Below are 115,343 nucleotides of genomic sequence, written 5' to 3'. Positions count from 1 at the left end.
TCGTGAATTTAGTTATTATCGCCGGATTTTTTTTCATATAGCTTTCTTTCGCCATGAATGTGGTATAGGGTAGGTGTCCGGATTCAGTTCCAAACGATGCGACAATATGCCCTTTTCCTTCTTTTTCAAAAATGCTTGCCGTCGGTTCGAATAACTGGACGAATTCGCCAGTTCCGCCGGCAAATGCGTTGGGAATGTTCGCGAAGTCGATGTTTTGGATAAGCTTTAAATCCTTGTGCGGATCAATCCCATGTTTTTTCAGGACGAATTCGCCTGCCATTTGCGGCATCCCGCCTTTTCGCTGGCCGAGGAAAGTTTTGCCTTTCAGCATATCCCAGGTAAAGTTATCGATTTTTTCACGGGAGACGAGGAAGGTGCCGTCTGTCTGGGTGAGTTGGGCAAAATTGATGACAGGGTCGTTTGAGCCTTGCGCATGAACGTAAATCGATGTCTCGGATCCGACCAGGGCGATGTCTGCACCGCCGGAGAGAAGCGTGGTCATCGTTTTATCGCCGCCCCACGTTGTGGTCAGGTTGACATCGAGCCCTTCGTCCTTAAAGAAACCCTTCGCGAGGGCTACATATTCCGGCGTGTAGAAAATCGATCTTGTCACCTCTGCGACACGAACTTTTTCTAGCTTCTTTTCCTGTGGCTTTTCCTGGCACGCGGAAAGAATCAGCATTGCGCATGCAAGCATCATCAGGGCGGCCCTGAACGTTTTTCTCATGCAAATACCTCCTGGGTAAAAATAATTGGGCTGTTTGCTCTTGTGATATCGTATGAAACGGGCGTGATTGTGTGTATGCCCATATTGGAAAAATAATTGGATGGAGTGATTCGGATGGAATTAGAGGATGGAAAAATCATTACGGAGCAGCGGTTCCCTTCACCCAATCCGGATGTCGCCCTGTCACTTGTTACCTATTATTCCGGTGGCCTGAAAGTAAAAGGGATGCTGGCTAAGCCATTGGGCTACGAACCGGAGGATGGTTTCCTCTATTTAAGGGGCGGCATTAAAAATGTCGGAAAGGTACGCCCGGCCAGGATCGCCCAATTCGCATCTGAAGGATTTACGGTCTTCGCGCCGTTTTACCGTGGTAACCAAGGGGGCGAGGGAGATGAGGATTTTGCGGGCGAGGACAGGCAGGACGCGTTTTCTGCGTATAAGCTTTTGAAGTCGCTGCCATCTGTACGGGATATTCATATTTTCGGGTTTTCGCGGGGAGGGGTTATGGCCCTTTTAACAGCGCTTGAATTCCCGGAAGCCGCTTCATTGGCTACATGGGGAGGGGTTAGCGATATGTCGCTTACCTATGTGGAACGGAAGGATTTGCGGAGGATGATGAAGCGGGTAATCGGGGGCACGCCTTTGAAATATCCTGAGAGATACCAATACAGGACACCGCTTTATAGACTGGAACTTCTTGAGGTGCCAGTCATGATTATCCACGGGGTACAGGATGGCAACGTGTCCGCGGAGCATGCCTACCGTTTGGAAAAAAGGCTGAAGGAGCTGGGCAAACCGGTTGAAAGCTGGTACTTTGGTGAATTCAACCATTTCTTCCCGCCAGGGGTCAACAGGAAAGTTGTCGGGGACTTAGCGAAGTGGATGAAAAGCCATAGCCGCAAATGATATGATAGGAGAAAGGTCATACGAGGAGGGTCAGTGAATGGGAATGCCACTTGAGTTGAATACGATGATTATTACCAAGGGCAGGGAGCAAAGGCTCGAGGAAAATCTATTCCTTTTGGAAAAAGAAGGCTACCGCCTCTATCCAATCGATGTACCGGTTGATATCCGGCGCACGATCGAAGCGGATTCGAGCGGAACGGCTAAAATCAAGAAGGTCGAACTCGAAGGCGGAAAGACCCGGATTACTTATGAGCTCATTTCACTTAGTTCACCGAATTGATTTGTATGAACAAGCTTTGAATGTGTTGAAGACCAACCAGAGGTAAATGATTGGCTCCCGGCGGCGTGCCGGGTTTAGATGTCACGAAAACCTTTGATTCGTGACAACCGAGGGGCAGATTTCAATTTAGATGTCACGAAAACCTTTGATTCGTGACAACCGAGGGGCAGATTTCGCATTTAGATGTCACGAACACCTTTGAATCGTGACAACCGAGGGGCAGATCTCAATTTAGATGTCACGAAAACCTTTGATTCGTGACATCCGAGGGGCAAAATCCTGTTTAGCTGTCACGAAAACCTTTGATTCGTGACAACCGAAGGGCAAAATTCCGAAAAGCTGTCACGACAGCCTCTGATTCGTGACAACCGAAGGGCAGATTTCAATTTAGATGTCACGACAGCCTCTGATTCGTGACAACCGAAGGGCAAATTTCCGAATAGCTGTCACGCCCCCCCCCTGATTTGTGACAACAAGCAGTCAAAATCCTGTTTAGTTGTCACAAAAACTAAAAATAACAAAAGCACGAGAGGGAAACCGCTGCGTTTCCCTCTCGTGCTTTATTTATCCTAACTTATCAACAAACTGCCCACAATACCTTATTAAATAATCGGTCCGCCTTTTTCTGCGATTTCCGAAGAAACGTTGGAAAACTTTTTAAAGTTGCTGCGGAATTTTTCGGCAAGTTCTATTGCTTTTACACGGTAGGCTTCAGGATTCGCCCAGGTTTTTTCAGGCTGCAGGACTTCATCAGGAACTCCTGGGACATGGAGCGGAACATGCAGGCCGAAAATTTCGTCCTGGACCGTTTCAATGTTGCTCAGCTCTCCTTCGAGGGCCGCTTGGACCATCGAGCGAGTATATGCCAGTTTCATCCGGCTGCCCGTTCCGTATTCACCACCGGTCCAGCCAGTGTTGACAAGGAATACCTGCGCATTGTGCTCAAGGATTTTTTCACCGAGCATTTCCGCATAGCGGTTTGCCGGCAGTGGCAGGAATGGCGCGCCGAAGCAAGTGGAGAACGTTGCTTGCGGCGAAGTGATGCCGCGCTCAGTGCCAGCCAACTTGGACGTATATCCGCTAAGGAAATGGTACATGGCCTGTTCCTTTGTAAGCTTTGAAATTGGCGGCAAGACCCCGAAAGCATCGGCTGTCAGGAATACGATTGTGTTCGGATGGCCAGCGACGCTAGGCGAAACGATGTTCTTGATCGCTTCAAGCGGATAAGCGGCCCGCGTATTTTCGGTCAGCGAACCATCATCATAGTCGGCGACCCGGGTGTCCGTTTCGACAACAACGTTTTCAAGAACAGCCCCAAAGCAGATTGCATCAAAGATTTGCGGTTCCTTTTCACGGCTGAGGTTGATTGTTTTTGCATAGCAGCCACCCTCAATATTGAAGACGCCGTTCGCAGACCAGCCATGCTCGTCGTCACCAATCAGGCGGCGATTCGCATCAGCGGACAGGGTTGTTTTGCCTGTGCCTGACAAGCCGAAGAACAAGGCTACATCGCCTTCGATCCCAACATTGGCCGAACAGTGCATAGGCATGATTCCAGCCTCGGGCAACAGATAGTTCATGACGGAAAAAATGGATTTCTTCATTTCCCCTGCATATTCCGTTCCGCCAATCAGAACGATCCGCTTTTCAAAAGAAATGATAATGAACGTTTCCGAATTGGTTCCATCCACTTCCGGGTCTGCCTTGAAGCCAGGGACGGAGATAATCGAGAATTCCGGATTATGGCCGGCCAGCTCGGATTCCTCGGGACGAATGAACAACTGGTGTGCAAAAAGGTTGTGCCAGGCGTATTCGTTGATTACCTGAATCGGTAGCCTGTATTTTTTATCCGCGCCTGCAAATCCATTAAACACAAAAATTTCATTTTTTTGTTTTAAATAATCAATTACTTTATTATAGAGGTTGGAGAAGGCTTTTTCCGAAATGGGCTGATTAATCGTGCCCCAATCAATTTTGCTCCTGCTGGACTTTTCTTCGACAATAAACTTATCTTCTGGAGAACGGCCTGTATATTTACCGGTCGAAACACTGATTGCCCCGGTTGATGTCAGCAGCCCTTCTCCACGTCTCAACACTTTTTCAACCAGTTCTGGAACGGAAAGCTGGACTAGAAGGTTTTCCTCATTCAGCAGTTTGAATGGAGTTTCTGGATTATGCACACCAAACATTTAATGATTTCCCCTTTGCCTATTGTTTGTTAAGAGCTTTTTTTCTCACGAATAGTATAGCACATTTAGCTAATTGGTCTATACTAATAACCTCTTTTTTTTATAATTAATTTTGGAGGGATTATAAATGGAGCTGCTGGCGCTGTATGACGGGAACTGTGTCCTGTGCAATAAGTCGAAGGCGAAATCAGAAAAGCTGGATTGGCTTGGCCGGGTAAAATGGCTTTCTCTTCAGGAATATGAGAAAGAAGGCCGCAAGCCAGCTTTCCGGGCAATCGACCTTCGCAGGGAGCTTCACGTGATTGATGGGAACGGCAGGATTTACAAAGGATTTTTTGCGGTCAGGAAAATGCTGCTTCAATTCCCTGTTACTTTCTTGCCTGCACTGCTCCTCTACCTTCCGTTTGCCGTAAAGGCTGGTATTCCGATCTACAATTGGATAGCCAGGAACAGGTTTAAATGGATGGGTGAAATGTGTGAGGATGGAAGCTGTTCAATTTAATGGTTTTGTTATGAAAAATCCTACGAAAAATAGATGGTTCTAGAAGATTTTTTTCTCGTGAAAATCATTGACATGCATCAACAGTGTGGTATGATTTTACCTTGAACGGATACTCTCTTATCCTGAGCCGGTGGAGGGACAGGCCCTATGAAGCCCGGCAACCTGCCTGAGGAATCTTTCTCGGAAAAGGTGCCAAACCTGATGCAAGGCGATTGCCTTGAACGATAAGAGTGAAAGGCGCAAACATCTCAATGCAACCTTTCCTCAAAAGGGAAGGTTTTTTATTTGCAGCCTTACAAATCAGCATCTTTAGGAGCGGGGGATTCATAAAACCCCCAGGTTTACTTCATACTACTTAGGGAAATGAGTACCGTGAAACCGAGGTTGCTAGGCAGGCCGGAAAAAATCCATGCAGCTGACCTCATTATAAAGAAGATACAGGAGGAATCCAGATGCCATCAAAACGCCGTTTGTTCACGTCTGAATCAGTGACTGAAGGCCATCCAGACAAGATCTGCGACCAGATTTCGGATTCGATTTTAGATGCGATCCTGGCACAAGACGCAAACGCCCGCGTCGCTGCAGAAACTTCCGTTACAACAGGCCTTGTCCTCGTAGCGGGTGAAATTACAACGTCAACTTATGTTGATATCCCAAAAATCGTCCGTGACACAATCCGTGAAATCGGATATACACGTGCGAAATATGGCTTTGATGCCGATACGTGCGCTGTACTAACATCCATTGACGAGCAATCAGCCGATATCGCCATGGGGGTTGACCAGGCGCTTGAAGCACGTGAAGGCAGCATGTCCGACGCGGAGATTGAAGCAATCGGTGCGGGGGACCAGGGACTTATGTTCGGGTTTGCCTGCAATGAAACAGAAGAGCTCATGCCGCTTCCAATCTCGCTTGCACACAAGCTTTCCCGCAGGCTGACGGAAGTTCGCAAGGATGAAACACTTCCATACTTGCGCCCGGATGGAAAAACGCAGGTAACGGTTGAATATGATGAAAACAACAATCCAGTGCGGATTGATACAATTGTTATTTCAACGCAGCATGGTCCTGAGGCGACCCTGGAACAGATCCAGAGCGACCTTAAAAAGCATGTTATCGGCCCTGTAGTTCCACATGATCTTATTGACGAAAAGACAAAATACTTCATCAACCCGACTGGGCGCTTCGTTATCGGCGGCCCTCAAGGCGATGCCGGGCTAACCGGCCGCAAGATCATCGTTGATACGTATGGCGGTTATGCACGCCATGGCGGCGGCGCTTTCTCCGGAAAGGATCCAACAAAGGTTGACCGTTCCGCGGCCTATGCAGCGCGCTATGTTGCGAAAAACCTCGTCGCCGCAGGCCTTGCCGACAAGGTTGAAGTCCAGCTTGCCTACGCCATTGGTGTTGCCCGCCCTGTATCCATTGCAGTTGATACATTTGGAACAGGTACTGTAAGCGAAGAAGTCCTTGTTGAATTGATCGAAAACAACTTCGACCTGCGCCCTGCCGGAATCATCAACATGCTTGATCTTCGCAAGCCAATTTACAAACAAACAGCCGCTTATGGCCACTTTGGCCGCAATGATGTCGACCTCCCTTGGGAGCGGACAGACAAGGCTGCCGCTTTGAAGGAACAAGCATCCAAATAATTGGACATAACGGGAGTTGCATAATAATTATGTAACTCCCGTTTTTCATTTGTGCCGCAAATAGTGTTACTGGCGCTGTTTTTGATGTAATATCAAAGGTTTGCCTTATTTTCCCTCTAGTTGCAAGTGCAAATTTTTTTTGAAAAATGGTAGTATAGAGTGAACCTTCCATCAGCGAAGGTTTTCAGGTCAACTTATCGGGCCTTTAGGGCTTATGCTTATTGAGTGAATTAAATGGTGCCTAAAAAAACGGCAACTAAACGAATTAACACAGTTAAAAAAATGCAATGATCGGAGTAGGTGAACTACATATGTGCGGTTTTATCGGATGTGTTCATGAGCAAGCACAGAATTTCAGGGACGAAGAGAAGAAGACTTTTAAAAGCATGAATGATATCATCACCCACCGCGGGCCGGATGATGACGGATACTATTTTGACGAGCATGTGCAGTTTGGGTTTAGGCGATTGAGCATCATTGATATCGAGTCAGGCGCACAGCCGCTCACATATGAAAACGAGCGTTATTGGATTATTTTCAATGGTGAAGTTTACAATTATCTCGAGCTTCGCGAAGAGCTTATAAAGGAAGGCCTGGAATTCGCGACCGAATCGGATACTGAAGTTATCATCGCCCTGTACAGCCATCTAAAAGAAAAAGCAGTACAAAAGCTGCGTGGGATGTTCGCATTCGTCATTTGGGACAAACAGGAGAAGACGCTGTTCGGTGCACGCGACCATTTCGGGATTAAGCCTTTCTTTTATTTTGAAGATGAAAGCAGGACGTTTTTTGCTTCAGAGAAAAAGAGCATCCTGCTCGCGCTTGGTAACGAAGAGTTGAACTATGATTCGCTTCAGCATTACCTGACGTACCAATTCGTCCCGGAGCCGGAGACGATGACGGATGGAATCCATAAGCTTGAGCCTGGCCATTATTTTACAAAAAAATCTGGCGGGAAAATGGACATCAAACGGTACTGGAAGGCTAATTTCACGCCAGTGCTGAAAGCCGAAGATGAGTTCGTCCAGGAAATCAGGGACGTGCTGTTTGATTCAGTCAAAATGCATATGCGAAGTGATGTCCCTGTGGGCTCATTCCTGTCCGGGGGCATCGATTCGTCGATTATCGCCTCAATCGCGAAGCAATACCATCCTGCCATCAAGACGTTTTCGGTCGGTTTTGAGCGGGACGGTTTCAGTGAGATTGATGTGGCGAAAGAAACCGCCGACAAGCTCGGGGTCGAAAATATCAGTTACGTCATTACCCCGGAGGAATATATGGCCGAGGTTCCGAAAATTATGTGGCATATGGACGATCCGCTTGCTGATCCGGCCTGCATTCCGTTGTACTTCGTCGCCCGGGAGGCCAGGAAGCATGTAACGGTTGTCCTGTCAGGTGAAGGCGCGGACGAGTTGTTCGGCGGATATAATATCTACCGCGAGCCGGGCGACCTTCAGGTATTCAACAAGATTCCACGGGTCGGAAAAGTCATTCTAAAAGGAATTGCCGGAATGATGCCTGAAGGAACAAGAGGCAAGAGCTTTATTGAGCGTGGGGTAACACCTATGGAAGAGCGTTATATCGGGAATGCCAAAATTTTCACCGAGGAAGAAAAGCGCGAGCTGCTGAACGTGTACCGCGAAGGGCTTGATTTCACCGATATCACGAAAAAACTTTACTCAGAAAGCGAAGGTTATAATCCTGTCGACAGGATGCAGTATATCGACATTCATACGTGGATGCGCGGCGACATTTTGTTAAAGGCGGATAAAATGACGATGGCTCATTCACTTGAGCTCCGCGTGCCGTTCCTGGATAAGGAAGTGTTTGCTGTCGCATCAAGGATTCCAGCCGATTTGAAAACAGCCAATGGCACAACGAAATATATTTTAAGGAAGGCTGCCGAGAGTGTTGTTCCCGAGCATGTGCTCAATCGGAAAAAGCTTGGCTTCCCTGTGCCAATCCGCCACTGGCTGAAGGACGAAATGAATACGTGGGCAAAGGATCTTATCCGCGAAAGCAACACGGACCACTTGTTCAACAAACAATATCTGCTTAAGCTTCTGGATGACCATTGCCTCGGAAAGGCCGATAACAGCCGGAAAATCTGGACAGTACTTATGTTCATGGTATGGCATCAGGTGTACGTTGAGGATAAGTATTCCTTTGGTGCGGAGAAGTCGTATCAGGCGATGAATTAGGATTAATCAATTTTTAAAAAAGGAACTCCCGCTTCGTCAGGGGAGTTCCTTTCTGTTCATTTTCGGAAAAAAACCAGTCTTTCGGTTGGCATCTATTTCTGGTTTAAAGGTGTAAGGCTCTTGTAATACTGGGCTTTTTCGGCGTATTCTTTTGTAATCCTCTCCATTTCCTTAATGTCTTCCGCGTTTAGTTCCCGGACGACTTTTGCTGGCCTTCCGAGCGCCAGTGTACGGGGAGGGATTTTTTTGCCGGGCGGTACGAGGCTTCCCGCTCCAATAAAGGCGCCTTCTCCTATTTCAGCTTTGTCGAGGACGATGGATCCCATCCCGATTAGCGCGTTTTTTCGGACGATGCAGCTATGTAAGGTGCACTGATGGCCAATTGTCACTTCATCCTCGAGTATGAGCGGGTTGCCGGGGCTTTGATGAAGAACGGAATTGTCCTGAATATTGACTTTTTTGCCAATGATGGTAGGCGCGATATCGCCCCGGATGACCGTGTTGTACCAGACACTTGATTCCTGCCCGATTTCCACGTCTCCCGAAATCGTAACAAAATCGGCGATGAATGCGGTATCATCTATTTGCGGATACTTGCCCTTATACGGATAAATCATTGAATACTCCCCTTTATGTTTATCATTCACTGAAAGTGTACCGGATTTTGTTCCAAACTTGCAAAGCAAAATGGATATCACGTAGACATTTCTATGTTATAGTACTTTTAACGCTAGTTTTCGGTTGCTGGGAGGAAGGTTTTATGTGGAAATGGGAAGCAGACGGTGAAGCAAAGGCCGTCATCGTGATGGTGCACGGAGCCATGGAGCATCACCGCCGCTACGGGTGGCTGATTGAAATGTGGCGTTCGTCCGGGTTCCATGTAATCATGGGCGACCTTCCCGGCCAGGGGATGACTACCCGCGCAAACCGTGGCCATATAGATTCGTTTGATGAATATTTAACGGAAGTGAAGGATTGGGTTGAGGCAGCCTATATATACGGATTGCCGGTTTTCCTTCTAGGCCACAGCATGGGCGGATTGATTGCGGTCAGGCTGCTGCAGGAAGAAAAACTGACAATTGCCGGCGTGATTCTGTCGTCTCCATGCCTGGGGCTTGTCCATGAGCCGCCAAAGTTTATCAACTTCCTTTCTTATGGTTTGAACCTTGTGTTTCCTTCGCTCAGGATGAAATCGGGGATTACGGTTAAAATGGCGACGAGGAACAAGGAAGTCCAGGAATTTGATTTAAATGACACTCTATATGTAACCAAGGTTTCGGTAAGGTGGTACCGAGAACTTCAGGATTCGATGAAAGCAGCCTTCCATGAGCTTGGGCATATCCACGACGTACCTACGCTTGTCATGCAGGCAGGGGATGATTTGATTGTTAACAAAAAAGCGGTCAGGAGTTGGTTCAACCAAGCCCCGCTTTCAGAAAAACGGTTCAAGGAATGGCCGGGCTTCTACCATGAAATCTTCAATGAACCAGAGCGTGACAAGGTATTTGAATACTCCCGCGACTTTGTCCACGGCCAGCTGCGGGAAATCGGCTATGTAATTGATTAAAATACACAAAGTAAGCACGGGCGCCCATGAGGGATATCGGACCGGAAGAATGCCGTAAAGGGCAAAAACTTCCGTCCCGGCCTCTTTCAGGCGCCTCAGCTTTTTGAACTAGTAGGTGATAAGTATGGCAATTCCAATGAAACCGGCCAGTTTAATGGCCACAACTTACCGGAAGATTTTCCCGGCAGTTAAGGAAGAATTATCTTATTGGAGGAAAAGGGCCGAAGCCATTCCGAATCAGGAACTGCGGAAACAGGCTTTGGCAAGCATAGATACGAAAACATTCCATTGCGAAGGTGGTGCCATCCTCGGGCTCATCGCAAAAGAAGAGTATAAAAAGGCCATTTCGTTTATAGTCGCCTACCAGACAATCAGTGACTATCTCGACAATCTATGTGACAGGAGCACATCGCTTGACCCGGATGATTTCGCGAGCCTTCACGATGCAATGTTTGATGCGCTTATCCTGGGCGAACCGCACGGGGATTACTACAGCAAGCGTGAGGACAGGGATGATGGCGGCTATCTTGCAGAGCTTGTCGCAAAATGCAATTCAGTCCTTGCTTCAATGAAGAAGTATCCCGTTATCAAGGATCACCTTCTTGAATTGTGCGGCTTTTATTGCGAACTCCAAGTACATAAGCATGTTACCCCTGAAGAGAGGGAACCGCGCCTACAGGATTGGTTCGCACGGCATAAAACGCGGATGCCGGAGATGGAATGGTACGAGTTTTCGGCCTGCTCTGGCTCGACGCTTGGCATATTCTGCCTTGTCTCATATGCTCTAGGCAATGATTTTGGGAAGCAGGACGCTGAAAAGGTAATGAATGGCTATTTTCCGTATATCCAGGGGCTGCACATCCTCCTAGATTATTTAATCGACCAGGAGGAGGACCGCGCGGGGGGCGATTTGAATTTCTGTTTTTACTACAAAAACCAGGAAGTGCTCTTCAACAGACTGATGCATTTTATAGAAGAGGCCGACCGCCATACGGAAGGCCTGCCGAACCAGCGATTCCACAGGCTAATTAACCGGGGGCTGCTTGGGTTATACTTGTCCGACGAAAAGGTACGGAGGCAGGAAGGGGTTCGGAAGCTCGCGAAAGAAATCATTAAGTATGGCGGTCCAGTGAGCCGGTTTTTCTATGTAAACGGCATCGCTTACCGTTTTTTCCAAAAAGTCATGCCAAATTAATAAGAGGCATCCGCGAATTGTTTCATGCGGATGCCTCTTTTCTTTCACCGTTTCTCGATTGCGATTATAAAAGGTGGGTTGTTTTTTTGGTTGATGAACTTGTATTGAAGGACATGTGCCTCTTTTTGATCCAGCCCGTTTACGAATGAGAGCAGGCTGTCGCGTTCTTCTGCACCGCCTTCATGGCCGTGGTAGATGACGAGGACAATGATTCCGCCGGGAGCCATCATGCCGAGTAGCTGTTCAATCGCCGATATCGTTGTTTCAGGTTTTGTGACAATGCTTTTATCGCTTCCAGGCAGATAACCGAGATTAAAAATTGCTCCTTGCAGTTTCCCGTGATATTGGCTGGGAATGAGCTCCGCGGCCCGTTCATGGCCAGCATGGAAAAGTGTGGCCCTGCTTTCTGCGCCATTTTCGGCAAGCTTTCTCTTTGTCGCTTCCAACGCCTCGGCTTGGATGTCGAATGCAAAAACCATCCCATTCTCACCTGTGAGGAGGGTAAGGAAAAGTGTGTCATGGCCGTTTCCCATTGTCGCATCGACAGCGGCGCCGCCTTCCATGACCGCTTTTTCCAACAGGATCCTTGCAAAAGGAAGGACGCCATCAAGCTTCATTTCAAATACCCCCAATTTCCTCTAGAACCAATGCGGTTTTCGTAAAACCTCCCCTGCCAGCTGTCGCGCCGCTTCATTTCCGCATCGATTGCGTTCAGCACTTCCCATTTGTTGACGCTCCACATTGGCCCGATCATCAAATTGATTGGACCGTCACCGGTTATCCGGTGGACAATCATTTCAGGCGGCAAAAGCTCAAGCTGGTCACAGACTAGGTTCACATACTCATCAAACTTTAGAAATTCGAGAAGCCCTTTTTGATACTGCTTGACCATAGGGGTTCCTTTCAGGAGATGGAGCAGGTGGATTTTGATTCCCTGTACATCAAGCAATGCCACTTCTCGTGCTGTTTCAAGCATCATTTCTTTCGATTCAAGCGGCAAGCCGTTAATAATATGCGTGCAAATCCGGATATTGTGTTTGCGGAGCTTTGCGACGCCTTCTTTATAGCAGTTGTAATCGTGGGCCCGGTTGACGAGTTTGGCTGTCCGTTCATGGACTGTCTGGAGACCAAGCTCAACCCAAAGATAAGTTCGCTCGTTCAGTTCGGCGAGGTATTCGACGACATCATCGGGAAGGCAATCGGGGCGCGTCGCAATCGACAGCCCAACAACTCCTTCCTGATTAAGGACAGCCTCGAATTTTTCACGTAGCTCGGCAACAGGGGCGTGTGTATTCGTGAAAGCCTGGAAGTAGGCCATATACTTGCCATCTTTCCACTTCGTATGCATTTTTTCCTTGATCTCATTGAATTGGGTTTCGAGTTCATCCGCCCTCTTTCCGGCAAAATCCCCTGACCCCGCCGCGCTGCAAAATGTACAGCCGCCATGCGCGACCGTTCCATCCCGGTTGGGGCAGTCAAAGCCGCCATCGAGCGCCACCTTGAATACCTTGTGGCCAAATTGGCCTCGAAGGTGGTAATTCCACGTATGATATCGTTTATTGTCCATTGCATATGGAAAAGGCTTGGTTTGCGCCAAATCGCACACCTCATTTTTATTATTTGCAGCAATTTTTTTGCTATTTTTGCTTTCGGATTTTTCCGCCCGGACTGAAAAGTTTGATACACAACCTGAATTTTAACATGAACAGCTTCTTCAGGCTATTTCATTTCTTCCCACTAATTATCAGCGCGGAGCCGTGATAGCCAGCGGCATGGTGAACACACTAAGTATGAAGCTGCTTTTTGCAGGTTCCGGCTGGGTATGAAAACGGCCGCATCACCAATGTTAGGGGGGACTTCATTGGCAACCCGGCAATCAATCGAGGATTTCATTGGCAAATGCCAGCAGACAATTGAATTTGCCCAGGATCAATACAATCATACGGCAAGGCAGGAACATTACAATGCCGAGGGGTATACTGAAGCGCTTCAGGCCCTCGAAGATGCCTACAATGAAATGACTGTTCTCGCCTTGAGCGCTAACTCGCAGCAGCGAGAACGGCTGAACAGGATGAGGCTTCAGCTCCAGGGCATCCAGAATGACTTGATTCTTCAAAGGCATTAGGAGGGCGCGATTATATGAAAAAAAGATCAAAAAAGAATAATCCGGAACAAAAAACACGCAATGGCTACAACAGCCAGGATGTTGAAGTTGGAACAGACCTGGATTTGATTGACCGCGCAAAAAGGGCGTATGAAAAGACTGGCGGACAGCCAGTGAAATCGAAAATGCACGTTGAAAACAACAAGTATTAGCCACGATTGATGAAACTTCCTCCCAAGGCAGTGCCCGGATGGGTGCTGCCTTTTCAAGTAAATACCTTAAAGTTAAATTCCTCAAAGGCAAATCCCACTAGTGCCATTATTTTCGGATGTTCATAAAATCTCCACAATTTCCAAACCAAATAAACTGCCAAAAATCCTTTCCCAATCGGTGATTATTTCTTACTGGGAAACCCTTGAAAAATGCCGTTCACAATTTGGTTTATTTTTGTGATGTTGGTCACAGAATGGGGGATGGTTCCGTGGTTTAAATAAGGTAGCAAATCAGCGGAAAATCCTTTGTAATAGTCTAGTCTGTAAAGCGATTAAATGGTTTTCCCTTGAAAGGAAGAATGGACGATGGCCAAAAAAATACTCACATGTTTTCTATTGATGATTCTTATGATGCCCGCTACGGCACTTGGAGAAGAAAGGGAAACCGGGGTTTTGAAATTGGAGGAGCTCTCCATCCAGGTTATGCCTGAATTTGCAAAGCATCCGAATGACAAAGAAACGAAGAAGCCGCCCCTTCTAATTGGCTACCAGGGGAGCCTGATCAACGATTCCGCCAAGGCACAAAAAGGAAAAATAGAAATTCCGCTGCCTGGGAACGAGGATAACTTCCGAATTGGGTTTGTGGCCGATTATTCCAGCGACCTGTCACAAATGTTTGAAATCAACTATGAGCTTGATTTGAAAAAAGGGACGATTGCCTGGGAAACAAGCAGGGCAATCGAGCCAAATGACCAATATAAATTTGTGATCGAGTTTTATACCGATGCAATCAAGACAAAAGGCACTGAAAAGTTGCTCGATTATTCCTTTAAAAGCTTCGCCGACATCACGCTTGTCAACTTGACCGTACTTGAGCCGATGAATGCGGGCAATGTGAAGCTGGCCCCTGCGGCAACCGAAGCCCCGCATGAAAATCCGTACGGGCTGAAGATGCATACGTACCAAATAAAAGGGATGAAAGCGGGCGAAGAGAAAGAATTCACACTTTCCTATGACCGCAAAGAAACTAGGACGACGAATGAACTGCTTGAAGCTGCCGGAAAAACGGCCGCTCCAGCCAAGGCTGCACAAACGGAAAAAGTGCCGCTTGGCCTTACAATTGCCGGAATTAGCGCGGCAAGCCTGCTCGCCAGCGGGTTGCTCCTTCTTTTTTTGAAAAAGAAGCATGCTCAAGCTGCAACAGCATCTTTTGAGCCCGCAGCCGGAAACTTGAAAAAGGTGCAGCTTCGGAAAATGCTTGTCGATGGGACGATAACCGAAGCTGAATACGAAGAACTTCATAAAAAACTGAATCTGTAAAAATGAAAGGGGGCCGGCAGCATGTATATCGTTGGAAATTTATCATTAATCCTTGGAATCGTGCTGTCAGCCTATACTATTGCGGCAACAGTAAAAGGCATTAGGTCACAGAGCCTGCAGTGGCTCGGCAGCGCGAGGGGCGGAATTTTCGGGGTTTTCCTTGCATCTTTGTCCGCATCCGGCCTCCTCCTTTATTTCCTGGCAACTGGCCAGTACGAATATACGTATGTGGCTTCCTATACGAACGAGAGCCTTCCACTCATTTATAAGCTGTCCGCCTTTTGGGCTGGAAATGCTGGATCACTCTTGTTTTGGACTTTATTGCTAAGCATATACACAGGCATTATCGCCTTTTCAAAAAAAAGCAGCTATACGCCATATGTCCTTGCGGTACTCGCGATGAACCTACTCTTTTTCTTCGTCGTCCTATTGGCATTGGCCAACCCGTTTGAACAATCGGATACCATCCCTGCAGATGGAAACGGATTGAATCCAATGTTGCAAAATCCGGGGATGGTCGTCCATCCGGTCACACTCTACCTAGGCTATGTCGGACTGGCCATTCCGTTCGCGTTTGCGATGGCATCCCTGATGATAAGAAGAATGGATTCGGCCTGGTTAAGGCTGACGAGGAAATGGACCCTAGCCTCATGGATGTTTTTAACCGCGGGTAACCTGATCGGGGCCTGGTGGGCATATGTCGAGCTTGGCTGGGGCGGCTACTGGGCATGGGACCCGGTTGAAAACGCATCGTTTATGCCATGGCTTACCGTTTCTGCGCTGCTTCATTCAGTGATGATTCAGGAACGGAAAAATATGCTCATAAAGTGGAATCTGTTCCTGGTCATCCTCACGTACGGACTGACCTTATTCGGAACATTCCTCGTCCGAAGCGGCATCCTGACAAGTGTCCATGCCTTTGCCGATAGCAGCCTAGGTACATATTTTTTCATCTTCATGTCATTCATGGTCCTGTTCGCAGCCTACATGGTTGTCTCAAGGAACCGCCTTATCAATAACAAGAGTGTACCGGTCACGTCTTACTTTTCGAAGGAAAACAGCTTCCTTTTAAACAACTACATTTTGCTCGGGGCGGCCTTTGCGGTCTTTTGGGGAACCATCTTCCCGCTTGTTTCGGAAACTTTTTTAGGCCAGAAAATCAATACGGGCGCACCTTATTTTAACAAGGTCATGTCCCCGATCCTGTTGGCACTCATTTTACTTATGGCAGTATGTCCGGTCATCCCTTGGGAAAAAGCAAGCCTGTCCCGTTTCCTGAAGCAAATCCACTTGCCTCTGGGGCTATCCGTCCTATTCGCCGGCTTTCTGGCGGCAAGTGGGGTCAATGGTTTGTTCCCTGTTATCGGGATATCAGCTTGCATGTTCATGCTGGCAACCCATGCGATGGAAATCGTTCGGGCAGTCCGAGCACGGCGAAGGGCGACTTCCGAAAACGTAGCGGCAGCCTTGTTGAAACTATTTTCAAAAAACAGGCGCAGGTACGGGGGCTATATCGTCCATATCGGTGTCGGCGTCCTAGCTGTCGGCATCATTAGTTCCCAGGCCTACCCGCTCGAACTTATCAAAACGCTAAACAAGGGGGAAAGCTTCACAATCGGGAGTTATGAGCTAACCTTCAACAGCTTTAACAAAGTGAAAAAAACCGACAGGGACGTCATTTTTACGGAAATCGGAGTTGTGTACAAGGGGAAAAGGCTTGACCCGGTCCACCCAGAGAAAATCTATTATGACAACTGGGCGGAGCCATCGACCGAAGTGGCTGTAAAGTCCCGCTGGAATGAGGATTTATATGTTGTCCTCAGTTCATGGGAAACGAAAAACAAGATTACTGTCCTTGCAAGGGTGAATCCGTTCATCAGCTGGATTTGGACAGGAGGATATATAATGCTCGCTGGAATCTTAATAGCCTTATCGGGTGGAAGGCGGGCAGCTGGCACTGTCATTGTGCAGCATGTCACAAACAGGGAGGCGGCCCGATGATGAGGAGAGCGATTACTCTGCTGGCGGTATTCCTGGCGGCGCTTCCCGCGGCTGTGTTTGCTTCCTATTCGGAAAATTCCCCGGAGTTCAGGGAAGTGACAAGCCAGCTTAATATGGATGGCCATTCTGACCATGAAATTTCAACATGCAAAGTACGGAAAGCCTATAACAGTGAAGTGATTGACATGCTGAACAAGGGCATGGCGCCTGGGGATATCATCCGCTACTACACCGATGAACTCGGGCCGGGTGCGCTGAAGATTCCCGAGAAGGAAGGAAGCGGTCTGCTCGCCTGGCTCATGCCGGTTGCAGGACTGGCAGCCGGGGGAGCGATAGCGGTTACGGCCATTAAAAGGATAACAAACAGGAAAACGAAAAGGGACTCCATACGGGAACCCGGGAGTTCGCTAAGCGGCGGGGAATATGCAAGCCTCGAAGAAACGCTCGACAATGAGCGGAGGAAGTATTTTTAAAAAGGTGGTGGCAAGCTTGCTGTACATCATAATCGCCTGTTCGCTCCTTGTTGCGGCCTGCCTTTATCTTGTCCTCTCACCTTTTTTTGGGAGAGGCGTGCTTGCGGCAATAGCTGAAGCTGAAAAAGGCCTTGCGTTGAAACAAGTGTACGAATCCGTGAATGAACTTGAAATGGATGCACTTATGAACAAGATTTCGGCTGATGATTTTCATAGCTTGAAAGAGTCATACTACCGCCTTGCAGCAGAAACCATCAAGGAGAAGCACGAGGTGGATGACGATATCCGGGATGCGCTTCACTTAATCCGCTCAAAAGCTCGTACCACTGAAACCAGTCAGTAAGAATGAATTAGGCCAGGAACGCTGGAAGCAAAAACATGAACTTGATTAGAACACAAAGGTGTTTTAATAGATAAACATTTACCTGGGGAGGTGAAAGAATGTTTAAGAAACTTTTGGCGATTGATAAAAAAATACTGATTTTCGCCGCGCTCTTCGCGGGGATTGTCCTGTCTGCGGTAACGATGAAAACGCTGGCCTACACGGACTCGCCAAATTTCTGCCAGAGCTGCCACATCATGGACTCTGCGTACGGATCCTTTACGGATTCAACACATTCGACTTTATCCTGTAATGACTGCCACCTGCCGCATGATAATGTGGCGAAGAAGCTGGTATTCAAGGGCAAGGCCGGAATGGGGCATATGTACTTTAATACGCTTGGGAAGGATAAAATCCCGAACGTGCTCCATGCAACCGAAAAGACAGAGATGGTTGTCGAGCAAAACTGTATCACATGCCATGAAAGCACCCTGACGAACATCGAACACGATGCGAAGGAAAGCTGCACGACGTGCCACCGTACTGTGCCACACGGAAAGAATTTTAAAACAAAAGAATTCAATAAGCCGCCTAAATCCGGTGAGCTGCTTGAACATAAGGGAGGATTTTAAGGATGTCGAAGTTCCGATTCGGAGCCTACCTGATGGTATTGGCATTCATTCTGATCATAACGGGCTGCAGTTCCTCCAGTGAACAAGCAGCCGCCAAACCGAAAACATCAGGCCTATCAAAAGATGAAATCTCAAATGAAGCATTCAAGGATATGTTCCCGCTTCAATACAACAGCTACATGAAAAACGAAAAAATGGCGGATACGAAATACAGCGGTTCCGTCAAACGCTCCAAGTACGATCCGGACAAAGAGCCTTACCTGCCAATCCTTTTCAACGGGTATGGTTTCGCGACCGAGTATAACGAAGACCGGGGCCACGTCTACGCGCTCGAGGATGTGAAGAATGTCGCGAGGATTACAGATAAATCAGTTGGTTCCTGCTATACATGTAAATCGACTGCTGTTCCGAAAATGATTGAAGAAATGGGAGAAAAGTATTGGAGCGCCAATTTTAAAACAGAGATTTTCCCTATGGGCGAAAAAATGGGCCATTCCCCAATCGGCTGTTCCGACTGCCATGACCCACAGACCATGGACCTTCGTGTAACCCGCCCAAGCTTTGTAAAAGCAATGGAGCGGAAGGGAATCGATGTATCAAAAGCGACGAAAAATGATATGCGCAGTTATGTCTGCGGCCAGTGCCACGTCGAGTATTACTTTGATGCGACAAACAGCGAGGTAACTTTCCCGTGGGATAAGGGCTTCAAGCCTGAAGAAATGTATGAGTACTATTCTTCAATTGCCAAGGAAAAAGGGTTTGAAAAAGACTGGATCCACAATGTTTCCGGAACCCCGATGCTGAAGGCTCAGCACCCTGACTTTGAAACATTCATGGAAGGTACTCACGGAAAGGCAGGCGTAGCATGCGCGGACTGCCATATGCCATATGAGCGTGTTGACGGCAAGCGAAAGATTTCGTCACACTGGTGGACTTCCCCGCTTAAGACAATGAAATCTTCGTGCGGAACATGCCACGGCGACAGGGATATCGATAAGCTCGAAGCAAGGGTGATCGAGATTCAGGATACACACATGAAGCAATTGCATAAAGCAGAAGACGTTTCCATTAACGCCCATTACTATGTGAATAAAATGATCACAACTGGAGTTAAGTCGGATAAGGTCAAAGCTGCACAAGAGCATGTAAGGAAAGCCCAATGGTTCTGGGATATCGTCGCAGCCGAAAGCTCCGCTGGCTTCCATAACCCGCAAGGCTCAATGGATTCTTTAGCTGTTTCAATTGAGGAATCAAACCAGGCGATCCACATTGCAACCGAAGAGCTAGTTAAAAAGGGCGTCGACATCGATAAATTGAAAGAGGAAATCGAAAAGGCGAAAAAAGCTGTAACTGGCGAGAAGGATAACTTCAAGAAGAAAACCCATGCAATCAATGGGGAGTTCCCGGCACAGCAGCCGGCCGTTCCGCCAGCACCGAAAAAATAAGCTCGGACAGGAATTTCCGAATACCAATAGCTGTTAAAAAGCGCTGTAGCCTTTTGGTTGCAGTGCTTTTCTCTCATTTGGAATAAAAACCATTGCACAGTTTTGGGAAAAGGAATAGAATATCCTTTGTGTTTGAGATTGAGAAACAAATTTTTTTGGGAATTTGTCTGCGCTAAACGTGGCGCATGGCGCATTTCTTTTGAGATAGGAGAATCAAGATGCCGCGTTCATTATGGCTTTTAATCATCGGAATGGTCGTCAATGTCACAGGTTCATCCTTTCTCTGGCCTTTGAATGCAATCTATATCCATGACCATCTCGGTAAATCTTTAACCACCGCTGGCATAGTCCTTATGCTGAACTCCGCGGCGAGCGTTGCGGGAAACCTGGCGGGAGGAAGCTTGTTTGACCGGCTTGGCGGTTATAAAACGATTTTGCTAGGGATTGGCATAGCTTTGCTTTCATTGCTTGGATTGACTTTTTGGAACGACTTTACCCCTTATGTGATTTTCCTTACAATTTCGGGCTTTGGCGCGGGTATTATTTTTCCGGCAATGTACGCAATGTCGGGAGCTGTCTGGAAGGAAGGGGGAAGGCGCGCATTCAATGCGATTTATGTTGCGCAGAACCTTGGTGTAGCGATTGGCGCGGCACTCGGCGGATTTGTTGCAGATTTTTCCTTCCAGTTGATTTTTGTTGCAAACCTGTTCATGTATATCGTCTTTATGGCGATTGCATTTTTTGGCTATAAAAACTTAACCGACCGGGAAGGCGCTCAGACTTCTATTCTGCAGGAAAATCCCTCGGCTGGTATGAATAAAAAACTAAAAGCTCTGCTCATCCTCTGTATTGGCTACCTGCTGTGCTGGGTCGGATATGTCCAATGGCAGACAACAATCGCTTCCTATACACAGGAAATCAATATAACGCTTACCCAATACAGTTTGCTCTGGACAGTGAACGGTGCGATGATTGTGCTCGGCCAGCCAGTTCTGAACGGCTTTTTGAGACGGTTTGGCAGGTCGCTTAAAACACAGATGGTGCTCGGCATGCTTATATTTGTTGTGGCATTCATCGTAGCCGCCAATTCAGGGAGCTTTTCCGGATTTATGGCGGGGATGATTATTTTAACAGCAGGTGAAATGCTCATTTGGCCAGCGGTTCCGACAATTGCCAGTGAACTTGCGCCTCGGGGCCGTGAAGGCTTTTACCAGGGAATTGTCAACAGCACGGCCACCGGCGGCAGAATGATTGGACCGGTTCTAGGCGGAATGCTGGTTGACCTGTACGGCATGTCCATGCTGTTTATGATCCTGATCGGCCTGTTTATCGTTTCAATTGGGACGACAGTCGTCTATGACCGCGGCATTAAGGGAAAAAAGCAGCCGGTTCGTGCATAAAGAGAGTCCCGCGCCTTTTTGGAGCGGGATTCTTTTGTTCGCCTATAAAATTTCCAGTTTAGAAACAGGGGTTGCATCAGCAAAACGATGGTGGAAAACTCCGCTAAAGCACATTTTAAACCGGGTAGCTTGCATCCCACGGCAAATTTTAATAAAATAGCACTATGTAAATAGTTCAATGACTGTGAAAAGGAATAGTAGTGATTCCGTCCCGCCATTAGAGAGCTGGCGGTTGGTGCAAGCCGGCCGGGACCATCATGAACTCGCCTTTGAGTCGCAGGCGTGAAGTAACAGTAGTGCCTGCCGTTTTCCGCGTTAAGGATGAATGAAGCGAGTGTTTTTCACACTAATGTGGGTGGTACCGCGGGAAGATACATATCCTCTCGTCCCTGTTTATGGGATGGGAGTTTTTTATTTTTGGAAAAAAGATTTAGGGAGGAAATTGAGATGAGCTTCAACCACAGACAAATTGAAAAGAAGTGGCAGACGAAGTGGGAGACAGAAAAAACATTTAAAACGGGCGAGGAGAAGGGCAAGCCGAAATTTTACGCGCTTGACATGTTCCCTTATCCTTCGGGTGCGGGCCTCCACGTTGGCCACCCGGAAGGCTATACAGCGACTGACATCCTTTCCCGCATGAAACGGATGCAGGGTTATAATGTCCTTCATCCGATGGGGTGGGATGCATTCGGACTCCCTGCCGAGCAATACGCGCTTGATACAGGGAATGACCCGGCAGAATTCACCGAGAGGAACATAAACACCTTCCGCCGCCAAATTAAAGAATTAGGCTTTTCATACGATTGGGACCGTGAAATCAATACAACAGATCCCGATTATTACAAATGGACACAATGGATTTTCCTAAAGTTATACGAACATGGCCTTGCCTATATCGACGAAGTATCGGTTAACTGGTGCCCGGCGCTTGGGACCGTCCTTGCGAATGAAGAAGTCATCGACGGCAAGAGCGAGCGCGGAGGCCATCCGGTCGAACGCCGACCGATGAAGCAGTGGGTGCTGAAGATTACCGCTTACGCAGACCGGCTCTTGGAGGACCTTGAAGAGCTTGATTGGCCGGAAAGCCTGAAGGATATGCAGCGCAATTGGATTGGCCGCTCTGAAGGTGCTGAAGTCACTTTTAACATTAAAGGGCATGACGGCACATTTACGGTGTTCACAACGCGTCCTGACACGCTTTTTGGTGCGACGTATGCGGTACTTGCGCCAGAGCACGCGCTTGTTGAAAAGATTACCACTGCGGAACAAAAGGAAGCAGTCGATGCGTATCTTGAAAAAATCAAAAGCAAGAGCGACCTTGAACGGACCGACCTTGCAAAAGAAAAGACCGGTGTCTTCACCGGCGCTTATGCGATCAATCCGGCGAACGGCGAAGAGATGCCGATCTGGATTGCGGATTACGTCCTTGCGAGCTATGGGACTGGCGCAATCATGGCGGTACCTGCGCATGACGAGCGCGACTATGAATTCGCGAAGCAATTCGGCCTGCCGATCGTCGAAGTCGTAGCTGGCGGGGATATTGAAAAAGAAGCGTATACAGGCGATGGCACGCATGTAAATTCCGGCTTCCTCGATGGTTTAAATAAGGAAGACGCGATACGTGACATGATTGCCTGGCTTGAAGAGAAAGGCATCGGCACGAGAAAGATAACTTATCGCCTTCGTGACTGGCTATTCAGCCGCCAGAGATACTGGGGAGAGCCGATTCCGATCATCCATTGGGAGGACGGCACAAGCACGGCTGTTCCAGAAGACCAGCTGCCGCTTGTTTTGCCAAAAACAACCGACATTAAACCATCGGGAACAGGCGAATCACCGCTTGCCAATATCGAAGACTGGGTAAACGTTGTCGATCCAGAAACAGGCAAGAAAGGCCGCCGCGAAACGAATACAATGCCGCAATGGGGCGGAAGCTGTTGGTACTATCTCCGCTATATCGATCCGAGGAATGATAACCATCTGGCGGACCCTGAAAAACTGAAAGAATGGCTCCCTGTCGACATTTATATCGGTGGCGCCGAGCATGCGGTATTACACCTGCTCTACGCCCGATTCTGGCACAAGTTCCTATACGATATTGGCGTCGTGCCTACGAAAGAACCGTTCCAGAAGCTGTTCAACCAGGGTATGATCCTTGGCGAAAACAATGAGAAAATGAGCAAATCTAAAGGGAATGTCGTTAACCCGGACCATATCGTTGAAAGCCACGGGGCAGACACATTGAGGCTCTACGAAATGTTTATGGGACCACTAGATGCTTCCGTTGCGTGGTCGACGAACGGCCTTGACGGCGCGCGCAGGTTCCTTGACCGTGTATGGCGTCTGTTCATCGAGTCGGATGGCGCAGTTTCCGCGAAAATCAAGGAAGGCGCGAAGGCGGAAAACCTTGAGAGGGTCTACCACCAGACAGTTAAGAAGGTTACCGAGGATTATGAAGGCCTTCGCTTCAATGTCGCTATTTCCCAATTGATGGTGTTTATTAATGAAGCGTATAAATCCGATGTTCTTCCAAAGGAATACATGGAGGGCTTCGTAAAACTTCTTTCCCCGGTTGCGCCGCACGTCTGTGAGGAACTATGGGAAAAGCTTGGCCATACAGATACGGTATCGTATGAGCCGTGGCCAACATTTGATGAGACTAAGCTTGTTGAAGACGAAGTGGAAATCGTTGTCCAAATCAATGGCAAGATGAAGAAAAAGCTGATGGTTCCATCCGATGCGACGAGAGAAGTGATGGAAGAGCTTGCGATGAAGGAAATCAGTGCTGAGCTCGAGGGTAAAACCGTCCGTAAGGTAATCGCCGTACCAGGTAAGCTTGTCAACGTTGTCGCGAATTAACAATATTCCAATTTGCCTGGTAGCCGTAATGGTGGCTGAAAAAACAGGTTTATGGGAAACTATAGTATGAAAACCATTCATAGCATCCCCCGGAATCCGGGGGATGTTTTTGACAAAGGGGTGCAATCATGGAACCAATTAAAACAATTTCGACGGAAGAGCTGAAGAAGAAGATTGAGGTTGGAGAGAAGCTTGAACTAATCGATGTCAGGGAAGACGAGGAAGTTGTATACGGTATGGTCCCAGGCGCGAAGCATATCAAAATGGGGGAAATTCCTGCGCGCCTCGAGGAGCTGGACAAAAACAAGGAATATATCGTCATTTGCCGATCAGGCGGCCGAAGCATGAACGTTTGCCACTACTTGCAGCAGCAGGGCTACAAGGTCATCAACATGGAAGGCGGCATGCTCGAGTGGGAAGGCGACGTTGAAGTGAATGGATAATTGACTAATCTTTTAGGTGCATTAGACGCTTCTATTAAAAAATGCTTTTCTCGGTTGATGTAGAAAAGCATTTTTTATTTAGCGTTCCGGTAACTTTTCGGAATTCCGATGGGTATGGCGTCCAAAGTTACTTAATGTCTGGACAGCAAGGTGAATTTTTCAATGGTTGTTTGTCCAAAGCTGCCCGAAGTTTGGACAGCAAAGTGAATTTTCAAGGGATGTATGTCCAAAGCTTCCTGATGTTTGGACAAGTTCCCGGGTGCCCCAACTTCTATTTCTTTTTCAAATTCTCCTGCGCCATGCGGACGAGTTCCTTGACCATGCTCCCGCCAAGCCTTCCGCCAACTTTCCCAGCGTCCTCAGCAGCAAGCCTGCCGTTATAGCCATGTTGAAGCGGGACGCCGACCTCTTTCGCTGCTTCATATTTGGCGTCTTCTGGACGGTTGGCGCCCACCACTTTTGCTTTCAATTCATCTAGTCCCTTTCTTGCTTCGGGGACAAGGATTTTGTTTCGTCTAGCCATTATGCCAGCCTCCTTTTTAAGCTTATTTTTCCGCAAAAAACAAACCTTATCCATCGCCATTTGTTAAAAATTTGGAATTTTGGCAAAACTGGTGAAAAAAGAGGGAGGAAGCACAATGATACAGGTGAAACTTTTTGATAAAGAGCATGAAGCCGATCTTGAAACCGATATGAATAATTTCCTGAAAGGGCTCGACGAAAAAAAACTGCTTGATATTAAATACAATGTCGCAGCCCTCCAGGAAGACGAGGATGAACAAATTTACTGCTTCTCGGCTATGGTCATCTATAGGGCTTGACCATATAAGCGCAAAGGAGCTCCCACGGCATACAGGTATGGCTTGGGAGCTCCTTTTTTTATAATCATTGGCTGCCAACTGCGTATTCGGCGGCGCTGCGTCCGGCAAGCCTGCCGGTCACAAAAGCGGCGGTAATATTGTAGCCTCCTGTATATCCATGTATATCAAGAATTTCCCCGCAAAAATAGAGCCCAGCCATTTTTTTCGATGCCATTGTCTGCGGCTCGATTTCCTTTACGGAAACGCCTCCTCCGGTAACGAATGCTTTTTCAAGCGGGAGGGTGCCGTTCACATTGAACGTAAACTGCTTGCACAGCCCGCAGAATGTGCGGATTTTCTCATGCGAAACCTCCGTGCCTTGCGCGCCGGCGTCTATCCCCGATCTTTCAAGCAAAAAGAGCAAATACCGTTCAGGCAAAAAGCCTTTCAGTAAATTTTTCATGCTCTTTTTCGGCTCTGTCTTAATAAGCTTCATAATTTCCTGGAAAAGCGCTTCGCCGTTTTGATCCGGCAGAGCATCGATTTGCATCGCCACTTCTTTTAAGTTCCATTTCTTCATTGCTTTGACAACGAATTGGCTACAGCGCAGTACCGCGGGGCCGCTTACCCCGAAATGGGTAAATAGCATGTCCATCCGGTGGGTAATGAGCGGTTTTCCTTTCGGATTGAGCACACTTACGGCAACGCCGCGCAGCGACAGCCCTTGAAGGATTTTATTTTTAATAAAAGACTCTTTGGACGTTACCGGCACTTCGGTCGGAAAAAGCTCGGCAATCTTGTGGCCAGCCTTTTCAGCCCAGGCATACCCGTCACCCGTCGATCCGGTATGGGGGACTGATTTCCCGCCGACAGCGACAACTATCGCATCTGCCTCCACTTCGGAGCCGTTTGCAAGCAGTACTCCCTTCACACGGCCGTCTTCAAATTTCAGGTCTTTAACCGGCGTGTTTGTATACGTTTTTACGTGCAATTCTTCCAGTTTTCCAAGGAGGGCGTCGACAACGGACTGGGCTTTGTCGGTAACCGGAAACATGCGCCCATGGTCCTCTTCCTTTAGCTGGATTCCTAGCTTTTCAAAAAAAGCGATGATATCCTCATTGCTGAAAATTGAAAATCCGCTGTACAAAAACCGGCCGTTGCCGGGAATATGTTTAATGATTTCGTCAACAGGGAGCCGATTTGTTACATTGCAGCGGCCTCCGCCGGAAATGGCAAGCTTTCGGCCAAGCTTGTCGCCCTTGTCAATCAACAGGACACGCGCACCTTTCTCTCCAGCCGCGGCCGCAGCCATCAACCCGGATGGCCCACCGCCAATCACGATGACATCATATTTCATAAAAAACACCAACTTTTTTAGTCATGATATGTGGTAAACTTGTTTTCTTATTATATACATTGAAGGGCTCCAATGAAAAGGCAGGCCCATGCATTGAAATATAATGAGTGGCAGTGGCGCATTGGGGAAAAGAAAGGTACACTACTAATTAGCGTGCCTATATAATTGGCGCAGGAAGCGCAAAAATTACAAGTTAATGTGACTGCGAACCTGCTATTAGAAAGATCTATGTATTTCTTATGTGAGAAGGGATTATATGTCGTCATCCAAATTAATCAGGGGAACATTTATATTAACGCTTGGAACTATCATTTCCAAGATGCTAGGACTTTTCTATGTCATTCCTTTTACCAGAATAGTGGGATATCAGGGAACACTGCTTTACCAGTATTCCTATATCCCTTATACAATTTTCATCAGCATAGCCACAGCGGGCATCCCGCTCGCAGTTTCTAAATTTATTGCTAAGTATAATGCAATGGAAGAATACGCGGTTGGCCGGAAGCTTTTCAAATCAGGACTAGTTGTCATGATGTGTTCGGGTATCGTTGCCTTCCTTATTCTTTACTTTACTGCACCACTACTTTCAACGGGGAGAGATTTGCCTGCTGAGGATATCACATCGGTTATCAGGGCTGTTTCCTTTGCATTGATTATTGTCCCGTTTATGAGCATGATCAGAGGTTTTTTCCAGGGACACCAATCGATGGGGCCATCCGCGGTTTCCCAGGTTGTTGAGCAAATTGTCAGGATTGTTTTCGTTATTGCAGGCGCGTATATCATCCTGAAATTCCTTGACGGAAATACGGTTGATGCTGTACGCGCGGCGACGTTTGCCGCATTTATCGGCGCGGTCGGCGGGCTTATCGTCCTCGGCTGGTACTGGGTGAAAAGGAAGCCGGGCCTTGATGAACTTCTTGAGAAAGATAAAGGGACTGTTGATATTTCCCTAAAGGAAATGTATAAGGAAATTTTGATTTACGCAGCGCCTTTTGTCCTGGTCGGGATTGCCAATCCGCTTTTCCAGTTCATTGATCAAATCACCTTTGAGCGCGCCATGGTTTCAATCGGATTTAGCAAGGGTGACGCGGGAGATGCGTTTTCAATCCTGAATTTCCAATCGCACAAGTTGGTCATTATTCCAGTTGCGCTTGCGACAGCTTTTTCACTTACGCTCGTTCCTAGTATCACCAAAGCGTTTGTGGAGAATGACCGGAAGAGCCTGAACAGTCAGTTGAACCAGACATTCCAGGTGCTTCTGTTCTTGACATTGCCGGCAGCGGCGGGTTTATCTCTGCTTGCCGAGCCCTTCTATACGGTTTTTTACGGTCATTTGGACCTTGGGACGGAAGTACTGCGGATGTATGCGCCTGTCGCCATTCTTTTTGCCCTTTATTCCGTTACCGCGGCAATCCTACAGGGGATTAATGAACAGAAATGGACTGTCCTTAGCCTGCTGACCGGCCTGCTTGTAAAATTAGCCCTCAATATTCCGTTAATTAAGCTATTTGAAACGGACGGAGCCATTTTGGCGACGACTCTAGGCTATGTCGCTGCCATTGCGATTAACTTGGTTGTCATTAAAATATTCTCCAAGTACAAATTCAGGCTTGTGGTGCGACGCAGCCTATTGATTGTTATATTTGGCGGATTGATGCTTGCCGCCGCGGCAGGAGTGTACAAGCTTTTAACTGGGTTCCTGTCGCCCGCTTCCGAGTTGCAGTCATTGATTCTAATCCTTGTCAGCGCGCTTGCCGGCGGGGTTGTATACTTCTACCTTTCGTTTAAGACACGGCTTATCTATTTCCTGTTCGGGGACAAGGTGGACAGGCTGCTGGGCAAGCTTAAACTGAGGGCCTAGTGTATGAGACGCCTGCCTGGTGGGTGGGCGTTTTTTTAAGAAAAAAATGGCCATAAAAAGGAGGGGACGATTTGAGAATTGATAAAATGCTTGCCAATCTTGGCTTCGGGAGCCGGAAGGAAGTTAAGAAGCTTTTGAAGGATGGAGCCGTGACGGTGAATGACAAGGCGGTGAAGGATCCGAAGCAGCATGTGGATCCGGAGAAAGATGTTGTTATGCTGAACGGGTCTGTGATTGAATATAAGGAGTTTGTGTATTTGATGATGAACAAGCCACCTGGGGTCCTGTCGGCGACGGAAGACACGCGGGATGAGACGGTTATTGATTTGCTCGAATTAGAAGACCAGGTGTATGAGCCGTTTCCGGTCGGCAGGCTTGATAAGGATACAGAGGGCCTGCTGCTGATTACGAACGACGGGCAGCTTGCACACAGGTTGCTGTCTCCTAAGAAGCATGTACCAAAAACGTATTTCGCGGTCATTGAAGGTGAGGTGACCGAAGCGGATGCGGAGGCGTTCCGAAAGGGCGTAACGCTTGATGATGGGTACCATACGAAGCCAGGCGAGTTGAAAATACTGAAGTCTGGGTTGATGTCGGATATCGAGCTGACGATTACGGAAGGAAAGTTCCATCAGGTGAAGAGGATGTTCCAGGCAGTAGGAAAGCGGGTCGTGTACTTGAAGCGGCTGACGATGGGGCCGTTGAAGCTTGATGAAACGCTGGAGCTCGGTGAGTACCGGGAGCTCACAGATGAAGAGATTGAGATGCTGATGGAGTATCAGCCATGAAAGCGCGGCCGGGGAAGGATGACTTCCGCCGGCTGTTTTTTTTTGCTCTTTTGGTGTCTGGTGGATGGCTGTAAACAACTTAAATAGGTTGGGAGTAAGCACGAAATTAGATTGGTTCCACGGAAAGAAGCGACAAAGATTGAGGCAAAATCCGAAAAGGTGTCGCACAAATTTGTTTGAGCGACAAAGATTCGCCGAAAAACCTAAAAGGTGTCGCACAAATTTGTTTGAGCGACAAAGATTCGCCGAAAAACCTAAAAGGTGTCGCACAAATTCGTTTGAGCGACAAAGATTTGGCCAAAAGCTGAAAAGGTGTCGCACAAATTTGTTTGAACGACAAAGATTCGTCGAAAATCCAAAAAGGTGTCGCACAAATTCGTTTGAGCGACAAAGATTCGCCGAAAAATCTAAAAGGTGTCGCACAAATTTGTTTGAACGACAAAGAATTGCCGAAAAGCCGAAAAGGTGTCGCACAAATTCGTTTGAGCGACAAAGAATTTCCGAAAATCGGAAAAGGTGTCGCACAAATTCGTTTGAACGACAAAGATTGGGGCAAAGCCGAAAAGGTGTCACTCAAATCAGGATGAGCGACAAAGATTTGGGTAAAAGCCATATATTTTCGATAAAACAGGAAATCTATATATTGTCCTCCTAGTAACTAATGAAGCGCGATTTCCGCCCCCTCGCCTTACTCATTTAAACCTATTTTTCCCTTTGTTCATTTTTGATTATTTTTCAGGTATTCCCGGTAAACATAATCGGCATTTTTTGTGTATGTCCATTTGCTAATGAACATGGCACAAAACAGAGATACGCCCATTATGATTAATGACCATTTATATAATCCAATAAAAAACAATGCAAATCCACCAACCAGGCTGACAATAAGGAACATCAGCAATATATTCATAACTTTTTCTTTCTTTTTCTCCATTAGCTATCCCCCTATATTACAATTTTTCGGAATTTTCCTATATTATACAATAAAATTGTAATAAAATGTAATAAGGAAGGATGTTACTCAAAAAACGGAGGGAAGGCAATGGCAAATAGGTTAATCGCAGTTTCATTTTTATTGCTATTCTTGGCTGGCTGTTCAAATAATCCACCAATAAAAGAGGCAAAAGGCCTTCAGCAAGATACAGTTGTTACGGATGATGGTGAAGTGACGTTTAAAATTTTTAATGCAGCAAATGTGCCGGCGGAAAGAGTAGATGCCGTGAAAAAGGAACTTTTAGAGGCTTACGATGATATTAAGCAAACAATTCAAACTGATTATACTCCCTCTAAAAAAATCAATATTCATCTTCTGGAAGGGAGGGAATTCTCTAAGGGCTTAAGGGCTGATATAAAATTATACGGCGTCCGGAACGGGTCGCATCCCCTTGTCCATGAGCTTACCCATACCTTATTGGGTTACGGAGATAACTCTGATTCAAGCCGGGGGTATCTGTCTCAGGAAGGTTTTGCAGTTTATATGGAAAATAGATTCGGAAAGCAGAAATACCCAATCCACAAGGTAATGAAGTTGTTTTTAAGTATGGAGAAGTCAATTCCGTTAAATAAGCTTATTGATTTGGACAACGATGACAGCCTTTTCCGCCCAGCTATAGTTGGTCCGGACGGCTTTGCTGTCCAAGAAATGAGTTATTACCATGCGGCGTCCTTCGTAACCTATTTGATTGATACATATGGGCTGGAGAAATTTGAGAAGGTTTATGATCAGCCAAACCTTGGTGAAAAGCTTGTGTCCGTGTACGGTAAAAACGTGGACGAATTGGAGAGGGAGTGGCTTTCTTATATTGAAAAAAATTATAATGAGCCGGAAACCGAAGAAAAAATGAAGATTGAAAATTTCTATACTATCGTTTCCTCGATGGATTCAATTGATCAGCAAATTTTTCAACGCTAATTCCCGTTCTGCTTAAACTTTGAACGCGGCAGAATAGGTCGTCCCCTCATTCTCGGAAAGTAATGAGCTGAAGAATCTTCACGTCATTTCACCAATAAAAAAAGAAACCGCCATCACCAGGCGGTTTCCGTTTGATTAGCCCATATTTTCGGGCTTACTTTATGAAGACATTTTTACTCGTTTTTTTGTGGTGGTCCATTTTCCTCTACTTGTGCTTTGGACGAGGTCATTATAGGCCAGAACGTTTAAATCCCTCTGAATGGTACGAGGAGTGATACCGAATTCCTCTACAAGGTCCTGTGTTGTCACAGTCCCGTTCTTCGAGATAAACATGTAGATGCACTTGATGCGGTTTAGCATACGGTTAGTCGAAGGTTTCAAAAAACCACTCCCTATCCATTTTTCAAACCCTTGGCATATTCTTCTGACGGCGACAGGCTAAGACCCAGTTAAGAAATCCTTTCCTGGCAGCCACTCCCTTCCAAAACATAATATAAACCATCTGTCTATATTGTATCCCTCTTTCATAAGGAATTCTACCTAAATTAGAAAATTTACAAAATATTAATAAAAATTTCATCTCTAATATTCGGAAATAACATAAAAAATTCATTTTTTTGTTCTGTTTTCAATAAACTTATAGTTTAAAGGACATTTGTTTGAATATTTAGTCAACTACATACAAGGTTTTTCAAATGGTGCTCTTGTTAAATGCTTCTTTTTCCAAAAAATTATTGGTAAGATTATTGCCATACGGAAAGTCTTATCTTATGGGCGTTTCCCATAAACTTTCATGGGAGGTTTTCTAAGTGGGTAAGGTCAATTGGATGGAAGAAGTTGAAAAAAGGAAGGACAGCCTTCTTGAAGATACACGCAAGCTTTTGCAAATCAAAAGCGTGCTGGATGAGGAAGCTGTTTCCTCGGAAGCCCCGCTTGGCAAGGGGATTAAGGAAGCGCTCGACTTTATGCTGAATCTTGGTGAAAGAGACGGCTTTACTGTGAAAAATACCGACAATCTCGCCGGGCATATTGAAATTGGCGAAGGGAAGGAGCTTGTCGGCATTCTTTGCCATGTGGATGTCGTTCCTGAAGGCGACGGCTGGACAAGCGATCCCTACTCAGCCGACATCCGCGATGGGAAAATTTATGCGCGCGGCGCACTCGATGACAAAGGGCCGACAATGGCCGCGTACTACGGAATGAAAATTGTAAATGAACTAGGGCTGCCGCTGAAAAAACGGGTCCGGATGATTATTGGAACAGATGAGGAAAGCAATTGGCGCTGTGTCGACCGCTATTTTAAAACGGAGGAAATGCCGAGCCTTGGATTAGCGCCTGATGCGGATTTTCCGATTATAAACGCGGAAAAAGGCCTTTCTGACATTGACCTGGTGCAGGGTGTCGGGCAGTCCGGGGAAGAAGGAAAGGCTCAAGTCGAAGTGCTCCGGTTTGAAGCCGGCCGCCGTTACAATATGGTGCCTGATTATGCAAAAGCCGCGGTTCATATAAATAACGGCGAAACAGAAATCATCCAAAAATTCCTCGAATTCATGGACCAGTATGGCCTCGAAAGAAATTATTATGTCGATGCCGGTGACACCATCCTCGAAGTAAAAGGAATATCGGCCCACGGAATGGAGCCTGAGAATGGTAAAAATGCTGGCTTGTATTTAGCTGAATTCATCTCATCTCTGGATGTGGATTCAAAAGCAAAACAATATTTCGGATTTGTTTCACGCTTCTTTTTCAAGGACTCAAGAGGCGGAAGGCTAGGGGTTGCGTTCCGCGACGATATTTCGGGCGAGCTGACAATCAATGTTGGCAAGCTGGCTTACACGAATGGTGATGGCGGAATGCTTGGCCTCAATCTGCGGTACCCGGTAACCGGAAGATTTGAAGACATTAAGGCGAAAATCGAACCTTTTATACAGGAAAACGGCTTCAATATCGGCCGGTACACCAATGCACCCCCTCATCATGTGGATGAAAGTGATTTCCTAATCCAGGTCCTCAAGAGGGTGTATGAGGAGCAGACCGGGGATCCTGCTGAACTGATTGCTATCGGCGGTGGGACGTATGCGAGGTCGCTTAAGTCCGGTGTGGCGTTTGGTCCGCTTTTCCCCGGAAGGCCGGACGTTGCCCACCAAAAGGATGAATACATGTTTATCGACGATCTTCTTAAATCCGCGGCAATTTATGCCCAGGCCATCTATGAATTGGCCAAGGAAGAATAAGTGGAGGAAATTATATGGAATATGTTGTTTTAAATGGGGAAATCATTGAACGAGACAAGGCGAAAATCGATGTTGAAGACCGCGGCTATCAATTCGGGGATGGCGTTTACGAGGTCATCCGCGTATATAACGGAATAATGTTCACCGCTCGTGAGCACCTCGAACGGCTTGTATCAAGCGCGGAAAAAATCGGCATGAAGCTTGGATGGCCGATTGACGAACTTGAAAGCTTATTTAACACACTAATTAAGAAAAATGGGCTTGGCACCGGGATTGTGTACATGCAGGTAACAAGGGGCACATCCCCTAGGAACCATGCATTCCCACCAGCGGGAGTTTCTCAAACCCTTGTCGCTTACACAAGGGATTTGCAGCGTCCGATGAACAATCTTGCAAACGGTGTGAAAACGATTCTGGCTGAAGACATCCGCTGGCTCCGTTGCGATATTAAAAGCCTGAATTTGCTCGGCAATATCCTGGCAAAACAAAAAGCCGCCGAAGCTGGCTGCTATGAAGCCTTCCTCCACAGAGGAGAAACTATTACGGAGGGCAGTTCCTCAAATATTTTTATCATCAAGGATGGCTCGGTCTTTACCCACCCGGCCAACAATTTGATTTTGAACGGAATTACAGGGCAGACGCTTGAAAAATTATGCAAGGCAAACGGAGTTCCGTTTGTAGAAAAAGAGTTTACTACAGCAGACTTGCTGGCCGCCGATGAAATCGCGATTGGCAGCACAACATCGGAAATTACGCCTGCCGTTGAGGTGGACGGGCAGCCAGTCGGCAACGGGGAACCTGGACCAGTTACAAGAAAACTGCAAACCTTGTTCGAACAGGAGATTGAAAGGCAATGTGGAAAGCTTGCCATAAATAGCTGAGCGCGGCTCCTGTAGGATTGGAGCCGAGAAGGAAAGGGCTGCCCGGTATGAATGGGCGGCCCTGTTTTATAAAAACATAAGAAAGTGTAGACTCTGTCTAACTCAAACGCAGGATGCTTTCGCTTTTCCTGGATGATCAGGAATGTTTAACCTAATTTAGAATGGTTTGCTAAAATAGAATTGAAGGATGGATGTTATGAGCCATTATTTTTTTGCGGCAAAGATTCCGAGCGAAACGAAACTTGCCATGAAAAACAATATCGATGAGTTGAAGAAACAAATTCCTTTCAGGCGCTGGGTCCATCATGAGGATTTGCATATTACCCTCGCTTTCCTTGGAGCGGCCCCGGAAAGTAATTTGGAAAGGGCTTGTTCGCTGGTCGGGGGAACACTCGCAAATGCCAATTCATTCCCGCTCGTGATTAACGGTTTGGGGATATTTGGACGAAAAGACAGCCCAAGGGTATTTTGGGCAGCGCTCTCCAAAAGTGAGCAACTAACGAAACTAAGGGCCCTTGTATTTGCCGCATGTGAAGAAGCAGGGTTTCAATTGGAAACAAGGCCGTTCTCTCCACATGTAACACTTGCAAGAAATTGGGAAGGAAAATTCCCGTTCGATCCCGGAAAACTGGATCAACCACCGCTCAATCTCGAATTTATGCTCGAAGAAGTTGTGCTATACAGAACAAACATCGGTAGCACCCCGAAATACGAGCCCGTACAGAGATTCAGGCTAACAACCCTGAACCAGTAATAAATAGAGAGAATAGAATGCAAGAGGGGCAGGAACCGGCAGATGAAAGCATTTTATTTTATTGTGAACCCGGAGGCGGGAAACGGCAAATGTAGGGCGGTTTGGGAAAAAACCGAGCAAAAGCTCGAAAGCCTTCATATTCCCTACCATGCTTTTTTTACTGAATATCCGGGCCACGCGATTGAATTGGCCCGGACCGCAGCGAGGCTGGCAAATGGGAAGCAGGCTGTGGTAGTTGCTGTGGGCGGGGATGGAACAGCACATGAGGTGCTGAACGGCCTGGGGGCATATGCAACTTCCGGCTTTGGTTTCATTCCGGCGGGATCAGGGAATGATTTTTCACGTGGCTTCAGAATTCCTGCGGATCCGATGGGGGCCCTTGATCTTCTGCTAGGCATCCGTGATAAAAACTTATCAGACACCGATTGTGGTTCGCTGACCATAAATGGAGAGAAGCATCTTTTTATCAATAGTTCCGGAGCGGGTTTCGATGCGCTCGTATCGAAAAAAGCGAATGAATCACGTATGAAGATCCTATTTAACCGGCTGTCGCTCGGGAAATTGGTTTATGTATATGTTTTGCTGAAGGAACTCGCTTTATATCATCGAACGGCAGTCCGGGTAACGATTGATGGGAATGCCCATGACTTTAAAGAAACTTGGTTTGTAACTATCTCGAACCAGCCCTATTATGGAGGCGGCATGATCATTTCACCCGGGGCATTGACAGATGATGGGGAGCTTAATGTCACGGTAGTCCACAATCTATCAAAAGCAAAGCTGCTGCTCGTATTTTTGAGTGTTTTTTGGGGTAAACATACTTCTTTCAAGGAAGTACATATGTTTCGGGGAAAAGAAATCTCGATCCAGTCATCCTCTCCCATTCCCATCCATGCGGATGGAGAATATATCGGCATGGCAAATTCAGGAGAATTAAATGCTATCCCAAAAGCGGTCAGGCTTTCCGCTATGGGAGGCCAGGAAATAGACTTAACACAAAGGGGTGAGGTGAATGGATTCCGTTAAACGTCCATTTTTTGCGTATCTAGATGCCATGAATACAATCACGGTTTTGTTTCCGCTGCCCCTTAAGGAACCCGAGCCAACTTCCTTCACACTTGAGAACCGGCAGGGCGGGTGTGGGCTTTCTATAGAAGAACGACTTGAAATTGACGGATATCTTAAGTTCATTTGTACATTTTCGGGAACTTATGCTTTCCAGATGGAACATTGGGTATTGACTGGAAATGGCATCAAGACGGACGTCCAAATCGGCGCGGTTACGAGGAGCAAAGAGTTTGATTGGGAATTCTTTTACGAAGGGGATGACCTTGGTTCCTTTTGCAAAAACGGATGTACGTCCTTTAAGGTGTGGGCGCCGACAGCGACAAATGTGAAACTAAAGATTTATCCGCAAGGCGAAAACCACTTTGAATTAGTAAAAATGGCAAGGGAAGAAAAAGGCGTATGGTCCGTAAACCTCGATTGGGATCTTGAGCTAGCCAGGTATACGTATATGGTGTTCATTAACCAGGAGTGGAGAGAGGCAGTCGATCCTTATGCGGTAGCCGTAACTGTGAACGGTACACATGGTGTGGTAGCACGCCTTGAAAAAACGGCTGTTTCAAAAGTTCAAATGCCTCCATTCAGCCACCCAGCGGATGCGGTTATTTATGAAACACATATTCGCGATTTTACTATCCACCCCGAGGGCGGGGCCGTAAATAAAGGACTGTACAAAGGGGCCGCGGAAACGGGGACAATCGGGCCAGACGGAAAGCCAACAGGGTTGTCGCATGTTAAGAACCTAGGCGCGACCCATATAGAATTTTTGCCATTCAACGACTTTGCCGGGGTGGATGAAACGAATCCCGGGGCGGAGTACAATTGGGGGTACAACCCTTTGCATTTCAACGTTCCGGAGGGAAGTTATTCGAGAAATCCGGATGACCCTTATGCGAGAATCCGGGAATTGAAGGAAATGATTGAATCCATCCATGAGGCCGGCATAAGAGTAATTATGGACGTGGTTTACAATCACGTCTACATCCGGGAAAAATCATCTTTTGAACTGCTAGTCCCGGGTTACTTTTTCCGTTATAACGAATACGGGTTGCCTTCGAATGGAACCGGAGTGGGCAACGATTTTGCCTCTGAGCGCTTGATGGCGAGGAAATTCATCCTGGATTCCATCCGTTATTGGATTAGGGAATACAATATTGACGGGTTCCGTTTTGACTTGATGGGCATTCTTGATATCAAAACCATGAATGAAATCCGTAAGGAATGCGATAGCCTTAAACAAGGAATGGTTATAATCGGCGAAGGCTGGGACCTTAATACGCCCCTCCCGCAGGGTGAAAAAGCGACGATCCGGAACCAGCGCAAGCTTCCATCAATCGGGCAATTCAATGACCGCTTCAGGGATGTGATCAAAGGAAGTACATTCAATCTTTATGAACGCGGGTACGCCCTTGGCAATGGAACATACACTGAACAGGCAAAGGAAGCGATTGCCGGAAGCATCGGGCTTTTTTCTGGACATCCACTTTTTAGCGAACCCGGCCAATCGGTCAATTATGTCGAGTCCCATGACAATCATACTCTTTGGGATAAGCTCGAGGCATGCCTCGGCGATTCAGGGGATCTCCTAAGAAGGAAATGCCATCGCCTGGCGACAAGCCTCGTCCTACTTTCCCAAGGGCTCCCGTTCCTTCATAGCGGACAGGAGTTTTTCCGGACGAAGACTGGCGACGGCAACAGCTACAAGTCGCCTGAAAACATCAACTGGCTCGATTGGGAAAGGAGAGCAGCCTTCCCGGATAACGCCCGCTACATCAAAGGAATGATAGAAATCAGAAAATCGCTGCCCTTTTTCCGGATGAGAAGCAGCGAACAAATTCGGAACTTCATTTCTGATCTTGGGCTTCCGCATCCGTTGATTGGCCTTCATTATAAGGATGAAAGAGGGCAAGGGGAGGCAATCCTGCTGGTGAACCCGACTGTATTCATCCACCACATATCGCTCCCAGAAGGTGAATGGCGCGTCCTTGCCGATGACCTCCATGCGGGAATAACCCCGCTAAGGACAATTTCCGCCCATGCAAAAGCGTCCATCGAACCAGTCAGTGTCATGGTGTTGGTAAATAGTTAAGCGGGAGAAGCTTCTTTCTACGGAGTAAGTGGCGAATCCCGGTCTTCCTATTAACGGTTTGCCGGGTTTAACATGAAATAGATCGTTTATTCGAGTATTTTTTCATCCTTCCCCTTGACGAAAAATGGCGAAACGGGATAAAATTTAAAGGATAGCTATTGAATTGGCAATAGCTGTCTTTTTCTTTCTACTTAAAATTCGCATTTATTCTAACTATAGACTTTGGCAAAATCGTTCCGGGAACAAAAACCGATGGCTGCCGGACACAATGTAGGTGACTAATTTTGGATTATCTATTAGGGGAAGACTGGGAAATAACCCCGGCCGGGGGAGCCACGGGGAAAGCTTATTTTGCAAAGCACCATGAACAACGGCTTTTTTTGAAGCGCAATTCTTCACCCTTCCTCGCGGTGTTGTCCGCTGAAGGAATTGTTCCGAAGCTGGTGTGGACAAAAAGGCTGGAAAATGGGGACGTCATTACCGCCCAGCAATGGAAAAGCGGACGTGAACTGGAATCCCATGAAATGGGCCAGGAACGGGTTGCGAAGCTATTAAAGAAAATCCATAATTCCGAGCCGCTGCTCGGAATGCTCCGCAGGCTCGGGAAAGCTCCTGCCTTTCCCGCGAGAATCCTTGGGAAACTAGAAAGCAGCCTTGACCCTGACATAGCGGCGATGCCGGCAGTTCGGGAGGCAAAGCTTTTTTTGAATAAAGAAGTCGGAAATGTCGTTACGTCTGAACAGGTCGTGTGCCATGGTGATGTTAACCATAATAACTGGCTTCTTGGGGAAGACAGCCGCCTGTATTTAATTGACTGGGACGGTGCGATGGTCGGGGATCCCGCTATTGACCTGGGGATGCTACTTTACTGGTACATTCCTGAGCAGGACTGGGAAGATTGGCTGAACCGCTATGGAACAGTGCTTTCGCCGGAATTGAAGCTGCGGATGAAATGGTATGTAGCCGCCCAGGCAATCGATTCCATCCAATGGCATAAAAACCGAAGCCGTTTTGAGGAAATGAACAAATGGGCGGACTTCCTTTCAGGGCTGTTATAATTGCCCGGAAAATTGATCGATATCATCAACCCAATTTTGAAGCCGGCCCTGATTCATTTCAATATGTGCATCAAGGTCCGCGCTTTGGGCGCCGTGCTGGCCATACTCGTAAATTTCCTGGAGAATGCCTTTTACATTCTGGTTGATGCCTGTCTTTGCCATAAGGGATTTAACGAGCCGTTCGACTTGTTCACATTCGGCGACCGAGCCACAGCAATCAGTTTGGTGGCTGCTTAGGATATCCCTTAGAACAGTGGCTTTGTCCTGGTTGTTCAATGGCATGTGCATCCATCATCCTTTCCAAAATATCGATCAAGCTGAAATCCCTTTGATGTGCGAATAAGAGGAATCCATGACTAGCTTATGGATTCCTTAGTTTGTTTATACAGCTTGGGTCAGGGGAAACATGCCAAACCCGCTTGCATGCAAAAAGGCTTCATGTTAAAAATAAGAAGGGATGTCATCAATTAAACGCTAAGAAATAACCAGCTTGTACCGCCATACGTAATGCGGGCGAGGCTTTGAAGCTGGATGAGAAAATGGGAGTGTACGTATGAGATTTCGCAATAAACCGTGGGCCGGTGAAAAAATCCGGCAATATCCGCACTATGTCGTTGCCGCCCCTGAAACACATAAAGGAAAGTGGCATGAAGTATTTGGCAATAATAACCCTCTCCATATTGAGGTTGGTACTGGCAAAGGGAAGTTCATCACTGGCATGGCTGCTGCGAACCCTGATATAAACTATCTTGGTATCGAACTGCACCTAGGCGTCCTGGCATCTGCCCTTGACCGTCTCATTGAAGCGGAACTGCCAAATGTAAAATTGCTGAATGTTAATGCAGCCGAATTGCTTAGTTATTTCGCGAAAAACGACGTAAGCCGCCTCTACCTGAACTTTTCGGACCCTTGGCCAAAAACAAGGCATGAAAAAAGGCGCCTTACTTATAAAAGCTTTTTGGCCTTGTACGAACAAATTTTGATCGATGGCGGGGAAATCCATTTTAAAACAGATAATCAGGGGCTGTTTGAATATTCGCTTGTCAGCTTTTCCGAATATGGGATGCTTCTGAAGGATGTCAGCCTTGACCTCCACAATAGCGGATTCGAAGGAAATATCATGACTGAATATGAAGAGAAATTTTCCGAAAAAGGCAACCGCATTTACAGATGCGAAGTAAAATACCGATTATAATTCAAACACGTCCATCCAAACCCGGGTGGACGTTTTTTAAGCTGTTTTGTTCATGGTCGAAATCAACACCCTATTAATAAAATCCATTCAAAAGTACCAAACCGGAAAAGCGGTTCCAATCATGGTAAAATGGAAAAAGTACGAGGAGGGGATAGTCAATGGAGCGCTTGAAAATAGGCGGACTCGAGCTTGTCTGGCTTAAGGGCGGGGTTACCCATATGGATGGCGGGGCTATGTTCGGGGTCGTCCCAAAACCGTTGTGGGAAAAGAAATATCCATGCAATGAAAAAAACCAGATAGAACTCCGGTCAGATCCAATTTTAATCCAGCATGAAGGAACGAATTATTTAATTGAATCCGGAATGGGGAATGGAAAGCTGACGGATAAGCAAAAGAGGAATTACGGGGCGACGGAGGAATCGGAACTGGAAGCCGAGCTCGAAAAAGTTGGGCTGAAGCCTGAACATATTGATTATGTCCTGATGACCCATCTTCATTTTGACCATGCCTGCGGGCTGACGAAGCCGAATCAGGATGGAGCGTATTTGTCCGTTTTTCCGAATGCAAAAATTATCGCATCAAAAGTTGAATGGGCTGAAATGAGGAATCCGAACATCAGGTCCAGAAATACATACTGGAAAGAAAATTGGCAGGCGATTGAAGGCCAGGTTGAGCCATTTGAGGACACGTGGGAGCATGGACCCTTTACAATGGTGCATACAGGAGGGCATAGCGAGGGGCACTCCATAATCCTCATTGAGGATGGCGGTGAATTCGCTGTCCATATGGCTGATTTAATGCCCACACACGCCCATCTTAACCCGCTATGGGTCCTTGCATACGACGATTATCCAATGGATTCAATCCATGCAAAGCAAAAATGGATTGGACAAGGGCAGGAAAAAGGGGCCTGGTTCACATTTTACCATGATGCTTTTTTACGGGCGGTAAAATGGGACGGCGAAGGGCAAATTGCTGATAGTGTCAAAAGGATAAGGGAATAGTTCTGAAAATGCTGTTGGGAGAGTTCCAGCAACGAAACAGCCTATTAAAATAGCAAAGGAGACCTGGTTGCGGTCTCCTGGCTTTTTTCTAAAGCCTGTACACATCAAGGATTGTTCCGGTCGTGGCATCGGCAACGAATTCGAATTGTTCGGTTCCATCTTCAAGGTCGGGGGAGGTTCTCGTAATTCCGCCCCTGTACACCTTATATTGGATGCCATTCTTTTCAAAAGGGACCGCTTCCATATGGATCCACGAGCCGCTCACTTGCCCGGAGAGCCTGAATTGGCTCCTTGCATGGTTTAGAACCTTTTGGGCCGGTACATCCATTTTATGCGAAATCGCGGCATTGACCGCGTATGCTCCGGCAGCCCCTGCAACCGCCCCGAACAGGAAAGCCTTCCAATTCATACAACCACCCCTTCAATTTCAATCAACCGCTCCATCTTCTTTAGTATATCCCAGATTGGCAGCCGGTTCCTATAGATTTATTCCAGCGGGTATGGAAACAAGCGTGAAAGTTCTGTAAAATTAATTCTGTACATAAAAAAACAGCCATTGGCTGAAAAAACAATAGGGAGTGCGCCATGAACGAGAGAACGTTGGAGCTTTTCAAAACATTGACTGAATTGCCGGGGGCACCCGGAAACGAGCATGCTGTCAGGAACTATATGATGGAACGCCTAGCGCCTTATTCGGATGAAATCATCCAGGATAACCTCGGGAGCATTTTTGGGGTAAAAAAAGGCAAAGAAGGCAGCCCGAAAATAATGGTCGCCGGACATATGGACGAAGTTGGCTTCATGGTAACAGCCATCACGTCGAATGGCATGATTCGATTTCAGCCGCTTGGGGGATGGTGGAGCCAGGTCCTGCTTGCGCAAAGGGTTCAAATCATTACGGATAACGGCCCGGTAATCGGGGTAATCGGTTCGATTCCTCCCCATCTCCTCGATGAAGCAAAGAGGAACAAGCCGATGGAAATAAAAAACATGCTCATTGATATCGGAGCGGATGACAAGGAAGATGCAGAGCGGGCAGGCATCAGGCCTGGGCAGCAAATTTTACCGATTTGCCCATTTACGCCGATGGCCAATCCCAAAAAGATTCTCGCCAAGGCATGGGACAACCGATATGGGTGCGGACTGGCTGTCGAGTTGCTAGAAGAAGTTGATGGAGTTGAACTTCCAAATACACTGTATTCCGGCGCGACTGTCCAGGAGGAAGTCGGCCTCCGCGGCGCCCAGACAGCTGCCAACTTAATTAAACCCGATTTGTTCCTAGCTCTTGACGCTAGCCCTGCCAACGATGCGGCTGGGAATAAGGAGGAGTTCGGGCAGTTAGGCAAAGGGACATTGTTAAGGATTCTTGACCGGTCTATGGTGACTCATCGCGGCATGAGGGAATTTGTGCTTGATACGGCAGAAACACACAATATCCCGTATCAATATTTTGTTTCCGCCGGCGGAACTGATGCGGGACGGGTCCATACTTCCCTGGAGGGGATCCCGAGCGCCGTTATCGGTATTTGCGCCCGTTACATCCATACACATGCTTCCATTATGCACGTGGATGACTATGCGGCTGCAAAGGAATTGCTCGTAAGGCTTGTTAAGGCGTTTGATAAAACAACAGTGGAAACAATTAAATCGCAAAGCTGACAACAACACGAAAGCAGGCACCAGTAGCGCGAAAATTTCTTTTATCCTTTCGATTCGGTTTCATTGCGAAGGCGGAAGGAAGGTTTAAGCAACAAGCTGGAATAGTGAATGGTGCCTTCGCGGAAGATAGTGGCGAAGGCATCTTTTTTTGTAACGAGTTTTCAGGCATTTTCGGCATCACGGAGGTATAGGAAATGAAAATAATTATAGGTTCAGAGAACCCGGCTAAGGTTGCTGCAGTCAAAAATGCGTTTAACATGACGGGCGTGGAAGTATTGGCAATCGATGTTCCATCCAATGTTTCAGCACAGCCTTTTTCGGATGAAGAAACGATAGAAGGGGCAATCAATCGTGCTACTGCTGCCTTGGAGCAGGGAGATGGGGAAATCGGGATCGGCCTGGAAGGCGGCGTGCATATGACAAAGCACGGCCTTTTCCTATGCAACTGGGGGGCGTTGGCAGAGCCAGGACATCCCCCATTGATTGCTGGCGGGGCGAGGATACCCCTTCCTGATGAAATAGCAGGAAAGCTACTGGCTGGCCGGGAACTCGGCCCGGTAATGGACGAATATACGAAAAAGAAAAATATCCGAAAAAACGAAGGGGCAATCGGTATTTTTTCAAATGGCCAAATCGACCGGTCGGAAATGTTCACACATTTGACAAGGCTTTTGGTGGGGCAATACGAATATCGTAAGGCAAACGGGAAAAACTTATAATTTCCATAGCTGGCAAGTTATTGGGAGAGGGTTGTCACCTGTTCCCAGTGGGAGTATGATAGAGGGTAAAGAAGAATTTTGTCGGAAAGGCATCATGATTTCGGCATCCTCTTTTATGCTCCATACAAATGGCCTGCTCGGATGAACCGGCCTGCCAGGAGGGAATAAAAATGAAAACATTCATTCGCGCAGCCGCGTTTCTATTGCTATCTGCCTTTTTACTTACGGCTTGCGGAAAAGCATCCTATAAGGAAGAAAGCGGGAAAGCCGAAGAAGCGGCTAAAACTGCTTTTAACGAAAAGAGAAAAAAACCGAACAACAAAGCCGAAGACATAGATTTTTATTTGCCGTTTGGATTCGAGATAAAAGATGAATCACCGAACAATATCATCCTGAAAAACGGTTCAAAAACATATATCCTGTTTTACAATCCACACGAAGATTTAAATAGCAAAATAGTCTATAACGCATCTGTAGCCCAGTATGAAAAGCTCGAAACGAACAAGCAGTTTAATGGAAAAGACAAACTAGGCTTTTTGCTGGTGGAACGGCTGGACGGTGACATGAACATTCTGACCGCTGGGGTTGGCGGGGTTAAAATTACCACTGAAACAAAGACCGGAAACCTTGCGGAAGATGCAGAAGCCATGATGAAAATCGCCAATTCAGCCAAAATTAAAAAATAGGAAATCAAGCGGTAGGCCCATGCCTCCGCTATTTTGTTTGTTAAAGGAATTATTGGGGAAAAATAAGATGAAACTTTTGAGCCGCCCGCTGTTGCGGGCCGGGAATTATCGCCTGGGATACCAGGCCGGGACGAATGATTAGACCTGAATGAAACAGCTTGATATGATGGGAACAAAGGTTTTTGCCAAATGGTGAAACAGGAGGAATTCAAATGAAACAATTGGAGTCAATGGAACAGTTCGAAGAGTTAAAAAATGGGGGTAAGCATGTTTTTATGTTTTCCGCGGATTGGTGCCCGGACTGCAGGGTAATTGAGCCCGTCATGCCGGACATTGAAGAGAAATTCAACGATTTTACATTTGTCTATGTGGATCGTGACAAATTCATAGACCTGTGCCAGCAGCTCGATGTATACGGAATCCCAAGTTTCATTGGTTTTGAAGGCGGAGAGGAACTTGGCCGTTTTGTCAGCAAGGACAGGAAAACCCCAGAGGAAATTGCAGGATTTATAACAGGCCTGCGCTAATCGGCTGAACCTCCATCCCTCATTTTGGGATGGAGGTTTTTGTGAAAACATAATAAAATATAAAATTTGTTAGGCCTGCGCGCTCCTCTTCAGTCCGTTGAACGGGCGCTTGCATTTTTCTAAGGTTAATGTTTTTGATTTTTTAAAAAAGCCGGATCTAAGTTTTGTGGCATTTGCAAAGAGATTACATTGTAAATATAGTATCGGAGGATTTATATATGAAAATGGATAGCAGGAAAATGAGGGGAACGCTTGAGGAGAGGCTTTCCAAACCCGGACGGGTGTTTACATACAACAGGGACAAGGATGAATTGAGGGTGGAAAATGAGGAGAGCGGAAAAGGAATCACCGTCTCCTTAGCGGGCATTGTCGCCAAATGGCACGAGAAAAAAGAAAAGGCAATCGATGAGGTTGTTTATTATATAGAAGAAGGCTTACAGGCAATGAATAGCAAGGCAACGATAACTGGAGGAGAGAAAAAAATCTTCCCGGTTATACGCTCCGCATCTTTTCCGGTTGAAGCCGAAGAAGGAAATCCGTTCCTTTATGATGAGCATACAGCGGAAACGAGAGTGTACTATGCTTACGACATGGGAAACTCCTACAGGCTGATTGATTCTCGGCTAGTGAAGAAGGAAGGATGGGAACCTGGGCAAATCAGGGAGATGGCTATGTTCAATGTAAGGTCTCTTCCTGCCCCGCTAAAAGAGGACACTGTCGCCGGAAACACGTTTTATTTCCTAAACACAAACGATGGGTACGATGCGAGCAGAATTCTTAATAAAGGCTTCCTCGTTGAGATGAGCACAAGGGTAACCGGCACGATGGCGATAGCAATCCCCCATACGGATGTCCTCATAATCGCCGATATTCAAAACGATACAGGCTACGATGTGCTCGCCCAAATGGCGATGAGTTTCTTTGCGGCGGGCAAAGTTCCGGTAACCGCTCTGTCTTTTCTGTTTGAAAATGGGGAGCTCGAGCCAATCTTTATTCTTGGAAAAAATAAGCCCCGGAAAAAGACCGGGAAATAATTGCACGGGTCTTTCATCCTATCTTTCTTTTAAAGGAATTTGCAATGTTTTCCCTAAAGCGCGACCATTTGCCCAATCATTCTCTTTTTCGCTAAAAATCGCTGAATCCTGTCGAAGTTTTGCGAAATCCTGATAAAATAGAGTGAAGAAGTTTTTTCGGGAAAGAGTGATGGATTTGAGATTTATTAAAAACTTATATAGAAGGCTGTTGAACAATCCCGGTGAGCCTGCCGTGGAAGAGGTGGAAGTCCAGGCTCAAGCACCGGTGCGAAATCTTATAAATAAAGAAATTGAACCAAAAATCATCTATGATTATCCAAAGGGCAACTTTCGGTTTCCCCTAATTCCGGATGATAAAAGGCCAGTGGAGAGGAAACCCCCTCTCCAGGAAAAGGCAAAGAATACAAAGGTCAACCCGCAGAGGGAACAACCGGTAAAAAAACAGGAAAAACCGCAAAAAAAGGTGAGGCCTTTTACCCCCACCGAAGTTCCTTCTCCTATTTATGGCTATTCAAAACCCGCCAAGAAGGAAAAAGTGGAATACGAACTGAGCGGTTTCCTCGCCATCGAAGAAGATATGTCGGATAATCCCCCCAACAAAAAGGAAACTCTGTCCGACGCAGCCCAGCCCATGGACTGGCAAAACGAACGGGTGCTTCCGCATGATGCACACGTTCCGCAACGTTCTTTAGAAGAAAATGGCGCATACATACATTGTGAACCGTCAACTGCTAAAGAAATTACGGAGCCTATCGTAGGAGCGCCGAAAATACCGGAGGAAATTGAACAATATGCCTTTCTAAAACATGAACAGGCTCAACATCAGGATGATGGCAAACCTTCCTTTGATAAAAATGAACGGGGTCCCTTGTCCGAAAATGAACAGCTTTTAATGGAAAAAGAAGTCCTTCATATATTGCTAAAGGAAGGACAGGTTGAATTGAATGGCGAAAACAAGCCCCTGAATGAGCCAATTCAAGCCATTCCTGCCGACAACGTTGAAGGCTTACCTAATTCGACTACCAACAGTGGATGTCTTCCTACTCAGGTAGCCGAGGCTGGTGAAGAAATGATTCCCCCACCTGCTGAAATTAAATCAGACGTGATTTCCGGACCGGCAGAATGGGATAAAACAGGAGTGATTTCCGAACCAGCAAATGAGGATAAAACTGATGTGATTTTCAAACCATCAGCTGGGGAAAAGGTAGAAGGGAATTCCGAGCCGGCGGCTATTCTAAGCGCCACCAAAACGGAGGCTCCTGATACGAAACCTGCCAGTGAAAAAAATTCGACGGCCGGGCGGTCTCATTTGCCGTTTAACGTCTTAATGCTTAAACAGGATAAAAGGAAGCTTGAGGAAAACAGGCGAAAGAAAAATCAGGATGTCCATTCCATTTCCCGTTCAGATAAGAGCCATGCTCATTCTGAACGAGAAAAGGATGATTCCGGTCCCGGCCACGGATACACTTTTCCCGGCTTAGAGCTCCTTAACCCACCAGTGAAGGTTGAAGGGGATCCCGGGTGGCTTGAAGCGAGGAGAAAAATGCTTGATGAAACGTTGTTCAATTTCAACGTCGGCGCGAAGGTTGTCAATGTGACCCAGGGCCCATCGGTCACGCGTTTTGAAGTTCATCCAGAACCTGGGGTAAAGGTGAACAAGGTAACAAATCTCGCGGACGATATTAAATTGAGCCTGGCAGCAAGGGATATACGGATTGAGGCTCCAATCCCAGGGAAGCACACGATTGGAATTGAGGTTCCAAACCCAACGTCCCGCCCTGTCCTAATTAGTGAAATTATCGAAAGCCACGTGTTCAGGGAGAACGCCTCCCCGCTGACCGCTGTTCTTGGCCTTGATATTTCCGGAAAACCGATTGTCACAGATTTAAAGAAAATGCCTCATGGCCTTATCGCCGGAGCGACCGGATCCGGCAAGAGTGTTTGCATCAACTCTATCCTTGTCAGCTTACTTTACAAGGCTAGCCCGGATGACCTGAAGCTTTTGCTCATCGACCCAAAAATGGTTGAACTCGCGCCATATAACCGGATTCCACATCTGGTCAGTCCGGTCATTACGGACGTCAAGGCTGCTACCGCCTCCCTGAAGTGGGCGGTCGAAGAGATGGAGAGGCGCTATGAACTATTTGCCCATGCCGGTGTCCGTGATATTAACCGTTTCAACGAACTCGCGCTGGAAACGAAGCGGTATTCAGAAAAACTGCCGTTTATCGTCATCATTATCGATGAGCTTGCCGATTTGATGATGATGTCTCCCGCGGATGTCGAGGAGGCTATTTGCCGGATAGCCCAGAAGGCAAGGGCATGCGGCATCCATCTTATTATTGCGACCCAGCGCCCATCGGTTGATGTTATTACCGGCTTAATCAAGGCGAATGTTCCGACCCGGATTGCTTTCTCGGTCTCTTCGCAAATCGATTCTCGTACCATTATCGATATCGGCGGTGCCGAGCGCCTGCTTGGGCGAGGGGATATGCTGTTTTTGGAAAATGGTTCTTCAAAACCGGTCAGGCTCCAAGGGACATTTGTTTCCGACTCCGAAATTGATAAGGTAGTTTCCTTCGCAAGGGAACAAAGGAGCCCCGAGTATTTGTTTGAACAGGAAGAATTGCTTAAAAAAGCACAGGTTACCGAGGAAGAAGATGAGCTTTTCTATGAAGCGTGCGAGTTTGTCGTCGAGCAAGGCGGCGCCTCGACATCAAGCCTTCAAAGGCGCTTCAAGGTAGGCTATAACCGCGCGGCAAGGCTGATTGATATGATGGAGGAGGCAGGATTCATTTCGGGAGCCCGAGGGAGCAAGCCCCGGGACGTACTCATTACTGAGGCCGATTTGGAATCAATGCAAGAAGCAGGCCCTGTCCATTATTGAGATGTATGGCGCGGGTATAAGGGAGAATACTGAAAATAATGGAATTTAGTGTTTGGGCTTCAAACATGCTATAATTCAATAATATTAAACCTGGCGAAAAGTGTGGCACATCTTTCCAATTAGCAAATGCCATTGCGTGTCATATACTGTTGTACAGAAAGACGTTTGTTGGAGGTTCTTTATATGACTATTTACCATTTAGTAGGTATCAAGGGGTCCGGAATGAGTGCACTTGCACAAATTCTTCACGACATGCAGTATGAGGTGCAAGGCTCCGATGTGGAAAAGCGGTTTTTTACCCAACAGGCTCTTGAGCAATCTGGAATAAAGATCCTTCCGTTTCAAAAAGAAAATATCCAGCCCGGAATGGTTGTCATAGCGGGGAACGCGTTCCCTGACACCCACGAGGAAATACAGGAAGCAATAAGGCTTGGCCTTGAGGTAATTAGGTACCACCGTTTTCTCGGTGAATTCATGCAAAAATTTGTGAGTGTCGGCATTACCGGCGCGCATGGAAAGACATCGACAACCGGGCTGCTTGCCCATGTAATGAAAGGGGCAAAGCCTACGTCCTACCTGATTGGGGACGGGACAGGCAAGGGAGAGCTCGATGCACATTATTTCGTATTTGAAGCCTGTGAATACAGGCGGCACTTCCTGTCCTATTTCCCTGACTATGCCATCATGACAAACATAGACTTTGACCATCCCGATTATTTTGCCAATATCGAGGATGTTTTTTCGGCATTCCAGGAGATGGCCCTGCAAGTTAAAAGAGGAATTATTGCATGCGGGGATGACGAACAGCTTCAAAAAATTCAGGCGCAAGTGCCAGTATTATTCTATGGATTTGGCGAAGATAACGACTTCCAGGCGCGGAATGTCATCAAAAGCCCTGAGGGGACAACCTTTGACGTTTTTGTCCGCAACACATTCTTTGATACGTTCTCCATACCTGCGTATGGGGACCATAATATCCTGAATTCCTTGTCCGTCATTGCACTTTGCCATTATGAAGGAATCGACGTGAATTTGGTAAAAGATCAGTTGAAAACATTTGAAGGCGTAAAAAGAAGGTTTTCTGAAAAGCAGTTGGGCAGCCAAACCGTTATTGACGATTATGCCCACCATCCAACGGAAATTCGGGCTACGCTCGATGCTGCAAGGCAAAAATATCCCGATAGGGAAATTGTAGCGGTATTCCAGCCCCACACCTTCACTAGGACCCAAACTTTCCTTCAGGAGTTCGCTGACAGCCTCAGCAAAGCGGATAAAGTGTACCTATGTGACATATTCGGATCCGCAAGGGAAAAACAGGGCAAACTTTCAATTAAAGATCTCGAGGAAAAGATTGGCGGCGCGGAAATTCTGTCAGAGGAAGGCACGAATATTCTCCGAGAGCATGAAGGCAGTGTCATCATTTTCATGGGAGCCGGGGATATCCAAAAATTCCAGGAAGCCTATGAAAAAGCTTATACAGCCTAGAAGCTGAATCTTATTAATAGAATATGCAAAAAAGAGGATGCAGGCGTGCCTGCATCCTTTTCTTATAACAAATGCCCAAGTCGACCCAGGTTTGATTTTAATAGCGAGATAGTACCAGGAAATCCCAGAATCGGGACCCAGATTTGGTTTTAGGTGCGTTATGAGTCCCGAAAACCACAGAATCGGGGGTTACTCTTTTCAAAGTTGAACGACAAGCTATTTCAGGTTCTCTGGGTTTAGCTTTTCAAGCTCAGGAAGAACGAAGCGGCCATCCTTCCTGATTAACACATCATCAAAATACATTTCACCGCCGCCGTATTCAGGTCTCTGAATGTTGACCATATCCCAGTGGATGTTCGAATGGTTTCCGTTATATGCGTCATCGTAGCATTGGCCGGGAGTAAAATGGAAGCTGCCGTCAATTTTTTCATCGAACAGGATATCCTGCATCGGCGTTTGGATATACGGGTTCACTCCAATCGCGAATTCCCCTACATAGCGGGCTCCTTCGTCCGTATCAAAAATTTTGTTAATGCGCTCGGTGTCATTTGACTCGGCTTCGACGATTTTTCCGTCTTTAAAAGTCAATTTGACATTTTCAAAGGTGAATCCTTGGTATGGCGAAGGTGTATTGTACGTAATTGTTCCATTTACAGAGTCACGAACAGGAGCGGTATACACCTCGCCATCCGGAATATTCATGCGGCCGGCGCACTTGATTGCGGGTATATCCTTGATGGAGAAAGTCAAATCCGTCCCTGGCCCAGTAATGCGCACCTTATCCGTCCTATCCATCAATTCAACTAGGCTGTCCATCGCTTCAGCCATTTTGCTGTAATCCAAATTGCAGACGTTAAAGTAAAAGTCTTCAAATGCTTCGGTGCTCATTTTTGCAAGCTGTGCCATCGAGGAAGTAGGATAGCGGAGGACAACCCATTTTGTTTTTGGTACCCTTATATCCCTGTGGACTTTTTTCCCAATTGTGCTTCCATGGATTTTCATTTTTTCATCAGGGACATCCGCATGTTCACTAATGTTATCTCCCGACCTGAGCCCTATGTAAGCGTCCATTTCCTTCATGACAGCCGCTTCAAAATCAGCCATCATTGAAAAATTCTCCTTTTGAGCGTCCATAAGGAGAGCACGGTCTACCTGGTGGTCCTTCAGCGATACGAACGGGTAACCTCCCGCCGCATACGCTTCCTTGACAAGGGCGATTACAAGCTCACGCTGCAGCCCAAAATTTTCAACGAGCACTTTCTCACCCTTTTGAAGCTGGACAGAGTAATTGATGAGATTTCTGGCCAGTTTTTCAATCCGTGGATCTTTCATGTTTCAGCCTCCAATATTTGCAAAATACACTTCACTCATTAGTCTAACCGAAAGAGGCGGTAAAGTTGACCAATTAGCTTCATTCAAATAACATTTTAAAAAGGGGAAGGAAAAAAAATAGTTTTATGGAAATAATATTAATACCCTTGTTTATTGGAATGGCGTATGGGTAAAAGTAAGTGAAGATTAACGGAGGTGCAGTGTTTATGGAAATCATCCTTTACTTAAGTGTGGCGCTAATCGCCATTGCATTTTTGGTCCTTGTCATTTATTTGGCGAAGACACTAAAATCGCTGCAGGGCACCTTGGAGAGTGTCTCTAAGACTCTTGTAGGCCTTGAGAGCCAGCTTGACGGGGTCACGAAGGAAACAGCAGTGCTATTGCATAAAACCAATGCTCTTGCGGATGATATACACAGGAAATCCGAGAGCTTGAACACTGTTGTCGACGCTGTTAAAGGTGTCGGAATATCCGTCAATAAATTCAACCAATCCGTTCAGACAATTGTCGGATCGGTAGACAGGCAAATCGATCAAAACAAGGAAAAAATCTCCCAAATTGTCCAATGGAGCAATGTCTTGCTTGAATTGAAGGAAAAATGGAATGCTAGAAAACAAGCAGCAGCCGCTTCGGCTTTAAAAAGCGAGCCGGGAGAGCCCCGATCACAACGGGGGAATATATAATAAGGAGGCAGTTTCAATGGCAGGAAGAGACAATGAATATCGGGATTTTGATGACAGGAATGTTACTTCGAAGGATTTTCTGACAGGTGCTGTGATTGGCGGGCTTATTGGTGCTGCCGCGGCATTATTCCTAGCTCCCAAATCCGGAAGGGAACTGCGTGAAACAGTTTCTGGCCAGGCAGTAGCCCTTAAAGAAAGAACAGCCCAGATGAGGGACTCGGTTGTGGAAAAGACAAATGAAATTACGAGCATGACCAAGGAAAAAACATCTGCTTTGACGCAGGCAGTCAGCCAGCAGTCGGCAAACCTGATGGACAAGGTTAAAGGCAATGGGGATGGCCAGCAGGAAGCGGGGCAGGAAGAAAATGAAACGGAGTACATTCCTTTGGAAACGTCCAATAAACCATTCGAGGACCTGACCCTTTCAGATGATGCGGAAGTAAGGGAGAAGCTGGAAGAGGTTAAAGAAGCGTTGGATGAAGAGGAAACAAAGTACAGCTAATTTTACAAACCAATTATTTGCCCTTAGAGGCGGTGAAGTGATACGATTGCTTCACCGTTTCTATCGTTTAGATAGTAGAAAAAGAATAAAGTGAGGGAAACAGGCCAATGATTAACACGCTTGAATCGATTGAACAGCTTGAGGAAATCTTACAAAAAGAACCAAAGGTTATGGTAATGAAGCATAGCAGCACTTGCCCGATTTCACACGCGGCATTTGAGGAATACGGGGATTTTGCAGGACAGGACGACATGCCGGTCTGGATGCTGATTGTCCAGGAATCACGGCCGCTTTCAAATTATATTGCAGAAACGTACGGCATCAAGCATGAATCGCCACAGGTTATTCTTTTTCAGGAGGGAAAGCCTGTTTGGAATGCTTCCCATTGGAAGATTACAAAGCGATCCCTCGCTGAAGCTTCAAATGCAAATGCATAGCAAAAGGCATCCATGATGCCTTTTTTTCTTATCTTTACGAGAATTTGGAATAATCAATTAAACTTTAGTGCTTAAAAGCGTTTAATTAATAAAGAAATTAAGGTGACAAAGAGAAAACAATGAAGTATAATAAATCCTATTACAAAAGTTTGTACTACGGCAGGGCTTTTAGCCGGCCATTTATTAAATAAAAACAACATTAGATTGTCAGATGCCAGGTTGAGGAGCCAGGCACGGAAAGGATGGAATCAGCATGAACGAATTGGACAAGTTAAGAGCACGCATTGATGAACTGAATATGGATCTTTTGGAAATTATTAATGAGCGGGGTAGGCTGGCGCAGGAAATCGGACGGGTAAAGGAAAATCAGGGAGTTTACCGCTTTGACCCGGTGCGCGAACGGAAAATGCTAGACGTCATCAAACAAAAAAATGACGGCCCTTTCGAAAATTCGACGATTGAACATATTTTTAAGCAAATTTTTAAGGCAAGCCTGGAATTGCAGGAGGATGATCACCGGAAGGCGCTACTCGTCTCGAGGAAAAAGCATCCGGAAAATACGATTATTGAAATCAATGGTGAAAAGATTGGTGATGGTTCACCGCACTTTGTATTTGGGCCATGTGCAGTTGAATCATATGAACAAGTGGCCGAGGTAGCCGCCCATATGCAGAAAAAAGGCTTGAGGCTTCTCCGTGGGGGGGCTTTCAAACCGAGGACTTCCCCGTATGATTTCCAAGGGCTTGGAGTTGAAGGCCTTAAGATATTGAAGAGGGTCGCCAAGGAATACAATATGGCTGTCATAAGTGAAATTGTTAATCCTTCCGACATTGAAATGGCTGAGGAGTATTTGGATGTTATCCAGATTGGCGCGCGGAATATGCAGAACTTTGAATTGCTTAAGGCTGCAGGCGCTGCCACCAAGCCTATCCTGCTTAAGCGCGGAATCGCGGCAACCATTGAAGAGTTCATCAACGCAGCCGAATACATCATGTCCCAGGGCAATGGAAACATTATCCTTTGTGAACGCGGTATCAGGACATATGAAAAAGCGACAAGGAATACGCTTGATATCACAGCTGTTCCTATCCTTAAGCAGGAAACACATCTTCCTGTTATGGTTGATGTCACCCACTCGACAGGCAGAAGAGATCTCCTCATCCCTGCGGCCAAGGCCGCTCTTGCAATTGGAGCTGACGGTGTAATGGCGGAAGTCCATCCAGACCCGGCCGTTGCGTTGTCTGATTCAGCACAGCAAATGAACCTTGACCAGTTCGACAATTTCTTGAACGAAATAATGGCAACAAATTTAGTTCGTTCGTAATATAAACATTGCCTTCTGTCCTTTGGCAGAAGGCATTTGTTTTTACTATTGCAGAAAAGGGCATTAATATTTTATACGGCATGCCTTTCGGATTGCACCAATTTGCCGCTTGTCGTATTATTAATATCAATTAATATGTATATTTGCTCACAAACTGAATGATTAGCAACGTCCATTTTGATATAAAATAAACTATATGGCTTGCTTTAAGGAGTGTAATGAAAAATGAATATCACTATTTATGATGTTGCCAGGGAAGCGAACGTTTCAATGGCGACGGTTTCAAGGGTTGTGAATGGCAACCCAAATGTTAAGCCCGCAACAAGAAAAAAGGTAATGGAAGTAATCGACAGGCTCGGATATCGCCCGAATGCGGTCGCAAGAGGACTAGCCAGTAAGAGGACGACAACCGTAGGGGTTATTATCCCTGACATCTCGAACATTTTCTTTGCCGAGCTGGCCCGTGGAATTGAGGATATTGCAACAATGTATAAATACAACATTATCCTGAGCAACTCCGATCAAAACAAGGATAAGGAACTGCACCTTTTAAACACCATGCTCGGCAAGCAAGTGGACGGCCTTGTTTTCATGAGCGGGAACATCACCCCAGACCATGTTGAAGAGTTTAAAAAGTCTCCTGTTCCGATTGTCCTAGCGGGCTCAATTGAACAGTCAGAGGAAATCCCATCCGTCAACATTGATTATGAACAAGCTGTATTTGATAGTGTAAAGGATTTTGTTGACAGGGGCCATAAGGAAATTGCTTTTGTGATCGGCCCGCTTCATGAACCGAAAAACAGCGTGAAGAAGCTAAGGGGTTACCAGCGCGCGCTTGAAGAGGCTGGCCTCATCTTCAATGAGGATTATGTCGTTGAGGGCGATTATACATACGATTCGGGAATCGAGGCAATTCAAAAGCTGATGGGCGCGGAGAAACGCCCTACCGCCATCCTGGTCGGTTCGGACGAAATGGCTCTTGGCGTTGTCCATGGAGGACTGGATATGGGATACTCCGTCCCGGAGGACTATGAAGTCATTACTTCGGATAATACAAGGCTCTCGATGATGGTTAGGCCGCAATTGACGACGATTGTACAGCCATTGTATGATATTGGCGCGGTTGCCATGAGGCTCCTGACAAAGTATATGAACAAGGAAACGGTAGAAGAACATACCGTTGTACTTCCTCATAGAATTGACTATAGGAAATCAACAAATTAATGATTCGATAGAAAGGCCCGGGCATAAAATGTCCGGGCCTTTAGCAATATTCAAATGTTAGAAAACACGGAGGTGTACATCCGTGTTAAAATGCCAAGAAAACCGCATAGGCGTGGTCAATACGTTAAGGTAAAGGAGCTGGATTTGAACGGATGGGATAAAGAGCCTTTTCGAGTGTAAGCTGGTTTTTCTCGGTGATTTCCGCTTTCCGGGGAATGGGCTTGTACATACCGTCTTGATCCTCCCATGTAACAGGAAGCTCAACCGGCGCCTTTTGTTGCCAACGATCCAGCCATTTCTCTGGAAGTTTTCCGCTCCTGTTCCCTTTACCTGTCATCTCCATCCAAATAAGGGCCCAGGCACGGGGAACGACCCTCCAAATATCGTATCCCCCGCCTCCGACGGCAATCCAGCGCCCATCGCAATATTTGTGGGCAATTTCATGGGCAAGCCTTGGTATTTCGCGGTAAATATTCATCGTTCCATATAAATGGGTAAGCGGGTCATAATAATGGGCGTCCGCTCCGTTTTGTGTAAGGATAACGTCCGGTTTGAAAAAGTCCGCGACTTCCGTGATAGCAGCTGAGTAAGCATTTAGCCAGGATTCATCCTCGGTGAACGCATCAAGGGGGATATTAAACGAGTAGCCGTACCCTTTCCCCTGTCCCCTTTCGTTTATATTCCCGGTGCCAGGAAAGAGGTACCTGCCCGTTTCATGTATCGATAGCGTGCACACCTCTGGGTCATCATAAAAAGACCATTGGACACCATCACCATGATGTGCGTCAGTATCAACGTAAAGTACCCTTGCCTTGTATTTTTCCTGCAAATATTTAATGGCAACGGAACTGTCGTTGTAAATACAAAATCCCGAAGCCTTTCCTCTAAAGCCATGGTGCAACCCCCCGCCAAGATGGAGGGCATGCATATATTTTCCCGACATCACAAGGTCTACCGCGGTTAGGGTGCCGCCTACAAGGAAGGAGCTTGCTACATGCATCCCTTCGAAAATGGGAGTGTCTTCGGTTCCGAGCCCGTAATTGTCGGCAACCTCACTGCGAAGCTGCCCTTTTCCCGCTTGTTTTACCGCCTGGACGTAGGAGGGATCGTGGATCAGGCATAATTCTTCATCCGTCGCAGCCCTTGGAGGAACAATCTCCGAGCCATCGAGGACCCCTGCTTCTTTTAAAAGGTCGATGGTAAGTTTAATCCGGAACTGGTTAAAAGGATGATGGCTGCCGAAGTTGTATTTCAGCAGTTCATCTGAATAAACAAATGCGCAGGAATCACTCATATGGGCATACCTGGTATATTTGGCCACAGCACATGATGGCCCTCAGCTTTCAAGTCATGGATTAAGCCAACCGGGTTCATCGTCTGTACCCTGATGACAAGGATTTTGTAGCCATCGTCCTTTTTGTCGGGATAAACGAGGATGCTCTGAATGTTTGCCTTTCGGTTCCGGATGACTTGAGCGATTTCATAAAGGGTGCCGGTCCTATTCGGAACTTTTATTTCAATTTGGGAACCGGGCTGATGGGCTCCAGTCAATTCGACAAGCGTATAGAGGAGATCCGTTTCGGTTACGATTCCGACCAGCCTGCCATCCTGGACGACCGGGAGGCAGCTAATTTTTTGTTCATAGAACAATGCGGCCGTTTCTTCAACAAAATCAAGCGGATGTCCGGTAATGACATTTTTTTTCATAATGGCTTCCAATGGTTTTTGGAGGTCTTCCAAATGTTCCTCTTTGCGGAAAATGGACGGGGTGGCTTCTTTGATATCCCTGTCGGTGACAAGCCCAATCACCTTTCTGCCATTATTGATGATGGGTATGTGGCGGATCCTTTTCGATTCCATTAGACGGACGGCATCTTCAATCGTATCCGTAGGCTTTAGTGTTGCGACATTCGTTTTCATGATTTCCTCGACAATCATGATTTGATCCCCCTCAATACATGAATCGGTTCATAAACCGGAGCCGATCAAACTTCTGAATTGATTCGCTCGTAACCCGCTTACCGATGCGGGCCATTAGGCAATTTGCCGGATGTGAGCAGATTTCTGGGTCGTCGGTCGCATACCATTCAAGGCCGCCGGCGTTCATCATCTTTTCCATCACTTTTCTATATTCCCAAACGTTTAGGCCTGTTCCTTTCAAGTCCCAGTGCCAGTAGTATTCGGTTGTTATAGTGATATAATCTTCCATCGCGTCATCCATCATTGAAACTCTTAATAGGTTTTTCCCGACTGAAAATGCCCTGAATTCGGGGATGACTTCAATTGCGCCAAGCTCAATTAGTTCTTCCATATTTCCTTCCGACCAGCGTTCAAGGGGGTCCGGATACAAATAGGTTACATACCCTACAATCATATGGAGCCGCCGCGCAATAATGATACGGCCTTCCGGCAGTGAAGCAATCTCAATTAAAGCCTCGTGCTGCTGCCGGGGCTGGCGGAAAGCCGTTAAATCCTCGTGGAATTCATAACCGGCCAGTTTCTCCGGCGAAATGGGCCCTTCAATAATGAGATTTCCGTTTGGAGTTTTTAGCTCCTTTGCGTTATACGTTTTTTTATGTTCCACTGGGTCACCACCTGAAAGTGCTTTCATTATTACTTCTATTATACATAAAATAGAATGGAATGAGGTAATTTCACAAAATTTTCAGCAAAGTCGTTGCCGCAAAGAATATTTTAAAAATTGTGAATAGGCAATGTTTATACTATAATAATATAAACTTTAAGATAAGGGGGAGACAAAACGTGAAAATGGAAGTATTGCCAGTCATCGAAGGTGATTACAATCTAAAAAACTATCCCGAAACATATAGTAGCTTTGAGTGGAAGGAAGTAGAAAAGGAGTTTTCCTGGCATACGACAGGCCTCGTCAACCTGGCGTATGAAGCGATCGACCGTCATGCCGAAACCTTCCGCAGAAATAAAGTAGCGCTGTATTATAGGGACCAGAAGCGAAATGAAAAGTACACCTTCAAGGAAATGAAAGACTTGTCCAACAAAGCGGCAAACGTGCTCAAAAGTTACGGGGATGTTGAAAAGGGAGACAGAGTATTTATCTTCATGCCACGCTCGCCGGAACTTTATTTTGCCGTACTTGGCGCCATTAAGCTAGGCGCTATTGTCGGGCCGCTGTTTGAAGCCTTCATGGAAGGCGCAGTAAGGGACCGCCTGCAGGATAGCGGGGCAAAGGTAATCGTCACGACGCCTGAATTACTTGAAAGGGTTCCGACCGACCTGCCAGATTTAAAATACATATTCCTTGTCGGCGACAGTGTAGAAGAAACAGGAAATATTATTGATTTTAAAAAGAGGTTCGCAGAGGCTGACAAAAAACTGAAAATAGAATGGGTCGACAGGCAGGACGGCCTTATCCTCCATTACACATCTGGTTCGACTGGGAAGCCAAAAGGCGTCCTGCATGTTCATAATGCGATGATTCAGCATTACCAAACAGCCAAATGGGTCCTTGATTTGAAAGAGGAAGATCTTTTTTGGTGCACCGCCGACCCAGGTTGGGTAACAGGGACTTCCTACGGCATTTTCGGGCCATGGCTCTCGGGAGTATCCAACCTAATCGTTGGGGGCAGATTCTCTCCTGATACTTGGTACAGCATGATCGAGGAGTTCGGTGTCACGGTGTGGTACAGCGCGCCGACTGCGTTCCGGATGCTGATGGGAGCCGGTGATGAGCTTGTGAAAAAATACGACTTGAGCAGCCTTCGCCATGTCCTGAGTGTCGGTGAACCTCTGAACCCCGAAGTTGTCAAATGGGGGATGAAGGTATTCAATAAGCGGATCCATGATAACTGGTGGATGACGGAAACAGGGGCGCAATTGATTTCCAATTTCGCTTGCATGCCAATCAAACCAGGTTCAATGGGCAAGCCTTTCCCTGGAATTGAAGCGGCGATTGTGGATGACAGGGGAGAAGTTCTTCCTCCATACCGAATGGGGAACCTTGCCATCAAAAAAGGCTGGCCGTCAATGATGCACAAAATCTGGAACAATCCTGAAAAGTATGAGTCCTATTTCATGCCAAATGGCTGGTATGTAAGCGGTGACTCTGCTTACATGGATGAGGACGGATACTTCTGGTTCCAGGGCAGGATTGATGATGTCATCATGACTTCCGGTGAAAGGGTAGGCCCATTCGAGGTGGAAAGCAAGCTTGTTGAGCACCCTGCCGTTGCGGAAGCGGGCGTTATCGGAAAGCCGGACCCTGTACGCGGAGAAATCATCAAGGCCTTTATTGCTTTAAGGGATGGTTATAACCCAACGGATGAACTGAAGGAAGAAATCAGGCAGTTTGTCAAAAAAGGGCTGGCTGCCCATGCGGCACCAAGGGAAATCGATTTCCGTGACAAGCTTCCGAAAACACGGAGCGGTAAAATCATGCGCCGTGTCCTGAAGGCATGGGAATTGGACCTTCCTACCGGCGACTTGTCCACTATGGAAGATTAAAAGAAACTACTCCATAAAAATAAAACCGCACTGGAACAGATCCAGTGCGGTTTTTTTAATGCAGGAGTTTTGCCTAGCTCCAGCGCAGGGCGCTTACGCTTTTCTTTGTCCAGCTACAGCGCCCAACGCCTAGTGGACTTCGGTCCCCTCGCTACGATAAGTCAACATCGATTCGTTTACACTCATCGTGTTTCCTTTACTGTGGGAGGGTGCTCCTGCGCCATAGCATATTCACGGAAGCATATCTTCAGCTCGTCGCAAAGCTGCAAGGAAGTACTCTCAGGCAGCTGCTTCCCTCCAGTCCATACGGCGCTAAACGTGCGCTTACGCTTTTCCTATTCCCCGCCAACGGTGACATAATTGGATGGGGCTGATTCGTTTCCGGCAATATCAACTGCGGTTACATAATAGGTGCCTGGCGCAGCGGGGTAGGAGAGGCCTGTTCCCGCGCGGATGCTGGCTGCTTTTATTCCGCCTGCCCAGTATACCCGGTAGCCGATAATATCACTTTCATTAACTGCCTGCCAGGTGAGTGTGCCGTCCGAAGCTGTAAGGGAGACGGATGCGGGGATTTTCCCATTTTCGGGCAGCTTGGCGTTGGGAACAATGACATTGGACCACCTTTGCAGCTTTGGTATGAGCGCAGCGGCGTCCTTGAAATTTGTACCCGCAAGGCTTGAAGCATAATCAGGATTCAAAATCAGGCCTGATTTTGCAAAATCGCCAGGAGTCGAATTGTCCGCCAAGTAATTGCGGTCCCCAATCCTTACATATTTTCCTGATCCGAAACTGTTATCCACCTCGGTCGGAACGTATTTTATGTTAAATAAATCCGTTTCCACAAGCCCTGCTTTTATACAAGTTTCCGATGGGAGCATTCCGGAAATCGCACAGAATGTTTTTGACACTATCCCGCCCGGCATTTTGAATTGGCTCTTTGGCGCAATCAGCGAAGGCTGTACATCGTAAGCGGCATTAAGGAGCGACGCCCAAAGATAATTCGTCCGCTGGCTGTACGTCAGGTTGCCTTTCGCCTGAAGCGACTTCGGCGTATCGTAGCCTGTCCAGATTCCGAATGTCACATTCGGGTTGGTGCCAACGATCCAGGAGTCATGGTATTCGACGCCAGTTCCTGTTTTACCGGCCCAATCGGTTTTGAATTTCAGTTTTCCAGGGATTGAGGCAGCAGTTCCGTATTTGAACACATCGCGCATAATGTCAACGGTCAAATACGCAGTCTGCGGGCTGAATACCGTTACAGGCTTTGTATTATGCTCGTACACTATTTTTCCATTCTTGTCGGTTATTTTTTCGATCATGTAAGCATCGATGAATTTTCCGCCATTGGCAAAAGTGGTGAAAGCATTCGTATTTTCTTCAACCGTAACTCCATTTGCCATGGAACCGAGCACGGTCGACGGGTTTACAAAATCGTCCTTGAGCAGGGTGGTGAATCCCATTTTTTCAAGATATTGTGCGGGACGGTGTTTTAAGATGTCTGTGTACAGCTTGACCGCAGGCACATTATACGACTTCGCGAGTGCGTACCTGGCAGTCGCAAGGCCGCTGTATCCGCCTCCGTAGTTTTTTGGCCAAACCTTGTCCGGTTCACTCGGGTCAAGGCGCAAAGGGACATCCGGGAGAATCGTTCCCGGTGAAGCCTTGCCGAGCTCAAATGCGGGCGCATAGCCAAGGAGAGGCTTCATCGTCGAACCGTTTTGGCGGATTGCCCGTGTCGCGTGGTTCAACTCCTGTTTCTTGAAATCCCTTCCGCCGACGAAGCTAAGGATTTTTCCGGTTTTGTTCTCAATCAGGATGGCGCCAACTTCCACTGGTTCCATTACCGTTACCTGTTCTTTAGTATCCGGGTCTTCCTTCACCTGTGGTTTATCTGGCCCGAAGTTCGGGTATTTGTTTTTCACTTCTTCCATCGCATCGTACATTTTTTTGTCAATGGTTGTATGAATGCTGTAGCCGTTCTGCTTTAAATCTCGTTGGGCAAGCATATAGTACTTATTGTAAAGCTCATTATTTTCGGCTAATTCCTTTTTAGAAATGCCCGCTTTTTCGGCGAGTATTTTTGCCAGGATGTCAATAGCCCTCTGTTCCGCCTCGACCATTACCCACGGATATTTTTCCAGAGGGTCTGCCGATGGTTTCGCGAAATCCTTCGTCACATCATACGCAAGGGCGTCCTTGTATTGTTGCTCGGTAATAAACCCGCCATTATACATCCTTTTCAGAACAACCTTCATACGGTTCAGCCCGGGCTCAAGGTTTTTCTTAATTTGCTTATCCCTTGTAAAAGGGGTGTAGCCGAATGGGCTTTGCGGAAGCCCGGCAATGTAGGCGGACTGGGGAAGGTTCAGATCCTTCGCGTCGACGCCGAAAATCCCTTTTGCGGCCGATTGGACCCCGGCAATGTTCCGGCCTGATGCATTCCGTCCAAAGGTTGCCATGTTCAGGTAGGCTTCAAGGATTTCTTCTTTTTCAAAAAAGCGTTCTAGCCGGAGGGCAAGCAGGATTTCCTTTGCCTTCCGTTCAAATGAGACTTCGTTCGTTAAGATCTGGTTTTTAATCAGCTGCTGGGTTAGCGTACTGCCGCCCGTCTGATTAGCGGAATTCGTTACTTCCTGGAGAACAGCCCTCATAATTGCTTTCGGGACGACACCATCATGCTCGTAAAAATACTGGTCCTCCGTCGCAATAATGGCGTTGACCAAATCCTTTGAAACATCCGAAAGCGTTACAATATCCCGATCAAGGTCACTTCGAAGTTTTCCGAGGTATACATCATCGGCAAAATACACATCCGACGTTTCGGTATAATTGTAGATGTCTTTTTTCATGCTCTCGAAACTTCGAATTGGTTCGTCCTTGACGAGGGAGGCGAAATATCCCGCTCCCGCACCGGCGGCGAATACCCCTCCGGCGATGCCGATTATCAGGAATAGAAGAAAAAGGTTCCAGACGACGCCGTAAGCAATCCTGGCACGTTTAACAGTTGTTTTATTTGTTAGCATCGACTTAGCTTTTCTAAACGATTGCCGCTTATTATCATTCATAGAATCCCTCCAAAATCACATACATTATAGCATAAAACAAACGAGGAATATGCCATGCTTGGAATAATCGAAAAATTGGAAAGACCATTTGACAATACAGGCCGCGCTATGGTAAAAACAGTACTATAGCTTTCGTTTATATTGAAAAGGCTGTGAAAGGATTTAGTAGTTTTTCCATCCCTGGCTCTTAGAGAGCTGCCGGCAGGTGAAAGGCAGCCCACATGGAAAAATGAATTACACCCCGGAGCTTTTGCCGATGCCTATTAGGCGTCAGGCGACGGACATGGTCCGTTATCCCTTGAGGTGGGGGAATTTTCCCCAAGCCGGGTGGTACCGCGCGATTTTAGCGTCCCTGCATTTAATGCAGGGGCGTTTTTATTTTGAAAAAACAGGAGGATGTATGATGAATTTATTGGAGGATTTACAGTGGAGGGGCATCATTTACCAGCAGACAGATGAGGAAGGGTTAAGGGAGACCCTTGGCAGCGAGAAAATTTCCTTGTACTGCGGAATGGACCCGACTGGAGATAGCATGCACATCGGGCACCTGATGCCATTTTTGACACTGAGGAGATTCCAGCAGGCAGGCCATCGCCCGATTGTCCTTGTCGGCGGGGCAACAGGCCTAATTGGCGATCCGAAGCCAAACACAGAAAGGACGCTTCAAAGCATCGAAACGGTCCAGCATAATGTTGAGTGTTTGACGGAGCAGCTCAAAGCCATTTTTGATTTTGAAGGCGAAAATGGCGCCGTCATGGTCAATAACTACGAATGGACAAAATCGCTGGATGTTATCACATTCCTGCGGGATTACGGGAAGCATATCGGCATCAATTACTTGCTTTCCAAGGACACCATCGCGAGCAGGCTGGAATCGGGCATATCCTTTACGGAATTTACTTACACAATCCTCCAGGGGATGGACTTTAAGCACTTGTATGAAAACCATCATTGCAGGCTGCAAATTGGCGGCAGCGACCAATGGGGCAATATTACAACAGGGCTTGAATTGATTCGGAAAATGGTTCCGGACGCGAAAGCATTTGGGCTGACGATTCCGCTTGTGACGAAGGCGGATGGCACTAAGTTTGGGAAGACCGAGGGCGGATCTGTCTGGCTTGACCCTGAAAAAACAACGCCTTATGAGTTTTACCAGTTCTGGATCAATACAGCAGATGCGGATGTCGTAAAATATCTGAAATACTTCACTTTCCTATCACACGGAGAAATTGAGGAACTTGAAAAATCGGTCCAGGAAGAGCCGCATCTCCGTAAGGCGCAAAAAACACTTGCTGAAGAGATGACCCGCCTCATACACGGGCAGGAGTCGCTAGATCAGGCAATCCGGATTTCGGCCGCATTGTTCAGCGGCGATGTAAGGAACCTGAACGCTTCGGAAATCGAGCAAGGTTTCAAGGATGTCCCTTCCTACAAATTCACGGGTGAAGAGAACCTTGTCGACCTGCTAGTGGCGGCGAAAATTTCGCCATCAAAGCGGCAGGCACGCGAAGATATTACAACCGGCGCGGTTTCGCTTAACGGTGAAAAAGTTACTGATTCCGCCTATGTGCTGGCTGAAACCGACAGGATCGATGGCCGATTCACGATTATAAGGAGAGGGAAAAAGAAGTACTTCCTGATTAACTATTAAGTTCGAAACAGCCGCAAGCGCTCAGGCCTGCGGCTGTTTTAATTAACCCTTTTGGAAACAGAAGAATATTAATAACGGTATTGCCAAAACCGGAACCTTTCCTTCTTTCGGCCCTATAATGGAAAGAAGGGGAGGGTTGGCGAATGAAGTGGGTATGGAATCTTATTTTCCTTATACTTTTTGCCCTGGTCACCTTTTTTGGCGTAGGGCCGTTGCTGCTGGCTGACGGGGGGTGGATTGAAAGGGTTTTGCCCGCAATTATCGTCCTCGCTGTCTATATTTATTTAAGCTATCTTTATCGGAAAATTGTTTTAGACAAGAAAAAAACCCGGTCCTGAACGGATCGGGTTTTTTAAATGGCCGATTAACGGCTATAGAATTCGACGATAAGAGTTTCGTTGATTTCAGCTGGAAGCTCGGAACGCTCAGGAAGGCGAGTGAATGTGCCTTCAAGCTTGTCAGCATCGAAAGTCAAGTAGTCAGGAACAAAGTTGTTCACTGACAAAGATTCTTTCACAACATCCAGGTTGCGGGACTTTTCACGCAGGCTGATTGTCTGGCCTGGTGATACGCGGTATGACGGAATGTCAACGCGGGATCCATCAACAAGGATGTGGCCGTGGTTTACCAGCTGGCGTGCCGCGCGGCGTGTGCGGGCAAGGCCTAAACGGTAAACAACGTTGTCAAGGCGTGATTCAAGAAGAGCCATGAAGTTTTCGCCGTGAACGCCAGCCATTTTTCCGGCTCTGTTAAACAAAGTGCGGAATTGGCGCTCGTTCACTCCGTACATATGACGAAGCTTTTGCTTTTCTTGAAGCTGCAATCCGTATTCGGAAAGCTTCTTGCGTTGGTTAGGACCATGTTGTCCTGGTGCGTATGGACGCTTTTCTAATTCTTTTCCTGTACCGCTTAGGGAAATTCCAAGACGGCGGGAAATTTTCCAGCTTGGGCCGGTGTATCGAGCCATGAAAGACTCCTCCTTGTGTTTTTATTTTGGTAAAATAAAAACCGTATGAATCATCAATATGGGCCATTTTGTTTTCATGCACCCTCGCCCCAGCAGCATAGGGTTACAAGATGCACCATCACATTTGTGTCTCGTGTTGTCTAGCTTCAGCGACAGTAATGCCACTTGCGCTTTTCTAGTTGTCTAGCTCCAGCGACGTAAACGGTCACTTGCGCTTTTCTAGTGTGAGGAACAAAATGAGAGCCATAATGGGTTCACATAGGCTGCAATATTTTACACAAAGAGTATTATATAATTTTTCTCCATGATAAGTCAAGGCTAACATTTGTCTGCAAACTTTTACTTCCATATTTCTTCTTTTTCTCATATCCTGTAGATAGGTAGCTTGTAAGCGTTTACATAAGGAGGAGTCATTTATGCGGGAAAAAGACCTTCACTTGGAAACACGGATGATCCATTCGGGCTATTCGCCCAAAGAGCACAAAGGAAGCCTGGTACCACCCCTTTTTCAGACGTCCACGTTTGTATTCGATAACGCGGCACAGGGTGGAAGACGGTTTGCAGGGGAAGAGGATGGCTATATTTATACGCGTCTTGGAAACCCGACTATAAAGGCGCTAGAAGATCGGATTGCCGAACTGGAGGGCGGGGAAGCAGCACTGGCATTTTCTTCAGGGATGGCAGCCGTGTCCGCGATCCTGTTCACACTTGCAAAATCAGGCGGCCACATTCTTTGTTCACAGGGGGTTTACGGCTGTACGTACGGCCTGTTGAAGTTAATGGAAGAGAACTTCGGAATCACCCACAGTTTTTCGCCCATGGAGACACCTGAACAGGTAAAAGAAAGCATCCGGGATACGACGTGTTGCGTTTTAATTGAAACGCCGATCAATCCGACAATGAAACTGGTTGATTTGCAAATGGTAGCGGATATCGCAAAAGAAAAGGGCATTCCGGTCGTTGTTGACAATACATTTTCGTCTCCTTATCTTCAAAATCCCCTCGCCCTCGGCTGTGATGTTTCACTCCACAGCGCAACGAAATATATTTGCGGGCACGGGGATGTCATCGCCGGAGTCGCCGCCGGTAAGGCAGAGTTTATGAATAAGGTGGCAATGTCTGCGCAAAAGGATATTGGCGGTGTCATTTCTCCATTCGATGCCTGGCTTTTATTGAGGGGAATCAAAACATTGGCTGTCAGGATGGACCGCCACTGTGAAAACGCCAAACAGATTTTTTCCTATTTAAAAGAGCATCCGAAAGTATCGTCCATACACTACCCGGGAGACCCCGCCCATCCCGATTTCCACATTTGTGAAAAGCAAATGAAGAAGCCCGGCGGACTCATTTCCTTTGCAGTGGAGGGCACGAAGGAAACCGCCCAGGCATTCATGGACGAACTCCAGCTAATAAAGATAGCGGTAAGCCTTGGGGATGCGGAAACGCTCGTCCAGCATCCCGCGACAATGACCCACTCTGGCGTCTCGCCGGAGGATCGGGAAAAAATGGGGATAACCGACACACTTATCAGGCTGTCGGTTGGGCTTGAAGCATGGGAAGATATCCGGGATGACCTCGAGCAAGCCTTTGCTAAAATTTAACCGGTGAACTAGATTTGGCACACCCGGTTTACGAGAAAATGGAAAAAAGGCAGGGCCGGCCAATCCGGTTTCCCTGCCTTTTTACTTTCCATCGTATCTGAATCAGGAACCGTCAGCCTGATTAAAGATGGGCGACAAGCGCCGCGGTAAATTTCTCGAGCATCTCTTGGTCAAGTTCATCAAAGCGGTCCTTCTCGGGGGAGTCGATATCTAGGACTCCAAGAAGGCGTCCATCCTTAATAAGGGGAATGACGATTTCGGATTGGGAGGCGGCATCACAGGCAATATGACCCGGGAACTGATGGACATCCTCAACCCTTATCGTTTCCATTTTCACCGCGGAAGTACCGCATACGCCTTTGCCGAATGGAATCCGTACGCAGGCCGGAAGACCCTGGAACGGTCCAAGCACCAGTTCATTTTCTCCCTCTACGAGATAAAACCCGACCCAGTTAAGCCTGTCAAGAAACTGGTTCAATAGCGCGGAGGCATTGGCCAAATTGGCAATCGTGTTATTCTCGCCTTCAAGAAGGGCGTTTAGTTGTTTTATGACAAGAGTGTAATTCTCTTGGCGTGTTCCGTTATACATTTGAACATTGAACATTTTTCTCACCTGGCCTTCGGTAGTTTTCCACTTATTTTAACAAAAAATGCGCCGCTATGGGTGAAAATGTCGACAAACTCTTAAAGGAAAGCAGCAGGGGGACAAAGAATGAAACAATCAGGGAAGTCTGTAAATTGAGGAGCCCATAATCCGGGAGGTCTGCGAAATGCGGAAAAATTCAAAAGAAACGATCATCACCGCTGCGGTTTCACTTTTTAATACAAAGGGGTTTGCAGGGACATCCATTAGGGATATTGCGGCAAAAGCAAACATCAATCCCTCCAATATCGGCTATTATTTTGACAATAAGCTCGGGCTGCTGGAGCATTGCCTGACAACCTATTTCGAACACTATCTCGAGCAAATTGAATTAGCCCTTCCCCTCCTTGAAGAAAGCCCTTCAGCCTGTTTAAAAAAGGTGATCGAAGGTATCCTCTATTATCAATTTTCCGATATTCACATGTCGAGGTTCATTGTCAGGGAAATGTCCCTTGATTCCCAGACAGTACGGGAAATCATGTCGACTTATTACCAAAAGGAGAAATATTACTTCCATGTCATCTTTGAAAATGGGATGGAAAGAGGGGAGTTCCGGAAGCTTTCTCCCGCCTATGCGATGATCCAGTTAAAGGGCCAGCTCTCCATGCCGTTCCTTAACCCGCACTATATTACGGAAGTGCTTCATGTATTCCCCCATGAACGTTATTTCATGGAAAAATACCTTGAGCATATCCTTTCATGGATTGACGCCGCTGTTTTGGAAAATAAGCCAGTAGCTGTATCCTAACATATCCAGCAGGGAATCATCCATTTTCCGAAATTGAAAACCAAGTCCGTCCATGACGGGCCGAACGTGAAAAAACCCCTCGAATAGAGGGTGTTTTTTGGTGCAAAAAGACGGGATATCATTTGCAATTCCGCCCACATTGTAGTTGAATAAATATATCCTTTTTTGGGGGAAGAAGGTGCTTGTTAGCCCCCGGAAAAGGATTTTTTTAAAAATTATCAAATTAATAGTCAAAAATTGTCGCTTACATGGTATCATAGAGGCAATAAAACGGGTTAAATAGGCAATTTTTTATCATAATCGACGTTTTTGTCGTTCATATATGACGCAGGGGGATACTATGGAGTACATAATCGGATTTATTTTCCTGGCAATCGCATTGTTTATTGCGGGGTATTTTATAAAACGGAAGCATTACAAGGAGATCGACAAGCTTGAAGCATGGAAGCTTGATATTATGGACAGGCCTGTCCTCGCGGAAATGTCCCGGGTCAAACAGCTGAACATGACCGGCCAGACGGAAGAGCTGTTCGAACGCTGGCGGAGCGAGTGGGATGAAGTCGTGACGGTCATGCTGCCCCAGGTGGAGGAAATGCTGTTCGATGGTGAGGAATACATAGATAAGTACCGTTTTGGCAAAGCGAAAGAGGTCCGGCTCGCCATCCAGGCGAAACTGGAAGAGACGGAAGAGTTTATCAAACGGATTTTGTCCGAACTGAATGAATTGGTAGGCAGTGAGGAAAAAAACAGGACCGAAATTGAAGGTCTGAGGGAAATGTACCGGAAATTGAAGAAAACCCTCCTTGCCCACAGGCATAGTTTTGGAAAAGCGGAAAAGCGGCTCGAGGAAATCCTTGATGAAGCGGCAGCCAGATTTAAGGAATTCGAGGAGAGGACCGCTAATGGCGATTACCTCCAGGCTAGGGAAACGGTCATCCTGCTTCGTCAGCAGCTTGAGGACGCAGAGATGCAAATGAACCGCATTCCCGAGCTATTGATTGAATGCCAGTCGCTCGTACCATCGCTAATAGCTGAAATGATTGCCGGATACAGGGAGATGGCTTCGAAGGGATATTATCTAGCCCATCTCGAATTTGAAGGCGAAGCGGAAAAACTGGAACAGGAGCTTGCCGTTTACCTTTCCATGGTCGAGGAAGTCCAGATCGAAAAAGTCGAGCAAGGAATCAAAGGAATTCGGAACAGAATTGACGCCCTTATGGACCTGCTTGAACAGGAAGTAAACGCAAGGCAATTCATCAAGCAAAATCAGGAAAGCTCCATAGACGTTTTCGAATCGGTCCTTGAAACAAACAACATCCTGAAATCCGAAGTGGCACACGTCCAGGAAACGTATCATTTATCGGAAAAGGATCTTGCAGGACAGCGGAAATTTGATAAGAAGTTATCCGAACTTGCCAAACGATTCGAGATTTTAAATGAAAAGATAAAATTGAATGAGACGGCCCAAACTTCCTTAAGCGCCGACCTTGACGAAATCAAGAGGGAGCTTGAAGCCCTCCAGGAGGATCAAAAGGTCTTCTCAACAAGGCTAAGTGCTTTGCGTAAAGACGAGATGGACGCAAGGGAGACAGTTAGGGAATTGATCAGGAAGATTGGCGAAACCTCAAGAATGGTCGCCCGCAGCAATATCCCGGGCCTTCCGGAAACGTACACGTACCTACTTGAGGACGGGAACGAAAGCATTAAAAATGTAGAACTCAAGCTGGAAGAAAAACCGCTCGATATGGATGCTGTGAAACAGTATCTTGAAATCGCCGAATTGACGATCGAAAAGCTGGCTGAGACGACGAAGGAAATGGTGGAAAATGTAATTCTCGCCGAGAGGGTTATCCAATACGGCAACAGGTACCGGAGTAAATATCCTTCGGTTGCAAAAGGGCTTTCGGAAGCGGAAAAGCTGTTCCGTAATTACGAGTACCAAGCCGCTCTTGAACAGGCAGCAACGTCCATCGAAGAAATCGACCCTGGTGCCATCAAAAAAATTGAAATGTTCATTTCTAATGACTAATATCATTGGACCGTTGAGCGGCAGTTGCCGCCCGGTCCTTTTTTATGCTTAATGGGATTATGGTACTATTTTTTCTCGCTATAAAGTGGTAAAACTCAACTGCATTAGTAACAGCAAATATAAAGCTTTTTAAAACAGGGTTGGAAGTTCGGCTTTTGTGGGATATGCTAAGAAAGGTTTCACTGGATAATCGCCTTTTTTGGGATTACATTATAAATAAAAGTTGAATTTCCGTTACTGGAAACGGAGGTAAGCCATGATTTATTTTGACAATAGCGCTACTACTAAACCATACAAAGAAGTACTTGAATCATTTATAAAGGTTTCAGAGGAGTTTTTTGGAAATCCCTCTTCGCTCCATGGGATAGGCGCGAAAACAGAACGCCTGCTTTCCCAGGCCAGGGCGCAAATCGCCGGCTTGCTCGGGGTGGACCCTGATGAAATAACGTTTACCTCTGGGGGGACAGAAAGCAATAACCTCGCGATAAAGGGTACGGCCTTCGCCTATAAAAATAGAGGAAGGCATTTGATTACGACTGCGTCGGAGCACGCCTCAGTAAGGGAATCAATGCTCCAGCTTGAAAAACATGGTTTTTCAGTAACATTTGTTCCTGTGGATAGGGAAGGAAGAGTTAACCCAGAAGACATCAGGAAATCGCTGACGGACGAAACGATACTAGTTTCTGTCATGCATGTGAACAATGAAGTTGGCACTATTCAGCCCATTTTGGAAATCGGTGAAATAATCCGGAGCTATCCAAAGGTTCTATTCCATGTTGACGGAGTCCAGGGGGCTGGTAAGTTGCCTCTCGATTTGAGGAAGGCGGGTGTGGACATGTACTCTTTTTCCGCTCATAAATTCCATGGGCTTAAAGGCAGCGGCGGGCTTTTTGTGAAAAAAGGCGTCAAGCTGGAGTCCGTTTTATCCGGGGGGAGCCAGGAGAGGGGCCAGCGCGGGGGAACTGAAAACCCCGCGGGTGCGGTAGCCATGGCCAAGGCTCTCCGGATGTCGCTCGATAAACAGGCACAAAGGTTTCCGGTTCTGCTCGATATTCGGAAATTCCTGATCGAAGGACTTCGTGAACTCGATGGTATTATTGTCAACACACCGGTGGACGGTGCCGCACCGCATATCATCAATTTTTCTGTACCGGGAATTAAGTCCGAAACGTTCGTACATGCCCTCGAAGAACAGGACATCTATTTGTCAACAACAAGCGCATGTTCTTCGAAGAAAAAATCGGCAAGTAAAACATTGCTAGCCATGGGCGTAACGGACGCTGTCGCGGGTAGCGCGGTTAGGATTAGCCTGTCCTTTGAAAATACGATGGAAGAGGCAAAGGAAGTTTTAAAAGAAATTGAAAAAACAGTTTCGAGACTGGGAAGGGTTCTGAGTTAAATGAAATATGATTTGATTATTATTCGATATGGCGAGATATCAACAAAAGGGAGGAACAGGGGTAAATTTGTAGATAGGCTAAAAAGAGCGATTAAGCACGCCCTTTCCGGACACCGTGCCATTAAAATTGACGCTGGCAGGGACAGGATGCAAATTTTGTTGAACGGTGAAGACAGCAAAGTGGTAACCGGCAAATTGAAGAATGTGTTCGGCATCCAGTCACTTAGCCCGGCGATTAGGTCGGAACGGGATATAGATTCCATTAAAGCGGCTGCCCATTCACTTATGGAATCGGTGTATGAGGAAGGAAAAACGTTCAAGATTACAGCCAAACGGTCGGATAAAACATTTGAGCTTGATACGGATGGCATCAACCAAATGTTTGGCGCCTTTATCCTCAAAAATTTCCCTGGGTTAAAGGTAAACGTAAAGAACCCGGACATCAACCTCCTGATTGAAGTAAGAAAAGAGGCCGTTTACCTTTCCTGTATAACGATACCTGGGGCAGGCGGGCTGCCGCTTGGCACCGGAGGGAAGGCAATGCTGATGATATCGGGAGGGATTGACAGCCCTGTGGCAGGTTTCATGATGATGAAGCGGGGAGTCGAACTTGAAGCTGTCCACTTCCATAGCCCGCCGTTCACAAGTGAACGGGCAAAACAGAAAGTCATTGACCTTGTCGAGAAGCTAGCCGAAGTCAGTGGGGAAATCCTCCTTCATATCGTTCCATTTACGGAGCTCCAGCAAACGATTAAGAATCAAATTCCGGAAAACTATTCGATGACAGCGACGAGAAGGTTCATGCTTAAGATTACGGACGCAATTCGTGAAAAACATGGGGGGTTGGCCATTGTTACTGGTGAAAACCTTGGCCAGGTGGCAAGCCAGACTCTGGAAAGCATGTACGCAATCAATGAGGTCACAAATACGCCTGTCCTAAGGCCGCTACTTACGATGGATAAAACGGAAATCATCAAAATGGCCGAGGAAATTGGAACATTCGAAACTTCAATCCTTCCTTACGAGGATTGCTGTACAATCTTTGTGCCATCATCACCAAAAACGAAACCAAAAAAAGATAAAGTGATCCATTACGAAAGCTTTGTCGATTTTGAACCGATTGTTGAACGGGCTATTGAAGGCACTGAAACAATCAGGGTGACGCCTGGATTCGGCGACAGGAACCAAGGGCTGGAGGAGCTATTTTAAGTACTACCAAAATTTCTAACATTTTGTGAACAATTACCATAACGTGCATTGAATGAACCCTTGTGAGATTACACATTATATACTCACAAGGAGGTGAAATCACATGGCTAACAACAACAGCAACCAACTTCTAGTTCCAGGAGCTGAGCAAGCTCTTAACCAAATGAAGGTAGAAATCGCTCAAGAATTCGGCGTTAACCTTGGTGGAGAAACTACTTCTCGCGCTAACGGATCTGTCGGTGGTGAAATCACTAAGCGCCTCGTTTCTATGGCTCAGCAACAACTTGGCGGAGGCTTTGCCAGGTAACAAAATTTAATAACATGGCTACAAGGAGCGGGTAAAACCGCTCCTTTTTTAATTTGGAGAGAACGGGTTGGAAATTTAAAATATTTCAAAAATTTTATATAATAGAGGCGATACAAAAAAATAGGAGGGGACAATGATGAACCGAGAAGACTTGATTGCTCCACAACAGTACAATCTTGTTTCGGAAGTAGAGCGTTTTTCAGGGACCGGCGACAAAACGGCCCTTATATGGGAAAACGAAGAAGGCGATACCAGGAAGGTTACATACAGGGAGTTAATCAAAAAAGTAAATAAAGCAGGAAATGTTTTCCTCGAATCCGGGTTGCAAAAGGGAGATACAGTCCTCGTCGTCATTCCCCGCTTGATTGAGGCATATGTCGTTTACCTCGCGGCACTAAAAGCCGGGCTTGCGGTTATCCCGAGTTCGGAAATGCTTCGGGAAAAAGATCTGCAGTACCGGATTACCCATGGTGATGTGAAAGCCGTGGTAAGTTATTACCCATTCACAGGGGAATTCGCAAACTTAGTACAGCCTGGCCTGATAAAGTTCTCGGTTGGCAAACAGGTGGATGGCTGGGAGAATCTTGATGGGCGAATGGAAGCTGCATCTTCCGAGATGGCTTTGGCAAAAACAACACGGGATGATATGGCGTTTTTATCCTATACGTCCGGAACAACTGGAAATCCCAAAGGCGTTGTCCATACACATGGCTGGGCATATGCCCATTTGAGGACAGCCGCGCAGCATTGGCTATGCATAAAGGAAACGGATACCGTCTGGGCAACGGCCGGCCCAGGATGGCAAAAATGGATTTGGAGCCCGTTCCTTTCCGTCCTGGGGTCGGGGGCGGCGGGCCTTGTTTATCATGGCAAGTTTGACCCGAAAACATACCTGAGGCTTCTTGAAAAATATGAAGTGAACGTGCTCTGCTGTACACCGACGGAATACAGGCTAATGGCGAAAGCTGAAAATCTCGAGGACTATAGCCTTCCGAAACTTCATAGCGCCGTATCCGCTGGGGAACCCCTCAACAGGGAAGTCATTGATATTTTCAGGAACTATTTTGATATAAATGTCCGTGATGGCTACGGGCAGACCGAAAATACGCTCCTTGTTGGAATTACGAAAGAAATGGAACTTAGGCCGGGGTCAATGGGCAAACCTACACCGGGGAACAAGGTTGAGATAATCAATGAGGATGGGGAGATGTGCAAGCCGGGAGAGGTTGGCGACATTGCGGTCCATGTTGACTCCCCCGCCTTGTTCAAAAAATACTATAAGGACCCGGAAAGGACTTCCATGCAGTTCCGTGGCGAATATTATATTACTGGCGATAAGGCGAAAAAGGATGAAGACGGCTACTTCTGGTTTGAGGGCCGTGGCGATGATATCATCATCAGTTCAGGTTATACAATCGGCCCTTTCGAGGTGGAAGACGCACTTATCAAGCATCCGCTTGTCAGGGAATGCGCGGTGGTTGCCAGTCCCGATGAAATCCGCGGGAATATAGTGAAAGCTTTTGTTGTGCTGAAAGATGAGGCGCCGATTGAGAAAGAGGCATTAATCAAGGAGCTTCAGGAACACGTAAAGGCTCTTACAGCCCCATATAAATACCCGAGGAAAATTGAATTTCTTGATGAACTTCCAAAGACGACTTCAGGGAAAATCCGCCGGGTTGAATTGCGGCAGAAGGAACTGGCTTCGGTAGGAAACAAATAAATATCCGTGGAAGCAGGCGGCCAGCCGCCTGCTTCCTAATTGAGAGGGTAAAGGAGCTATTCGAATGGCGACACTTTGGTTTGGAGGGCCAATATATACATTGGCCGAAGAAGGGAAAAAAGTTGAATCGGTACTGACCGAAAACGGCAGAATTATTAGCATGGGAAAGCTTGCGGAACTTGAAGGCACAGCGAATGCTAAGATAGATAAACGGATAGATTTAAGGGGATGCACGATGATTCCCGGGCTGGTTGACAGCCATATCCACCTGATTGGCCATGGGGAACGACTCATCAGGCTTGATCTTTCCAGCTGCAAAAGCAGGGAAGAAACACTTCATGCCGTTAAGGAATATTCCATGGGGCTTAAGCCCGGGGAATGGGTCATAGGGGAAGGATGGAATGAAAATCTTTGGAAGACGGGCGAACCATTAAACAAAGATGAACTCGATCAGTGCGTCCCAGACAGGCCAGTGCTTCTGAAGCGGACCTGCCGCCATGCGTGTGTGGCGAATTCGATTGCACTAAAGGCTGCTGGGGTGGACGAAGAAACCTTGTCCCCGCCGGGCGGGCTCATTGAAAAATATCCTTCCGGGCGGCTTACCGGAATTTTAAAGGACAGTGCCCAGGAACTTGTCTACTCCATTATGCCGGAAGCAACTGAATCGTATTTGATCCGGTCAATCAAAGCATCCATAAAAGATTTACACAGCCTTGGAATAACCGGTGTACATACGGAGGATTTGAATTATTATGGCGGCTTTGAAAAAACATACGGTGTCTTCAAACGTGCGATCGAGGAGGATGGCCTGAAACTTAGGGCCCATTTACTTGTCCATCATGGCGTGCTCGATGATTTTATTTCGAACGACCATACGTATTTGGCTGGAAATGAATGGATTGAGTTTGGGGCAATGAAAATTTTTTCCGACGGAGCCCTTGGCGGAAGGACGGCGCTTTTAAGCGAACCATACAGCGATGCCCCTGAAACGTCCGGTGTTGCTATTTTTAGCAAGGAAGAGCTTTCCGAGCTTGTTGGTAAGGCGCGGGAGTATCAAATGCCTGTGGCCATTCATGCAATCGGGGACCTGGCGTTTGAATATTGCCTTGATGCACTGGAGGCAAATCCTTTAAAGGGAGATAGACGTGATCGGCTTATCCATGCCCAAATCCTTCGGGAAGACCTTATCGAAAGGGCCAAAAAACTGCCTCTCGTCCTTGATTTGCAGCCTGTTTTCATGCTGTCTGATTACCCGTGGGTGATCGACAGGGTCGGCGAGGATCGAATGCGATATTCCTATGCATGGAAAACGCTTCTCGATAGCGGGATTCCGTGCTCGGGGGGATCGGATGCCCCTATTGAGTACCCGAACCCTTTCTTGGGCATTGCCGCCGCGGTCAATCGGACTGTGAACGGAAAGGTTTATGGACCGGGAGAAGCCTTATCCGTGTACGAAGCAGTCAGCCTCTTTACAAAAGGGAGCGCTTATGCCGCATTGCATGAAAACGACAGGGGGATGATCAAGGAAGGGATGCTGGCTGACTTTACAATCCTGGACAGAGATATTTTTGCCACCCCAACGGAATCCATCCATGAAACAAAAGCAGTCATGACAGTAATTGGCGAAGAAATTGTTTATAATCGCGACCGGCCATAGATGTAATGGCAAATTAAAAAAGATGAGTTGAAAATATCCCCCAAATCCACGTATAGTGTGTATAATGTGTAATATTTCGAAACTAGAAAGAATAGAGGCGCGAAAGATATGGGGGACAAAACTATCAGAACTGGCGTATATCAGGCGGGATTTTCCTATTTGCTTTGGGGCCTGCTGCCAATTTACTGGAAACTCCTTGGAGATGTCGGTGCGATTGAAATCCTTGCAAACCGGGTTTTCTGGTCGTTCATATTTATGCTTTTCGTTTTGAGTTTTACAAAAAAACTTTCCTCCTTTTTGGGCATTCTGAAAAGTTTTAAATCGGAAAGAAAACAACTCTATGCGTTGGCTATTGCTTCGATATTGATCAGCATCAACTGGTTTGTCTACATTTGGGCGGTTAACAGCGGCCAAATGATTGAAGCGAGCCTCGGGTACTACATCAATCCCCTTGTGAGTGTTGTCCTCGGCCTGATTGTCCTGAAAGAAAGGCTCAATGGGGCGCAATATGCTTCATTCGCGCTTGCACTTATAGGTGTGGCGATTATTTCCGTTTCCTATGGCCGGATTCCATGGATTGCCTTGGCGCTTGCATTTTCATTCGGGCTGTACGGATTGGCGAAAAAGCTCATTAAAGTTGACTCTGCCGTAGGGCTGACATTGGAGACAATGGTGGTTACACCCATTGCCGCTGTTTATCTTCTATTCCTTTTGGAAGACGGGACGTCCGCTTTTCTTCACTTTGGCATTGGAACACACCTGCTCCTTGCCACCACGGGGGCGGCAACCGCGCTTCCGCTCTTGTTGTTTGCAGGAGGGGCCCAGAAGATTCCGCTTTCCATGCTCGGTTTCCTTCAGTACATCGCACCAACACTTTCACTTATGCTTGGGATTTTTGTATATGGCGAGCATTTTACCGGGCTTCAGTTGTTATCCTTCATTTTCATTTGGTCGGCGCTCACCATATACTCCCTTTCGAGGACAAAGCTTTTTTCCTCCTTGGGGATGAAGATCCGCAAACATTCATGAAAAAAAGCATCCGCCATTAATAAAGGCGGATGCTTTTCGGCTCTTATAGGAAGGTGCGTTTTACTTTTTCCCAGAACGAGTTGTCCTTTAGCTTAACTGTTTTGATGATTTTATTGCTTAGTTTAATTTCGACTTTTTCTACATGCTGGATGCTCAAAGCCTCATTATCCATTCCCATTGTTGGATAGTCGTTCCCGTTTTTGCCTACCTTAAGGGTTAATGTGCGATCGCCGCCCAGGATGAACGAGGAGCCCAATGTCCTGAATCGGTTGTTGTTGACAGATGCCAGCTCGCTTACCTGGATGCAGGGGAGCAGTGGGTCGACAACAGCGCCATTAATGGATTTGTTATAGGCTGTGCTGCCTGTAGGAGTGGCAACAATCATACCGTCTCCCATGAAGGTTTCGAAGTGGAGGTCATCCACGAACACATCTAGGACAAAGGTTTTTACGATTGCCGACCTGATGCTGAATTCATTCAGGCACTGGAAGGTTGTTTCCCCATCTACCGTTACATCTATGGTTGGGTAGCGCCTTACCTCTATCTGCTCATTTGAGACAGCCTCGGTCATTTTTCCAATGTCGTCAATGTGGAAATCGCAATACATACTCAAACTATCGGATGTCGTGATGCCGGCATACAGGCAATCATCACGGAATCCTGTTTTCCTGACAGCCTGGAGAAAAGTCCCTTCTCCACCGATGCTAGTAATGATGTTTGCATCCCTGTAATCCTTGACAAGCGTAAAGCCGTATTCTTCGGCCAAGTCATAAAGCGGTGCAGCTTTTTTAAGAATATCCGAATCCCGCTTATGGTAAAAGAATAGATTTCTTCGGTTAGCCATCCCTAGTCCTCCTCCGTGCAGCTAGTAGTTAAATGGTATCCTTTAGGCCAATCATTTGGTAAACTAATATTGTTTCTTATCAAGTTTAGCATTTCTTGGCTTATTTTCAAATAGTCAGCGACAGAAGCGTGGAAAAGGGAGATGATTGAATGAGTGGAAAAAGATGGGCGGCTCTTGGGATTGCAGCCGGCCTATTTATCATATCGGTGTTAGTCAATGTTTTGTCGGGTTTTGCCATTAAAGGGGTCGAAAATGACTTAGGGGACCTTTTCGCCCCTACCCAAAAAAGCTATGCGGAAGAAGTGCTAGAGGAAGGCAATGAATTTAAAAAAATCGTTGTCCTCGATGTGAACGGCACAATCCAGGATACAGGCGAGTCAACGCCGCTTTGGGGAAGCCAGGGCTATAACCATCATACTTTTATGAAAAAGCTTGAAGATGCCGGTGACGATCCGAACGTAAAAGGAATCATCATCAGGGTCAACTCTCCGGGTGGAGGGGTTGTCGAGAGTGCTGAAATTCATGATAAGATTGTTTCAATCCAAAAGGGAAAAAAGAAACCTGTATACATATCAATGGCATCCATGGCCGCCTCGGGGGGCTACTATATATCGGCGCCGGCTGATAAAATTTTTGCAAGCCCGGAAACTTTGACCGGCTCGCTTGGGGTTATTATGCAGGGAATCAATTATGAAGGCCTTGCGAAGAAATATGGGGTCGAATTCATGACAATCAAAAGCGGACCATACAAAGACATAATGAGCCCTGCGAGGGAAATGACGGAGGAAGAAAAGAAAATCCTTCAAAGCATGATCAATAATTCCTATGAAGGATTTGTAAACGTAATTTCCGAGGGGCGAAACATGCCGGTCGACCAGGTCAAAAAGATTGCTGATGGCCGAGTTTACGATGGGCGCCAGGCAAAAGAGCTTGGGTTGATCGACGGGTTCGGCTATCTCGATGATACGATAGCCCAATTGAAGAAGGACAAAAACCTAAACGGCGCGAAGGTTGTCAGGTATACAGACGGGATTGGCTTCGGATCCTTGTTTAGCATGAAGGCAAAAAGCCTTTTAAGCGGTGATTCGGAACTGCAGGGCCTTCTCCAGTTCCTTTCGAAGACAAACTCCCCGCGCCTGATGTATCTATATACCGAGTAAGGGGGATGCAGCATGGAGCAAAATGATACACTGGATAATCAGAGCATTCACCCTGGAGCCAAAGATGAGAATATGAAGCCGGAAATAAGGGGAAACGTGGTAGAAACCAATAATCCGCCCATCCGCTTTGCGGGTTTCTGGATGAGGTTTTGGGCTTATTTGCTCGATTTAATCGTTATTGGAAGCCTGTTCCGGCTTTTGGCCAAGCCAGTATTACGGCTTTTGGATATTGAAATGTCGGGAGGACTGTTCTCTGTAGGAACGATTGTTTCGGCAGCCATCTTTTATTTGTATTTCGTGCTTATGACCAAATACTTCCGGCAAACGCTCGGGAAAATGGTGTTTGGCCTGGCCGTCATAGGAGTAAATGGAGGCAGGCTTACCTGGATGGACATCCTGTTCAGGGAGTGGATTGGCCGGTTCATTTCCTCCACCATCATCGTTCTTTACCTCATCCCAGCCTTCCATCCAAAAAAACAGGCCCTTCACGATCTATTCGCCGATACGATCGTGGTCCATACAAGAAGATAAACAGACGAATTGAACCTGCGTGGAATTCCGCGCAGGTTTTTTCTTTTTTTGGAAACGATAGAAGTAAACCTTTAAAAGGAAACGCTTAGTGGATATTCAAATCCCGAAAGGAAGTGGGTAAGTTGGCTTGGATTGTCGCCATTATCTTCGGTGTTTTTCTGCTTGGGTCCATTTTGCTATTCATGAACATTATCGTTTCAGCCAGCTTCAGGTCATATGGGGGAACGACAGAACTGACGATAGAATGCAAAGCATTTTTCGGACTTATAAAATATAAAAAGACATTTTCCGATTTTACAGAGCTCTTCGCCGAACAACCGGAAGATTCGAAAAACCTCGAGAAAGGGGCCGGGAATGGGAAGCCAAGAGAGAGGCAAACCGCAGAGAGCCTGTTGAACGGAATGAGAGAAGGAACGAAAGCTGTGGAGAAGTTCCTTCATACCTATAAAGGGCTAAAGGGATTTTTAAAATCAGTGACGGTCAGGCAGTTTGAATGGTCGACCGCCGCCGGAGCAGGCGACGCCGCGCTAACAGGGATCGTATCGGGAGCGATTTGGGCCGCAAAAGGAATCATCATCGGACTGCTATCTGAAACAGTGAATCTGAAAGCAAGCCCTGCCATTAGTGTAACTCCTTATTTCCAGTATAGGATATCAGCAACCATGCTTTCATGTATGTTTGCTTTCAGGGCAGGGAAAGCTATTTCGGCAGGAATAAAGGTTTATAAATTTGTGAAGAAAGCCAGGCGCGGAAAGATTCCAAATGGGCTGCCGCTTGAATTTGATTAGCACTTTAGCTGTTTGAGATAAGGAGGAACGTATGTATGTCTGACCATCCAATTCAGGGATTGATGACGACGGCAATGGAGAGCCTGAAGGAAATGATTGACGTGAACACGATTATTGGCGATCCGGTTGAGACGCCCGATGGCAGTGTCATTCTTACAGTTTCAAAAGTAGGTTTTGGTTTTGCGGCCGGTGGGACTGAATTTAAAAGTGATGGAGGCGGCCAAGACTCAGGTGGCAAACACCCCTTTGGCGGAGGGAGCGGGGGAGGAGTGTCCATTACCCCAATCGCCTTTTTGATTGTCAATTCGCAAGGGGTAAAAATGCTCCATTTGGATGAGAGCACCCATCTGCTTGAACGGATTCTTGAAACAGCCCCACAGGCGGTCGACAAGGTTCAGCAAATGATTTCCAAAATGGCCCAATCCGGAGGCGGACAGGAAAAAAAGAGCAAGGACAACAAGGAAAATAGCAATAGCAATGATAAAAAGGGCAATAAAGACAAGAACAATGATAATGACGATGACAATGAAAATGGCAAACAGGACAGTAAACAAAAAGGTAAGCAGGACAGCTCGGATTTTGACATTTAACTGTGTACTAGGACAAGCAGGGAACCCGCTTGTCCTTTTTCTTACTTAAATACATATTCACCTTCGCCAACTAACATGGATGTCCCCTTTAATGAGGCCGTGCTTGTATGAAAAACGACACACGAGAGATTGTTTTTATCCCCTTTGATAAACATGAGGGGTTTGCCATCGAGCATCAAAACCGCTGAATCACCATTAGCCGTTATTTCGTATGGAATGCCGAACAATTCTCGCCATCTGTCCGCTGTTGCCAATGGGTCGGAAACCTCAAATATAGCACTATCGAAATCGACTTCCCCTGCTGGATGGGGCTTGATGATCCCCGCTTCGGCCATTTCCCGGAATCGGTCCTCATCCCTTCCTTTCCACTCGATAATGAATGGATATACGAGGCCATTGAAATTCCCTTCAATCATCATCATGCGCCATTCTATCAATTGGCCTTGCGCATTCATGCGTTTTCCGTCTTTAATAGGAGATAACGCCGCTCCTTTTGAAGAAAGGGAAGCGGCAACTTCATCCAGGTTGTCTGTCCGCAAGGCAATCCGTCCGAAAATCTCCCGGGCGGGCAGCAATTTTAACGCGTCCTCAACAAGAAGGTTTGGTTCTTTAGGATTCATCGCATATTCAGGCCTTTCAATTCCTAAAAATTCAACATAAAAAAGCCCAAAATAGCAAAGTGCATTATGGGTCCCCCATTTCGTATGGGATCCTCCCCTCGATGCGGCAAGCCCAGCTTCATTAAAAAGTCGGATGCTGGTATCCAGGTCATTGACATAATGGACAATGTGGTCCAGTTTTAAATCTGCCATTATTCTCCCTCCGGATTTCTTTTTAAACAACCAAATCATACATCTATTTTTCGAAAAGTGGAAAAAAATGAATTGCATAAAAGTTTTTAGGGGACTCTTTGCAATGTATATCTTTTGCAAAAGAGTATGTGAAAAGTTATATTTACTCTGTACATAGTTGGACAAAGGAGGAAATTGGGGATGGCATCGATTACATTTAAAGGCAATCAGGTAACACTGCTTGGCAATGAGGTAAAAGTAGGAGATAAGGCACCTTCATTCACGGTCCTTGCAAATGATTTGTCAGAAGTGACACTTGAAGATTCAAAAGGGCAGGTAAGGCTCATTTCTGTTGTTCCTTCACTGGATACAGGAGTTTGCGACGCCCAGACCCGGCGCTTTAATGAAGAGGCTTCAGGCCTTGGCAACGTAAAGGTACTTACAATCAGCGTTGACCTTCCATTCGCGCAGAAACGCTGGTGCGGAGCGAATGGAATCGAGAATGTCCAGACGCTATCCGACCACCGAGACCTTTCCTTCGGTGAAGCATTTGGGGTTGCTATTAAGGAATTAAGGCTTCTCGCAAGGGCAGTATTCGTGGTTGATTCCAATGGCACCGTTACCTATGCGGAGTATGTAAGCGAAGCAACGAACCACCCGGATTATGAAGCGGCGCTCGAAGCTGCCAAAAAAGCGGAATAGTGAGAAATGCGGCCCCGGAATTTCCGGGGCTTTGCTTTTTGGAAAAATAAAAAGGCAGCCATTCACCACACTTGTGGCGTAGTTCAAAAGAAGATAGAATTGGAAAAGAGAATTGACCTGACGGAGGAAAGAAGATATGAAACCATCTCCGGTAGAACGTTTGTTTACCGTTTTTAACGAAACCTCTTCCATTATCCAGGATGAACTTTCCTGTACTTATTTGGAAGCCCTAGCGGAAACGGGGGAGAACCTCTTCCATGGTACCGTTTTGCAGGATGAAATAAGCGAACTGAGTGCCAAGCGGCTTAAGAAAAGTTACGAGGCAATCAGACTAGAGGCTTTTTCGAAAGAAGAGATTAGGAAAGCCTTCCAGCTTGCCATTTTAAAAGGAATGAAGGAAAACATCCAGCCACATCATCAAATGACCCCCGATTCTGTTGGGATGCTAATCGGATATCTTGTCCTAAAATTCGTCCGGAAACAATCATTCCGGATACTTGACCCTGCCGTTGGAACGGGAAATCTGCTTGCGACCGTAATCAACCAACAAGTACAGAAGCAAATTGAAGCGGCTGGCCTCGAAATCGATGATATCTTAATCAAGCTTGCCTATGTAAATGCAAATCTGCAGGAGCATTCGATTCAGCTTTTCAATCAGGACAGCCTTCAACAGGTTTTTATCGATCCAGTCGATGTAGTCGTTTCCGATCTGCCTGTAGGCTATTATCCGGACGATATTAGGGCGGCTGACTATGAACTAGCAGCGACGGAAGGACATTCGTATTCGCATCACCTTTTTATCGAACAAAGCATGAAACTTACAAAGCCGGGCGGATACCACTTTTTTATCATCCCGAACGGCTTGTTTGAAAGCGCGGAAGCACCAAAACTTCGTGAGTACTTGAAAAAAAATGCGCACATCCAGGGGATCCTTCAATTGCCTCTTTCCATGTTCAAATCCAGCCAGGCGGCTAAAAGCATATTAATCTTGCAGAAGGCTGGCGACGGGACAGTTCCGCCAAAGCAAGCGCTGCTTGCCGAACTTCCTTCCCTTTCAAATCAAGCTGGAACAGAGAAGATCCTGGCTAAGATCAACCAATGGATTGCCGAAAACAAATGAGCAGGAGTTTTCGGCAAGGAAGAATTTGCTATTTAGTGCGAATAGTGCAAACTGACTGAATTGAGGAACTTTTTCTCTAAACTTGACAATTTACCTATAATCCTTGAAATGTCTCTTGGGTAGTGGGTAAACTGAAATCGAGAATGTTTTTTAGTTGCCTAATTGCAGGCTTTCGACCCGGCAAAAAGCCGAACGACCAAACCTGGCCATCGAATTGCATCCGGAATCCCTGCAAGGCAATGACTGACATCAAAGGAGAGGTTAGAAATGCCGAAAATTTTAGCAATCAATGCGGGAAGCTCGTCATTGAAGTTTCAGTTGCTTGATATGCCAGGTGAAGAAGTTATTACAAAAGGAATAATTGAAAGAATTGGCCTTAACGATTCTCTTTTCAGCATGGAAGTTTCCAATGAAAAACTGAAGGAAACAACAAACATTCCAGATCATGAAGAAGCAGTAAAATTATTGTTGGACAGGCTAACCTCAAAAGGTGCAATTGCTTCCTTGGATGAAATATCGGGGATAGGGCACCGTGTTGTCCATGGCGGAGAAGAATTTAACGATTCTGCCTTGATTGATGGGGAAGTGCTTGAAAAAATTCAGGAACTGTCCGAACTGGCCCCTCTTCACAACCCGGCCAACATTACAGGCATCCTTGCTTTCCAAAGGGTCCTGCCCGAGGTTCCGGCGGTTGCGGTATTTGATACGGCTTTCCATCAAACAATGCCAGAAAGCTCTTTCTTGTACAGCCTTCCATATGAGTATTACAAAAAGTACGGCATCCGGAAGTATGGTTTTCACGGAACTTCACATAAATACGTCTCAAGAAGGGCCGCGGAATTGCTTGGCCGCCCAGTGGAACAGCTAAGGCTGCTTTCGTGCCACCTTGGGAACGGGGCGAGTATCGCTGCTATAGACAAGGGTAAATCCTTAGATACTTCAATGGGCTTTACGCCGCTTGCCGGTGTTACAATGGGAACTCGTTCGGGAAATATTGATCCCGCTTTAATTCCATTTATCATGGAGAAAACGGGGATGACAGCAGACGAAGTTCTTGATGTCCTAAATAAAAAGAGCGGAATGCTCGGCGTATCAGGCTTTTCGAGTGACCTTCGTGATATTGAGAACGAGGCGGGGGAAGGAAACCCAAGGGCGGAGCTAGCCCTTGAAGTATTCGCTGGCAGGATCCATAAGTATATCGGTTCCTATGCAGCACGTATGTCCGGCGTCGATGCGATCATCTTTACCGCGGGCATCGGTGAAAACAGTGAGACAATAAGGGCGAGGGTCCTAAAAGGGCTTGAATTTATGGGGGTATATTGGGATCCAGCGCTCAACAAAATCAGGGGCCAGGAGGCTTTCATTAACTACCCATATTCACCTGTTAAGGTATTGGTCATTCCAACGAATGAAGAAGTAATGATTGCCAGGGATGTAATGCGCCTCGGTAACATTGACTAATTGACAGGCAAACGTTAGCTGTACCTCTAAAGGGTGCAGCTTTTTTGTTATCCACTTTAATTAGGCGGCCGGTGCGCACTGCAAATGGGTGAGTGAGGAAGATTGATTAAAATATGTCTCTGATTTCTGTTTGAGCGACAAAGATTAGCCAACATCCAAAAAAGCTGTCGCACAAATCCGTTTGAGCTACAAAGATTTGGAGAAACGCCAAAAAGGTGTCGCACAAATCCGTTTGAGTGACAAAGATTTGGAGAAACGCCAAAAAGGTGTCGCACAAATCCGTTTGAGCGACAAAGATTAGCCGAAATCCGGAAAAGGTGTCACTCAAATTCGTTTGAGCGACAAAGATTAGCCGAAATCCTTAAAAGGTGTCGCACAAATTCGTTTGAGCGACAAAGATTTGCCGGAACGCCAAAAAGGTGTCACTCAAATCTGTTTGAGCGACAAAGATTTGGAGAAATCCTTAAAAGGTGTCACTCAAATCCATTTGAGCGACAAAGATGTGCCGAAATCCTTAAAAGGTGTCGCTCAAATTCGTTTGAGCGACAAAGATGTGCCGGAACGCCAAAAAGGTGTCACTCAAATCTGATTGAGCGACAAAGATTAGGAGAAATCCTTAAAAGGTGTCACTCAGATCCATTTGAGCGACAAAGATTTGCCGAAATCCTGAAAAGGTGTCGCACAAATTCGTTTGAGCGACAAAGATTTGGAGAAATCCTTAAAAGGTGTCACTCAAATCCATTTGAGCGACAAAGATTTGCCGAAATCCTTAAAAGGTGTCGCACAAATTCGTTTGAGCGACAAAGATTTGGAGAAATCCTTAAAAGGTGTCACTCAAATCCGAATGAGCGACAATGATTAGCCGAAAACGTAAAAAGGTGTCACTCAAACACCGATTAGGGGGTAATAAACAGAGATGTCCTTCAGGGAGTTTCCGATATCTTTAAAATTCCCAAGTTGTGCTATACTGTAGGAAAGTTTTCGATAGGAGGGCCATCCATGCCGCTGACAGACAGGGAAATGACTGTCCTTGCCGAGATTAAGGACTGGGAAAAAAAGCTTCTAGACTACGAACCGAATGATCTTCGGATTACGTATGAAAGGTATTTGGAAACCGGTTTTTCAATGCTTCCGGAAGAAGCGCGCAGCCAGTTTTTTTCGCTAGTTGATAATTGGCTATTCCATCTGAATGCAATCATCCAGGGAGCCCAATTCCAGCTTGACGCCAAGGAGAGGATTCTTGCTGCTGCAAGGGTATTCGACAGCGGGGTTGAGAGGATAGAAGACCTGAAGCGTTTGGAAATAGACCAGTTGAATTATATTGCCCAACAGCAGATTGCGAGGCACAGGCTTTATTCTTTTGCCCAGGGAGGAATGTCGGGTACGGGCGGAGCGCTGCTTCTTGGAGTCGACATACCAGCGATGGCAGTCATCAACCTCCGCGCTGTCCAGTTATTGGCGATGACGTATGGATACGAAGTGAACACTCCATTTGAGATGATGACTTCACTAAAAGTTTTCCATACGGCAACACTCCCTCTAAGGCTGCAGGGGGAGAGTTGGGAACAGCTTTTGGAAGAATTGAAGGGTGAAAGGGACCAGTATTTTTATGAGGGAAATGATCAATTAACCGACTCGACCTGGCTGGAAATGCCCATGAGACAGCTCCTGAAAGGAACGGTCATTGCCCTTTTCAGAAAAAGAATGGTCCAGGGCCTTCCGCTTGTAAGTATGGCTATTGGGGCGGTCTCAAATTATCAGCTTACAAGAAGGGTAACCGAGTTTTCACATAATTACTACAGGCTGCGCTATCTTATGGACAGGGAGGGACGTTCATGAGTATCCAGGAACATAAAAAGGAAGCGCCAAAATCGGTTTCCTGCAAGGTTATAACAGTAAGTGATACAAGGGATAAGGAAACAGACAAAAGCGGCCAATTGATTATTTCATTTCTCGAATCAAACGGACATAAAGTGTCGGCGTATACGATTGTAAAAGATGAAGCCGAGCTAATTGAGAAGGAAGTTCTTAGGGGTTGTGCGGACCCGGAAGTTGATGTTGTCCTGACGAACGGAGGGACTGGCATCGCTGTCCGTGATGTTACGATTGAGACGGTCACCAAGCTTTTTGACAAGGAGATTACGGGTTTCGGGGAACTGTTCCGGATGCTAAGTTACCAGGAGGATATCGGCTCGGCCGCAATCCTATCCCGGGCTGCCGCAGGAGTAGTAAACAACCGGGCGGTCTTTTCCATTCCTGGTTCTTCAGGCGCGGTAAAGCTTGCCATGAACAAGTTGATCATTCCTGAAATCGGGCATGTCGTCAGAGAACTTAAAAAAGACCTTGCTTAATTCAAGAATGATGATTTCGCCAACATCCCGTTCAGGGGACGCGAATGCTTTAAATCCTCAGGCCGGAAACAAATGAGAAGCTCCCATTGCGGGAGCTTTTCTTTAGTTATGCATTTTCTCTTCGGCGATTGCATCGGAAGCCCTGTACCATAGCCAAAGATCGTTGATAATCGAGGCAAGGCCGGCAATTTCGGTGTTCAATTCACATGATTTCTCAAAGTTGCTTTCATTTGAAAGGGCAACCTGTTTTTCATTGATGGAGTGTTCAAGTTCCTTGATCCGGTCAGGAATCGCTCCCCGGATTTGCTCCCATGAAAAGAGGATTTTTTCTTGAATATCTGGGCTGTATTGCGCAAGATTCTTCTCCAAAGTGGGAATTGGAATGCCAAGGCGGCTATCATATGTAAAAAATTGTTGCATGTTCTTTATCCTCCAATGCCATATCAAGTAAACTCTTTTTCAGATCTTACAACAAGCACATCACACGGGGCGTCCCGGGTAATATGTTCGGACACGCTGCCGATTAAAAACCTTTCAACCGCACTGAGCCCAGTGGCCCCGCAAATAATTAAATCGATGTTGTGTTTCTTCGCGATTTCTTTTGGGATTAGCAGTTTCGGCGACCCAAATTCAACAATATAGGCCACATCCGCCAGCCCGCTGTCCAATGCCTGTTGCTTATATTTTTCAAGTAATTCAAGGGCGTATTGGTCAGCACGATCCGCAATTGCCTGGTCGTACGCTTCGACAATCGCAAACGTCCTTGTATCAATTACATGGACAAGAAGAAGTGATGACTGGTTCCTGGTGGCTATGCTGATTGCTTTCCTAAACGCCAGTTCCGCTTCCTTAGAGCCGTCAACTGCGGCCAAAATCTTTTGATACTTGGCTCCCATTGCCTTTTCCCCCTACCAAAAGGAATTTAAACAATCTGCCATTTTGCCTCTCATCCAAATTATACATGAAAAACGGCTGCATAGACGTGCAGCAGATTGAAAAAATAAGAATGGGCACCCAGGTATGATTTTGACTCAATAACAAATTGAATGGGGATGGTACGGAATGCAAAAGAAAGATCAGGGAAGGCGCTCCTCTTATACCTTTGAAGATAAAGGGGTCAAGGAAGTAAGCACGCAAATCATGAATGCTTATAACAGCGGATTCATGGGTGAAGAAGAGGCCCGGGAACGAACGGACGAATATCCGGTTATGAGGGATGAACTGGAATGAAGGAGGGATGGCTGCCAATTTTTTGGCAGCTTTTTTTATTGTAAACGTAATTTTAAATGGAACCTTGTGGATAACTCAAAATAATTTATTGTAATCCAGCTCCAGCGCCTAGCCCCTCGAGGTCATAAGCCGGTTCCCTCCGGAGGGCCGGCCCGTCCTGCGGGACCCGTCTTATGCTTGTCGGGGCTGCCCAAGGCGCTTACGCATTTTGTTTTATCGTGCATGTATGGCCTCTTTCCCTAAGAAATTTACAGAAGCGGGGCATTCACCCAATACCCTCATCTGCTGAAAGCATATTCTTTAGTGTAATTAAAAATAAATGAGGAGGAATTACGTTGAACAATGATTTACAATATGCGGCGGCACAGCCTGCCCATTTTGCCCACCATGATATCATTGATCCGAATGATGAGAGAATCCGTCCTTTCGGCTTCGGCTTCGGCAGGCCGTTCGGCTTCGGTTTCGGCAGGCCGTTCGGCTTCGGCTTCGGCAGGCCATTCGGCTTTGGCTTTGGCAGACCGTGGGGCTTCGGCTTCGGTAGGCCGTTTGGTTTTGGCCTTGGTTTTTTAGGTGGCCTTGCAACCGGAGCATTATTGGCGCCAGGTTACGGTTTTGGTTACGGATACCCTTATTATCCTTATTACCCGCCATACCCTTATTACCCGCCATACCCTTATTACGGTTACCCTTACTATTGGTAAAGTTATGAGAACAAATGGGGTGCCGGATTTAACCGGCGCTCCATTTCGGTTGTTTGGTGCCGGCTTACGGGGTACAGATAAATAGTTTCTCGTTGAAAGGCTATTTTGGTAAAATGAAAGTGTTTGCAGAATAGTACATATTTTGTAGGAGGCATTGAGCGATGAGGATAGGGGTACCAGCGGAAATAAAGAATAATGAAAACCGTGTTGCTATGACGCCTGCCGGTGTTGTAAACTTGGTCAACTTCGGTCATGAGGTTTATATCCAGGCAGGAGCAGGGCTGGGATCGGGCTTCACTGACGAAGATTACAAGTCAGCTGGGGCAAGCATTGTCGAGACGGCTGCCGAAGCATGGGACAAGGATATGGTTATGAAGGTGAAGGAGCCTCTACCGGAAGAATATCAATATTTCTCCGAAGGCTTGATCCTGTTTACCTATCTTCACCTAGCCCCCGAGGCTGAATTGACAAAGGCGATGATGGAGAAAAAGGTTGTCGGAATAGCCTATGAAACCGTTCAGCTTCCAAATGGTGCCTTGCCGCTCCTGACGCCAATGAGTGAGGTCGCTGGAAGAATGGCCGCACAAATCGGTGCTCAGTTCCTTGAAAAAGTCCATGGCGGAAAAGGAATCCTGCTTTCAGGGGTTCCTGGTGTCCAAAGAGGTAAGGTAACGGTCATTGGAGGCGGGGTAGCCGGAACGAATGCTGCCAAGATGGCAATCGGCCTTGGCGCGAAGGTAACTGTCATTGATTTAAATCCAGAAAGGCTTCGCCAGCTCGATGATATTTTCGGCTCCGACATCACTACCCTTATGTCCAATCCTTACAATATCGCGGAAGCCGTCAAGGAGTCCGACCTTGTTATCGGGGCTGTCCTTATCCCCGGTGCAAAGGCTCCAAAACTTGTTACGGAAGAAATGATCCAATCCATGATGCCGGGCAGCGTAGTAGTCGATATCGCCATTGACCAAGGAGGCATTTTTGAAACGACCGACCGCATCACCACCCATGACAATCCGACATACGTTAAGCATGGGGTCGTCCATTACGCCGTTGCCAATATGCCGGGAGCAGTCCCAAGGACTTCGACAATCGCGCTTACGAATGGAACCGTCCCATATGCGATTCAAATCGCTAACAAAGGCTACAGGCAGGCCTGCCTTGATAATGAGGCTCTGCTAAAAGGAGTCAATACCCTGGGTGGGCATGTGACCTATAAAGCGGTGGCCGAAGCTCAAGGACTTGAATACAGTACTGCAAAGGAATTGCTTGAGCAAAAGTAATTCAAAAAAAGCAGGTGTACCGTTGCCCGGTACCCTGCTTTTTCAATTTTAGGCTCTTACTTAATGATTTGAAGTTCCTTCGGATACTTTGTGAGGATTTCAAGCCCGGATGCTGTTACATGGACATCGTCCTCAATCCTGACGCCCGCTACGCCCGGAACATAAATACCTGGTTCAATCGTGAAGACCATACCTTCTTCAAGTTTCAGTGGGTTTGTTTCAGTTACGGATGGGTATTCATGAACATTGATGCCTAGCCCGTGCCCGAGTCGGTGTGGGAAATATTCCCCATATCCCGCCGCGGTAATTACGCTTCGTGCTGCGAGGTCGACTGCCGAACAAGGTGTTCCAAGTTTCCCGGCTTCAATCGCTGCCAGTTCGGCTTTCAGGACTGTGTCATAAATTTCTTTTTGTTTGTCGCTAATATCTCCATAAGCAAGTGTACGGGTAATATCCGAGCAGTACCTGTCAACGACGACTCCAAGATCAAACAGGACGAAATCGCCCTTTTTGATTTTTGTCTGCCCGGGATTTCCATGTGGTGAAGCGGCATTTTCGCCGGTAAGGACCATCGTGCTGAAGGACATTTGGCTGACCCCTTTTTTCTTAAGCTCGAATTCAATCGCGGTCAGCACCTCAAGTTCGGTTTTCCCTTCCTTAATTTCGCTTGCTCCGACTTCAATCGCATAGTCTGCCAATGCGGCCGCTTCCCTAATGGCCTTCAGTTCCCGCTCATCCTTTATAAGCCTTAATGAACGCATTTTTTCCTCGGCGGATACAAACTGCTTCGCTTCAGGGAAAAGCTTCATTAACTCTTCATAGCGTTCAACATTCAAATGTTCTTTTTCTATTGCAATTTTTGTCGCAGCATTTGTAAGCCGTTTTGAAACTGAATTATGTACCATTTCCCAAGGATTCTCGGTATCCGTGAAACCGATTATTTCATGTCCCCATCCTGATTGTAGGGCATCATTCTTCTCCATAGCTGGCAACACTAGGAATGGCTCTTCATTCTGGAAGACGGCGAGGCCCAAAAGCCGCTCATGAGGGTCCGTAAAATAGCCGCTCAAATAAAAGACGTTATCCGGAGATGTTAAAAAACATACGTCTATGCCATTTTCCTTCATCCAGGCCGATAGTTTTTGTAATCTTTCGTTCATAATTATCCCCTTCTACAATGAATTTGGAAACAGTCTTATTATATCAATAATAGAATCAGGATATTGGATATTAGCATGAAAATGATGTTAAAAGTAAAGTATGGCAGGAAATTAATAAAAAGAATGGAACGTATAAGTAAAATACTTTTGTGGAAGGGGAATGCAAAATGAAAATTTCGTACCATGGCCATTCTGTCGTCAAAATCAATACAGGGGGGAAAACCATTCTGATCGACCCGTTTATTAATGGGAACGGGCTTACTGATTTAAAGGAAGAAAATGAAAGCCCGGACGTAATCATCGTTTCGCATGGGCATAATGACCATGTTGGGGATACCGTCAGCATCGCGAAAAGAAATGATTCACTAGTAATAGCCAATGCCGAAATATCCGATTTCCTTGGCTGGCAGGGCGTCAGGACCCATGCGATGCACATTGGCGGCTCATATCAATTTGACTTTGGGAGAGTAAAGCTGACCCAGGCGTTTCATGGTTCAAGTTATGAAACACCAGACAAACAATTGATTTATTGCGGCATGCCGGCGGGGATTCTATTCATGGCCGAGGGGAAAACGGTTTATCACGCAGGGGATACCGGATTGTTTTCGGATATGAAATTAATAGGAGAACGACATCCTATTGATGTCGCCTTCCTGCCAATCGGAGATAATTTTACAATGGGCCCAGAGGATGCGGCCTATGCGGCAAAACTCCTGAATGCTAAAACCATCATACCGATGCATTATAATACCTTCCCGCCAATTAAACAGGACCCATACGCGTTTATCGAAATGCTTGAAGCCAGGAACGGAAAGGTATTGGAGCCGGGCGAGTCAATTGAATTGTAAAATCTGCTATCTCGCTTCGTGACATTTTTCCCTCATTTGCGCATAAAATGGAACAAGCTTATGTAAGGGGGAAAAACAATGGCAAAAAACCGGTATATGCTATGCTTCTTGGTAGCAATCTTCCTCATCTATTATGGCGGGCCAAGGCTTCCGCTTGATTTTGCAAGCACGGACGGTATCTTTACTCTCTCGTGGACGATACTGGCTCTCCTGGTGGTTGGCGGCAACCTCACGGGCGCTCTTAAAGTAAAAGAGGCTGCCGGGGGAGGGGCTGTAAGAATAAAAGAGAAAAGAAGGAGGATCCATTCACGCCATTAACCGCCTTTCCCGCGAGTTTTCAGCTATCCCGCATTGAATCAGAATTTTTTTAACCTTATAATAAAAATAGTGAAACTTCCATCAGCGGCGAGTCTCCGGCTGATGGTTAGCCGCTATTTAAAAAGCAGAAAAAATATAACTATGTCCGCGTGGATAGCGGAAATAGAATAAAGGGTGAAGGTCTTGGCAACAAAGCACGAACAGATTCTGCAGTATATAGATGAGCTTACTATTGGGGATAAAATTTCCGTGCGCCAGATCGCCAAGGCGATGAATGTAAGTGAAGGAACCGCCTATAGGGCGATTAAAGATGCAGAAAACAAGGGGTTTGTCAGTACCATTGAAAGGGTCGGGACAATCCGGATTGAACGGAAGAAAAAAGAAAATATTGAGAAACTGACCTACGCCGAAATTGTGAATATCGTAGAAGGCCAAGTAATTGGAGGGAAAGCAGGCCTCCATAAAACGTTGAATAAATTCCTAATTGGCGCAATGAAGCTTGAAGCCATGATGCGGTATACAGGTGCGGGCAATCTCCTTATTATCGGCAACCGGACGAAGGCGCACGAATACGCACTGAAAGCTGGTGCAGCCGTTTTGATAACAGGCGGTTTTGATACGGAGGAGCATGTAAAGAGGCTCGCTGATAAATTGCAGCTCCCCATCATTTCGACAAGCTATGATACCTTTACTGTAGCTACAATGATCAACAGGGCCATTTACGACCAGCTTATTAAAAAGGAAATCATCCTTGTCGAGGACATCCTGACCCCTTTGGAAAAGACGGTTTATCTCAGGACCTCAGATACGGTCCGCCAGTGGCACTCCTACAACCGAGAGACAAAACACGGCCGCTATCCGGTAGTCGACCAGAGCATGAAAGTACAGGGAATCGTTACTTCAAAGGATATTTTGGGACAGGAAATGGATACGCAAATCGATAGGGTGATGACAAAGAATCCAATGACTGTCGGCGGCAAAACGAGCGTTGCGTCCGCCTCGCATATGATGGTTTGGGAAGGCATCGAGCTTTTGCCGGTAGTGGATGACTCAAACCGCCTTGAAGGAATTATCAGCCGCCAGGATGTCCTGAAAGCCCTCCAAATGATTCAGCGGCAGCCGCAGGTAGGGGAAACGATTGATGATATCGTGACTAGCCAAATGCTGCTTTCCCAAGGGAAGACTAAAGGAGAGGACTTTTACAGGATTGAAGTTTCCCCGCAGATGACCAACCACCTCGGGGCGATATCCTATGGCGTGTTCACGACGATTGTCGCAGAAGCCGCAAGCCGGATTCTCAGAGGGTATAAAAAAGGTGACCTTGTTGTGGAGAACATGACCATTTACTTTCTAAAACCTGTACAGATTGACAGTGTCCTGGAAATTTATCCGAAGGTGCTTGAAGTCGGCCGGAAGTTTGGAAAAGTGGATGTCGAAGCGTTCAGCGAGGGGGCTATGGTCGGGAAAGCGATGATGATGTGCCAGCTTATTGACCGGCAATAGGCGAAAAATGCGTAAGCGCCTTCGTGACAGGCAAAGGACGCCTGTCCCTGCGATGATTATTCTAGGAAGCTTTCCTTAGTGCTCAGCCCCGACAAGCATAAGACGGGGCCCGCAGGACGGGCCTGCCCTCCGGAGGGAACCGGCTTATGACCTCGAGGGGCTAGGCGCTGAAGCTGGATTAAAAAACTGCGCCTCTTTTACGGCGCAGTTTTAAAAAGTTGCGCACGGAAATCAGTTCTTTCCTTCCGCTTCCTCAATGGCATATGGCAAATAATATTTATAAGCCTTTATTCCCGACCAAATATTGATCCCGCCAAGCACGACAAAAACGGCGGCAACGATATAGGATACCGTTGAATGATTTAAGTACAGTTGATTGAGGCCGAACGTGAGCACAAACAATCCTAGCGCAATTCCGGACTTTGAAGAAATCCATTTGCGCTCAATGAGTTTGGTGCTCCTTACATATTTTATTTTATAGAACACGTAAAAGGCTAAGGAAAATACGATAAGAATAACTAGTATTGGCATTGGTACCCCCCCATTTTCTACTACCATACCATTGTAGCCGGAAACGGGGCCAAATGCCATAACCGAGCCGGTTTTTATAGGATTAACATTTGACTTGAAGGAGACAGTTCATGGAAAACAAAATTTTTGACGCTATTGAACAGCATAGGACCATCATCATCCATAGGCATGTACGCCCCGATCCGGATGCATACGGTTCACAATGTGGGCTGGCAGAAATATTGCGTGCCTCCTATCCAGATAAGGTTATTTATTCAGCCGGCAAGGATGAGGAAACCCTCGCTTATCTCTGTGAAATGGACAAAGTCCCAGACAGCGCCTACGATGGCGCCCTCGTCATTGTCTGTGATACCGCAAACACGGAAAGGATATGTGATGAGAGGTACAGGCTTGGAAAAACATTGATTAAAATCGATCACCATCCAAATGAGGACCCATACGGCGATATAAGATGGGTGGATACAACCGCAAGTTCAACGAGTGAAATGATATATGAAATGTATCTTTCCGGCAAGGAACGCGGCCTTGTCCTAAATGATGAAGCTGCGAGGCTTTTGTATGCGGGGATTGTCGGGGATACGGGAAGGTTCCTTTATCCAAGCACGACCGACAAAACCTTTGCATACGCGGGTGAATTGATTCATTACAATTTCTCCAGGACGGATTTATATGACAGGATGTACGAGCTGCGCCCGAATATCATTAAATTGAACGGGTATATCCTACAAAACTTTGAAATGCGCGAAAATGGGGTTGCGTCGGTTATCTTGACAAAAGAACTCCTCCAGAAGTACGACGCGCCCCCATCCGAGGCTTCGCTTCTAGTCAGCACGCTCGGGAATGTAAAGGGGATTAAGGCTTGGGTATTTTTCATTGAAGAGGATGACCAAATCAGGGTAAGGCTCCGGTCGAAAGGGCCGGTCATCAACGGTGTTGCTAGGATGTTTAACGGTGGCGGGCATCCGCTTGCGGCGGGGGCATCGATTTTTTCTTGGCCCGAGATGGACGATGTTATCCGTGAAATGAACAAAGCATGCGATGAGGAAAATTCCTAATAGGTAGTTGTCAATTTAAAGGGCCACCGGTTTGGACTGCCGGATTGGCCCTTGTTTTGTTTACAGTTAATGTCATGCGTCAAGGGTGATTTGGAGAACGATGCTGACGTTTGTGAAAAAGGCCAGCTCCTTTACCTCAAGCCTGTACTTTTTTCCGTTGAGTGATACCGACCTGTTTTCAATCACCCTCTTTATCAGTTCCCTGTTTTTATAAACCGTTTCAATATCTTTCGCTTTAAGTGTCTTCAAATCTTCAAGGACGATTTCCTCTGTCTCGTGGACGCTGAGGGGGTCGAGGCCGTATTTTTGATGGTTTGTGATTTTTACAGTAATTTGTTGGACAAGAAGGTGTTCGATATTCTTTTTATTCAGGTTTTTGAACTCCTCCTGCCAAATGACAATATCGTCCTTGAGTTCCTGGATGGTATCCTTTTGCTCCTGGATGAGCAATGTTTGTTTATCCTGGAAAACTCCATACATATAGATGAATAAGAGCCAGCTGATTACGCCTCCGATGGCCATCCCCGCGAAAAAACGCTGCCACGACGGGTCGTTGTAAAAGGTGGGGACCCTCATGAAGAAATAAACTCCTGGGTAAACCATTCAATTAGGAGCGCTCCGGTTTGCGCTCCGCCCAGAGCGGATAAAATCAACAGGATCTGTTTGATAATATCTTTCGTCTGCCCGTCGAAAATCCCCTTTTCAAATTCATAGATGGGATCGAATGTACCGCCAATGGCAGCGACGATTGCCCAAATCCATAAAGAGGACGAGAGCCGGGCGATGGCGGTAAGCGCGGGCTGCCCGGTAAGGAAGGCGGCGATTCCCCCGATTATGGCTCCTCCGAGAAGCACCCCAAGTGCGATAAAATAGCTTTCAATAAAAGAAGAAATGAAGCCTGCCTGGTTCATGGCATCAACCCTTTTCATGTCATTGCCTTCCTACTTCAATCATATGGACAGACATTCCGTTTTATGATTCAGGAGAAGACAAGGTACGCTTCTGTGTGGTTTCCAACACGGAGGCTATGAAAAAGGAGAACATATTTTCTTTTACTCCCTGAGGGACTATAATGGTATGTGAAGGACGTAACAGGGGGGAGTGAGAAAATGTCTTTTATCCACCTTCAAACCTATAGTGCGTACAGCCTGCTTAGCAGCACCGCTTCGATTCCTTCATTAGTATCGGAAGCGGAAAAGAAAGGGTTCAAGGCCCTCGCCCTCACAGACCGGAATGTCATGTATGGAGCGATTGAATTTTATAAGGAATGCAAAAAACACGGCATTGCCCCTATCCTTGGCCTGACTGCTGATGTCCTGTCCGAACAGAAGGAGACGGAAGCGTTTCCACTCGTCCTTCTTGCAAAAAATGAGACCGGATTCCGGAACCTCCTGAAAATAACAAGCGCTATTCAAACGAAGTCCCTGGATGGCATACCGCTAAAATGGCTAAGGCATTATGCAACGGGCCTAATCGCCATTACTCCCGGTATCGAAGGGGAAATTGAACATTTGCTGCTTGAAGGAAAGGGAGAGGAGGCAGGCGCCCTCGCGCAACTGTATAAAGCTATTTTTGATGGGGACTTTTATTTTTCCGTTCAGGACCATGGCCTTGAGGAAGAGAAGGTGCTTCTTGGCGCACTTCCAGAACTGGCTACTAAGCTCGGGATAGGGTTGGCCGCGGCGAATGCGGTCCATTACCTTGACAGGGGTGACGCATTAGCGCATGAATGCCTTCTTGCGATAAGGGATGGAGCAAGGCTGCAGGACGAAGGGCGGAGCAAGCTGTCCGGAGAGGAATATTATCTGAAAACGGCGGCGGAAATGGCCGTCCTCTTCGGAGATTTCCCGGATGCACTTGAAAATACGCTGGACATAGCGGGACGATGCTCGGTTTCAATTGAATTCGGGCGGTTCCACATGCCCAAATATCCGCTTGAGCCTGGTGAAACGCCTGAACAAATGCTTGGGAAGCTTTGTTTTGCCGGCCTTAAAAAGAGACGTCCCGATTTTGGTGACGACTATTTGGAAAGGCTCCGGTATGAGCTTGCCGTCATCAACAAAATGAATTTCAATGATTACTTCCTGATTGTTTGGGATTTTATGAAATATGCAAGGGAAAGGGGAATCCTGACAGGTCCGGGCCGCGGTTCCGCCGCAGGCTCCCTGGTGGCATTTTCCCTCTATATTACCGACGTCGACCCATTGGAACATGGACTGCTTTTTGAGCGATTCCTTAACCCAGAGCGAATCACCATGCCGGATATCGACATAGATTTCCCGGACAACCGGCGCGACGAAGTGATTGAATATGTCGCTGGAAAATACGGTGAGCTCCATGTCGCCCAAATCGCGACATTCGGAACACTTGCGGCGAAAGCGGCGATACGCGACGTCGGGAGAGCGTTCGGCCTTAATGTGAAGGAAGTGGATGCGCTATCAAAAGCAATCCCTTCCAGGAACGGGGTTACACTTTCGGAAGCATACCGCGAATCTGCAAGGCTGCGCGAGTTTGTTTCTGAAAGCCCTTTTAACCAAAAGCTTTTCGACACAGCGCTTAAAATTGAGGGCCTTCCACGGCATACATCCACCCATGCGGCCGGCGTTGTCATCAGTGAGCAGCAGCTGGTTGAACTGGTTCCAATCCAAAGAGGGCACAACAATGTATTCCTGACCCAGTATTCCATGGAACATCTGGAGGAAATCGGGCTTTTAAAAATGGACTTCCTGGGCCTTAGGAACCTTTCCCTTCTTGAGGGAATTGTGTCGGCGATTAACCGGGAAGGAAAGAGAAAAATTGATCCAAGGTCGATTCCCCTAGAAGATGAAAAAACGTATGAACTGCTCGCCAAAGGGGATACTGCGGGAATTTTCCAGCTTGAATCGGAAGGAATGAGAAAGGTCCTTACCCGTTTAAGGCCAACGAGGTTCGATGACATAGTAGCCGTCAATGCCCTTTACCGGCCGGGACCGATGGAAAATATCCCGCTGTTCATTTCAAGGAAGCATGGCGGCGAAGAAATCGGCTATCCGCATAAGGACCTTGAACCTATCTTGGAAAATACATACGGGGTTATCGTTTATCAAGAGCAAATCATGCAAATCGCCTCGAAAATGGCAGGATTTACGCTAGGGGAAGCGGATTTGCTGAGGCGGGCCGTCGGTAAGAAAGAGAAGGAAGTGCTGGACAGGGAAAGGGAGCATTTTGTTGCTGGTTCGGTTAAAAAGGGGTATGACAGGCGCGCCGCAAATGAAGTTTACGATTTGATTGTCAGGTTCGCAAATTACGGGTTCAACAAAAGCCATTCAGTCGCATATAGCATCATTTCTTGTCAGCTCGCATATCTGAAGGCGCATTTCCCCGCTTATTTCATGGCTGCGCTGCTTAGTTCCGTAACCGGAAACGATTTAAAAATAGCCCAGTATATACGGGACTTAAAGTCAATGGGTATACCTGTCTTCCCACCGTCCATTAACAAAAGCCTGTTCTCTTTTAAAGCTGAAAATGGCGGAGTCCGGTTTGGGTTTGGAGGGATTAAAGGCATCGGGGGGACGGCGGCTAGGGAAATTATCCATGAAAGAAAACGGAAGCCTTTTGCCGACTTGTTCGATTTCTGCATCCGCCTGCCGCAAAAAACTGCCAGCCGAAAGACGCTTGAAGTATTGGTCCATTCTGGCTGTTTCGATGAATTTGGAAAAGACAGGGCCACCCTCCTTGCGAGCATCGATATTGCAATCGAACATGCACAGCTATTGAGTCCAGGGGAGGACGGCCAAACCGGATTGTTTTCGGATCTTTCGCTTATGCCGGCGCCAAAATACATGGAAGTTGATCCAATTAGCCTCGAGAACAAACTAGCTTTTGAGAGGGAAGTCCTGGGCTTTTACCTTTCCAGCCATCCCTTGTCCATGCATGAAACAAAGCTGCTTGGGGCAGGGGCTTGCCCGCTCGCGGAATTGGAGCCAGGCCCAAATCTCCGGTATGCAGGTGTGTATATAAACTCTGTTAAAAAGATCCGGACAAAAAAAGGTGAACCGATGGCTTTCCTTACAATAAGCGACCAAAGCGGGGAAGTTGAGGCAGTTGCGTTTCCCGACGTATATAAAAGGCATTCCCACCTTCTAAGCCAAGGAGGATTGGCCGCCATTGAGGGTAAGGCCGAAAAGAGGGATGGAAAAGTTCAATTTATCATCCGAAAGGCCTTGGATCTTGACAACTGGCTTAGTGAGATGTCTAAGCCGCGCTTGTATCTTAGGCTCACCGAGGAAAACCAGGACCCGGCACGCCTCGAGGAACTGAAAAAAATTCTTGCTTCAAGCAAGGGAAATGCTGAAGTCGTCCTTCATTATGAAGGAAGCAAGACGTTGGGGCTTGGTCCAAACTACGGGGTCAACCCGACAGAAACCCTCCTCGGGTCCCTGGCAGAATTCCTAGGGAAAACAAATGTTATTTTAAAATAAACAGTGTATAATTTCTTGCTTTACATCAATACAAGATGTGTTATAGTTGTAAAGGATAGTGTGGTCTGACCACCGATAACCATGTCCTTCCATATCCTAAAGGAGTGAATACCTTGACATTGCGTGAAGAAGCACTGCATATGCACCGAGTAAACCAAGGGAAGTTGGAATCAAAATCAAAAGTAGAGGTAAGGAACGCCAGGGATTTGAGCCTTGCTTATTCTCCAGGGGTAGCTGAACCTTGCAAGGAAATTTATGATAAGCCTGAAACGGTATACGACTATACAATGAAGGGCAATATGGTAGCGGTGGTTTCAGATGGAACAGCAGTACTGGGACTGGGAAATATCGGACCGGAAGCAGCACTTCCCGTTATGGAGGGAAAAGCTGTCCTGTTCAAGAGCTTTGCGGGAGTGGATGCATTTCCAATTTGCCTTAACACCACAGATGTCGACAAAATTATTGAAACAGTCAAGCTTCTTGAGCCGACATTTGGCGGCGTAAATCTTGAGGATATCGCCGCGCCTAAGTGTTTCGAAATAGAGGAAAGGCTCAAAAAAGAAACGAATATACCTATTTTCCATGATGACCAACACGGTACAGCTATTGTTACAGTAGCTGGGCTAGTCAATGCCCTTAAGATTACCGGCAAAAAAATGACTGAAATTAAGGTGGTCGCAAACGGTGCGGGCGCAGCGGGAATCGCGATTATTAAGCTTCTTTACAGCTATGGTGTCCGTGACATTATAATGTGTGATACAAAAGGGGCAATCTATGAAGGACGCCCTAGCGGCATGAACGCCATAAAAGATGAGGTTGCCCGGTTTACGAATAGGGACAGGATTCACGGGAACCTTGAGGACGTTATTAAAGGTGCGGATGTGTTCATCGGTGTTTCCGTTGCTGGCTCCTTGACAAAAGAAATGGTTGCCACAATGAATGAAGGGCCGATCATCTTCGCGATGGCCAATCCGGTTCCGGAAATTATGCCGGAGGAAGCCAAAGAAGCCGGAGCGCGTGTGATTGGGACGGGCCGTTCGGACTTCCCGAATCAGGTAAACAATGTCCTTGCCTTCCCAGGAATTTTCAGGGGAGCCCTTGATGCACGGGCAACCCATATTAACGAGGAAATGAAAGTCGCCGCGGTTGAAGCGATTGCAAGCTTAATTAGCGATGATGAGCTGAATGAGGATTATGTCATCCCGGCCCCATTCGATGAAAGAGTCGCGCCAGAGGTTGCATCCGCAGTAGCCAAGGCAGCGATCGAAACAGGGGTTGCCCGCCTGCGTGTTGACCCAGAAGAGGTAAAGGAAAAGACAAAACGCCTTTCATTGATAGGTAGAAATAAGTGAACGATTCTATAAAGAGCAAGTCCCAAAACTCAAAGGTATATATTGAAATTGTCAAGCAGCTTCGGGAAATGATTGCTGCCGATGGCCTAAAAACCGGGGACAAAATACCTTCCGAGCGGGAATTGTCCGAGCGCCTCATTGTGGGGCGCTCCTCTGTTAGGGAGGCTCTCCGGGCACTGGAATTATTGGGCCTAATCGAGACGAGAAGGGGAGAGGGCACTTTTATCCGCGACTTCCAGGGTAACCAGCTCGTTCAGCTGCTGAGCACATTCATCCTCCAGGACGAAAAAGCGAGGCGGGATGTGAAAGAAACGAAATACTGCATTGAAATGGACTGCCTGCGGCTCATTCTCCAAAAAGATCCTCGTTTTAAACTGGAAGAAATTTACAAATTGGCCAAAGAAGCTGAAATGAATGATGATGAGTTTTTCCATCATCTAATTCAGTTGGCTGACAACCATTTGATTTTGCGCATATGGGCCATTTTAAAGGACTATTACCATTCCCAGGATTTTGAAAAAGAAATTGCCCGACCAGAAGAATACAGGGCTCTCCTCGACGCCCTCGTGGCTGGAAATGAGGAACTGGCAATAGAAAAATATAAAGAATTAAGAAAAATGTCTAAATCCTAGCGACAGAAAGCGGCATCTTTTTTTAAAAAAGTGCCCTATAGTATGGACAGGCAAGCCTTGGCAACACAGGCCATTTTTATTCTTCAAGTGGTCTGGCCACTGTTGCCGCTACGCATCCGGAAAGTTTTTCGCTATACTATAGTATGACGAAAATGCCGGTACTTACGACCATAATGGAATGCCAGGATCTCGGCCTGCCGGAAGACAGCCAATGAATACTTTTAAGCATTGCAGTTCCCGGCTTTAATCCCACTCTTAAAACTAGGGAGGTACTAACTTGCTAAAAGAGCTATTTAATAAAAAACCGAAGAAGAAAAAATATGCTGCTATTCCCTCTGAAGCAGCAAAGCAGGACGTCCCTGAAGGCATCATGACAAAATGCCCTGGTTGCAAGAAAATAATTTATACACGGGAGCTTGCGAAAAACCTGAAAGTTTGTTTTCACTGCGGCCGCCATTATCCAATGAATGCCCGTGAAAGAATCCAGAGTTTCCTTGATGAAGGGAGCTTTGAGGAAATGGATGCGGGCATGATTTCCGAAAATCCATTAGGGTTCCCGGAATACCTGGAAAAGCTTGAAAAAGACAGAATTAAAACAAAAATCAACGAAGCGGTCGTTACCGGTACCGGAACGGTAAACGGCATCAAGGTGTCAATTGCGATTATGGATTCAACCTTCCGTATGGGAAGCATGGGATCCGTTGTTGGTGAAAAAATTACCCGTGCGGTAGAAAAAGCTGGGGAGCTAGGCGTGCCATTTATTATTTTTACTGCTTCCGGGGGTGCAAGGATGCAGGAAGGTGTTTTAAGCCTTATGCAGATGGCAAAAACGAGTGTAGCACTGAAGCGGTTTAGCGATAATGGAGGGCTGATCATATCAATCATGACCCATCCTACAACAGGCGGGGTTTCCGCTAGTTTCGCATCCCTGGGGGATTACAATATCGCCGAACCAGGAGCACTGATTGGTTTCGCGGGAAGACGGATTATTGAGCAAACAATCAGGGAAGAACTGCCGGAAGATTTCCAGACGGCAGAATTTTTACTAAAGCATGGGCAGCTTGATGCGGTAATTGATCGGCATGAGCTGAAAGACCAAATTGGTACCATTCTTGAATTGCATCAGCGTGGAGGTGAACTTGTTTGGTAGGTGAACTTGAATTTGAAAAACCAATTATTGAGCTGAGGAAGAAGATCAGCGAATTAAAGGAATATACAAATAAAACGGATGTAGACCTTTCGTCTGAAATCGAAAAGCTTTCGGCCCGGCTGGAGAAACTCGAGGAAGATATCTACTCCAACATAAAGCCGTGGGACCGCGTGCAAATCGCCCGCCATCCAAATAGGCCGACAACCCTTGACTATATCGGGTATTTATTCGACAGTTTTATTGAATGCCATGGAGACAGGTTGTATGGGGACGATGAAGCCATCGTGGGGGGGATCGCAAAATTCAAAGGCGTTCCGATTACGGTCATTGGGCATCAGCGAGGAAAAGATACGAAAGAAAATATCAGGAGGAATTTCGGGATGCCCCACCCCGAAGGTTACCGAAAAGCTTTAAGGCTGATGAAACAGGCCGAAAAGTTCAGCCGACCGATTATTTGTTTTATTGATACAAAAGGTGCTTATCCGGGCAAAGCAGCGGAAGAGCGGGGCCAAAGCGAGGCGATTGCCCGGAATCTCTTTGAAATGGCTAGCCTGAGTGTTCCGGTTGTCTGCATCGTAATTGGCGAGGGTGGTAGCGGTGGTGCCTTGGCACTTGGCGTCGGAAACCATATTCTCATGCTCGAAAACTCCACTTATTCGGTTATTTCGCCGGAAGGTGCGGCGGCATTGCTTTGGAAGGATGCATCCCTAGCGAAACGAGCCGCAGAGTCAATGAAAATTACTGCGCCAGACCTAAAAAGACTGGGAATCATTGATCATATCATTCCTGAGGTCCGTGGCGGAGCCCATCGGAACGTCGAAAAGCAAGCCCATGAAATTGAAAAGGCGCTTTTCCGGTCCCTGAAAGAATTGTCAAGGCTTTCCGGAGCTGAACTAAAAGACCAGCGGTATGAAAAATACAAGACAATCGGAGAGTACTCGTTTTTAAATGACTATATTGGGGTAAATTGAAACGTGCTTTTCAAAGCACGTTTTCTTTTGTGCCGTGAAAGGAATCATACTTTTATACTCTCTAACAAAGACTATTGACGTAGCACCAGGCTAGGGGAATACCTCCCAATTCGTTAAATAGTCCGAGGGTTTTCTTATTAAACGCTTACACTTGACTGATAAACGGTGTTTTGCTTTTTTCGTTGCGATTAAGTTGTTAGACCTCTTACTTAATGGTATTTTATTAATGACAGTTTGTTACCTTCATAACAATGTAAGGGGTTTTATGAAAACCTTTGCCTGATGGGCGAGTAAAAATATGGGGTGAATAGTTCAATGAGAAAAATCGGAGTATTGACTAGCGGCGGGGACTCCCCAGGGATGAACGCTGCCATCAGGGCAGTGGTCAGGAAGGGAATTTATCATGATATAGAGGTTTACGGAGTGTACGGAGGATTTTCGGGTTTGATCAATGGTAATATCCAAAAGCTTGGACTGGGTTCGGTCGGTGATATTATCCATAGGGGCGGCACCATGCTCCAATCGGCGCGTTGCCTTGAATTTAAGACGAGAGAGGGACAAACGAAAGGGATCGAGCAGTTAAAGAGGTATGGGATTGAAGGACTTGTTGTCATTGGCGGGGACGGTTCCTACCGCGGCGCTAAAGCGCTGACCGAACTTGGGTTTCCTTGTGTCGGTGTCCCGGGGACAATTGATAATGATATTCCAGGCACTGAATTTACAATTGGGTTCGATACGGCGCTGAATACCGTTATTGATGCAATCGATAAAATCCGTGATACGGCCAGCTCCCACGAACGTACTTTCATCATTGAAGTAATGGGCCGTAACGCCGGGGATATTGCCCTTTGGGCAGGGTTGGCCGGCGGGGCGGAAACCATCCTCATTCCGGAAGAAAATTACGACATGTCCGATATTGCAGAAAAGCTTCGCCGCGGCAATGAGCGCGGGAAGAAACACAGTATTATCGTCGTAGCCGAGGGTGTATGCAGCGGGGTGGAGTTTGCCCGCAAACTGAAAGAAGCAACAAATATAGATACGCGGATTTCCGTTCTGGGGCATATGCAAAGGGGCGGATCGCCGACTGCGTCTGACCGTGTTCTTGCGAGCAGGCTTGGAGCGAGGGCGGTTGAGCTTTTAATCGAAGGCCGTGGCGGAAGGGCAGTTGGGATTGAGCGAAACCGGCTGGTCGATTATGACATTATAGAGGCTCTTGAAGAGAAAAAACATGTTCTTGATCTCGATTTGTATAAATTGTCTCAGGAATTATCTATTTAATGGCTGACAGGAGGATAAAGCATGCGTAAGACTAAGATCGTATGTACAATAGGACCTGCAAGTGAAAGTATTGAAAAGCTGAAAGACTTAATGGTTGCTGGGATGAATGTGGCCCGCCTAAACTTCTCGCATGGCGATTTTGAGGAGCATGGGGCAAGGATTGCGAACATCAGGAAAGCAGCTGAAATGACCGGAAAGACTGTCGGGATTCTCCTTGATACGAAAGGACCGGAAATCCGTACCCACAATATGAGGGATGGCGCGATTGAACTGCTAGCTGGAAATGAAGTAACAGTTTCCATGCAAGAAGTAGAAGGAGCGCCTGATATGTTCTCCATTACATATCCAGGCCTTATTGATGATGTTCACATTGGATCGAAAATTCTTTTGGATGACGGGCTGATTGGGCTTGAAGTAACAGAAATCGATAAGGATAAACAATTGATTCATACAAAGATTTTGAATTCAGGGACTTTAAAGAACAAAAAGGGTGTGAATGTGCCTGGTGTTTCTGTCAACTTGCCGGGAATTACGGAAAAGGACAGAAACGATATTCTTTTCGGAATCGAACAGGATATCGATTTCATTGCGGCTTCCTTTGTCAGAAGGGCGAAGGATGTTCTTGAAATCCGCCAGTTACTTGAGGAAAATAATGCGACGCATATTCATATTATTCCTAAAATCGAGAATCAGGAAGGCGTCGATAACATCGATGAAATCCTCGAGGTTTCGGATGGCCTTATGGTTGCCCGTGGTGATTTAGGGGTGGAAATACCTGCTGAGGAAGTCCCTCTCGTGCAAAAAATGCTGATTAAGAAATGCAACGCTGAAGGTAAGCCAGTCATCACCGCTACTCAAATGCTCGACTCGATGCAGCGCAACCCAAGGCCGACAAGGGCGGAAGCAAGTGACGTTGCAAACGCGATTTTTGACGGTACGGATGCCATTATGCTTTCAGGTGAAACAGCTGCCGGACTTTATCCTGTTGAAGCCGTCCAAACGATGCACAATATTGCATCCAGGGCCGAAGAGGCATTGAACCATAAAGAAATTCTCCAGAAAAGGAGCAGGGATACGGATACGAATACGACTGAAGCGATTGGGCAATCGGTTGCCTACACTGCCCTCAATCTCCAGGTTAGTGCAATCATCACTCCTACTGTCAGCGGCCATTCGGCAAGGATGGTTTCGAAGTACCGGACGAAGGCGCCTATCGTGGCCGTTACCTCCGATAAGAGGGTACAAAGGCGCTTGTGCCTTGTCTGGGGAGTATATCCTCAGATTGGCAAGATGGTGAAGACAACTGATGAAATGATGGATATTGCTGTTGGCGAAAGCCTGAACAGCGGGATTGTGGAGCATGGAGACCTTGTCATCATTACTGCAGGTGTTCCTGTCGCGGAAGCCGGAACAACGAATTTAATGAAAATCCACATCGTTGGCGACATTCTTGCCAAAGGCCAGGGCATCGGCAAAAAATCAGCATACGGAAAAGCGGTTATCGCACGGAATGCTGAAGAAGCGCTCGCAAAAATTACTCCCGGGGACATCCTGATTACAATCGGCTCTGACAGGGAAATGGTACCAGCGATCGAGAAGTGCAGCGCGCTGATTACAGAAGAGGGTGGGTTGACCAGCCATGCGGCGGTTGTCGGCTTGAATGTCGGCATCCCGGTTCTTGTCGGAGTGGAAAACGCAACCGAAATTTTAAAGGATGGACAGGAAATAACCGTTGACGCTACAAGGGGCGTAATTTACAACGGGCATGCAAGCGTGCTGTAAATCCTGCAGAAAGAAGGGATGGTTGTCCCTTCTTTTTGTTTAAATGGCCGCTTACGCTTTTTAAAAAAAGTGAATGTATGAAATTTGTCTAGCTCCAGCGCCGTAAACGGCCGCTTGCGCTTTTCTATGGAGGTTGGCGAACTATGTTCCGCACTTATTTTTTTTTGCTCGTCATTCTTGTTCCTGCTGCTGAAATAGGGATATTGCTCTGGTCGGGTAAAACAATAGGCGTGCTTCCTACCGTTTTCTTTATTTTATTGACCGGGGTACTCGGAACCTATTTGGCGAAGAGCCAAGGTTTAAAAGTCATTCGCCAGGCGCAGCAGCAAATGGCGTACGGCCAAATGCCCGGTGAAGCAATTCTCGACGGCATAAGCGTCCTTGTCGGGGGAACGCTCCTCCTCGCTCCTGGCTTTGTAACGGACTTGGCGGGGCTTTTTCTGCTGATTCCGACAACCAGGAAGTTTTTTAAACGGCAGCTGGCTGCTTCCCTCAGAAAATGGATGAACAAGGGAACAATTAGAATAATTAGGTGACAAATGAAACGCCGGCTCGCGTGCCGGCGTTTTGTTAATGCTTACTTTCATTTCCCTTGATGAAAGCCCATAGGTCTTCAAAGACGTGTGCGCGCTTAAGCGTGTTAAAAATTACGAGGACGACCGGGCCTGCTATAAGGCCAAGAAACCCGAGAAGCTTAAAGCCGACGAAAAGAGCGACCAGGGTGGCAAGTGGGTCAAGGCCGATGCTTGAGGAGAGGATTTTCGGCTCCATTATCTGCCTTTGGACGAGTACGATAATATACAACACGCCAAGGCCAATTCCAAACCTCATATCCCCCGCAATCGCCTCGTACAGGATCCAGGGAACAAACACCGTTCCAGTGCCAAGATAAGGAATGATATCGACAACCCCGGCCACAAGCGCGATTGTAATAGCGTAATCGACACGCAGGATGAGGAGGCCGATCAGGATGATGACCGTCGTAATGGAGATAAGGGTCAATTGGGCCTTCATGAAGCCAAAGAGCGCTTTTTTTAGATCAGTGAACACGGTCCTGCCGCTTGCCCTTGCTTTTACAGGCATGACCCTTCCCGCCATGGAAGAAAGGCGGTGCCAGTCCTTGCTGATAAAAAAGGTTGCCAATAACGAAAAAATCAACACTGTCGCGGCGTTAGGAAACCAGGATAAAATCATGGGAATATTCCCGAAAAATCCATTCAGGAATTGTCCAACTGTTGTACCGACCCTCTGGCCGACATTCTGGATATTTTTCATAATCGTTTCCTGCTGTCCTGCGTCCAGGTTATTGAATAAGCCGGTAAGCTGGTTGTAAAGAGGGATGATTTGGGAAGCGAACATGTCCTCGCTATAGCGAATCATTGTATTCAGATGCCTTGGCAGGACATCCGCAAGGTAGGTGGCTCCGCTAACAATTTCGGCTACCAAAAGAGTTACAAGCCCCGCAAAAACCGCGAAAATAATGACCAATGTGATTAGGACCGCCAGCGAACGCGGCATGCGGCCCTTTTTTTCAAAATAATCAACAAGAGGATTTATCAGGAAAGCAATGGCGAATGCAATCAGAAATGGGTACGTTACCGCCGATATGTAATAAAACGCGATAAATCCCCCAATCACCAGCCCTACCACAACAAGCAGCCTCAATGTACGGGCTATATAAACAGGATTCAAACGCTGGACACCCCTTTGGTTAAAAATGGATAAGATAGACTAAGTTTAACATTTTGCAAATGAATATGCATTACGGCTATACTTTAAAAAAGGGATTATTACCAGCGCTCGCAAAACCGATGCGAATTTCCACTATCTTCAATTCAACTTTTCTATCAGTATAATATTTTTAATTTTTTCAATTCCTTTTCATTCACAAAAATCTGACAATTGGTTATAATAGTACATGTAAGCGCAATCTTTTTTACATAGGTTTTATTATTATGATTAAATAATTGTGTATAGTGTAAAGTGAAGGAATCTTTTATCAGCTTTAAAAGCTTTAAATGAATGGCGGGTGAGCGGCATTTGCTTTATTTGTTGGCAGATGCTCATTTTTTGGAATAAATCCGAGCAAGCGCTCATGCAATTCAGCCGGGCAAACCGGACTTCTAACTACACTATAGGAAAAGGGAATGGGGAAATTACATCAGATTGCAAAGGAGAGGTTTGGCATGTCAGTTACACGTGGACTAGAAGGGGTTGTCGCAACAACCTCCTCAATCAGCTCGATCATCGATGATACGTTGACATATGTCGGCTATGACATTGATGATCTTGCAGAGAATGCTAGTTTCGAAGAAGTCATTTATTTGTTATGGCACCGGAAATTGCCGACAGAGGCGGAGCTTGAGGAGCTAAGGGGACAGCTTTCCACCGAAGCGGGGCTCCCACAGGAAGTGCTTGATCATTTCAAAATGTACCCAATCAAGTCCGTCCATCCGATGGCTGCTTTAAGAACGGCAATTTCATTGCTTGGCTTGTATGATGATGAAGCAGATGTGATGAGCCAAGAATCCAACTATAGAAAAGCTGTCCGTCTCCAGGCCAAAATGCCTGCACTTGTAACGGCTTTCGCAAGAATCAGGAAAGGGCTAGAGCCAATTGCCCCAAGGAAGGACCTAGGTTTTGCCGCTAACTTCCTGTACATGCTGACTGGAAACGAACCTGATGCGATTGCGGTCGAGGCTTTTGACAAGGCGCTTGTCCTGCACGCGGACCACGAATTGAATGCTTCAACCTTCACCGCAAGGGTATGTGTCGCCACCCTTTCCGATGTGTATTCCGGAATTACTGCCGCGCTTGGAGCCCTTAAAGGGCCGCTCCATGGCGGTGCGAATGAAGCTGTCATGAAGATGCTGACAGAAATCGGATCACCCGAGAATGTCGAAGCGTACGTAAGAGGCAAGCTTGATAATAAGGAAAAGATCATGGGCTTTGGACACCGTGTATACCGAAAGGGAGACCCGCGCGCGAAGCACCTGAGGGAAATGTCACGGAAACTCACAGGATTGACAGGGGAACCACACTGGTACGATATGTCGGTCAAAATTGAGGAAATCGTTACGGGCGAGAAAAACCTTCCGCCGAATGTCGATTTTTATTCCGCTTCGGTATACCACAGCCTTGGCATCGACCATGACTTGTTCACGCCAATCTTTGCTATCAGCCGTGTGTCCGGATGGCTTGCTCATATCCTTGAGCAATACGACAATAACAGGCTGATTCGCCCGCGCGCCGATTACATTGGCCCGGGGATGCAAAAATACGTCCCGATTGGTTTGCGCTAAAACCGCCTGCCGGAGTGGTTTACTTTCCCGGGGAAAATTGATGTAATGAATAGAGCGGGGGAACGTCCAAGTATGGCAAGTCCCCCGCTTTTCAAAGGTTAGGAGGCGCCTTCTAACCTTTTAAAAACGTAGTTTTATTCAAATAGGATTCATCAGTGGAGGGAGAAATGACAATGCAAGGTGAAAAAATTACAGTCCAAAATGGCGTATTGAATGTTCCTAACAATCCCGTTGTCCCATTTATCGAAGGAGACGGCACTGGCCCGGATATTTGGGCGGCTTCAGTAAGGGTTCTCGATGCTGCTGTGGAAAAGGCCTATAAAGGTGAAAAGAAAATTGTCTGGAAGGAAGTGCTCGCCGGTGAAAAGGCGTTCAACCAGACTGGTGAATGGCTGCCGCAAGAAACATTGGATGTCATCAACGAATACTTGATTGCCATCAAAGGTCCTCTGACAACTCCGGTTGGCGGCGGTATCCGTTCCCTGAACGTTGCGCTTCGCCAGGTACTTGATTTGTTCGTTTGCTTGCGCCCTGTAAGATGGTTTGAAGGCGTTCCTTCGCCGGTCAAGCGCCCGCAGGATACCGATATGGTCATTTTCCGTGAGAACACGGAAGACATTTATGCTGGTATTGAGTATGCAAAAGGATCCGATGAGGTTAAGAAATTAGTAGAATTCCTCCAAAACGAAATGGGCGTGAATAAAATCCGCTTCCCTGAGACTTCGGGTATCGGAATCAAACCGGTTTCCGAAGAAGGGACAACCCGCCTTGTCCGTGCGGCGCTTAATTATGCAATCAAGGAAGGCCGTAAATCCCTGACCCTTGTACATAAAGGGAACATTATGAAATACACAGAGGGCGCGTTCAAAAACTGGGGCTATGAGCTTGCTGAAAAGGAATTCGGCGACAAGGTCTTCACATGGGCCCAATACGACAGGATCAAGGAAGAAGAAGGTGTTGAAGCTGCGAATAAGGCTCAGGCCGACGCAGAAGCAGCAGGCAAAATCATCGTGAAAGATGCAATTGCTGATATCTTTCTCCAGCAAATCCTGACACGCCCGAAAGAATTTGATGTCGTTGCGACAATGAACCTGAATGGCGACTATATCTCCGACGCACTTGCGGCTCAGGTAGGCGGAATCGGCATCGCGCCAGGCGCCAACATCAACTATGAAACAGGCCACGCCATTTTCGAAGCGACACACGGCACGGCGCCTAAATATGCCGGCCTTGACAAGGTAAACCCTTCTTCCGTTATTTTGTCCGGTGTTCTAATGCTTGAGCATCTTGGCTGGAACGAAGCTGCGAATATGATTGTAAAGTCGATGGAAAAGACAATCGCTTCCAAGGTTGTTACGTATGATTTTGCCCGCCTGATGGAAGGCGCGACTGAAGTGAAAACATCTCAATTCGGTGACGAGCTTATTAAAAATATGGAATAAGCAGGGCTAATTGCCATTGCACCATTTTGCATTTCATGGCGGCGGGCAGCATTGCCTTCCCGCCGGCATCCCAGTGTAAAACCATAACCAGGGAGGAAACGACATGTCAATGAAACGCAAAAAGATTTCAGTCATCGGGGGGGGCTTCACAGGGGCAACCACTGCATTCCTATTGGCCCAGAAAGAGCTTGGCGATGTAGTCCTTGTCGATATACCGCAAATGGAAAACCCGACAAAGGGGAAAGCTCTTGATATGCTGCAGGCAAGCCCGGTTCAGGGGTTTGATGCCAATATTACAGGAACATCCAGCTACGAAGACACGAAGGATTCGGATATTGTGGTCATAACCGCGGGGATTGCCCGAAAGCCAGGCATGAGCAGGGATGACCTTGTCCAAACTAATCAAAAGATCATGAAAAGCGTGGCACAGGAGATCGTCAACTATTCTCCTGACTGCTTCATCGTGGTTTTGACCAACCCTGTCGATGCGATGACCTATACAGTTTTCAAGGAAACTGGCTTCCCTAAAAACCGCGTCATCGGGCAATCCGGCGTTCTGGACACCGCCCGGTTCCGTACCTTTATCGCCCAGGAACTGAACTTGTCTGTAAAAGACATTACTGGTTTCGTCCTTGGCGGCCACGGTGACGATATGGTACCGCTCGTCCGTTATTCCTATGCTGGAGGCATCCCGCTGGAAACCCTTATTCCAAAAGACCGCCTTGAAGCAATTGTTGAGCGTACACGTAAAGGAGGAGGCGAAATCGTTAACCTTCTTGGCAACGGAAGCGCCTATTACGCCCCCGCGGCCTCCCTGGTTGAAATGTGTGAAGCAATCCTGAAGGACCAGCGCCGAGTCCTTCCTTCAATCGCCTATCTTGAAGGCGAGTACGGATACGAAGGTATTTATCTTGGCGTTCCAACCATTCTCGGAGCAAACGGCATCGAGAAGGTAATCGAGCTTGAACTGACAGAAGACGAAAAAGCCGCACTTGACAAGTCCGCGGAATCAGTGCGTAATGTCATGGCTGTACTTGCATAAGTGGTGACCGAATTCGGGGGAGTTTCCCCCGAATTTTTTGGCTGCCAGGGAAAGGCCTTAACGGTTTGGGGATAGGTAAAAAATGATTCGGGTTATCCGCCTTTTAGAAAAGCAGGCACTAAGGAGGGCAGAATGATGATTTTAGGAAAAAAGAGAAAGCTCGGAAGAAGGATAGAAGAAATATCTGTTGGGGAGAAACTTGCACTAACCGAAAAAATTGAAGACAAAGACTTGCTTCTTTATCTGGGCCTGACAAATGACGCAAATCCATTATACATACAGCATGATTATGCTTCACAAACCCCCTTTGGTAAACCGGTTGTTCCGGCCATCATGCTGACTGGCATTATTACATCGGCTATTTCAAAATATCTGCCCGGTCCGGGAAGCCATATCCTCGCTCAGGAACTGGAATTTCCTAAACCCGTTTACCACTATGGGACCGTCGATTTTTTACTCGAGGTAATTGAAGTGGATCCAAAATCACATACAATAACAATTTCTGTAGAAGGAAAGAACGAAACCAAAGAAAAC

112 protein-coding genes, 1 riboswitch and 2 other annotated features (2 of these 115 cut by a window edge) are annotated in these 115,343 nt (G+C 46.8%); of the genes, 85 read left to right on the top strand and 27 right to left on the bottom strand.

What is annotated here, in order from left to right; translation table 11 throughout:
• A protein-coding gene (locus RB160_RS13955; protein WP_396954722.1) for an ABC transporter substrate-binding protein crosses the window boundary here: on the bottom strand, nt 1–682 show its 5' portion. The gene continues 272 nt to the left of window position 1, outside the view; only the first 682 of its 954 coding nucleotides appear in the window; its start codon is at nt 680–682; its stop codon lies off the left edge, out of view.
• Between the two features lie 159 nt (nt 683–841).
• Between RB160_RS13955 and RB160_RS13950 the strand changes: the two genes are divergently transcribed.
• Nucleotides 842–1,633 (top strand): alpha/beta hydrolase family protein, encoded by a 792-nt coding sequence (locus tag RB160_RS13950; RefSeq protein WP_316571039.1) that lies wholly within the window; start codon nt 842–844, stop codon nt 1,631–1,633.
• Nucleotides 1,634–1,670: 37 nt separating this feature from the next.
• Nucleotides 1,671–1,913 (top strand): DUF2584 domain-containing protein, encoded by a 243-nt coding sequence (locus RB160_RS13945; protein ID WP_316571038.1) that lies wholly within the window; start codon nt 1,671–1,673, stop codon nt 1,911–1,913.
• A 602-nt stretch (nt 1,914–2,515) separates the two neighbouring features.
• On the opposite strand, the gene pckA is transcribed toward RB160_RS13945, so the two are convergent.
• Nucleotides 2,516–4,102, bottom strand: a complete 1,587-nt coding sequence (gene pckA / locus RB160_RS13940) for a phosphoenolpyruvate carboxykinase (ATP) (RefSeq protein WP_316571037.1) — start codon at nt 4,100–4,102, stop codon at nt 2,516–2,518.
• 127 nt (nt 4,103–4,229) lie between these two features.
• Here pckA and RB160_RS13935 point away from each other — a divergent pair, with 127 nt between their 5' ends.
• The 3 genes from RB160_RS13935 to asnB all read left to right on the top strand — a co-directional run bounded on the left by RB160_RS13935 (nt 4,230) and on the right by asnB (nt 8,457).
• Nucleotides 4,230–4,604, top strand: coding sequence for a thiol-disulfide oxidoreductase DCC family protein (locus tag RB160_RS13935; protein ID WP_316571036.1), 375 nt, complete (start codon nt 4,230–4,232; stop codon nt 4,602–4,604).
• A gap of 114 nt (nt 4,605–4,718) precedes the next feature.
• A riboswitch (SAM riboswitch) is annotated at nt 4,719–4,835 on the top strand.
• A 221-nt stretch (nt 4,836–5,056) separates the two neighbouring features.
• Nucleotides 5,057–6,256, top strand: coding sequence for a methionine adenosyltransferase (gene metK, locus RB160_RS13930; protein WP_316571035.1), 1,200 nt, complete (start codon nt 5,057–5,059; stop codon nt 6,254–6,256).
• Between the two features lie 311 nt (nt 6,257–6,567).
• Nucleotides 6,568–8,457 carry an asparagine synthase (glutamine-hydrolyzing) gene (gene asnB, locus RB160_RS13925; RefSeq protein WP_316571034.1) on the top strand — a complete coding sequence of 630 codons (1,890 nt, stop codon included), beginning with the start codon at nt 6,568–6,570 and terminating at the stop codon, nt 8,455–8,457.
• 92 nt (nt 8,458–8,549) lie between these two features.
• On the opposite strand, the gene RB160_RS13920 is transcribed toward asnB, so the two are convergent.
• Nucleotides 8,550–9,074 carry a gamma carbonic anhydrase gene (locus RB160_RS13920; protein ID WP_316571033.1) on the bottom strand — a complete coding sequence of 175 codons (525 nt, stop codon included), beginning with the start codon at nt 9,072–9,074 and terminating at the stop codon, nt 8,550–8,552.
• A 143-nt stretch (nt 9,075–9,217) separates the two neighbouring features.
• Here RB160_RS13920 and RB160_RS13915 point away from each other — a divergent pair, with 143 nt between their 5' ends.
• Both RB160_RS13915 and RB160_RS13910 read left to right on the top strand, forming a co-directional pair.
• On the top strand, nt 9,218–10,024 hold the full coding sequence (locus RB160_RS13915) for an alpha/beta hydrolase (protein ID WP_316571032.1): 807 nt from the start codon (nt 9,218–9,220) through the stop codon (nt 10,022–10,024).
• A gap of 124 nt (nt 10,025–10,148) precedes the next feature.
• Nucleotides 10,149–11,219, top strand: coding sequence for a tetraprenyl-beta-curcumene synthase family protein (locus tag RB160_RS13910; RefSeq protein WP_316571031.1), 1,071 nt, complete (start codon nt 10,149–10,151; stop codon nt 11,217–11,219).
• 44 nt (nt 11,220–11,263) lie between these two features.
• On the opposite strand, the gene mnmM is transcribed toward RB160_RS13910, so the two are convergent.
• Together mnmM and mnmL are read right to left on the bottom strand one after the other, a co-directional pair.
• Complete coding sequence (gene mnmM / locus RB160_RS13905; protein ID WP_316571030.1) at nt 11,264–11,836, bottom strand: tRNA 5-(aminomethyl)-2-thiouridylate-methyltransferase MnmM; 573 nt, start codon at nt 11,834–11,836, stop codon at nt 11,264–11,266.
• Nucleotides 11,833–12,816 (bottom strand): tRNA modification radical SAM protein MnmL/YtqA, encoded by a 984-nt coding sequence (gene mnmL / locus RB160_RS13900; protein WP_316571029.1) that lies wholly within the window; start codon nt 12,814–12,816, stop codon nt 11,833–11,835. The genes mnmM and mnmL overlap by 4 nt, the downstream gene beginning before the upstream one ends.
• 264 nt (nt 12,817–13,080) lie before the next feature.
• On the opposite strand from mnmL, the gene RB160_RS13895 reads away from it, so the two are divergent.
• The 11 genes from RB160_RS13895 to RB160_RS13845 all read left to right on the top strand — a co-directional run bounded on the left by RB160_RS13895 (nt 13,081) and on the right by RB160_RS13845 (nt 24,430).
• Nucleotides 13,081–13,344 carry a YtzC family protein gene (locus tag RB160_RS13895; protein ID WP_316571028.1) on the top strand — a complete coding sequence of 88 codons (264 nt, stop codon included), beginning with the start codon at nt 13,081–13,083 and terminating at the stop codon, nt 13,342–13,344.
• A gap of 14 nt (nt 13,345–13,358) precedes the next feature.
• The gene (locus RB160_RS13890) at nt 13,359–13,535 is read left to right on the top strand and encodes a glycogen biosynthesis protein GlgD (RefSeq protein WP_115452627.1); all 177 of its coding nucleotides are present in this window, start codon (nt 13,359–13,361) and stop codon (nt 13,533–13,535) included.
• A gap of 366 nt (nt 13,536–13,901) precedes the next feature.
• On the top strand, nt 13,902–14,855 hold the full coding sequence (locus tag RB160_RS13885; protein ID WP_316571027.1) for a hypothetical protein: 954 nt from the start codon (nt 13,902–13,904) through the stop codon (nt 14,853–14,855).
• Between the two features lie 21 nt (nt 14,856–14,876).
• The gene (locus RB160_RS13880) at nt 14,877–16,856 is read left to right on the top strand and encodes a heme lyase CcmF/NrfE family subunit (RefSeq protein WP_316571026.1); all 1,980 of its coding nucleotides are present in this window, start codon (nt 14,877–14,879) and stop codon (nt 16,854–16,856) included.
• The gene (locus RB160_RS13875; RefSeq protein ID WP_316571025.1) at nt 16,853–17,329 is read left to right on the top strand and encodes a cytochrome c-type biogenesis protein CcmH; all 477 of its coding nucleotides are present in this window, start codon (nt 16,853–16,855) and stop codon (nt 17,327–17,329) included. Before RB160_RS13880 ends, RB160_RS13875 begins: the two co-directional genes overlap by 4 nt.
• 16 nt (nt 17,330–17,345) lie before the next feature.
• On the top strand, nt 17,346–17,672 hold the full coding sequence (locus RB160_RS13870) for a hypothetical protein (RefSeq protein ID WP_316571024.1): 327 nt from the start codon (nt 17,346–17,348) through the stop codon (nt 17,670–17,672).
• A 98-nt stretch (nt 17,673–17,770) separates the two neighbouring features.
• Nucleotides 17,771–18,283 carry a NapC/NirT family cytochrome c gene (locus RB160_RS13865; RefSeq protein WP_316571023.1) on the top strand — a complete coding sequence of 171 codons (513 nt, stop codon included), beginning with the start codon at nt 17,771–17,773 and terminating at the stop codon, nt 18,281–18,283.
• 2 nt (nt 18,284–18,285) lie between these two features.
• Nucleotides 18,286–19,728 carry an ammonia-forming cytochrome c nitrite reductase subunit c552 gene (locus tag RB160_RS13860; RefSeq protein ID WP_316571022.1) on the top strand — a complete coding sequence of 481 codons (1,443 nt, stop codon included), beginning with the start codon at nt 18,286–18,288 and terminating at the stop codon, nt 19,726–19,728.
• A 218-nt stretch (nt 19,729–19,946) separates the two neighbouring features.
• Complete coding sequence (locus RB160_RS13855) at nt 19,947–21,128, top strand: MDR family MFS transporter (protein ID WP_316571021.1); 1,182 nt, start codon at nt 19,947–19,949, stop codon at nt 21,126–21,128.
• Nucleotides 21,129–21,303: 175 nt separating this feature from the next.
• Nucleotides 21,304–21,522, top strand: a binding site (T-box leader).
• A gap of 53 nt (nt 21,523–21,575) precedes the next feature.
• On the top strand, nt 21,576–23,987 hold the full coding sequence (gene leuS / locus RB160_RS13850; protein WP_316571072.1) for a leucine--tRNA ligase: 2,412 nt from the start codon (nt 21,576–21,578) through the stop codon (nt 23,985–23,987).
• A gap of 128 nt (nt 23,988–24,115) precedes the next feature.
• A complete protein-coding gene (locus RB160_RS13845; protein ID WP_316571020.1) occupies nt 24,116–24,430 on the top strand; it encodes a rhodanese-like domain-containing protein in 315 nt (104 codons plus the stop codon).
• 271 nt (nt 24,431–24,701) lie between these two features.
• On the opposite strand, the gene RB160_RS13840 is transcribed toward RB160_RS13845, so the two are convergent.
• On the bottom strand, nt 24,702–24,953 hold the full coding sequence (locus tag RB160_RS13840) for an alpha/beta-type small acid-soluble spore protein (RefSeq protein WP_115452636.1): 252 nt from the start codon (nt 24,951–24,953) through the stop codon (nt 24,702–24,704).
• Between the two features lie 115 nt (nt 24,954–25,068).
• On the opposite strand from RB160_RS13840, the gene RB160_RS13835 reads away from it, so the two are divergent.
• The gene (locus RB160_RS13835; protein ID WP_316571019.1) at nt 25,069–25,251 is read left to right on the top strand and encodes a sporulation protein Cse60; all 183 of its coding nucleotides are present in this window, start codon (nt 25,069–25,071) and stop codon (nt 25,249–25,251) included.
• Between the two features lie 64 nt (nt 25,252–25,315).
• On the opposite strand, the gene RB160_RS13830 is transcribed toward RB160_RS13835, so the two are convergent.
• A complete protein-coding gene (locus tag RB160_RS13830; RefSeq protein ID WP_316571018.1) occupies nt 25,316–26,587 on the bottom strand; it encodes a BaiN/RdsA family NAD(P)/FAD-dependent oxidoreductase in 1,272 nt (423 codons plus the stop codon).
• A 256-nt stretch (nt 26,588–26,843) separates the two neighbouring features.
• Between RB160_RS13830 and RB160_RS13825 the strand changes: the two genes are divergently transcribed.
• The 3 genes from RB160_RS13825 to RB160_RS13815 all read left to right on the top strand — a co-directional run bounded on the left by RB160_RS13825 (nt 26,844) and on the right by RB160_RS13815 (nt 29,823).
• Nucleotides 26,844–28,448 carry a putative polysaccharide biosynthesis protein gene (locus RB160_RS13825; RefSeq protein WP_316571017.1) on the top strand — a complete coding sequence of 535 codons (1,605 nt, stop codon included), beginning with the start codon at nt 26,844–26,846 and terminating at the stop codon, nt 28,446–28,448.
• A 71-nt stretch (nt 28,449–28,519) separates the two neighbouring features.
• A complete protein-coding gene (locus RB160_RS13820) occupies nt 28,520–29,236 on the top strand; it encodes a pseudouridine synthase (protein WP_316571016.1) in 717 nt (238 codons plus the stop codon).
• 329 nt (nt 29,237–29,565) lie between these two features.
• On the top strand, nt 29,566–29,823 hold the full coding sequence (locus RB160_RS13815) for a hypothetical protein (protein ID WP_316571015.1): 258 nt from the start codon (nt 29,566–29,568) through the stop codon (nt 29,821–29,823).
• A gap of 131 nt (nt 29,824–29,954) precedes the next feature.
• Here RB160_RS13815 and RB160_RS13810 read toward each other — a convergent pair whose 3' ends face one another.
• Nucleotides 29,955–30,170, bottom strand: coding sequence for a hypothetical protein (locus RB160_RS13810; protein WP_316571014.1), 216 nt, complete (start codon nt 30,168–30,170; stop codon nt 29,955–29,957).
• A 108-nt stretch (nt 30,171–30,278) separates the two neighbouring features.
• Between RB160_RS13810 and RB160_RS13805 the strand changes: the two genes are divergently transcribed.
• Entirely contained in the window at nt 30,279–31,148 is an 870-nt protein-coding gene (locus RB160_RS13805; protein WP_316571013.1) for a gluzincin family metallopeptidase, read from the top strand.
• 159 nt (nt 31,149–31,307) lie between these two features.
• On the opposite strand, the gene RB160_RS13800 is transcribed toward RB160_RS13805, so the two are convergent.
• On the bottom strand, nt 31,308–31,529 hold the full coding sequence (locus RB160_RS13800; protein ID WP_316571012.1) for a DeoR family transcriptional regulator: 222 nt from the start codon (nt 31,527–31,529) through the stop codon (nt 31,308–31,310).
• A gap of 428 nt (nt 31,530–31,957) precedes the next feature.
• On the opposite strand from RB160_RS13800, the gene pepV reads away from it, so the two are divergent.
• From pepV to RB160_RS13770, 6 genes are all read left to right on the top strand, one after another.
• Complete coding sequence (gene pepV, locus RB160_RS13795) at nt 31,958–33,382, top strand: dipeptidase PepV (protein ID WP_316571011.1); 1,425 nt, start codon at nt 31,958–31,960, stop codon at nt 33,380–33,382.
• Between the two features lie 14 nt (nt 33,383–33,396).
• A complete protein-coding gene (gene dat, locus RB160_RS13790) occupies nt 33,397–34,263 on the top strand; it encodes a D-amino-acid transaminase (protein WP_316571010.1) in 867 nt (288 codons plus the stop codon).
• A gap of 196 nt (nt 34,264–34,459) precedes the next feature.
• Nucleotides 34,460–35,017, top strand: coding sequence for an RNA 2',3'-cyclic phosphodiesterase (gene thpR, locus RB160_RS13785; RefSeq protein ID WP_316571009.1), 558 nt, complete (start codon nt 34,460–34,462; stop codon nt 35,015–35,017).
• A 42-nt stretch (nt 35,018–35,059) separates the two neighbouring features.
• Nucleotides 35,060–36,043 carry a diacylglycerol/lipid kinase family protein gene (locus tag RB160_RS13780; protein WP_316571008.1) on the top strand — a complete coding sequence of 328 codons (984 nt, stop codon included), beginning with the start codon at nt 35,060–35,062 and terminating at the stop codon, nt 36,041–36,043.
• Nucleotides 36,030–38,171: a type I pullulanase gene (gene pulA / locus RB160_RS13775; protein ID WP_316571007.1), complete on the top strand. Its 2,142-nt coding sequence runs from the start codon at nt 36,030–36,032 to the stop codon at nt 38,169–38,171. The genes RB160_RS13780 and pulA overlap by 14 nt, the downstream gene beginning before the upstream one ends.
• 284 nt (nt 38,172–38,455) lie before the next feature.
• A complete protein-coding gene (locus RB160_RS13770; protein ID WP_316571006.1) occupies nt 38,456–39,229 on the top strand; it encodes a phosphotransferase in 774 nt (257 codons plus the stop codon).
• On the opposite strand, the gene RB160_RS13765 is transcribed toward RB160_RS13770, so the two are convergent.
• Complete coding sequence (locus tag RB160_RS13765) at nt 39,224–39,511, bottom strand: YtzH-like family protein (RefSeq protein ID WP_316571005.1); 288 nt, start codon at nt 39,509–39,511, stop codon at nt 39,224–39,226. The genes RB160_RS13770 and RB160_RS13765 overlap by 6 nt on opposite strands.
• A gap of 271 nt (nt 39,512–39,782) precedes the next feature.
• Here RB160_RS13765 and trmB point away from each other — a divergent pair, with 271 nt between their 5' ends.
• Complete coding sequence (trmB, locus tag RB160_RS13760) at nt 39,783–40,424, top strand: tRNA (guanosine(46)-N7)-methyltransferase TrmB (RefSeq protein ID WP_316571004.1); 642 nt, start codon at nt 39,783–39,785, stop codon at nt 40,422–40,424.
• A 158-nt stretch (nt 40,425–40,582) separates the two neighbouring features.
• Complete coding sequence (locus RB160_RS13755; protein WP_316571003.1) at nt 40,583–41,428, top strand: YtnP family quorum-quenching lactonase; 846 nt, start codon at nt 40,583–40,585, stop codon at nt 41,426–41,428.
• 88 nt (nt 41,429–41,516) lie between these two features.
• Here the strand turns inward: RB160_RS13755 and RB160_RS13750 are convergent, their stop codons facing one another.
• Nucleotides 41,517–41,837 carry a PepSY domain-containing protein gene (locus RB160_RS13750; RefSeq protein ID WP_316571002.1) on the bottom strand — a complete coding sequence of 107 codons (321 nt, stop codon included), beginning with the start codon at nt 41,835–41,837 and terminating at the stop codon, nt 41,517–41,519.
• 176 nt (nt 41,838–42,013) lie between these two features.
• Between RB160_RS13750 and RB160_RS13745 the strand changes: the two genes are divergently transcribed.
• The 7 genes from RB160_RS13745 (at nt 42,014) to murC (ending at nt 50,425) form a co-directional block, all read left to right on the top strand.
• Complete coding sequence (locus tag RB160_RS13745) at nt 42,014–43,087, top strand: M42 family metallopeptidase (protein ID WP_316571001.1); 1,074 nt, start codon at nt 42,014–42,016, stop codon at nt 43,085–43,087.
• 194 nt (nt 43,088–43,281) lie between these two features.
• Nucleotides 43,282–43,806, top strand: a complete 525-nt coding sequence (locus RB160_RS13740; protein ID WP_316571000.1) for a DUF84 family protein — start codon at nt 43,282–43,284, stop codon at nt 43,804–43,806.
• A 170-nt stretch (nt 43,807–43,976) separates the two neighbouring features.
• A complete protein-coding gene (locus tag RB160_RS13735; protein ID WP_316570999.1) occupies nt 43,977–44,492 on the top strand; it encodes a hypothetical protein in 516 nt (171 codons plus the stop codon).
• Nucleotides 44,493–44,704: 212 nt separating this feature from the next.
• Nucleotides 44,705–45,019, top strand: a complete 315-nt coding sequence (locus tag RB160_RS13730) for a thioredoxin family protein (RefSeq protein WP_316570998.1) — start codon at nt 44,705–44,707, stop codon at nt 45,017–45,019.
• Between the two features lie 218 nt (nt 45,020–45,237).
• On the top strand, nt 45,238–46,053 hold the full coding sequence (locus tag RB160_RS13725; protein ID WP_316570997.1) for a DUF1444 domain-containing protein: 816 nt from the start codon (nt 45,238–45,240) through the stop codon (nt 46,051–46,053).
• Between the two features lie 175 nt (nt 46,054–46,228).
• Nucleotides 46,229–48,940 (top strand): DNA translocase FtsK, encoded by a 2,712-nt coding sequence (locus tag RB160_RS13720; protein ID WP_316570996.1) that lies wholly within the window; start codon nt 46,229–46,231, stop codon nt 48,938–48,940.
• 183 nt (nt 48,941–49,123) lie between these two features.
• Complete coding sequence (gene murC, locus RB160_RS13715; RefSeq protein ID WP_316570995.1) at nt 49,124–50,425, top strand: UDP-N-acetylmuramate--L-alanine ligase; 1,302 nt, start codon at nt 49,124–49,126, stop codon at nt 50,423–50,425.
• A gap of 216 nt (nt 50,426–50,641) precedes the next feature.
• Here the strand turns inward: murC and RB160_RS13710 are convergent, their stop codons facing one another.
• On the bottom strand, nt 50,642–51,757 hold the full coding sequence (locus RB160_RS13710; protein WP_316570994.1) for an aminopeptidase: 1,116 nt from the start codon (nt 51,755–51,757) through the stop codon (nt 50,642–50,644).
• A gap of 206 nt (nt 51,758–51,963) precedes the next feature.
• On the opposite strand from RB160_RS13710, the gene RB160_RS13705 reads away from it, so the two are divergent.
• The 5 genes from RB160_RS13705 to ccpA all read left to right on the top strand — a co-directional run bounded on the left by RB160_RS13705 (nt 51,964) and on the right by ccpA (nt 55,927).
• Nucleotides 51,964–52,440 carry a DUF948 domain-containing protein gene (locus tag RB160_RS13705; protein WP_316570993.1) on the top strand — a complete coding sequence of 159 codons (477 nt, stop codon included), beginning with the start codon at nt 51,964–51,966 and terminating at the stop codon, nt 52,438–52,440.
• Between the two features lie 16 nt (nt 52,441–52,456).
• Entirely contained in the window at nt 52,457–52,942 is a 486-nt protein-coding gene (locus tag RB160_RS13700) for a YtxH domain-containing protein (RefSeq protein ID WP_316570992.1), read from the top strand.
• A gap of 107 nt (nt 52,943–53,049) precedes the next feature.
• On the top strand, nt 53,050–53,379 hold the full coding sequence (gene ytxJ, locus RB160_RS13695; protein ID WP_316570991.1) for a bacillithiol system redox-active protein YtxJ: 330 nt from the start codon (nt 53,050–53,052) through the stop codon (nt 53,377–53,379).
• Nucleotides 53,380–53,626: 247 nt separating this feature from the next.
• The gene (locus RB160_RS13690; RefSeq protein ID WP_316571071.1) at nt 53,627–54,703 is read left to right on the top strand and encodes a bifunctional 3-deoxy-7-phosphoheptulonate synthase/chorismate mutase; all 1,077 of its coding nucleotides are present in this window, start codon (nt 53,627–53,629) and stop codon (nt 54,701–54,703) included.
• Between the two features lie 225 nt (nt 54,704–54,928).
• Nucleotides 54,929–55,927 (top strand): catabolite control protein A, encoded by a 999-nt coding sequence (ccpA, locus tag RB160_RS13685; RefSeq protein ID WP_316570990.1) that lies wholly within the window; start codon nt 54,929–54,931, stop codon nt 55,925–55,927.
• Nucleotides 55,928–56,051: 124 nt separating this feature from the next.
• Here ccpA and RB160_RS13680 read toward each other — a convergent pair whose 3' ends face one another.
• From RB160_RS13680 to RB160_RS13670, 3 genes are read right to left on the bottom strand one after another with little or no spacing between them, the layout of a single operon-like run.
• A complete protein-coding gene (locus RB160_RS13680) occupies nt 56,052–57,221 on the bottom strand; it encodes an acetoin utilization protein AcuC (protein ID WP_316570989.1) in 1,170 nt (389 codons plus the stop codon).
• On the bottom strand, nt 57,218–57,865 hold the full coding sequence (locus tag RB160_RS13675; protein ID WP_316570988.1) for an acetoin utilization AcuB family protein: 648 nt from the start codon (nt 57,863–57,865) through the stop codon (nt 57,218–57,220). The genes RB160_RS13680 and RB160_RS13675 overlap by 4 nt, the downstream gene beginning before the upstream one ends.
• Nucleotides 57,866–57,878: 13 nt before the next feature.
• Entirely contained in the window at nt 57,879–58,511 is a 633-nt protein-coding gene (locus tag RB160_RS13670) for an N-acetyltransferase (protein WP_316570987.1), read from the bottom strand.
• Nucleotides 58,512–58,690: 179 nt separating this feature from the next.
• Between RB160_RS13670 and acsA the strand changes: the two genes are divergently transcribed.
• A complete protein-coding gene (gene acsA / locus RB160_RS13665; RefSeq protein WP_316570986.1) occupies nt 58,691–60,406 on the top strand; it encodes an acetate--CoA ligase in 1,716 nt (571 codons plus the stop codon).
• Nucleotides 60,407–60,741: 335 nt separating this feature from the next.
• Here acsA and RB160_RS13660 read toward each other — a convergent pair whose 3' ends face one another.
• Complete coding sequence (locus RB160_RS13660; protein ID WP_316570985.1) at nt 60,742–63,471, bottom strand: transglycosylase domain-containing protein; 2,730 nt, start codon at nt 63,469–63,471, stop codon at nt 60,742–60,744.
• A 143-nt stretch (nt 63,472–63,614) separates the two neighbouring features.
• Nucleotides 63,615–63,828, top strand: a binding site (T-box leader).
• Nucleotides 63,829–63,874: 46 nt separating this feature from the next.
• On the opposite strand from RB160_RS13660, the gene tyrS reads away from it, so the two are divergent.
• Together tyrS and RB160_RS13650 are read left to right on the top strand one after the other, a co-directional pair.
• The gene (tyrS, locus tag RB160_RS13655; protein WP_316571070.1) at nt 63,875–65,122 is read left to right on the top strand and encodes a tyrosine--tRNA ligase; all 1,248 of its coding nucleotides are present in this window, start codon (nt 63,875–63,877) and stop codon (nt 65,120–65,122) included.
• 143 nt (nt 65,123–65,265) lie between these two features.
• Complete coding sequence (locus RB160_RS13650) at nt 65,266–65,460, top strand: DUF6954 family protein (RefSeq protein WP_316570984.1); 195 nt, start codon at nt 65,266–65,268, stop codon at nt 65,458–65,460.
• Between the two features lie 26 nt (nt 65,461–65,486).
• Here the strand turns inward: RB160_RS13650 and rpsD are convergent, their stop codons facing one another.
• Nucleotides 65,487–66,089, bottom strand: a complete 603-nt coding sequence (gene rpsD / locus RB160_RS13645; protein WP_316570983.1) for a 30S ribosomal protein S4 — start codon at nt 66,087–66,089, stop codon at nt 65,487–65,489.
• 416 nt (nt 66,090–66,505) lie between these two features.
• On the opposite strand from rpsD, the gene megL reads away from it, so the two are divergent.
• On the top strand, nt 66,506–67,690 hold the full coding sequence (megL, locus tag RB160_RS13640) for a methionine gamma-lyase (RefSeq protein WP_316570982.1): 1,185 nt from the start codon (nt 66,506–66,508) through the stop codon (nt 67,688–67,690).
• A 121-nt stretch (nt 67,691–67,811) separates the two neighbouring features.
• Here megL and RB160_RS13635 read toward each other — a convergent pair whose 3' ends face one another.
• Nucleotides 67,812–68,294, bottom strand: a complete 483-nt coding sequence (locus RB160_RS13635; protein ID WP_316570981.1) for a GAF domain-containing protein — start codon at nt 68,292–68,294, stop codon at nt 67,812–67,814.
• Between the two features lie 166 nt (nt 68,295–68,460).
• Between RB160_RS13635 and refZ the strand changes: the two genes are divergently transcribed.
• The 8 genes from refZ (at nt 68,461) to rarD (ending at nt 78,431) form a co-directional block, all read left to right on the top strand.
• Nucleotides 68,461–69,081: a forespore capture DNA-binding protein RefZ gene (gene refZ / locus RB160_RS13630; protein ID WP_316570980.1), complete on the top strand. Its 621-nt coding sequence runs from the start codon at nt 68,461–68,463 to the stop codon at nt 69,079–69,081.
• A 340-nt stretch (nt 69,082–69,421) separates the two neighbouring features.
• Entirely contained in the window at nt 69,422–71,110 is a 1,689-nt protein-coding gene (ezrA, locus tag RB160_RS13625; protein ID WP_316570979.1) for a septation ring formation regulator EzrA, read from the top strand.
• A gap of 256 nt (nt 71,111–71,366) precedes the next feature.
• Complete coding sequence (locus tag RB160_RS13620; RefSeq protein ID WP_316570978.1) at nt 71,367–72,509, top strand: cysteine desulfurase family protein; 1,143 nt, start codon at nt 71,367–71,369, stop codon at nt 72,507–72,509.
• Nucleotides 72,510–73,718 carry a tRNA uracil 4-sulfurtransferase ThiI gene (thiI, locus tag RB160_RS13615; protein WP_316570977.1) on the top strand — a complete coding sequence of 403 codons (1,209 nt, stop codon included), beginning with the start codon at nt 72,510–72,512 and terminating at the stop codon, nt 73,716–73,718.
• 103 nt (nt 73,719–73,821) lie between these two features.
• A complete protein-coding gene (locus RB160_RS13610) occupies nt 73,822–74,025 on the top strand; it encodes an alpha/beta-type small acid-soluble spore protein (protein WP_316570976.1) in 204 nt (67 codons plus the stop codon).
• Nucleotides 74,026–74,161: 136 nt separating this feature from the next.
• On the top strand, nt 74,162–75,745 hold the full coding sequence (mbcS, locus tag RB160_RS13605; RefSeq protein ID WP_316571069.1) for an acyl-CoA synthetase MbcS: 1,584 nt from the start codon (nt 74,162–74,164) through the stop codon (nt 75,743–75,745).
• Between the two features lie 64 nt (nt 75,746–75,809).
• Entirely contained in the window at nt 75,810–77,402 is a 1,593-nt protein-coding gene (locus RB160_RS13600; protein WP_316570975.1) for an amidohydrolase, read from the top strand.
• A 108-nt stretch (nt 77,403–77,510) separates the two neighbouring features.
• Complete coding sequence (rarD, locus tag RB160_RS13595; protein ID WP_316570974.1) at nt 77,511–78,431, top strand: EamA family transporter RarD; 921 nt, start codon at nt 77,511–77,513, stop codon at nt 78,429–78,431.
• A 43-nt stretch (nt 78,432–78,474) separates the two neighbouring features.
• Here rarD and RB160_RS13590 read toward each other — a convergent pair whose 3' ends face one another.
• On the bottom strand, nt 78,475–79,275 hold the full coding sequence (locus tag RB160_RS13590; protein ID WP_316570973.1) for an NAD kinase: 801 nt from the start codon (nt 79,273–79,275) through the stop codon (nt 78,475–78,477).
• Nucleotides 79,276–79,424: 149 nt separating this feature from the next.
• Here RB160_RS13590 and sppA point away from each other — a divergent pair, with 149 nt between their 5' ends.
• From sppA to ytfJ, 4 genes are all read left to right on the top strand, one after another.
• Nucleotides 79,425–80,435 carry a signal peptide peptidase SppA gene (gene sppA, locus RB160_RS13585; RefSeq protein WP_316570972.1) on the top strand — a complete coding sequence of 337 codons (1,011 nt, stop codon included), beginning with the start codon at nt 79,425–79,427 and terminating at the stop codon, nt 80,433–80,435.
• 72 nt (nt 80,436–80,507) lie between these two features.
• Entirely contained in the window at nt 80,508–80,966 is a 459-nt protein-coding gene (locus tag RB160_RS13580; RefSeq protein WP_316571068.1) for an RDD family protein, read from the top strand.
• A 122-nt stretch (nt 80,967–81,088) separates the two neighbouring features.
• Nucleotides 81,089–81,754, top strand: coding sequence for a DUF2953 domain-containing protein (locus RB160_RS13575; RefSeq protein WP_316570971.1), 666 nt, complete (start codon nt 81,089–81,091; stop codon nt 81,752–81,754).
• A gap of 35 nt (nt 81,755–81,789) precedes the next feature.
• The gene (gene ytfJ / locus RB160_RS13570) at nt 81,790–82,344 is read left to right on the top strand and encodes a GerW family sporulation protein (RefSeq protein WP_316570970.1); all 555 of its coding nucleotides are present in this window, start codon (nt 81,790–81,792) and stop codon (nt 82,342–82,344) included.
• A gap of 41 nt (nt 82,345–82,385) precedes the next feature.
• On the opposite strand, the gene RB160_RS13565 is transcribed toward ytfJ, so the two are convergent.
• A complete protein-coding gene (locus RB160_RS13565) occupies nt 82,386–83,156 on the bottom strand; it encodes a VOC family protein (protein WP_316570969.1) in 771 nt (256 codons plus the stop codon).
• Between the two features lie 180 nt (nt 83,157–83,336).
• On the opposite strand from RB160_RS13565, the gene tpx reads away from it, so the two are divergent.
• From tpx to RB160_RS13530, 7 genes are all read left to right on the top strand, one after another.
• Nucleotides 83,337–83,837 carry a thiol peroxidase gene (gene tpx / locus RB160_RS13560; RefSeq protein ID WP_316570968.1) on the top strand — a complete coding sequence of 167 codons (501 nt, stop codon included), beginning with the start codon at nt 83,337–83,339 and terminating at the stop codon, nt 83,835–83,837.
• Between the two features lie 136 nt (nt 83,838–83,973).
• Nucleotides 83,974–84,957, top strand: coding sequence for a class I SAM-dependent methyltransferase (locus RB160_RS13555; RefSeq protein WP_316570967.1), 984 nt, complete (start codon nt 83,974–83,976; stop codon nt 84,955–84,957).
• 267 nt (nt 84,958–85,224) lie between these two features.
• Entirely contained in the window at nt 85,225–86,418 is a 1,194-nt protein-coding gene (locus RB160_RS13550) for an acetate kinase (RefSeq protein ID WP_316570966.1), read from the top strand.
• A 385-nt stretch (nt 86,419–86,803) separates the two neighbouring features.
• Nucleotides 86,804–87,007, top strand: a complete 204-nt coding sequence (locus RB160_RS13545) for a hypothetical protein (protein WP_316570965.1) — start codon at nt 86,804–86,806, stop codon at nt 87,005–87,007.
• Between the two features lie 102 nt (nt 87,008–87,109).
• Nucleotides 87,110–87,280 carry a hypothetical protein gene (locus RB160_RS13540; RefSeq protein ID WP_316570964.1) on the top strand — a complete coding sequence of 57 codons (171 nt, stop codon included), beginning with the start codon at nt 87,110–87,112 and terminating at the stop codon, nt 87,278–87,280.
• A 137-nt stretch (nt 87,281–87,417) separates the two neighbouring features.
• Complete coding sequence (locus RB160_RS13535; protein WP_316570963.1) at nt 87,418–88,257, top strand: EcsC family protein; 840 nt, start codon at nt 87,418–87,420, stop codon at nt 88,255–88,257.
• A complete protein-coding gene (locus tag RB160_RS13530; RefSeq protein ID WP_316570962.1) occupies nt 88,254–88,769 on the top strand; it encodes a MogA/MoaB family molybdenum cofactor biosynthesis protein in 516 nt (171 codons plus the stop codon). Before RB160_RS13535 ends, RB160_RS13530 begins: the two co-directional genes overlap by 4 nt.
• 102 nt (nt 88,770–88,871) lie before the next feature.
• Here the strand turns inward: RB160_RS13530 and RB160_RS13525 are convergent, their stop codons facing one another.
• Both RB160_RS13525 and RB160_RS13520 read right to left on the bottom strand, forming a co-directional pair.
• Nucleotides 88,872–89,189, bottom strand: a complete 318-nt coding sequence (locus RB160_RS13525; RefSeq protein WP_316570961.1) for a hypothetical protein — start codon at nt 89,187–89,189, stop codon at nt 88,872–88,874.
• A gap of 23 nt (nt 89,190–89,212) precedes the next feature.
• Nucleotides 89,213–89,665, bottom strand: a complete 453-nt coding sequence (locus RB160_RS13520; RefSeq protein ID WP_316570960.1) for a universal stress protein — start codon at nt 89,663–89,665, stop codon at nt 89,213–89,215.
• Between the two features lie 166 nt (nt 89,666–89,831).
• Between RB160_RS13520 and RB160_RS13515 the strand changes: the two genes are divergently transcribed.
• The 3 genes from RB160_RS13515 to ald all read left to right on the top strand — a co-directional run bounded on the left by RB160_RS13515 (nt 89,832) and on the right by ald (nt 91,983).
• Nucleotides 89,832–89,999 (top strand): hypothetical protein, encoded by a 168-nt coding sequence (locus RB160_RS13515; RefSeq protein ID WP_316570959.1) that lies wholly within the window; start codon nt 89,832–89,834, stop codon nt 89,997–89,999.
• 335 nt (nt 90,000–90,334) lie between these two features.
• A complete protein-coding gene (locus RB160_RS13510; RefSeq protein WP_316570958.1) occupies nt 90,335–90,700 on the top strand; it encodes a hypothetical protein in 366 nt (121 codons plus the stop codon).
• Nucleotides 90,701–90,861: 161 nt separating this feature from the next.
• Complete coding sequence (gene ald / locus RB160_RS13505; RefSeq protein WP_316570957.1) at nt 90,862–91,983, top strand: alanine dehydrogenase; 1,122 nt, start codon at nt 90,862–90,864, stop codon at nt 91,981–91,983.
• Nucleotides 91,984–92,039: 56 nt separating this feature from the next.
• Here the strand turns inward: ald and RB160_RS13500 are convergent, their stop codons facing one another.
• Nucleotides 92,040–93,143: a M24 family metallopeptidase gene (locus RB160_RS13500; protein ID WP_316570956.1), complete on the bottom strand. Its 1,104-nt coding sequence runs from the start codon at nt 93,141–93,143 to the stop codon at nt 92,040–92,042.
• 167 nt (nt 93,144–93,310) lie between these two features.
• On the opposite strand from RB160_RS13500, the gene RB160_RS13495 reads away from it, so the two are divergent.
• The 3 genes from RB160_RS13495 to RB160_RS13485 all read left to right on the top strand — a co-directional run bounded on the left by RB160_RS13495 (nt 93,311) and on the right by RB160_RS13485 (nt 95,812).
• The gene (locus RB160_RS13495; RefSeq protein WP_316570955.1) at nt 93,311–93,991 is read left to right on the top strand and encodes a metal-dependent hydrolase; all 681 of its coding nucleotides are present in this window, start codon (nt 93,311–93,313) and stop codon (nt 93,989–93,991) included.
• Between the two features lie 78 nt (nt 93,992–94,069).
• A complete protein-coding gene (locus RB160_RS13490; protein ID WP_316570954.1) occupies nt 94,070–94,309 on the top strand; it encodes a hypothetical protein in 240 nt (79 codons plus the stop codon).
• Nucleotides 94,310–94,492: 183 nt separating this feature from the next.
• Entirely contained in the window at nt 94,493–95,812 is a 1,320-nt protein-coding gene (locus tag RB160_RS13485) for a DRTGG domain-containing protein (RefSeq protein WP_316570953.1), read from the top strand.
• Between the two features lie 231 nt (nt 95,813–96,043).
• Here RB160_RS13485 and RB160_RS13480 read toward each other — a convergent pair whose 3' ends face one another.
• Nucleotides 96,044–96,343 (bottom strand): YtpI family protein, encoded by a 300-nt coding sequence (locus RB160_RS13480; protein ID WP_316570952.1) that lies wholly within the window; start codon nt 96,341–96,343, stop codon nt 96,044–96,046.
• A gap of 110 nt (nt 96,344–96,453) precedes the next feature.
• Between RB160_RS13480 and RB160_RS13475 the strand changes: the two genes are divergently transcribed.
• Nucleotides 96,454–97,398, top strand: coding sequence for a DHH family phosphoesterase (locus RB160_RS13475; RefSeq protein WP_316570951.1), 945 nt, complete (start codon nt 96,454–96,456; stop codon nt 97,396–97,398).
• Between the two features lie 72 nt (nt 97,399–97,470).
• On the opposite strand, the gene ytrI is transcribed toward RB160_RS13475, so the two are convergent.
• Both ytrI and ytrH read right to left on the bottom strand, forming a co-directional pair.
• On the bottom strand, nt 97,471–97,974 hold the full coding sequence (gene ytrI / locus RB160_RS13470; RefSeq protein ID WP_316570950.1) for a sporulation membrane protein YtrI: 504 nt from the start codon (nt 97,972–97,974) through the stop codon (nt 97,471–97,473).
• Nucleotides 97,971–98,327, bottom strand: coding sequence for a sporulation membrane protein YtrH (gene ytrH, locus RB160_RS13465; protein WP_396954719.1), 357 nt, complete (start codon nt 98,325–98,327; stop codon nt 97,971–97,973). The genes ytrI and ytrH overlap by 4 nt, the downstream gene beginning before the upstream one ends.
• A gap of 180 nt (nt 98,328–98,507) precedes the next feature.
• On the opposite strand from ytrH, the gene dnaE reads away from it, so the two are divergent.
• From dnaE to RB160_RS13425, 8 genes are all read left to right on the top strand, one after another.
• A complete protein-coding gene (gene dnaE, locus RB160_RS13460; protein WP_316570949.1) occupies nt 98,508–101,858 on the top strand; it encodes a DNA polymerase III subunit alpha in 3,351 nt (1,116 codons plus the stop codon).
• 113 nt (nt 101,859–101,971) lie between these two features.
• Nucleotides 101,972–103,210 (top strand): NADP-dependent malic enzyme, encoded by a 1,239-nt coding sequence (gene ystJ / locus RB160_RS13455; RefSeq protein ID WP_316570948.1) that lies wholly within the window; start codon nt 101,972–101,974, stop codon nt 103,208–103,210.
• Between the two features lie 8 nt (nt 103,211–103,218).
• Nucleotides 103,219–103,842: a FadR/GntR family transcriptional regulator gene (locus RB160_RS13450; protein ID WP_396954721.1), complete on the top strand. Its 624-nt coding sequence runs from the start codon at nt 103,219–103,221 to the stop codon at nt 103,840–103,842.
• Nucleotides 103,843–104,119: 277 nt separating this feature from the next.
• On the top strand, nt 104,120–104,992 hold the full coding sequence (gene accD / locus RB160_RS13445; protein ID WP_316570946.1) for an acetyl-CoA carboxylase, carboxyltransferase subunit beta: 873 nt from the start codon (nt 104,120–104,122) through the stop codon (nt 104,990–104,992).
• On the top strand, nt 104,986–105,963 hold the full coding sequence (gene accA / locus RB160_RS13440; RefSeq protein ID WP_316570945.1) for an acetyl-CoA carboxylase carboxyl transferase subunit alpha: 978 nt from the start codon (nt 104,986–104,988) through the stop codon (nt 105,961–105,963). Before accD ends, accA begins: the two co-directional genes overlap by 7 nt.
• A gap of 315 nt (nt 105,964–106,278) precedes the next feature.
• A complete protein-coding gene (gene pfkA / locus RB160_RS13435) occupies nt 106,279–107,241 on the top strand; it encodes a 6-phosphofructokinase (RefSeq protein ID WP_316570944.1) in 963 nt (320 codons plus the stop codon).
• Nucleotides 107,242–107,262: 21 nt separating this feature from the next.
• The gene (gene pyk / locus RB160_RS13430) at nt 107,263–109,023 is read left to right on the top strand and encodes a pyruvate kinase (protein WP_316570943.1); all 1,761 of its coding nucleotides are present in this window, start codon (nt 107,263–107,265) and stop codon (nt 109,021–109,023) included.
• Nucleotides 109,024–109,166: 143 nt separating this feature from the next.
• On the top strand, nt 109,167–109,559 hold the full coding sequence (locus RB160_RS13425; protein WP_316570942.1) for an FxsA family protein: 393 nt from the start codon (nt 109,167–109,169) through the stop codon (nt 109,557–109,559).
• 34 nt (nt 109,560–109,593) lie between these two features.
• On the opposite strand, the gene ytvI is transcribed toward RB160_RS13425, so the two are convergent.
• The gene (gene ytvI / locus RB160_RS13420) at nt 109,594–110,715 is read right to left on the bottom strand and encodes a sporulation integral membrane protein YtvI (RefSeq protein ID WP_316570941.1); all 1,122 of its coding nucleotides are present in this window, start codon (nt 110,713–110,715) and stop codon (nt 109,594–109,596) included.
• A gap of 494 nt (nt 110,716–111,209) precedes the next feature.
• On the opposite strand from ytvI, the gene citZ reads away from it, so the two are divergent.
• From citZ to RB160_RS13400, 4 genes are all read left to right on the top strand, one after another.
• Nucleotides 111,210–112,325 (top strand): citrate synthase, encoded by a 1,116-nt coding sequence (citZ, locus tag RB160_RS13415; protein ID WP_316570940.1) that lies wholly within the window; start codon nt 111,210–111,212, stop codon nt 112,323–112,325.
• A gap of 173 nt (nt 112,326–112,498) precedes the next feature.
• Nucleotides 112,499–113,767 (top strand): NADP-dependent isocitrate dehydrogenase, encoded by a 1,269-nt coding sequence (gene icd, locus RB160_RS13410; RefSeq protein ID WP_316570939.1) that lies wholly within the window; start codon nt 112,499–112,501, stop codon nt 113,765–113,767.
• A gap of 103 nt (nt 113,768–113,870) precedes the next feature.
• Complete coding sequence (mdh, locus tag RB160_RS13405; RefSeq protein ID WP_316570938.1) at nt 113,871–114,809, top strand: malate dehydrogenase; 939 nt, start codon at nt 113,871–113,873, stop codon at nt 114,807–114,809.
• Between the two features lie 135 nt (nt 114,810–114,944).
• Nucleotides 114,945–115,343, top strand: the 5' portion of a protein-coding gene (locus tag RB160_RS13400) for a MaoC/PaaZ C-terminal domain-containing protein (RefSeq protein ID WP_316571066.1). It continues 78 nt past the right edge of the window; the window shows 399 of its 477 coding nt (coding positions 1–399); its start codon is at nt 114,945–114,947; its stop codon lies off the right edge, out of view.

Origin of the sequence: Neobacillus sp. YIM B06451, from assembly GCF_032667185.1 — a bacterium.
Classification (GTDB): Bacteria; Bacillota; Bacilli; order Bacillales; family Cytobacillaceae; genus Bacillus_D.
Note: the sequence above shows the minus strand (reverse complement) of the source record. Positions and strands in the feature narration are given on the sequence as shown.

Bases quoted from the DNA above. Each gene is read 5' to 3' on its own strand.
- sppA (WP_316570972.1), top strand. From the start codon at position 79,425: ATGAGTGGAAAAAGATGGGCGGCTCTTGGGATTGCAGCCGGCCTATTT.
- pulA (WP_316571007.1), top strand. From the start codon at position 36,030: ATGGATTCCGTTAAACGTCCATTTTTTGCGTATCTAGATGCCATGAAT.
- RB160_RS13635 (WP_316570981.1), bottom strand. From the start codon at position 68,294: ATGTTCAATGTTCAAATGTATAACGGAACACGCCAAGAGAATTACACT.
- RB160_RS13600 (WP_316570975.1), top strand. From the start codon at position 75,810: ATGGCGACACTTTGGTTTGGAGGGCCAATATATACATTGGCCGAAGAA.
- RB160_RS13680 (WP_316570989.1), bottom strand. From the start codon at position 57,221: ATGAGTGATTCCTGCGCATTTGTTTATTCAGATGAACTGCTGAAATAC.
- trmB (WP_316571004.1), top strand. From the start codon at position 39,783: ATGAGATTTCGCAATAAACCGTGGGCCGGTGAAAAAATCCGGCAATAT.
- RB160_RS13885 (WP_316571027.1), top strand. From the start codon at position 13,902: ATGGCCAAAAAAATACTCACATGTTTTCTATTGATGATTCTTATGATG.
- RB160_RS13610 (WP_316570976.1), top strand. From the start codon at position 73,822: ATGGCTAACAACAACAGCAACCAACTTCTAGTTCCAGGAGCTGAGCAA.
- RB160_RS13565 (WP_316570969.1), bottom strand. From the start codon at position 83,156: ATGGCAGATTTAAAACTGGACCACATTGTCCATTATGTCAATGACCTG.
- thiI (WP_316570977.1), top strand. From the start codon at position 72,510: ATGAAATATGATTTGATTATTATTCGATATGGCGAGATATCAACAAAA.
- RB160_RS13495 (WP_316570955.1), top strand. From the start codon at position 93,311: ATGAAAATTTCGTACCATGGCCATTCTGTCGTCAAAATCAATACAGGG.
- RB160_RS13880 (WP_316571026.1), top strand. From the start codon at position 14,877: ATGTATATCGTTGGAAATTTATCATTAATCCTTGGAATCGTGCTGTCA.
- RB160_RS13705 (WP_316570993.1), top strand. From the start codon at position 51,964: ATGGAAATCATCCTTTACTTAAGTGTGGCGCTAATCGCCATTGCATTT.
- RB160_RS13555 (WP_316570967.1), top strand. From the start codon at position 83,974: ATGAAACCATCTCCGGTAGAACGTTTGTTTACCGTTTTTAACGAAACC.
- ytxJ (WP_316570991.1), top strand. From the start codon at position 53,050: ATGATTAACACGCTTGAATCGATTGAACAGCTTGAGGAAATCTTACAA.
- RB160_RS13915 (WP_316571032.1), top strand. From the start codon at position 9,218: ATGTGGAAATGGGAAGCAGACGGTGAAGCAAAGGCCGTCATCGTGATG.
- RB160_RS13810 (WP_316571014.1), bottom strand. From the start codon at position 30,170: ATGGAGAAAAAGAAAGAAAAAGTTATGAATATATTGCTGATGTTCCTT.
- RB160_RS13710 (WP_316570994.1), bottom strand. From the start codon at position 51,757: ATGAAAGATCCACGGATTGAAAAACTGGCCAGAAATCTCATCAATTAC.
- tpx (WP_316570968.1), top strand. From the start codon at position 83,337: ATGGCATCGATTACATTTAAAGGCAATCAGGTAACACTGCTTGGCAAT.
- RB160_RS13845 (WP_316571020.1), top strand. From the start codon at position 24,116: ATGGAACCAATTAAAACAATTTCGACGGAAGAGCTGAAGAAGAAGATT.
- RB160_RS13590 (WP_316570973.1), bottom strand. From the start codon at position 79,275: ATGGCTAACCGAAGAAATCTATTCTTTTACCATAAGCGGGATTCGGAT.
- icd (WP_316570939.1), top strand. From the start codon at position 112,499: ATGCAAGGTGAAAAAATTACAGTCCAAAATGGCGTATTGAATGTTCCT.
- rarD (WP_316570974.1), top strand. From the start codon at position 77,511: ATGGGGGACAAAACTATCAGAACTGGCGTATATCAGGCGGGATTTTCC.
- RB160_RS13730 (WP_316570998.1), top strand. From the start codon at position 44,705: ATGAAACAATTGGAGTCAATGGAACAGTTCGAAGAGTTAAAAAATGGG.
- mbcS (WP_316571069.1), top strand. From the start codon at position 74,162: ATGAACCGAGAAGACTTGATTGCTCCACAACAGTACAATCTTGTTTCG.
- RB160_RS13500 (WP_316570956.1), bottom strand. From the start codon at position 93,143: ATGAACGAAAGATTACAAAAACTATCGGCCTGGATGAAGGAAAATGGC.
- RB160_RS13425 (WP_316570942.1), top strand. From the start codon at position 109,167: ATGTTCCGCACTTATTTTTTTTTGCTCGTCATTCTTGTTCCTGCTGCT.
- leuS (WP_316571072.1), top strand. From the start codon at position 21,576: ATGAGCTTCAACCACAGACAAATTGAAAAGAAGTGGCAGACGAAGTGG.
- RB160_RS13530 (WP_316570962.1), top strand. From the start codon at position 88,254: ATGAGTATCCAGGAACATAAAAAGGAAGCGCCAAAATCGGTTTCCTGC.
- ezrA (WP_316570979.1), top strand. From the start codon at position 69,422: ATGGAGTACATAATCGGATTTATTTTCCTGGCAATCGCATTGTTTATT.
- RB160_RS13515 (WP_316570959.1), top strand. From the start codon at position 89,832: ATGCAAAAGAAAGATCAGGGAAGGCGCTCCTCTTATACCTTTGAAGAT.
- RB160_RS13835 (WP_316571019.1), top strand. From the start codon at position 25,069: ATGATACAGGTGAAACTTTTTGATAAAGAGCATGAAGCCGATCTTGAA.
- asnB (WP_316571034.1), top strand. From the start codon at position 6,568: ATGTGCGGTTTTATCGGATGTGTTCATGAGCAAGCACAGAATTTCAGG.
- pckA (WP_316571037.1), bottom strand. From the start codon at position 4,102: ATGTTTGGTGTGCATAATCCAGAAACTCCATTCAAACTGCTGAATGAG.
- rpsD (WP_316570983.1), bottom strand. From the start codon at position 66,089: ATGGCTCGATACACCGGCCCAAGCTGGAAAATTTCCCGCCGTCTTGGA.
- dat (WP_316571010.1), top strand. From the start codon at position 33,397: ATGGAATATGTTGTTTTAAATGGGGAAATCATTGAACGAGACAAGGCG.
- RB160_RS13765 (WP_316571005.1), bottom strand. From the start codon at position 39,511: ATGCCATTGAACAACCAGGACAAAGCCACTGTTCTAAGGGATATCCTA.
- RB160_RS13755 (WP_316571003.1), top strand. From the start codon at position 40,583: ATGGAGCGCTTGAAAATAGGCGGACTCGAGCTTGTCTGGCTTAAGGGC.
- RB160_RS13855 (WP_316571021.1), top strand. From the start codon at position 19,947: ATGCCGCGTTCATTATGGCTTTTAATCATCGGAATGGTCGTCAATGTC.
- thpR (WP_316571009.1), top strand. From the start codon at position 34,460: ATGAGCCATTATTTTTTTGCGGCAAAGATTCCGAGCGAAACGAAACTT.
- RB160_RS13650 (WP_316570984.1), top strand. From the start codon at position 65,266: ATGAAGTGGGTATGGAATCTTATTTTCCTTATACTTTTTGCCCTGGTC.
- refZ (WP_316570980.1), top strand. From the start codon at position 68,461: ATGCGGAAAAATTCAAAAGAAACGATCATCACCGCTGCGGTTTCACTT.
- ytrH (WP_396954719.1), bottom strand. From the start codon at position 98,327: ATGAAAAGGGTTGATGCCATGAACCAGGCAGGCTTCATTTCTTCTTTT.
- RB160_RS13735 (WP_316570999.1), top strand. From the start codon at position 43,977: ATGAAAACATTCATTCGCGCAGCCGCGTTTCTATTGCTATCTGCCTTT.
- ccpA (WP_316570990.1), top strand. From the start codon at position 54,929: ATGAATATCACTATTTATGATGTTGCCAGGGAAGCGAACGTTTCAATG.
- RB160_RS13780 (WP_316571008.1), top strand. From the start codon at position 35,060: ATGAAAGCATTTTATTTTATTGTGAACCCGGAGGCGGGAAACGGCAAA.
- RB160_RS13865 (WP_316571023.1), top strand. From the start codon at position 17,771: ATGTTTAAGAAACTTTTGGCGATTGATAAAAAAATACTGATTTTCGCC.
- ald (WP_316570957.1), top strand. From the start codon at position 90,862: ATGAGGATAGGGGTACCAGCGGAAATAAAGAATAATGAAAACCGTGTT.
- RB160_RS13660 (WP_316570985.1), bottom strand. From the start codon at position 63,471: ATGAATGATAATAAGCGGCAATCGTTTAGAAAAGCTAAGTCGATGCTA.
- RB160_RS13920 (WP_316571033.1), bottom strand. From the start codon at position 9,074: ATGATTTATCCGTATAAGGGCAAGTATCCGCAAATAGATGATACCGCA.
- RB160_RS13740 (WP_316571000.1), top strand. From the start codon at position 43,282: ATGAAAATAATTATAGGTTCAGAGAACCCGGCTAAGGTTGCTGCAGTC.
- RB160_RS13675 (WP_316570988.1), bottom strand. From the start codon at position 57,865: ATGATTGTCGAGGAAATCATGAAAACGAATGTCGCAACACTAAAGCCT.
- RB160_RS13825 (WP_316571017.1), top strand. From the start codon at position 26,844: ATGTCGTCATCCAAATTAATCAGGGGAACATTTATATTAACGCTTGGA.
- RB160_RS13475 (WP_316570951.1), top strand. From the start codon at position 96,454: ATGGAAAACAAAATTTTTGACGCTATTGAACAGCATAGGACCATCATC.
- citZ (WP_316570940.1), top strand. From the start codon at position 111,210: ATGTCAGTTACACGTGGACTAGAAGGGGTTGTCGCAACAACCTCCTCA.
- murC (WP_316570995.1), top strand. From the start codon at position 49,124: ATGACTATTTACCATTTAGTAGGTATCAAGGGGTCCGGAATGAGTGCA.
- RB160_RS13910 (WP_316571031.1), top strand. From the start codon at position 10,149: ATGGCAATTCCAATGAAACCGGCCAGTTTAATGGCCACAACTTACCGG.
- metK (WP_316571035.1), top strand. From the start codon at position 5,057: ATGCCATCAAAACGCCGTTTGTTCACGTCTGAATCAGTGACTGAAGGC.
- RB160_RS13745 (WP_316571001.1), top strand. From the start codon at position 42,014: ATGAACGAGAGAACGTTGGAGCTTTTCAAAACATTGACTGAATTGCCG.
- mdh (WP_316570938.1), top strand. From the start codon at position 113,871: ATGTCAATGAAACGCAAAAAGATTTCAGTCATCGGGGGGGGCTTCACA.
- RB160_RS13550 (WP_316570966.1), top strand. From the start codon at position 85,225: ATGCCGAAAATTTTAGCAATCAATGCGGGAAGCTCGTCATTGAAGTTT.
- pfkA (WP_316570944.1), top strand. From the start codon at position 106,279: ATGAGAAAAATCGGAGTATTGACTAGCGGCGGGGACTCCCCAGGGATG.
- dnaE (WP_316570949.1), top strand. From the start codon at position 98,508: ATGTCTTTTATCCACCTTCAAACCTATAGTGCGTACAGCCTGCTTAGC.
- RB160_RS13860 (WP_316571022.1), top strand. From the start codon at position 18,286: ATGTCGAAGTTCCGATTCGGAGCCTACCTGATGGTATTGGCATTCATT.
- RB160_RS13580 (WP_316571068.1), top strand. From the start codon at position 80,508: ATGAAGCCGGAAATAAGGGGAAACGTGGTAGAAACCAATAATCCGCCC.
- RB160_RS13520 (WP_316570960.1), bottom strand. From the start codon at position 89,665: ATGGGAGCCAAGTATCAAAAGATTTTGGCCGCAGTTGACGGCTCTAAG.
- tyrS (WP_316571070.1), top strand. From the start codon at position 63,875: ATGAATTTATTGGAGGATTTACAGTGGAGGGGCATCATTTACCAGCAG.
- pyk (WP_316570943.1), top strand. From the start codon at position 107,263: ATGCGTAAGACTAAGATCGTATGTACAATAGGACCTGCAAGTGAAAGT.
- RB160_RS13490 (WP_316570954.1), top strand. From the start codon at position 94,070: ATGGCAAAAAACCGGTATATGCTATGCTTCTTGGTAGCAATCTTCCTC.
- RB160_RS13945 (WP_316571038.1), top strand. From the start codon at position 1,671: ATGGGAATGCCACTTGAGTTGAATACGATGATTATTACCAAGGGCAGG.
- ytrI (WP_316570950.1), bottom strand. From the start codon at position 97,974: ATGAGGGTCCCCACCTTTTACAACGACCCGTCGTGGCAGCGTTTTTTC.
- RB160_RS13750 (WP_316571002.1), bottom strand. From the start codon at position 41,837: ATGAATTGGAAGGCTTTCCTGTTCGGGGCGGTTGCAGGGGCTGCCGGA.
- megL (WP_316570982.1), top strand. From the start codon at position 66,506: ATGCGGGAAAAAGACCTTCACTTGGAAACACGGATGATCCATTCGGGC.
- RB160_RS13535 (WP_316570963.1), top strand. From the start codon at position 87,418: ATGCCGCTGACAGACAGGGAAATGACTGTCCTTGCCGAGATTAAGGAC.
- RB160_RS13935 (WP_316571036.1), top strand. From the start codon at position 4,230: ATGGAGCTGCTGGCGCTGTATGACGGGAACTGTGTCCTGTGCAATAAG.
- ytfJ (WP_316570970.1), top strand. From the start codon at position 81,790: ATGTCTGACCATCCAATTCAGGGATTGATGACGACGGCAATGGAGAGC.
- RB160_RS13620 (WP_316570978.1), top strand. From the start codon at position 71,367: ATGATTTATTTTGACAATAGCGCTACTACTAAACCATACAAAGAAGTA.
- RB160_RS13725 (WP_316570997.1), top strand. From the start codon at position 45,238: ATGAAAATGGATAGCAGGAAAATGAGGGGAACGCTTGAGGAGAGGCTT.
- RB160_RS13875 (WP_316571025.1), top strand. From the start codon at position 16,853: ATGATGAGGAGAGCGATTACTCTGCTGGCGGTATTCCTGGCGGCGCTT.
- RB160_RS13700 (WP_316570992.1), top strand. From the start codon at position 52,457: ATGGCAGGAAGAGACAATGAATATCGGGATTTTGATGACAGGAATGTT.
- RB160_RS13525 (WP_316570961.1), bottom strand. From the start codon at position 89,189: ATGCAACAATTTTTTACATATGATAGCCGCCTTGGCATTCCAATTCCC.
- mnmM (WP_316571030.1), bottom strand. From the start codon at position 11,836: ATGAAGCTTGATGGCGTCCTTCCTTTTGCAAGGATCCTGTTGGAAAAA.
- RB160_RS13950 (WP_316571039.1), top strand. From the start codon at position 842: ATGGAATTAGAGGATGGAAAAATCATTACGGAGCAGCGGTTCCCTTCA.
- RB160_RS13480 (WP_316570952.1), bottom strand. From the start codon at position 96,343: ATGCCAATACTAGTTATTCTTATCGTATTTTCCTTAGCCTTTTACGTG.
- RB160_RS13890 (WP_115452627.1), top strand. From the start codon at position 13,359: ATGAAAAAAAGATCAAAAAAGAATAATCCGGAACAAAAAACACGCAAT.
- RB160_RS13805 (WP_316571013.1), top strand. From the start codon at position 30,279: ATGGCAAATAGGTTAATCGCAGTTTCATTTTTATTGCTATTCTTGGCT.
- RB160_RS13830 (WP_316571018.1), bottom strand. From the start codon at position 26,587: ATGAAATATGATGTCATCGTGATTGGCGGTGGGCCATCCGGGTTGATG.
- RB160_RS13840 (WP_115452636.1), bottom strand. From the start codon at position 24,953: ATGGCTAGACGAAACAAAATCCTTGTCCCCGAAGCAAGAAAGGGACTA.